We start from the raw sequence: 84,791 nt of genomic DNA on the forward strand, positions 1-84,791 counted from the left end.
CGAACAAGGCGTAATCGGGCTCGAGCTGCTTTAGCACGCCGGAGTAACGCCCGCCATTGGGGGCGGTGAATTCAACCAGATCGCCGGGCTCGAAGGTGGCATCGGCCCCGGCATGCTCGGCCAGCATGGTGCGCGTGACCTTTTGGATCAAATCGGGGTTGCGATCACCATAAGCCTCGGCGGGCGTTAGCGTGATGCTGAATTTTTCACCCTCGGCGTGGCCCAGCAAGGCCGTCTCGAGACCTGGCGCCCATTGGCCGCTGCCCATCTGCAACGTGGCCGGACGCCCGTCGAAGGTATCGGCAAATATGGAGCCCTCGGCGGGGCCGGATGCCAACACAATGCGATAGTGCAGCGTCAAGTACGAATCAGGGCGGACGACAGGGGTCGTCTGGTCGGCAGTCGTGGCGGTCAAAATGGATCACCAAAAATAGTAACGGTAAGCCCCGATTTTAGAACGAGTTAGCCTGATCGGGCTGGCACTGTCCCCCACTCGACCCGTGCGTACTTATACGAGTGGGCAAAAACGTTCACTCCCGCCCCGGAGCAGCGGCTTGCCTGGCATGCTGAGAGTTCTATGATTTTTGCCCGCCTTGCCATGAGTCTGCCTCACGATCTGCCTGAACACGAACGCCCTCGCGAACGCCTGCTGCGCCATGGCGCCTGTGCATTGCGTGACGCGGAACTGCTGGCGCTCGCGCTGCGCACCGGTACGCGAGGCCACACGGCCATCGAGATGGGTAATCTATTGATACGCCAATATGGCGGACTGCGGGGCCTGTTTGCTGCCTCGCCACAGGAATTGATGTCGCTGCCGGGACTCGGCTCAGCCAAGGCAGGCTCCCTGGCCGCCATCCTGGAGCTGGCGCAGCGTGTCACGAAAGAGCAATTGACCCGCAAACACGCGCTGTCGCAGCCGTCAAACGTCAAACAATATTTCCAGATGGCGCTGACGCATCGCACCGTAGAGCACTGCTTGGCCCTCTACCTGGATAATCAGCTCAATCTCATCGCTACCGGTGAGTTGGCGCGCGGCACACTCAACCAGGCATCGGTCTATCCGCGCGAAGTCGTGCGCGAGGCACTGCGCCATCACGCCGCCGCGCTGATCCTGGCCCACAATCACCCGTCGGGTTCCGCCCAGCCCAGCGAAGCCGATCGGGCATTCAACCATCGGCTGAAACAGGCGCTCGCCCTGGTCGATATCCGATTGATCGATCACCTGATCGTCGCCGGCAACAGCGTTGTGTCCATGGCGGAGCTGGGACTGTTGTAGTGTCGGCGCGGATAAATACCACGCCCGGTTGCGGTATGCTCTCTCCTATTACGTGACACCTTTTCCATATCTGCCGCCCCATGAAGCGTCTTTGGGATATTTCGCCGCCGGTCTCGGCCAATTCACCGGTTTTCCCCGGTGATACGCCATATCGCCAGCAATGGAAATGGACGCTGACGCCTGATTGTCCGGTCAATGTCAGCGAAATCACGTTGTCGCCGCATATCGGCGCCCATGCCGACGCGCCGCTGCATTATGGCAATGATGCGCCGGCCATCGGCAAGGTACCACTCGAGCCGTTCCTGGGCCCCTGTCGCGTGATCCACGCGTTTGACTGCGGGCCGCTCATCCTGCCTGAACACCTGATGCACGCGATCGACGATCTGCCGCCACGAGTACTGGTGCGTACGGCGCGTCATGCCTCGCTCGAATGGTGGACGGACGATTTCACGGCCTATGCGCCGCATACGATTGAATGGCTGGCCGAGCGCGGCGTCATGTTGATCGGGCTGGACACGCCCAGCATAGACCCCGCCTCCAGCAAGACCCTGGACAGCCATCACGTCATCCTGCGGCGCGACATACGGGTCCTTGAAAACCTGCTGCTCGATGATGTAGAGCCTGGCGATTACGAATTGATCGCCCTGCCGTTGGCACTGATCCAGGCTGATGCCAGTCCGGTGCGTGCCGTTCTGCGCGAACTGGGCTGATTTCCCATTCAAGCCCGTTGCCCCATCCAGCAACGGCTTCCTTTCAGGTCAGGCACTATGAATCCGTCTGAAACCCCCGAGAACATTGTTCGCGACGAACACGCGCAACTCGATTTCTCCAAGGACATGACCTATGGCGAGTACCTCCATTTAGACGAGTTGCTGGGCGCTCAGCATCCGCTCTCACCCGAGCACAACGAAATGCTGTTCATCGTGCAACACCAGACCAGCGAACTCTGGATGAAGCTGATGCTGCACGAACTGCGAGCGGCAATCACTCATGTCGCCCAGGATCATTTACCGCCAGCCTTCAAGATGCTGGCCCGCGTCAGCAAAATCATGGAGCAACTGGTACATGCCTGGGACGTACTGGCGACGATGACGCCGCCGGAATACTCTGCGTTGCGCCCCTATCTGGCCCGCTCCAGCGGTTTTCAAAGCTATCAATATCGACAAATCGAGTTTTTGCTGGGCAACAAGAACGGCGCCATGCTCAAACCACATGCCCATCGCTCGGATCTGCTCGCGCAGGTCCAATCGGCCTATCAAGCCCCGTCTCTCTATGACGAGTCGCTGCGCCTGCTGGCCCGCAATGGCCTGCACATTGCGCAAAACCACCTGGAGCGCGACTGGACACAGCCCTACCAGGCCGACCCGAGCGTTGAGGCGGCGTGGCTGACGGTGTATCGCCAGCCCGACCAATATTGGGATCTGTATCAATTAGGGGAAAAGCTCACCGATCTGGAGGATGCCTTTCGTTTGTGGCGTTTTCGACACGTAACCACGGTCGAACGGGTGATCGGGTTCAAACGAGGGACCGGCGGCACCTCGGGCGTAGGCTATTTGCGCAAAATGCTGGACGTCGTGCTCTTTCCCGAAATCTGGACATTGCGCACGAACCTCTAGGGCGTGTTAGAATACGAAGTTGCTTTTTGGATACGTGGCCTGCGAATGGGTTGGCTGCGCCAGGGATTTACTGCCCTGAGTGCGCATTCCCCCGCGAGGCTGGCGACCCGCTAACCCCCCGGCAAGACCGGAAGAACCGGAATTAATCATGAAAGAAGGCATTCACCCCGAATACCGTGACGTGGTGTTCGTTGACCTGCAAACGGGCAACAAATTCATCACGCGCTCGACGCTCAACAGCCGCGAAACCATCGAACTCGACGGCAAGACCTACCCGCTCTTCAAGTGCGACGTGACGTCCGAGTCCCACCCCTTCTACACGGGTGCGCAAACCCGTATCGTCGAAACCGGCCGCGTTGAAAAATTCCGCGCCCGTTTCGCCCGTACGGCTGGCACGGTCAAATCCGCGTCGTAAACTGGCGTCTCCCAAGATGCTCAAAAAAGCAGCCTTCGGGCTGCTTTTTTTTCCATATTGATCCGATCCATCCCCATTTCAGGGCCACAGGCCCGGACTGCTCAGTTACATTAGCTCCGTGTCTCCGATAACGCGTTCGACTCCAGCCCGACTCACTGCCTCGGCCACCGCCAAATTACCTCGGTTAGTGCTGTTGGGACTCTCGCTGGCCTATATTCTGGCCGGCTTGTTCATGCGCGACCCCTGGAAAACGGACGATGCTGTCGGCTTGGCCACCATGATCACCGCCCTGCGCGAAGGTGGCACGACCTGGTTGTGGCCGCAGGTCGGCCAACTGGCCTACGCAGAAGAAGGTCCGCTCATCACCTGGGCTGGCGCGATATGCATGCAGTTGTTCGGCCCTTGGCTGGGCGACATCACGGCCGGCAGGCTGCCCAATTTGCTGTGGTTTGCCATCACGACCGGCAGTGTCTGGTACGGAACCTATCTGGTTGGACGCCGCACAGAGGCGCAGCCGCTGGCGCTGCCTTTTGGTGGCGAGCCCTCGTCTCGCGACTACGGGCGCATGTTGGCCGACGCGGCATTGCTGCTGCTGCTGGCCACGGTGGGAATTCTGCAACGCACCCATGAGACCTCGGTGGTTCCGGCGATCATGGCATGGCAGGCGCTGGCCTTTTATGCCCTGGCACGGACGCTGGATCGCCCCACATCGGGCGCGATCACCCTGGGTGTGTCCCTGGCTGCGGCGTTTCTGACCCGAGGCTGGGTAGGCGCCTTGCCCATTATGTTGGCCGCGCTGGTAGCCTTTCACCCTCGCGGCGCGCTGTGGGCACGGCGTCAATGGCTGCCATTGGCGATAGGGGTCACCGCAGTCCTGACACTGGCCTGGTGGATCCCCGCGTCGCAAGGCAGCGAATATTGGATCAGCAACTGGAAAACCTGGAATCTTTCTTCCTTTAGCTGGCCCAGTCTGTCGGATTTCGGCCGGACGGTGCGCGATCTGCCCTGGTATTTGTGGCCGACATGGCCGCTCGCCCTGCTGGCGGTATGGCGCTGGCGCGAATGGCTCTACGCGCCGCACATCTGGTTCGCGCTGGGACTCGCGGCGTTTGCCGCGCTGGAACTGGTATTCCTGGAAGAACCCACCGACGCCGAATTCATCATGCTGGCAGTGCCCTGCGCCGTGCTGGGAGCATTCTCGCTGCCGACATTGCGCCGCGGCGTGGTCAATACCCTGGACTGGTTTGCCGTGATGTGTTTTTCACTCACGCTCGCGACGGCCTGGCTGGGATGGGTAGCATTGCATTTCGGCTGGCCCGCCCAGATTTCCCGCAATATCGCACGGCAAACCACGGGGTATGAACCGTCGATTTCGTGGGTGGCGTTCGCCATCGCCCTGGTCATCACGTTGGCCTGGGCGGCCTTGGTGGTGTGGCGCTTGCGTTCGCATCCGTCAGCCCTGTGGCGCGGCACCGTCCTGTCGGCCAGCGGCCTGACGGCGACGTGGATTTTGCTGGTGCTGTTGTGGCAACCCGCGGTGGACTACGCGCGCAGTTACCGTGACATGTCGGCCGAATTGAATACCGCCCTGGCGCAACATCGCAAACCGGACGAATGCGTCCGTGGACTGAGTGTGGGTAGCGGTCAGCGTGCCTCGTTATTGATTTTCGATAATCTGACGCTGAGCTACGACTCAAAATGCCCGCTCGTGTTGCAACAAACGACGCGTGAACGCCTGCGAGACGGTAATGCCGCCTACAGCGACGGCGCGACGGAGCTCTGGCGCGGGGGCCGACAGGCAGATCGCCACGAGATTTTCCGCCTACTGCGCGTGAATCGCTCACAATGACTGCCGTTGTCCCGATCACCGGAGGGTTTGGCGCCTCCATGCTGCGCATCGTCCGGCAGGCCTGGCCCGTCCTGATCAGCCAATGGGCGGGCATTGCGTTTGGCGTACTGGATACCGCCATGACCGGACACGCCAGCGCCGCCGACCTGGCGGCGATGTCACTGTCGATCTCGGTCTACATCACGGTTTTCGTGGGCTTGATGGGCGTGGTGCATGCGCTGATTCCGATCCAGGCCCAGCAATTTGGGGCAGGACGCTATCACGAAGTCGGACGCAGTTGGGGTCAAGGTGTCTGGCTCGCACTGGGGCTGGCCTTTGTCGGCGCCGTGCTGATGATGTTTCCGGATGTCTGGCTGTCCCTGTCGGGTGACGTTGCACCCGAGGTGCGCGAACGCGTGGCCGGATACTTGCGCGCCTTGGCGCTCGCACTGCCGGCCGCACTGGTGTTTCGCACGATTTATGCATTGGGGACGGCGGTCTCTCGCCCCAAGATCGTCATGGTGATCAACCTGTCTGCCGTAGGAGTCAAGGCGTTCCTGAATTGGGTCTTGATCTACGGTAACCTGGGACTGCCTGCAATGGGTGCGACGGGCGCTGGCATGGCGACGGCACTCACATCCTGGTTGAGCCTGAGTGTTGGCCTGTGGGTCATTACGCACGACCGGTACTTCAGCCGCTTTGCGCTGACGTTGGGCCGTCCTGCCTGGCTTGCACAGAAAGAACTCCTGCGCCTGGGACTGCCTATGGGCGGGTCGTATCTCGTCGAGGTGTCGGCCTTTACGTTCATGGCGCTGCTGGTTGCTCGCGAGGGGACTTATGTCAGTGGTGGCCACCAGATCATGTCAAATCTCGCTGCCCTATGCTACATGATGCCCATGGCACTGGGGGTTGCCACCGCTGCGCTGACCGCGCAATCCATCGGCGCAGGAGACCTGGGGCAGGCGCAGCGCAACAGCCTCGCCGGCATGGCGCTGGGATTGCTGGGTGCGTTGCTGACTGCCACCGTGCTGTTGGTAGGACGGCCGTTGATTTTGGCGGCTTATACGGATGACCCGCAGGTGGCCGCGGTGGCGGGCACACTATTGACGATCATTCCGCTATTCCATTTATGCGACTCGATGCAATGCATCAACTCGTATGTGCTGCGCGCCTACAAGGTCGCGGTCGTACCACTGTTGCTGCAGGTTGTCGCTCTGGCGGGCGTGGGCCTGTTGGGCGGATGGTGGTTGGGTTTCGGGCCGGGACGCGGTGGCCTGGACTGGCTGCGTACGCTACTGCTGCCCGGCTCGCCGACGGGCGCCGGCACCATGTGGCTAATGGCCATGATGGGTCTGGCACTGTCGGCGATGCTGCTACACGCGTGGTATTGGAGAGTCGTGCGCAATTTTCGGGTGATTTCCGAGCCGGGACCTGCCTGATTCCTCTGGGGAACAAACCTGGACCGGCGGGCGAATCCGTTGTCTACATGCTGTTGCCGTGAGTCGTCGATGTACCGCTGGAGGTTTGGTGTGCGCTAGCATGTGCTTTCGCCGACGACTCGGTCTTTGCAGCGCTGGTCTTTGATGCCTGAGTCTTGGTTGCCGTTTCCTTGGAAGCGACGGACTTCGATGCCTTGGCATGAGCGACATGTGAACCGGTCTTTGCCGCGTGCGACGCGGATGCCTTGGCAGCAGGCTGCGTCGACGAAACGTGTTCAGCCGTTCCTCTGTCTCGCGTCAGCGTGTGAGCATCACTCTGCGTCTTGACGTCTTTCTGGCTGGCAAAAGCCGGGCCAGCGGCCAGTCCCAGGCACAGTGCGGACTGGAACAGAAAAGTGGCAATACGAGTAGGCGTTGTCATAAAGGTACTCCTAAGCAAACCGAGCCAATAGCTCGTGTTCGTTGGAGGGACCTGGGGGAAATTGGTTCGCCGTCTTTCGCAAATTTTGCGCCCGCTCACGAATAGTCATAACTACCGAAATAATGCGTGACACGGCGTCATGCCTCAAAGATCAATAGCACCACCGTCGCAAATAACATGGCGGCGAAGCATGCGCGCAATTTGCGTTCGGGTAATCGATAAGCCAGACGCACGCCCACCGGCACGAACAACAAGCTCCCGGCCGCCAATGGCAAACCAATCCACCAATTTGCTTGCCCGGCCCAACTGTACGTCATCAGCGCAATCGTGGAGCCGGGAATGATCATGGTGAGCGCCAATGCCTGCGCAGAGGTCTGCGGCAGGCGGAAGACGGCAGTCAAAATGGGCACAGCCAACACCGCGCCTCCTACACCGAAAAAGCCTCCCAAGGTGCCGCACACCACACCCAGAGCAGCCGAACGTCCCGGCGTCAGTTGCGGGACAAGGCGGCCCGGTGTCTCGCTTTTCACCACGGCCGCGCGCGGCGGCTTCACGATTCGATAGACGTAGAACGCGGCGACAAAAAACAAGAAGACTGCGAAACTGATCCTCAACGTACTGGATGAGATTCCCAACGCCAGTTGCGCACCAACCCAGGTGAACAGCACCGCCCCTATCGCCCCTGCCCCGGCGACTCGGCGATCGATACGCGCCTTCTGGTTATATTTGCGTACGGCCATGACGATCGTGGGCAACACCATGATCAAGGCCGTGCCCTGAGCCAATTGCTGAGACATATCCATCAGCAAGACCAGCGCCGGGATAGCGATAAGGCCGCCGCCGATCCCCAACACGCCACCCAGAAAGCCGATCAACGCGCCGCAGATCAGGCAAACGCCTATCACCCAGAGACTCATGGCTTAACGAAGCTTGTCCAGCGCGGCATCCAGGCGATCGACTGCCCAGATTTCCAATCCCTCGACAGGTTGGCGCGGCGCATTGGCTTTGGGGATCAAGGCGATGCTGAATCCCAGTTTGGCTGCTTCGCGCAAACGCTCTTGCCCGCGCGGCGCGGGGCGAATTTCACCTGCCAGGCCGACTTCGCCAAAGGCGATCAGTCCACGCGGCAAGGGACGATCACGCAGCGAGGACATGATGGCCAGCAATACGGGCAAGTCTGCCGCCGGTTCGGTAATGCGCACGCCGCCCACCGCATTGACAAAGACATCCTGGTCAAATGTGGATACGCCTGCATGACGGTGCAACACGGCCAGCAACATCGCCAGGCGATTGCCCTCCAGGCCAACTGTCAGGCGCCGGGGATTGGGCGCGTGGGAGCTGTCGACCAGCGCCTGGATCTCGACCAGCAACGGCCGCGTTCCCTCTTGGGTCGCCATCACGCAAGAGCCCGACACTTGTTGTTCGTGTTGAGACAAAAACAACGCGGAAGGATTGGCCACACCTCGCAGGCCACGATCGGTCATGGCGAATACGCCTAGCTCGTTGACCGCGCCGAAACGATTTTTGAAGGCTCGCACCAATCGGAACGACGAATGGGTGTCGCCTTCGAAGTACAGCACGGTGTCAACGATGTGTTCCAACACGCGAGGCCCGGCCAAGGCGCCGTCCTTGGTGACGTGGCCGATCATCACGATAGCGATGCCGGTCTGCTTGGCCAAGCGGGTCAATTGGGCTGCGCATTCGCGAACCTGGGAAACCGAACCAGGCGCGGCAGTCAACTCGCCGCTGTATAAGGTCTGAATCGAATCGATGACGGCAACGGTAGGCTGCTGTTCGGAGACGGCAGCCTGGATGGACTCGAGACGGATTTCCGCCAGCAGGCTGACGTTGCCGGTTTGCAGCCCCAGGCGGCGGGCTCGCAATGCGACTTGCTCCGCGGATTCTTCGCCTGTGACATACAGCACCCGCGTGCTGGCCGACATGGCGGCCAGTGCCTGCAACAGCAAGGTCGATTTACCAATGCCCGGATCGCCGCCAATCAGGACGACGGCGCCAGCGACCAGGCCACCGCCCAAGACACGATCGAACTCGTCCAGCCCGGTGGGCTGGCGCGGGGTTTCGCGAGGCTCGATATCGGCCAGGCTGCGTACGGGGCTCGATGAGGCGAGCGGCGCATAGCGATGCGCGGCAGCTGCCGGCCCCGAGGATTCGATGGTTTCTTCGAGAGTGTTCCAGGCAGCGCAATGCGGGCATTTGCCCTGCCATTTGGGACTGGTGCCGCCACATTCGGCGCAGACATATACGGTTCGAGACTTGGCCATGGCGCAAGTTTACTCGGCAACGGCATATGCCTCGCAGGCGGGAGGCGCTATTTCGACACGGATACGTTTGTTTGCAAAGTCGCGGCGGCGTTTTAACCCCGTTCCCACCACTCGCGCGTTTAACCGTAGTACTCGCCAAGGAAACGCCGGACCGCACCGCCCATCCCTGGGAGCGCTCATCAAACAACACAAGGATCGGAACCATGACCCTGCACAACACACCGACGCGCTTTATCTGCACGGCTCTGATGGCGGCGTTGCTGGCCGCGTGCTCTCCTACGACGAACGAAGGCAGCGTGTCGGCCACGAATCGGCCGGGCTCCTATAGCGCGAACTCGACTGGCGCGCCGAGTGCCACGACTGCATCTACAGCCTCTACCAATCGGCCAGCGACACCGGCCACTGCACCGACAAAAATGCAGCAGGACACGGGCAACTCCACACTATCGCGCCATACAGAGGATGCACGGCGGGCTCGCCCGGCCCCAACCTCAGCGCTCCAAAGCGAATCGGCCGCCCCGGCCTACTTGGGTTCGCGCAAGGTGGACCAGGCATTTTTCACCGCACACGAACCGTATCCCCAGCAGATCGAGGATCGTGAAAACTATGCGCGTTACCAGGACAACCCGGTCATCGCGGCTCAGGAACAACCCATTTCCACATTTGGCGTCGATGTCGATACAGGGGCCTATACAAATGTCCGGCGCTTGTTGAATGGCGGACAGCTGCCGCCGGCCGCCGTAGTGCGCGCGGAAGAATTCATCAATTATTTTGACTATGACTACGCAGCGCCAACGAACAAGGAGACGCCGTTCAACATTGCCACCGAAGTCGCTGCGGCGCCGTGGAATCCGAAACGTCAGCTATTGAAAATCGGCGTCCAGGGTTATCAAGTAGCCCCTGCGGACATCCCCGCGGCCAATCTGGTGTTCCTGATCGATACCTCCGGCTCGATGAGCTCTCGCGACAAATTGCCGCTATTGAAGGGGGCGCTCAAACAGCTCGTAGCGGAACTGCGCCCTCAGGATCGCGTGGCAATCGTCACCTATGCAGGCCAGGCGTCGATGACCCTGGACTCGACACCCGGTGATCAAAAGGCCCGCATTCGCGCAGCCATCGACGGACTGCAAGCGTCCGGATCGACGAATGGCGGCGAGGGGTTGGACTTGGCTTATGCCCAAGCGGCAAAGGGCTTTGTCAAAGGTGGCGTCAATCGCATTCTGCTGGCCAGTGATGGGGACTTCAATGTCGGCACGGTCGATCTGGAAACGCTGAAAGAAAAAATCTCGCGCCAGCGCCAAAGCGGGATCGCCCTGACGACGCTGGGGGTAGGCGGCGGCAATTTCAACGATGCGCTGGCCGTGCAATTGGCCGACGCCGGCAACGGCAGCTATCACTACCTGGATAGCCTGCGCGAGGCGCGCAAGGTCCTGGCGACGGAATTGTCATCCACGCTGCTCACCATCGCCCAGGACGTCAAAATCCAGGTGGAATTCAATCCTGCCGTGGTAGCCGAATACCGGTTGATCGGCTATGAGAAACGCGCATTGGCGCGAGAGGACTTCAATAACGATCGTGTCGATGCCGGCGATATCGGGGCAGGTGCGAACGTGACCGCGCTATACGAGATCACCCCGGTTGGCGCTGAAGGAGCCAGGCTGGACCCCTTGCGCTACGGCAAACCCACGCCTGCGTCGGACTCGAGTCAAGAGTTGGCTTTTGTGCGAGTGCGCTATAAATTGCCGGGCGCCTCGGACAGCAAATTGATCGAACAGGCAGTCAAACGTGACGATATCAAGATCGCCAGCGCGCCTTCGACAGAATCACCGAGTGGCGCAAATGCCTTCGGCTCGGAGGGCATGCGCCGGGCTGCTGCGGCGGCGGCCTTTGCGCAATGGTTGCGAGGCGGCAAGTATCTGGACGGCTATACCACGACGCAAATCGCCGCACTCGCGCGCAGCGCACGCGGTGACGATCCTTACGGATTGAATGCTGAATTGGCCGCGCTGGTCGAGTTGGCGTCGGGCCTGGGTACACCGGCGACGCCGTGAGGAACACGACGGACTCGCCATCCGCCGGTCTGTGCGGCGGCAGGTCACCCGCATTCGGACCTGCCGTCGCAGCGGGCCTCGGACCCGCCGCCAAGCTGGAACATGAGCCATGCAGATAAACCCCGCGTGCTGCCTGCAACCAGACCGGCCTCGCGTCCCAAGTTGGCCGCAAGCGGCCAAACGGATACACTCGCCCGCCATGGACACCTCGGGCGCGGATGACGAAACCTTGATGCAGGCCTACGGCGCCGGCGACTTGTCGGCGTTCGAGACCTTGTATGCCCGTCACCGGGCGGGCCTATATCGTTATTTGCTGCGCAGCACGCGCAACCCGCATACAGCGGACGACCTGTTTCAGGAGACCTGGAGCCGGGTGGTAGACGCCCGGGCACGGTGGCAACCCCGCGCCAAGTTCACCACGTGGCTGCTGCAAATCGCGCACAACCTGGCCGTCGATACGCATCGCCGACAACCTGTGCACGCCAGCCCAGAGGAAAGCGACGCCGCGCTAGCGACGCTGGCCGCCAACGAGCACGAGCAACCGGAGCGTCAATTGTCCGACTTTCAGATGCGGCGGCGACTGCAACTGGCGATCGAGCGCCTGCCCGACGAGCAGCGCCATGCCATACTGCTACGACTGGAACACGATCTCAGCCTGGACGAAATCGCCGACGTGACCGGCGCGCCGCGCGAGACGGTGAAATCGCGAATACGTTATGCCACGCAACGTATTCGCGAGGAGTTAGACGCATGACGTCACATCCCCTGCCCCCACACGACGAAGACGACGATCAGGATCTGCGCGCGCTCTATCGCTCGCTGCCGAGCACGGAGCCCAGCGAAAAGCTGGATGCAGCCGTGCGACAGGTGGCGGCTCGCGCCGCGGCAGCCGACCGCAACGTGCAACAGCCGCGCCGCCGCTGGCATCCGGGCTGGGGCGTCGCGGCGACAGTCGTGCTGGTCACAGGCCTGTTTTTTTTGACGGATCTGAATCATCCGGATAGGGCTCGTCTGTCCGAGGTGCCGCCGGTCGATAAGCAGCTGGCAACCCCACCGGAAACCCTGCAACGCAGCGCGCCAGCGTCCGCCCCGCCAGCTCCCTCACGCCCTCACGAATCCGCAGCGTTCACAAATCAAATAGACCGCAGGACACCGGCCAACCCGGAGGCGGCAACACTGAAACAGAGATCGGCACCGATGGCCGTGGCGCCTGCTCCTGCGCCGTCAGCCGATCAATCTGCTGCGGCCGAGGTCACGGCAGCGCCGGACGACGCCGCGCCGCGTATCGCGCATATCAGAGCGCTGCTGCAACAAGGCGAGCGCGAAAAAGCGCTACAGGCCTTGCGAGACCTGCGGCGCGATATGCCCGATGTAACGTTACCGGCCGATTTGCAGCGGCTATTGCCTAAACAGCCGTAGCCGCTTCAACGTCCTGCCAGACTGCCGCCGCCGTCCACGCCCAGAACCTGACCGGTGATGAATCCCGCATCATCCGACAGCAGGAATGCGATGGCTGCAGCCACCTCGGAAGGCGTGCCCAGCCGTTTCATCGGAATGGATGCCAACGCGCGCCGCTCGCCTTCGCTGCCCGCGGGTTGCGCGAGACGGAACAGCTCCGTCTCGACCGGCCCCGGAGCCACGGCATTGACGGTTACGCCGTACTCGGCCAATTCGAGTGCCCAGGTACGGGTGCAGCCGATCAACGCGCTCTTGGCGGCCGAATAGCTGGTGCGGTCCAGAGATCCATGAATGGCTCGGCTCGTCACGTTGACGATACGTCCGGTGCGGCGCACCTTCATCGACTCGACAAAGGTCTGCGTGACCTGCACGGCCACGCGAACGTTCAAATCCATCACGCTGTACAGCGACGCCAGGTCAATCTCGCCCAAAGGCTGGGGCCGTACGACGCCGACATTGTTGACGATGGCATCGACAGGAAATTTCTCGCGGATCTCGCGCAGGACCTCCTCGGTACGACCGGCGTCAGCGAGGTCGCAGGCGTAGAGATAACCTGGAAAATCAATGTGATCCGTGTTACGCGCGATCCCCACGACATGACATCCCTGATCAGCCAGCCGTTGGGTCAACGCCCAGCCAATACCTTTCGTGGCGCCGGTAACCAGCACGCATTTATCTTTCATGGGAAGCCTCGCTAAACAATGATCAAGGAGTGCGTTTGACAGGCACGCGCGGTGCCAACGCACACAATAATTCGTACCCGATGGTGCCAGCCGCCTGGGCAACCTCGTCGACGTGCGGACCATCCTGGCCCCACAGCGACACGGGCGTGCCGACCCCGACAGCCGGGACACTGGTCAGATCGACCGCCAGCATATCCATCGATACGCGCCCGACCAGACGCGTGCGCGCTCCGCCGACCACAATAGGCGTACCCGTACCGGCATGCCGGGGATAGCCATCCGCATAACCACAAGCGACGACGCCGATACGCATCGGCCGATCGGCGCGAAAGGTCGCACCGTATCCGACCTCGTCGCCGACGGACAAATCCTGTATTCCGATGATCTCCGAGCGCAACGACATCGCAGGCAGCAGGCCAAGCGCCTCTGCGCTTTGGTCGTCAAACGGAGAGGCACCGTACAGACAGATACCGGGACGGACCCAATGGGCTTCGTCACCACGCGTCACGGCAATCTCGGGATATCGTAGCGTCGCGGCTGAATTGCAGAGACTGACGGGGCCGTTGCCCAGCCCTTGCGTGACAGCCTCAAAAACCTGCAACGGACCCGCCACACCCTGTGGGCCATCCGCGCACGCGAAATGCATCATTTTGCCGATGCTGCCCAGCACGCCTTGCTCGCGTAACTGCTTCGCCCGCATATAAGCGCTGCTGTACGCATCGGGCGCAAACCCCAGGCGGTTCATGCCGCTGTTGAGCTTGAGCATGATATCGACCCGCCGCGACAATCGGGCCTGCGCCAGCATGTCGAGCTGCTCGCGCGTATGCACGGTCGTGGTCAGGTGATAACGATCGACCAGTTCGAGATCGGCGGGCTGGAAAAAACCCTCAAGCAGCAAAATCGGGCCGCCCCACCCCGCCTCGCGGCAACGCACCGCCTCGGCCAGGTCCAGCATGGCCAAGCCTTGGGCGGCAGAAAACCCGGCCAAGGCCGCATCGATGCCGTGGCCATAGGCGTTGGCTTTGATCACCGCCCAGATCGACGGCGCTCGGCCGCCAACGGTCTGCGCGGCCTGATCGAGACGACGGCGTACGACGTCCAGGTTATGGCTGAGCGCAGAAACGGAAACGGTGGCGTGTATCGGGCGTGGCATCTGTAATTTCCTGTGGCGCTTAGTCTAACTGATCTGCGGTGCTACGGATCAGAGAAGTCCGACTTACTATTACCAATATGTCTGGGCTGTTACCGGCCGATATCCCGTCCGGGGAAATCCCGCAACGCCGCGCCTTCAGGCTTGCTTCCCCCAAGGGGCAATGCCAGTCAGTCAAACTCTGAGTGGCATTTTTTTATCGCCGGGCCGCCCCAAGATAAAAACGCCCCCCCCTCGGGGCCCAGCAGGCCGAAGGCGCAGCGTGGGGGCTTTTTTTATCGCTGTTGGTGTTGGCGGCGTCTGCTGCTCTTGATTGTCTCTATGGAGGCGTCCCTGCCGCGTGCCTGGGCGTGGCGCCGGGCCTATCGCACGGACTCGGCCCGTGACCAGGGGCCTCGGTCCGCTGCGCGGACTAAATCCGTGCTCAACGGCCCGGCACCACGCCCAGGCACGCGACAGGGACTCATGATGAAGGAATGCAACGAGGGCTGATGGCCATCAACGGTTTTTTTGAAGCCGACTTTGGCAATGCGATGGGTTGAGCTAGCGCCACCCGCCTAGCCTGAACGTCACGCAACAGCGTTGATGCAGCAAAGCTGCATGACATCCGTCAATGGCAGACATTGCGAGCAGGAGGTCGGCGTGTAAAAGCCTCGCCGGGCCGTTGAGCCGCGATTTAGCCCGCGAAGCGGGCCGAGGCCCCTGCTCATGGGCCGAGTCGCGGCGATAGGCCCGGCGGGGCTTTTACACGCCGACCTCCTGCGCCAAAAGAACTCCACCCGACGCATGCCACAGCCCCCAACCGTGGCGGGGAAAAATGCCCCACGCCGCGCCTTCGGTTTGCTGCCCCCCGAGGAGGCGCTTCTTACCTCGGGGCGGCAAAAAAAGTACCCTACTAAAATGCCCTTATTCCGAACACCACCTCTCAGCCTCAATATGGCTGACTGCTAGAAGTATGGCTGTCGACCACTACGAAAACTTTCCTGTTGCCTCGTTGCTGCTGCCGCGCCGCCTGCGCGGCCCGGTCACCGATATCTATCGGTACGCCCGCGCGGCCGATGACATTGCCGACGAGGGCAACGCCAGCGATGCGCAACGCCTGGCCGATCTGGCAGCCTTTCGTGCCGAATTGCATCGCATCGGCGCCGAACCCGGCAGCATGCCCGCTCCCGCACCGGAGCTCGCACCTATTTTCACGCCGCTGGCGCGGACCATCGCCCGGCACCAGCTACCGATCACGCCGTTTTTCGATCTGCTGTCGGCCTTTGAACAGGACGTCACTGTCAAGGAATACGAGGACTACGCGACGCTGTTGGATTATTGCTCGCGCTCGGCCAACCCGGTCGGACGGCTGATGCTGCACTTATATGACGCGGCTACGCCCGACAATCTCGAACAGGCCGATGCCATTTGCACGGGACTGCAACTGGTCAATTTCTGGCAAGATGTGCGGGTAGACTGGCGCAAGCAGCGCTGTTACCTGCCTCGCGAGGATCTGCTGCGCCATCATGTCACTGACGAGGACATCGCGGCCTGCCGGCTGACGCCCGCCTGGCGGACACTGATGGCCTTTCAAGTGACGCGCACTCGAGCACTGCTACACTCTGGCGCTCCGCTGGCTCGACGCCTGCCCGGCCGTATCGGCCTGGAATTGCGTCTGGTCGTGCAAGGAGGCTTGCGCATTCTCGAGCGAATCGAGCTCTGCGGCTATGACGTTTTCATGAATCGGCCCGAACTGGGCGTGAAAGACTGGGCGATCATGCTGTGGCGCAGTCGTTAGATCGACGCGAGGCATGCTGAAAAACCGATGGGATACCTACCAAATTTATGACGCCTGACGAATACTGCCAGGAAAAAGCCGCCAAAAGCGGTTCGAGCTTTTACTATTCGTTCCTGTTCCTGCCCCCAGAACGCCGCCGCGCCATCACCGCGCTGTATGCGTTCTGCCGCGAGGTGGACGACGTGGTTGACGAATGCACGGATCCGTCCGTGGCACGCATCAAGCTCACTTGGTGGAGAACGCAGGTCGATCAATTATTCGCAGGACAGGCCGAACACCCGGTGATGCGGGCGCTGCAACCTCACCTGGAACCCTGCGGCATTGCACGCGAGCGCATGCTGGCCGTCATCGACGGCATGGAAATGGATCTGGACCAGACCCGCTACCTGGATTGGCCTGGCCTGCGCAAATACTGCTGGCACGCCGCTGGCGTCGTGGGCGAATTGTCTGCCGGAATATTCGGCTATACCGATCCGCGCACCATGGAATACGCCAGCAAATTGGGGCTGGCGTTCCAGCTCACCAATATCATTCGGGATGTCGGGGACGACGCCCGGCGCGGCCGCATCTATTTGCCTATCAACGAATTGCAGCAGTTCGAGGTCAAAGCCGCCGACATTTTGAACGGCACGTATTCCGACCAGTTCTCTGCACTGATGAAGTTCCAGGCCGATCGCGCCCGGCAGCTGTACAAAGAAGCCATGCAGAGTCTGCCCGAGGCGGATCGCCGCGCGCAGCGCCCCGGCCTGATGATGGCGGCGATCTATCATGCGCTCTTGGACGAGATCGAACGCGACAACTGGCAGGTGCTGCATCAGCGTATTTCGCTGACGCCATTGCGCAAACTCTGGCTGGCCTGGAAAACCTGGGTCGGCGGCGGCCGCGGCCTGGTGCGTCGCCTGGCAGCTCGATGAAGGCCGCGGTCATTGGCGCGGGATGGGCAGGGCTCGCCGCCTGTGCCGCCCTGCGCGATGCTGGCGCGCAAGTCACCGTATTCGAGGCAGGCCGCACCCCCGGCGGGCGTGCCCGGCGCGTGGTGCACCCGGATTTCGGCGGCCATCTGGACAATGGCCAGCATATCTTGCTGGGCGCCTATGATCAGACCCTGGCGCTGATGCGCCGGCTGGGCCGCAACCCCTCCACCCTGCTCATGCGCAGGTCGCTGCGGCTGAGCAGTCTGGACGGACAGTTCCGCCTGTCGGCACCGGCCCTGCCCGCGCCCCTGCATGCAGCAACCGCGCTGCTTACGGCCCGCGGCCTGTCCTGGAACAGCCGTTTTGCCGCCATACGCTTGATGTACGGCTTGAAGAAAATGGCCTGGCATCCACCACGCGACTGGACAGTGGCCCAGTTACTGGCACATTTTCAACAACCCGAGCCATTGATTCGATGCGTGTGGGAACCCCTTTGCCTGGCCGCGCTGAATACGCCGCTGGGCGAAGCCAGTGCTGGCCTGTACGCCCGTATTTTGCAAGACAGCCTGAACGGCCATCGCCACAACAGCGATCTGCTGCTGCCTTGCGTAGATCTGTCAGCGCTGTGGCCCGATGCCGTCGCTCTACACGCCACCATGCGTTATGGCGCGACCGTTCGACATTTGGTCCCCTCGGTGCACGGCGTCGATGTCAATCGGGAACGCTTCGATACGGCGGTGCTGGCCGTCCCGCCCTCGGTTGCCGCGCGCCTGCTCGAGGATGCCCTGGTTGACGCCAACACGCCCGGTCTGCTCAAAGCCTTGCAAGCGTTCGACTACATGCCGATCGCCACATTGAACCTGAGGCTAGCGTCGCCCTGGCCGCTGCCAGAGCCCATGATGCAATTGCGCGAGGACAAACCCCGTGGCCATTTTGGTCAATGGATATTTGATCGCTCGCGCCTGACCCGCAGCAGGCCCGGCGCAGAACTGGCCATCGTGACCAGTGCAGCCCGCGATTTGGCTGAGGACGATCGCGACGCCATCATTGCCAACCTGATCGCTCAGGTGGCCGAACAGGCCGCGCGCCATCCCTCGCGATTGGCCCCCATGCCTGCCATCGAGGCGGCCGAGCTATTCATTGAAAAGCGCGCCACCTTTGCCGCCGTGCCTGGCCTGAAACGCCCCCTGAACACGACGCCTTGGCCGACCCTCGCGCTGGCTGGCGACTGGACCGACACCGGCTATCCAGGCGTGCTGGAAGGAGCCGTGCGCAGTGGACTGAAGGCGGCGCAGGTCCTCCTGGCACGATGACCAATCGAACGCTCGACGCTCACCATTCATGTCAGCGCAGCACCGCGTGAGCGCTGGCTAATCCCAGCGCCGTCAACGCGAGCGAACCGATCAGGCTCACGGCCGCATAGCCTAACGCGGCACCATACGCCCCACGCTCCAGCATTGCCACCGTTTCTGCCGAAAACGTCGAAAACGTGGTCAATCCGCCCAAGAATCCCGTCACAGCCGCCAAACGCACCCATTGTGGCCATTCCGGGTGCGCCAGCAATACCGCCAAGGCCACGCCAATCAAATAGCCGCCGACCAGATTGACGATCAAAGTGCCCCACGGCCAACCGGAGGAACTATTCAGCCACATCCCCAGTAGCCAACGTGCGCACGCCCCGAAAGCCGCTCCGACCGATACGGCCAGAAAGTTAAGTGGAATCAGCGATTGCATTTGTATATTTGAGATCCATTCTCATTTAAGTGCTAGAATCCGCAGCCTTAGCGCAATATTGGTCATGGACAGTCAACCCGCCTCTCGCCGACGAGCCTACTGGCTCAAAACACTACACCAATGGCATTGGATCAGTTCCGCATTATGCCTCTTGGGCATGTTGTTGTTCGCCATCACCGGATTGACGCTCAATAATGCCTCCTCGATCAGCGTCCGCCCAGCCGTCACGACGCGCGACGCGCAGCTACCCGCCCCTCTGCTGGCTGAACTCAAGGCCGTCGACACCTCGGATAAGCATACGCCCGTCCCCACTCCGATCGTGCAGTGGCTCGACAGCGAGGTCCACGCACAAGTGGACGGCCGCAGCCCGGAATGGTCGCCTGACGAACTCTACATCTCGCTGCCTCGGCCCGGCGGTGACGCCTGGCTGTCCATTGACTTGGCCGATGGCGCCGTCGAATACGAACAAACCGACCGGGGCTGGATCGCCTATCTGAACGACCTGCACAAAGGGCGTCACACCGGTACAGCCTGGAGCTGGTTCCTCGATATTTTCGCGATTGCCTGTCTGGTGTTCTCGATCACGGGGCTGGTGCTGCTGCAACTGCACGCAGGCCAGCGCGCCGCGACCTGGCCGATGGTCGGGTTGGGGGTCGTGATTCCTGTGGTGTTGGCACTGCTTTTCATCCATTGAAGACCGCAAGTCTGGAGACTTTATGCGCAAGCTGCTGTTATCGGCTCTGTTGGCCGGCCTGATCGCCCGAACGGCTCAGGCCGCCGACCTGGGCCTGAACATTGAGATTCCGCGATTAGACGTCGCCGAATATCACCGTCCCTACGTCGCCATCTGGCTGGAAAACGCCGACCAGAACGCCGTGGGTGACTTGGCGGTGTGGTACGACGTGGCCAAGAAAAACAACGAAGGCGCCGAATGGCTGAAAGACATCCGCCAATGGTGGCGCCGTAGCGGCCGGGATCAGCAATTCCCGGTCGATGGCGTCAGCGGCGCAACCCGCCCTGCCGGTAAACACGAGCTCTCGTTTGCCGGCACCCAGAAACCGTTGGCCGAACTCAAGCCCGGCCGCTATGCCGTCGTCGTCGAAGCTGCCCGCGAAGTCGGTGGACGAGAACTCGTGCGCGTCCCGTTTGACTGGCCGCCGAGCAAAGCCGAGCAGCTGACAGCAAAAGGCGAGCACGAGCTAGGCGCCATTGCCGTCAATTTGAAACCTTGATTTTTCGCCTCGGCACATACGAGGCCTCCTGGAGCAACAACGGATGAAAACCGCTATTCGATTCGCCGCCGCATTGGCGCTCAGCCTGCCCGCCATCGTTCATGCTCACGACACCTGGATGGTGCCGTCCTCCACCGTCCTGTCGGGTACGGGTAACTGGATCACCGTCGACGCCGCCGTCGGCAACGACAAGTTCTATTTCAACCACGCCCCACTACGTCTGGACAACCTGGTCATCATCGCACCCGACGGCAAAACCGTCGCCGCCGAAAATGCCAATCGCGGCAAGCTGCGCAGCACCTTTGATCTGCAATTGAACGACACGGGCACCTATCGCATCGCCGTGGTCAATGACGGCGTCTTTGCCCGCTGGAAAGAGGACGGCAAGCCCAAGCGCTATTTCGGCAAAGCCGATGGCCTGGATGCAGCCGTGCCCGCCCAGGCACAAGACCTCGAAATCTCGGAAAACGTGGGACGTGTCGAGACCTTTGCCACCGCCGGCAAACCCAGCACCATCACCCCGTCGGGCAAAGGCCTGGAGCTCGTCGCGGTCACTCACCCGAATGACTTGTATGCCGACGAAACCGCGACATTCCAACTGACGGTGGACGGCAAACCGGCTGCCGACCTGGAAGTCAACATCGTCCCGGGCGGCAGCCGCTACCGCGACAAGGTCGGAGAAATCGCGCTCAAGACCGACAAAGACGGCAAGTTCCAGATCAAATGGGCGCAGCCCGGCCTGTATTGGGTCGAAGCGCGCACCGAAGACGACAAGACCACTGTCGCAAAGGCCACCAAACGCCGCCTGTCTTACGTCGCTACGTTGGAAGTCCTGGCGCAATAAAGGCGTCCAGCCATGGCGTCAAAAATGACCGGCAAGCCCTCCTATGCGCCCAGCGGACCGGGCGCAGTGGCTGCCGGTCCGCGCACGGTTTATCGCGTGAACATTCCCGATAAGCCGGGGGGCGCACCTGGCAGTTATCACGCGGCCTATAACCTGAATGTGCCCGGCAGGCCTGGCACCGTGTCCGCCGATTACCATACGAGGGATGGCACGACCGGCGCCAGACACCACGCCAATCAGGCAGCCCTCGCAGCGCAAAAGCCCGCTGCACTCGCGGGGGCCACCATGGGCACAACATGGTCGGCCCGGCTGGCGCTGCCGCCGCACCTCACCATTGACGCAGTACGCGCCGCCATCCAGCAAGCGCTGGACAAAGTCGTCGCCCAAATGAGCACCTGGGACAGCGCCTCAGACCTGTCGCGCTACAACTGCGCAGACCAGGGATGGCAGCCGCTGCCGCACGACTGCCTGCACGTGCTGCAACATGCCCTTCAATTGGCTGCCGACACTCAAGGAGCCTACGATCCAACCATCGGGCCCCTCGTCAACGCCTGGGGATTCGGCCCGCCTCCGTATGCCAGCGAGCCGCCCAGCGCCGACACCATCGCTGGCCTGCGGCAACGCTGCGGCTGGCAACGCGTGCGACTGGATAGAGACGGCATGTGCGGCTGGCAGCCTGGAGGCATCTACCTGGATCTCTCTGCCATCGCCAAGGGCTACGGCGTCGACCTTGCCGCACAGGCGCTGAACGCGCTCGGCGTCACACACTATCTGATGGAGGTCGGTGGCGAATTGCGTGCGCGAGGCCGACGGCCGGACGGGCAACCCTGGCGGGTCGCCATCGAAGTCCCCGACGGCAGCAACGACCATGCCTTGAATCTCGTTTTGTCCGATCTCAGCATTGCGACCTCGGGTGACTATCGGCGCTATCGCGATAGCGCCATGGGCCGTTTTGCGCACACCATAGACCCTCGCACGGGGCAGCCCGTTTCTAACGGCGTCGCCTCCGTCACCGTCATTCACGCCGACTGCATGCACGCCGATGCCTTGGCGACCGCGTTGACCGTCCTGGGCGAACGCGATGGCATGGCCTACGCACACCGTCATCGTCTGGCCGCATTGTTCATTGTGCGTGATGGACATGACCTGCGGCTGGCAGCCAGCGATGCATTTGCCACGCTGGCCAGACAATAACCACTGCACTCCTCGCCTGCATATCACCGCCCTGTCCCATGCTTGCGCCTCCTACCTACCGCCTGCTGTATTCATGCTGCATCATCCTCGCCTGGCTGGTGCTCTGTTTGTGGTCTTGGCGCCAGGCCCGTCGTCGTACGGAACAGCAGGCCCGGGCCGCACGCGAGCTGCATGCTCCCGCTACCGATCAAACCGTCCTCGTCGCTCACGCCAGCCAGACAGGACAAGCCGAAGCGCTGGCGCATCAAACTGCCGAGGCGCTGCGCCAGGGCGGACTGCCGGCCCGTGTCGCTGCCCTGGGACAACTCGACTTGCCGCTCTTGCGCGCCTATCCTCGCGTCCTGATCGTCGCCAGCACTTATGGTGAAGGCGACGCCCCCGACAGTGCAGCCGCTTTTGCGGACACGCTCATGGCCCAGAACGAAGCAGATGCCGCCATGCTCGATGGCCTGCAATATGCCGTTCTCGCGCTCGGCGACAGCGAATACCATCACTACTGCGGCTTTGGCCGCAGGCTCGACACTTGGCTGCGCGATAGCGGCGCCAGCCCGCTCTTTGATCGTGTCGAGGCAGACAAGGCGGACCCTGCCGCCTTGCGGCACTGGCAGCACCACCTGGGGCTACTGACCGGCTGCAGTGACCTGCCGGATTGGGAGCCCCCCAACTATCGTCCATGGCGGCTGGCACAACGCACCCTGCTCAACCCCGGCAGCCAGGGCGATCCCTGTTTTCATCTGACCCTCACGCCCCCTGACGACACCGATGCGTTATGGCAGGCAGGCGACATTGCAGAGATCGGCCCGCGCGACGCACGCGGTGGCGCGCTGCAGCCGCACCGCGAATACTCCATATCGTCCATCCCGGCCGATGGCGCCGTGCACCTGCTGGTACGGCAGATGCATCACGGCGACGGCCGGCTGGGCGTGGGCAGCGGCTGGCTGACCCATATCGCCCAGCTCGGCGACACCATCGATCTGCGCTTGCGCACCAACAGCAATTTTCACCCGCCCGCCGATGACCGCCCATTGATATTGATCGGCAATGGCACAGGCCTGGCCGGGTTGCGTGCACTGCTCAAAGCCCGCATCACCGCCGGCCATCATCGCAACTGGTTGATATTTGGCGAACGCAGCGCCGCGCACGACTGGTATCACCGTGAAGAAATCGAAGACTGGTTAGCCGATGGGAAAATTCAACGTGTAGACGCGGTCTTTTCACGCGACACGGCTGATCACCCGTACGTTCAACATCGCCTGCTCGACGCCAGCAATGATGTGCGTGATTGGATCCGTGCCGGCGCCGATCTCTACATCTGCGGTAGCTTGCAGGGCATGGCTCAGGGCGTAGATGACGCGTTGGTCGAAATATTGGGCGCAGGCGGGCTCGCCGCCCTGCGCCACAGCAACCGCTATCGACGCGATGTGTACTAAAGCGATTGCAGCCTTGCCGACGCAGCGAGAGGCCGTTCGCCGGAGATCGTGGTGCGATGCATTTCACGATCGAAGCCGTCGTAATCGTTCATCGCCAGATGCTGCGTACAACGGTTGTCCCACAGCGCCAGAGAGCCGGGCGTCCAACGGAAGCGGCAAGTAAATTCCGGCCGCCCCGCATGCTGGTACAGAAACTGCAGCAATGGTTCGCTTTCCTCTTGCGTCATGCCTTCGAAACGCACCGTGTAGGTACTGTTCACATACAGCGCTTTTTTGCCCGTAGCCGGGTGCACGCGCACCACAGGATGAATCACCTCGTTCGTCGCGCGCTCATCGGTGCGCACGTCCATCTTGTCGGCCGGATCCCCGTTGTTCACCACAGCCCCGCCAGCGCCATAAGAACGTGCCGGACTATGCACCGCGTTTAACCCGTCCAAGATCTGTTTGAGCCGATCGGACAAGGACTCATATGCGCGATACATGTTTGCCCACATCGTATCGCCGCCATAGGGCGGAATCACACGCCCATAGAGTGCCGAACCCAACGGAGGTTCTTGCGTATAACTCATATCCGTGTGCCACAGTCCGCCAAACAAGCGTTTTTTCGACTCGGCCTTGCCTTTCATCACAGGCAAGATGGTTGGATAACCCTCCAATGCCCGCACAAAAGGCACCTCCAGCAAATCGCCAAACCGTGCGCTGAAATGGATATGCTGTTCAGGCGTCAGATGTTGATCGCGAAAAAAAATGACCAGATGCTCGTGCAAGGCTGCCTGTACCTCATCGAACGCCTCGTCCGACAATGGTTGCGACAAATCAATGCCACGAATTTCTGCGCCCAAAGCACCAGCGATGGGGTGGGCTTCCAGGTGACGATACATGCTCATGTTAAGTCTCCTCGTTACTGCAGTTTGATCTGTGCACGACTGACCAGTGCACTCCATTTGTCAGTTTCCGCTGCGATATAGCGTCGAAACTCCTCGGGCCCCTTATCGGAAATGATTCCGCCCATGGCCACAATCTGATCTCGCACCTCCGGCATGGCCAGGATGTCGTGCAATGCTTTATTCAGGCGATCCACGATGGCTGGAGGTGTGCCCGTCGGCACCAGCACGCCGAACCAACCCGTCACCTCATAGCCGGGCAATCCCGATTCGGCCATCGTCGGCACATCGGGTAACAAGGGTGAACGCGTCGCGCTCGTGATCGCCAACGCGCGCAGCTTGCCGGATTTGACGAGCTGCAAGGCCGACGGCATGTTGTCGAACATCATGGGCACATGTCCCGCCATCGTGTCGTTCAAACCGGGGGCACTGCCACGATAGGGAACGTGCGTCAGCTTCACCCCCGCCGATGTCGCAAACAGTTCGCCTGCCAGATGCAGGGATGTACCTGTCCCCGGTGTGGCATATCCCACAGGCGTTGATGACTGCTTGATATAGGACTCCAACTCTCGCACCGACCGCACCGGCAAATCCTGATTGACGACCAGCAGATTCGGCACGCTCATCAACATTGCCACCGGTATCAAGTCACGCTGCGGCTGATAAGGCAAATCCGGATACAAGGAGGGATTGATCGAAATCGGCCCGATGTTGCCCATCACAATCGTGTAGCCGTCCGGGGGCTGTTTGACTGCATACTCGGTGCCTATATTGCCGCCGGCTCCCGCCTTGTTTTCTACGATCACTGTCTGACCCAGACGTTCACCAAGCTTGTTACCCACCAAGCGCGCCAGCATGTCTGTCGACCCGCCTGGCGGATACGGTACGACCCACTTGATCGGCTGTGACGGCCATGTGGCCTGAGCCGCGGCGGCAGCCCCCATACAGACCGTCAAGCCTGCAGCAATAGCGCATAGGATGCGTTTCATCATTGTCTCCTTCCGGCACCGGAACTTGCGTGCATCTCAATTTATTTATATGATCACTAGGTGATCAATTAGTTTATCTAGTGAACCAAATGAAGAATAATAGATCCATTCAACGATGTCTATCGATCATGCGAGCGTTTCGCGCCAACGGCCGTCCCACCCTGGCGGAGCTCTCTCGCGCGGTGGATTTGCCTCACGCCACCGTATTACGCTTTCTGCAGACCCTCGAGGAAGAGGGCTATGCCGCCCGCCAAGACAGCCGCTGGCGGCTGACGCCTTTGGTCTTCGAGCTCGGATTTGCCGCCATGGAAAGTCTAGGAGTATCGGAGGCCATCCAAGACGTGCTGCAAGGGCTGGCCGATGCCTACTCCGGCACCTCGAATCTGGGCGAATCCCATTCCGATGGCGTGATCATCATTGGCCGGGCAATGGCACCCGCCGAGCGCAGGCGTCTTGTCGTCATGAACTTGCGCGTAGGCAGTGTGCTGCCCCCCGCCAGTGCGCTAGCCCAGGGATTGGACTTGCCTGTTGGTCAATGGACGCGCTTTGATTACCCAGACAGCAACCAGATCTCGATAGCCACCCCGATCCCACAAATAGATTCTCGCCGCCTGTCCGTCGGCATTTCGGTCGACGCCTCGGAAGCCACCGATGGCCGGTTGGAAAACGACATGGCCCCCGCCCTGCAACACGCAGCCGACACCATCAAAGGCATCCTGCGCATAGGCACCGTGTAACGCGGCCACCACGCCTCGCCTTCGGCTTGCTGCCCCCCAAGGGGGCGTTTTTTACCCTGGAACGGCCCAGGCGGTAAAAAAAGGGCAACGCGATATCGCGTTGCCCTTTTTCACTACGACAGCTCAACAGTTCACTGCAGCGTACGTGTGAACACGAACTTGCCGTCTTGCCAATCGACCGGCACCACATCGCGCGGCCCGAAGTCACCCTCGAGAATCAGCTTGGCGACCGGGTTTTCGATCTGCTGCTGAATCGCGCGCTTCAAGGGTCGAGCGCCGAACACAGGATCGAACCCGGCACGCGCCAACTCGGTCAATGCCGCGTCGGACACCTCGAGGCGCATTTCCTGCCGCTCCAGACGATCGGCCAGACGCTTGAGCTGAATCCGCGCAATCGACTCGATATGCTGTGCTTCCAGTCCATGGAAAACCACTACCTCGTCAATACGGTTCAAGAATTCCGGACGGAACGATTGCTTCAGTTCATCCCACACGACTTCCTTGATCACTTCGTAAGGCTGTCCCGCCATGCTCTGAATATGTTGCGACCCCAGGTTGGACGTCATCACGATCACCGTATTACGGAAATCCACCGTACGGCCTTGACCATCGGTCAAACGGCCATCATCCAACACCTGCAACAGCACGTTGAAAACATCGGGGTGGGCTTTCTCCACCTCGTCCAGCAATACCACGCTGTACGGCTTGCGGCGTACTGCTTCGGTCAGATAACCACCCTCTTCGTAACCCACGTATCCCGGCGGCGCACCAATCAAACGCGCGACAGAGTGTTTTTCCATGAACTCACTCATGTCGATACGAATCAGGTGCTCTTCGGAATCGAACAAGAACTCCGCCAACGCACGCGTCAACTCGGTCTTGCCCACACCGGTCGGCCCGAGGAACAGGAATGACCCATACGGACGCGAGGGATCCGCCAGACCCGCACGCGAGCGGCGGATGGCGTCGGATACCAGTCGGACAGCTTCGTCCTGCCCCACCACGCGCTTGTGCAGATAGTCTTCCATTTGCAGCAATTTTTCGCGCTCGCCCTGCATCATCTTGGCCACGGGAATACCCGTCGCTCGCGATACGACCTCGGCGATTTCCTCGGCGCCGACTTGCGTACGCAGCAAACGAGGTTTGTCCGTGTCTGCCTGTTCGCTTTGCTCCGCACTGTCGGCCGCGCTCAAACGCGCCTCGAGCTCGGGCAGCTTGCCGTATTGCAGCTCTGCCAATTTGTCGAACTGCCCCTTGCGTTGCAACTCGGCCATTTCGGCGCGCACGCGATCGATTTCTTCCTTGATGGCTTGCGTGCCTTGTACAGCGGCCTTTTCGGATTTCCAGATTTCCTCGTAGTCGTTGTACTCGCGCTGCAGCTTTTCGAGTTCCTCCTCGATCACGGCGAGGCGGCGCTTGGAGCCCTCGTCGGTTTCCTTGCGTACGGCTTCGCGTTCGATCTTCAGCTGAATGATGCGTCGATCCAGACGGTCCATCACCTCTGGTTTGGAGTCGATCTCCATACGGATGCGCGCACCCGCCTCGTCGATCAAATCGATGGCCTTGTCCGGCAAGAAGCGATCCGTGATGTAGCGATGCGACAACTCGGCCGCGGCCACAATCGCGGGATCGGTGATCTCGACACCGTGGTGAATCTCGTAACGTTCCTGCAAACCACGCAGGATCGCGATCGTCGACTCGACATCGGGCTCGTTGACCAACACCTTCTGGAAACGACGTTCCAGCGCGGCGTCCTTTTCGATGTATTTGCGATACTCGTCCAGCGTCGTCGCACCGATGCAGTGCAGCTCGCCACGCGCCAACGCAGGCTTGAGCATATTGCCCGCATCCATCGCACCTTCGGCCTTGCCGGCGCCCACCATCGTATGCAGCTCATCGATAAACACGATGTTCTGGCCGTCGTCCTGCGCGAGCTCTTTCAGCACGGCTTTCAGACGCTCTTCGAACTCGCCACGGAACTTGGCGCCTGCCAACAGCGCCGCCAGGTCGAGCGAGAGCACCCGCTTGCCGCGAAGGGTTTCGGGGACTTCGTCATTCACGATGCGCTGTGCCAGCCCCTCGACGATAGCGGTTTTACCCACACCGGGTTCACCGATCAAGACAGGGTTGTTCTTGGTGCGGCGCTGCAAAATCTGAATCGTGCGACGGATCTCGTCATCACGGCCGATCACGGGATCGAGTTTGCCTTCGCGAGCGCGCTCGGTCAGGTCCAGCGTGTATTTGGCCAGCGCCTCACGATTGGACTCGCCCTCGGCGCCAGAAACGTTTTCGCCTCCGCGCACGGCGTCAATTGCCGCCTCGAGTGCTTTCTTCTGCAAACCGGCATCGCGCAGGATCGTACCGGCCGGACCTTTATCGTCAGCCAGTGCCAGCAAAAACAATTCACTGGCAATGTACGTATCGCCACGGCGTGCGGCTTCTTTATCGGTGCGCGTCAGCACCGCCTGCAGGTCGCGCCCGACCTGCACGTTGTCATTGCCCTGCACCTGAGGTAATGCTTTGAGCGCAGCGTCCAGCGCGGCCGGCACGCGGTTCACCGCGACGCCTGCGCGCGCCAGCAGGCTGCCCGCGCCGCTGTCTGAGTCAGACAGCAATGCCGAGAGCACATGCACGGGCTCGATATAGGGATGGTCGTTGCGAGCAGCCAAGCTTTGCGCATCAGCCAAAGCCTGCTGAAATTTGGTCGTCAGTTTGTCGAATCGCATAAGAGTTGTCGTTAGGCTTGATGGGGAGCCTGACCGGAACTAGTACACGGCTTGGCTCGATGATTAACATGTGCGGATGTTGATCGTTTTTTCAAGGCCTTTCAGCCCTCAAAACATGGGAATTTCGCCTCGATTGCACAATATGTAACAATCCAATTCCTCTTTCATTCCATAGCTCCTTTGAAACCTGGGGAACCATCACACGGAGCCGCCTTCAGTGGCGCTTACAATAGGGTACAGCTTGTTCATGCCCTCGCGCCTGCGCAGGGGCCGCACCATTCGCAGCCATCTCTATGCAAAAACGTGTTCCCCTGTCACCAGAATCGCCCAACTGCTCTACATGCATGCTCGGCCACGTCTGCATTCCCGTCGGGATGGCCGCCGCCGACGTTCAGCAACTGGACAAGCTGGTGCAAGAACGCATCCGCCTGCCCAAGAGCGCGCCGCTCTATACTCAGCAGGACAAACTGGACTCGATCTACAGCGTACGTTACGGCAGCGTGAAAACCCAGATCGAAGACGCGGCCGGGCATATGCAGATTACCGGCTTTCACCTGCCGGGGGAAATGATAGGCCTGGACGGCATGCTGCACGGACAGCATGTCTCTACTGCGCTGGCCATGGAAGACACCGAGGTTTGTGTCATCCGTCTGTCTCAAATCGATCATATCGCCGCTCAACTGCCCTCGCTGCAACACCAGATGCGCCGCCTCATGAGCCGCGAACTGGAACGCTCGTATCAGATGCTGGCCTCGCTGGGCAGCCTGCAATCCGAGCAGCGCCTGGCGGGCTTTTTGCTCAACCTGTCGCAACGCTACGCCGCACTCGGATATTCTTCCACCGAATTCGTGCTGCGCATGACCCGTGAGGAAATCGGCAACTTTCTCGGACTGACCTTAGAGACCACGAGTCGATTATTTTCCCGCCTGGCACGCGAAAACCTGATCGCGATCCGTCAACGTGAAGTCAAACTGCTGGACATCCCTGCGCTGAAGCAACTATTGGGACAAGAACGTTGCTGAACGCCGTGCGCGTGCCTCGTCTCCCATCGCATTCTGGCTCGTCCGGCTCGGCGATGATGGCGCTGATGCTGGCACTGACACTGGTTGCGGGTACTGCCGTGGCCCAAACGCCCCTGCCCCCGCCGTACAACTATGACGAGCCGCTGCCGAAAGGGCCGCGCCCTCTGCCCGCGTGGCAATATCTGACGTTGGGCGAGACCAAGCGCAACTACCGGATGCCGGTCTATGCCAACCACAATCTCGGCAAAGCGCTGAAAGGCATACGCCGCGTCATCGTCGTGCTGCCAGGCGCCCGCCGCGATGCCGGCCGGCACTACCAGGATATCGAAGCCCTCGTTAACCGCGATCCCAACCACAAAAACGAGACGCTGGTCCTGGCGCTGGAGTTCCCCACATCCGTCGATGCCAACTTTGCGAAACTCCCTGCCTGGCGCAAATCCAGCTGGGAAATCGGCGGGAAAAGCATCCAGGCCTCGGGACGTCCCGCGCCGATCAGCGCGTTTCAGGTACTCGATGACATCGTGCGATGGCTGGCCGATCGCAAAGCGATCCCGGCACTCTCCGACATCGTGCTGGCTGCGCATGGCAGCGGCGCGCAGTTACTGCAGCGCTACGCAGTCCTCAATGATCTGGACGGCGCCGTGCGCCGCGATGGCTTGGGGCTGCGCTATGTCGTGGCAAACGCGCCGTCCTATCTGTACCTGACGGGCGAGCGCCCTCGCCGCACGGGTGGCGGCTACGCCTCTTACGAGCGGGGCATTTGCCCGACCTATAACCAATACCCCTACGGCCCGCAGCAGCTTCCTGCCTACGCCAGCGATCCTGGCCCTGCCAGCCTGTACGTGCGCTACGCCTCACGCGACGTGGTCTATCTATTGGGCAGTGCCGACAATAATCCCGAGGATCACGGGCTGGATAAGCATTGCGCCGCCGAGGCCCAGGGCGCCACCCGCCTGTCGCGTGGCCTGGGCTATCTAGGCTATGACCACCTGCTGGCACACCGCGGCAGCCCCCCCATCAATCTCGCACACACCCCACAGCGAGTCATGGGCGTCGGACACGACGCCACGGCGATGTTCGGCTCACAATGCGGCACACAGGCCTTGCTGGGCCACGACGCGCGTATTGCAGAGCGCGCAGCTTCGTGCGAGGCTATTACGCCAGCCCCCTGAGTCCGGTTGCCGGCGAGTTTGCCGAGCCTGCCCCTGCTTGATTGCTGCCGCCGGCAAAGTCATCGGGCCAACACCTGGCCACTGCCGCCGGCAAGATAATCACGCCTGAACTTTAACCGCCACCTTCGGCTTGCTGCCTGCCCCGGCCTGTTGGCGCAACGGTTGCAGCAACGCCGACAGGCCGTTGTGGTCCAACTCGTGCATCAACGCCAACAACCGGCCGATCTGCCCGGGAGGAAATCCCTTGCGCGCAAACCACGCTAAATAAGGCCCCGGCAGATCTGCGATCAAACGCCCCTGATATTTGCCGAACGGCATTTCCAGCGTGACAAGACGCTCAAGATCTTGCGGATTCATCGTGCAGCTGCCAATCCAACGACCAATTCCCGGCCAGCATATTTTGCAGCCACAGCGTGCACGTCAGCGTCTTGGCGTCCGTCACACGGCCACTGCGGCAAGCCTCGGCCAATTCGTCAGGCGTCGTGGCGCGCACCTCCAGGAATTCGTCCTGATCGAGCTGGGCAGTGCCAGCGACCAATCCGCGCGCGAAAAAGATATGGATGATCTCGGTCGAATAGGCGATCGCCAGATGCATTGCCCCTGCACTTGCCCATTCCTTGGCCGTATAGCCCGTTTCCTCGAGCAGCTCGCGCTTTGCACACGCCAACGGATCCTCGCCGGGATCGAGTTTGCCAGCAGGAAACTCGGTCATCACCTGCCCCACCGGATAACGGAACTGCCGCTCCATCAACACGCGCCCATCATCGAGCAGCGGAATGATCACCACGGCGCCCGGATGCACGATGTACTCGCGCGTGGCCTGCCTGCCATCGGGCAGGCGGACCGTATCGCAACGTGCTTTGATAAAGCTGCCTTCGCAAAGGGACTGGCTATCAACCAGCGTTTCAATCAAATGGGCGTCGTCGGCGGCATTCATGAGTAGCGAAAAAACAAAAACGGATGGAGGTGCGTTGGCATCAAACGTATTGACTGCGTAGCCAAAAAACGAGATTGCTCTCGGCTCCCGGCACTACAACACGTCGAAACGATCAGCTTACCATCCCCTTGCTTTATTGCTTACCATCCATCGCTTTATTGTTGACGACGCGCTTCCAGTTCGCGCAGGCACGCGGCAACTTCATTTTGCAGTTGTGCCCGATCGACCGCCGCACGATCGGCGTTGTTGCGGCAGCGCTCGTATTGGGCCAGGCTCTCCGGCGTATCGCGCACCACGCCTGACGGGGCTGCCGTGCCGGCCTGTGGCTGTTCCGTAATTCGCAACGTCGACGGAGGCGAGTAACTGCCGTCGCGCGAGGGGTAGCTATATTCCTGCGCCTGCTGCGCAGCCTCATGCATCTGCTGAGCCTGCGCCATACCCGCAGTGCCCATCAGGCAAGCCAAAGCGGTCAAACCGGAAATTGCGATCGTCTTCATCATGACGTAATCCTTGTTGAGAGATCCGCCGCAGCCTTGTCAGGCATCGGCACCCATTTATCGTAACGTCTGACACTGCGACCTAGAGCGCAAAAATAGGTGCCAAAGCGCAACAAAATCTCCGCCCTGGTTGCAGCCTCTCACTTCACCGGCATCAAACAGCCGCACGCCCGCTACTCACGATGATCCCGGATGACGAGCCCGCCAGGCACGCAAGGCCTCGCGATAAGTTTCCATTTCGTCGTTATACATGTCATAAACGCACGGAATACAGCCACTTTGACAACACTCGTTAGGGCTGGGAGGGGTAGGCGGCACAGGTTCGGGATCATCAGCGGACGAGTCCTGCGCAGCGGCATCCGCCATCACAGCAGGAAATACTGGCTCTGCAGGTGCAGGATGCAGGCCAGGCAACGCCGAACCCGGCCGCTGTGCAACGGTGTCCATATCGGTAGCATATGTCGAAGGATTCATAATTACCATTATCGCCCCATCATCCGATGGACGGCGGCCTGCGCTGCCAGTGATAATCTATTGACTATCGGCCCAGCGTCCTACCGACTCTTTATGCCCCACCCCCAATTTTGGCGCGACGCGCGACTGCCCTACGTGGAAAGCCGGCGCGCTGTTCACAGCCGCGCATGCTATGCGACGCACACGCACGACACCGTGTCGATCGGCGCCGTTGACCGCGGCTATAGCACCTTTATTTGTGGCGATGCCTCCTATCGGCTCGCTGCCGGCAGTCTGGTCATGGTGCCGTCGCATTGCGCGCACGCCTGCAACCCCGATCCCGACGCAGCATGGAGCTATCAGATGCTGCACCTGGACTCTCAATGGGTTCGCGCCTTAATGGCTGAGAACGACGGGGACGCCGAACTGCCTGACCACGCAGCTATCAGTCACGCGCTGCCGGCCTATCAGCGATTCTGTGAACTCAACGACCTGTTGTTCTCGGACGCGACGCACGCCGACAAGGAGTCTGCACTCATCTTGTATGTAGGGAGCCGTTCATGGCTAGGCCTGCCGCTAGCAGCCTCGCCTCCCCCACTGCTGCCGCATCGGTTCCAACACATCATGGCCCTGCTGAACGAATCCCGCAGCCATGACATCTCCCTCGCCACGCTGGCCGACATGGCCGGCATGAGCCGTTACCAGTTCATCCGCGCGTTCCGCGCAGCGACAGGCATGACGCCTCACGCGTATCAACTGGACCTGCGCATCCTGCAAGCCCGCCAGTTGCTGCGTCGCGGCCAGAGCCTGAGCCGCATCGCGCAGGACCTGGGTTTTGCAGACCAAAGCCATTTCCAGAGAGCGTTCAAACAGCGCGTCGCCGCGACGCCCGGCATCTATCAACGCTCGGGCGACTGAACCCCCGCAATTTTCTTCAATACGCCATTCGTCTGCCGCTGCAGAATTGCCTCGTTCTGACAAGAGGCAATATGGCAAACGCTTGGCAACTCTTCGCCGTGGTCGCAGGCGCGCATTTCCTGGCGCTGCTCAGCCCCGGTCCTGATTTCTTTTTGATTATCCGCAGCGCACTGCTGCATGGCTGGCGTCCCACCGCTACCGTCTGCCTGGGCATTGCAGTGGCGAACGGCATCTTCATCATGCTGGCGATCGGCGGATTTGCGGCATTGAATCCCTCCGGTACGCTTTTCCAGTTGCTGCAAGCAGCAGGCTGCCTCTATCTCGCGTATCTGGGGGCTGCGCTGATCCGTCATGCCCGCACAGGCACGGCGCCGCTACACGGTTCGGCTATCACTGGCACGGCTGTGCCGCCCTCTTGGCACCGGCGCTTCGCCATGGGTTTCGGCTCGGGCATTTTGAACCCTAAAAATGCACTGTTCTATGCCAGCCTGTTCTCGCTATTGGCCGGCGAACATACACCGCCTACCCAGCAATGGGCATACGGGCTGTGGATGTTTGCGATCGTATTGGCGTGGGATTTACTGGTCTGCGCGGGCATAGGTCACCCGGCCATCGTGGCCGCCATGACTCGCTATAACGCGCTGATCGAGCGCATCACCGGCGTCATACTGCTGCTGATTGCCGCGGGCGGATTATGGTTGCTGGCCGGCGCCCTTCTGACAAAGTAGCGCCGGCCATCGACAACATTGACCGCCTTACACGATCGTCAGCGTGACATCGATATTGCCGCGAGTGGCGTTCGAGTACGGGCATACGATGTGTGCGCGCTGCACCAGATCTTCGGCCTGCTCGCGTGCCAGGCCCGGCAACGAGATTTTCAGCTCGACTTCGATACCGAAGCCGGTGGGCAGAGGCCCGATACCAACGGCGCCCTCGATGGATACATCCGCCGGAATCGACAGCTTGTCGCGATTCGCGACGAACTTCATCGCACCGAGAAAGCATGCGGAGTAGCCCGCCGCAAACAATTGCTCAGGGTTCGTGCCGCCGCCAGGGCCGCCCATTTCGCGCGGGACCGCCAGTTTGACGTCCAGGATATTGTCCGACGAGACAGCACGGCCATCACGGCCGCCGGTAGCTTTGGCATGGGCACGGTATACGACTTTTTCGAGAGACATGACAGGTTCCTTTAGTTAACAGGGATAAAACGACAGGCGATTTACTCAACATACGGCTCGCCAGAACCGAATACAAATAGCAAGCAAATTAATCGTGCACTACATATATGGCAGATTGATGGCACACGGCATGGGCACATCCGGCCCGATCACGCATGCGTCATCAAACGCCCCCGCAACTGCTCCAACTGCACTTTCAATGCAGCCAACTCATCCGGCGCGCATTCCGTCGCGCACAACACCTCGACGGGGACTTGCGCCGCCTTTTGTTTCAGCACACGCCCGGCAGATGTGAGCGCCACGATGACCTGGCGCTCGTCCTGCTCGGCGCGTGTACGGGTCAACCATCCCGCAGCCTCCATACGCTTGAGCAACGGCGTCAAGGTCGCAGAATCCAAAAACAGCCGGCGGCCGATGTCCGTCAACGTCAACTGATCCTGTTCCCACAGCACCATCATCACCAGGTATTGCGGATACGTCAGATCCAGCGTGCGCAGGAGCTTACGATACACCTTGTTCATCGCCAGCACCGTCGAATGCAGGGCAAAACACAGTTGCTCATCCAGCAACAGTGATGGCGCATCGGCAGCAGAGGGTCGGGATGAAGTCGTCATGGATCAAATAATACATAGTGCACGATTTAATCGCAAGTTATTTTTATGTGACCGGTTATGCGGCGTCGACAGTTGGCCGCCATCCGTAGAATAGAGAGATTGTCCGCTGCCCACACACACCCGAACTCACGCTGGGCAGCAGAGGCAGCGCAATTTTCATCAATCCATTCACCTAAAGGCTTTCCATGGAAACAGAACTAGATGGCCGCTTGCTCGCAATGCGGCAGACCGTCGCATTGGCCCTGGCGCTATCCACCCGCAGCAATCCGCAAGCTATCGAACTGGCGCTGGATATCTTGGCCGACTTGCGCGCCAACGTTGACGGCGCTCCCGCGGACAGTCCCTTTGACCTGCCCGCCTGGACTGCTGGAGCGCAAGACGAACTGGACCAGATCGCGCATCTCGTGCGTGCATTTACGCAACTGCCTGACGCTGAGCCCAGCGAATAAAACCGCCTCAATGCATGCCGCACTCGGCTAGGTACGTAGTTTAGAATTACAACACCATGCATTCCGCAAACCGTGCTTTCACATCGATACGCTATCGCGCTGCCATCTGGCTGGCGCTGTGCGTATTTGCGCTGAAAGCACTGGTCCCCCAGGGCTTTATGCCCGGGACTGATCCGAGCGCCACACTGATTCAATTGTGCTCGGCCGCGGGTCCGATATGGATCGAAGGCCCGTCCAAGGCCGGACACGATCATCACTCGCGCCAAGACGCTCAACACGCTGAACAATCGGCCGTCTGTCCCACTGGCGCGGCCTTGGCTGCCTTGCCGCTGCTGCCTTCTCTGCCAGGGCTGGTACCTACCGGCACCGTTACGCTGCAAGTCGTCGCACGCGCTCCGCCGCCTCTGGTCGATACCTCACCTCAGAGCGCACCACTCGGTGCGCGCGCCCCGCCTGTCTTACTCGGTTAGTGCTTGATTCCCCGTCGCGCATCGCGACGGCCCTGCCCTTTCTACCGAGAATTTCCATGCCATCCCTTTCCGTCAGGACATCCGTCCTGCCTCGGCGCACGGTCGTTTCCGCGACCGTGGCGCTGCTATTGGCCAGCCCTGGCGCCCGAGCCGAGACTGCAACACTGCCCGCCATTTCCGTATCCAGCGACGCTTTTCCCATCACGCTGAATGAGATCAGCGCAACCGGATCATCGCTGTCGCTAACGCCCTTTGAGACCCCAGCCAGCCTGGAAATCATCACCAATGAACAACTGCGCGCGCGCGGCGACGTGACGGTGATGGATGCCATCACACAAGCGGCCGGCATCAGCGCGTTTCGACATCCCGGCAACGGCGGCTCGTCACTCTCTGCACGCGGCTTTACCGACTCGAATTCAGTCGCCATCCTATACGACGGACTGCGTCAATATGGTGGCCTGGGCCAGACCTTTGTCTACGATCCCTGGTCAGTCGAGCGCATCGAGGTCCTGCGCGGCCCCGCTTCGGTCCTGTATGGCGAGGGCGCCATCGGCGGCGTGGTCAACATCATTCCCAAGAAACCCTCCCGCGGCCCGATCGAAAATGAAATCCAGACCACGATAGGCACCCACGATACCCAGCGCCTGGCGTTCGGTAGCGGCGGTGCGATCGACGACCGATGGTCGTATCGGTTGGATGTCAGCGGCAACCACAACAACGCCGACATGAGCCTGGGGGACTCGAAAAACGCCGCCGTCACCGCGGCACTGCGGCTCGACGTGTCGCCCGAACTGAACTTCACGCTGACCCAAGCCTACGCCTGGCAAGAGCCGACCCGCTATTTCGGTACGCCCTTGATTGACGGCGAAATCGATTATTCCCTGCGCCATCAAAACTACAACGTCGATGACAGCAAGATCATCTATCGCGACCAGCGCACCGAACTGCAGACCGAATGGATGCCCAACGCACAAACGACCGTCCGTGGCCGCGTCTACTACATCGGCAGCGACCGCGACTATCGCAATGCAGAGAACTACACCTGGCAACCCGACAACGGCCTGATCGAACGCAGCGCCTACACAGCGATTCAGCACGATCAGTCGCAAATCGGCGCGCGAGCCGATGCCGCCTTTCGCGGACAGCTATTGGGTTTGCAGAATCAAGTCTCGGTGGGTGCCGAGGTCAATCGCAGCAAACTCACCCATACCAACAACTCGCCGTATGGCGGCACGTCCCTGGTTGATCCCTACGATGTCGATCACGGCGAATTCATTAACGAGGCAGGCACCTCGCCGCGCTATCGCAACACGGCAACCCAGTATGCCCTCTTTGCCGAAGACCGTCTGATGCTCACCGAGCGATGGTCAGTATTGGGCGGTGTGCGCTACGACCATATTGATCTGCAACGCGAAGATCTCGTCACCGGCACCACCGCCTATCGCACGACCTTTACCAATGTGGGCTGGCGAGTCGGATCGGTCTACGACATATTGCCTACGCTGGCGATATACGGGCAATACGCCGAGGCGGCCGACCCGGTCGGCGGCCTGTTGCTCTTGTCGCCAGCCAACAAGGACTTCGAACTCTCGACCGGCCGCCAGGTCGAGATCGGGCTCAAGCAGACATTCTGGGACGACAAGGGCCAATGGACGTTGGCGGCCTATCACATCCGCAAAAATCATCTCGTCACGCGCGACCCCAACGACCCTGCACTGCGCGTGCAAGTCGGTAGCCAATCCAGCCGCGGGCTGGAGCTCACCGTAGGCGTGGAAATTGCGCGCGACTGGCGCGTCGATTTCAACGGGGCAATTCTGGATGCACGCTACGACGACTATGTAGATAGCGCCAACGGCACCGCCGTCTCTCGACGAGGCAATGTCCCGCCCGACGTGCCCGAGCGATTGGCCAATCTGTGGGTCAGCTGGAATTTCGCGCCACGATGGACCGCTAGCGCGGGGCTGCGCTACGTGGGCAAACGCTACGCCGACAGCGCCAACGAGCTCGAGATGGCGGCCTACACCACGACGAACCTCGCCCTGCAATGGGAGCCCCGCCGCGACCTGAGCCTGGCCCTGCGCGCCTACAACGTATTCGATAAACAGTACGCCGAGACGGCCTACTACAACCAGACGCAATGGTTGTTGGGTGCAGGACGACGCGTCGAATTGTCCGCGAACTATCGATTCTGATCGATCCCTGAATCCTGGCCAGATGCTTGCGTCTGGCCCCAAACTAGTCGCCTCATCATGAACACTCAAGCAAACACTCCGGATTCCGATGCGATCCGTCATGTCGATGTCTATCGGGCCGTCTGGCGCTGGCACTTTTATGCCGGCCTGCTGGTCATCCCGTTCCTGATTGTGCTGTCGGTCACCGGCGCGTTGTACCTGTTTCATAACGAGATCGAAAACACCTGGTACCGTGATCTGAAATCGGTACCCGCGCAAAGCACCCCGGCATTGGCGCCATCCGCACTGACACAGGCCGCCTTACAGGCCCACCCAGGCACGCTGGCCAAATACCTGCCGCCCGAGACGCCCGAGGCGGCAGCACAAGTCGTCATCAAGCCTGCAGCCGGCGCGAGCCTCAGCGTTTATGTCAATCCGTATGACGCCCACGTTCTGGGAGCGATCCCCGAACGCGGCACCTTGATGTGGACCATACGCCGGTTGCACAGCCTGGATTTCTTTGGTCCCATTGCCAATGGCGCCATTGAAATCGCGGCCGGCTGGAGCATCCTGCTGGTCCTCACGGGGATCTATCTGTGGTGGCCGCGCGGCCGCAAACAAGGCGTCATCAGCGTACGCAGCACGCCATCCAAACGTGTCTTCTGGCGCGACACGCATGCCGTCACCGGAGTGATCGTCGGCTTTTTCATTCTGTTCCTGGCCACCACCGGCATGCCGTGGTCCATTGTGTGGGGCGCCAAAGTCAATCAATGGGCCAATGGCAACAACTTTGGCTATCCGGCAGGCGTACGCGTGGCGGTCCCCATGTCGGATGAGCACCTCGCGCACATGGGACAAACCACATGGTCACTGGAGCAAGCCCGCGTGCCCGCATCCACGCCCGCTCACACCATGGGCGAGCCCATCGGTCTGGATGCTGCCGTCAATATTTTCAATCGGCTGGGCCTGGCACCTGGCTACGCCATCAACGTGCCGCAAAATCCCACGGGCGTCTACACCGCCTCGGTCTACCCCAACGACCTGGCGCGCCAGCGGGTCGTGCATCTGGATCAATACAGCGGCCAACCGCTATTGGACATGAGCTACGGCGACTATGGGCCGTTGGGCAAAACGCTGGAATGGGGAGTCAATGTACATATGGGCCAGGAATTCGGCCTGGCCAATCAATTGATCCTGCTGGCCGCCTGTCTCGCTATTGTTCTGTTGTGTGTGGCGGGCGCGACCATGTGGTGGAAACGGCGCCCAACCGGCAGCCTGGGAGTGCCTCCTATGCCGGCGGCGCGCCGTGCACTGCGTGGCGTCATGGTGTTGATGGTGATCGGCGGAATCATCTTTCCGCTGGTGGGCGCCTCGCTGCTGGTCATGCTGGCGCTGGACTTGCTGCTGCAGCAACGAAGCAGAGACACCGCCCGCTGACGACCGAGAGTACCTGCCGCGCTACGCGTTGACTCGGCAATTCAAGCTGAATATGCACGCACGGCACCAACAGACTGCCGGTCTAAATGGCATTTCGATGCAGAAAAACAACAGCAATGCGCAAGCAACTCTTGCTGCACGGCTGGCCGGCGCGCTGCTATAGAAGAGCTAAAAAGACCACTCGAGCCCGCACGCCAAATCGTGAGAAATAACTACTTTTAGCCGCAAAATCCTGCAGTTTTCGAGTTTGGCGGCAATCGATGCTTTACCATGAAGCCCTCAGGGATAATGCGCAGGCCTTGAAACAAGACCTGCGCCGTTATCTCTGATTGTTCAATTCAACGGAGATTTTCTTTATGAAAAAGACGCTACTCGCCGCTGCACTGCTGGCTGGTTTCGCAGGCGCCGCTCAGGCTGAGACGTCGGTCACTCTCTATGGTGTCATCGACACCGGCATCGGCTACAACAAGATCAAAGGCGATGGTTACAGTGGCAGTCGCGTAGGCATGATCAACGGCATTCAAGCCGGTTCGCGCTGGGGTTTGCGTGGGACCGAAGACTTGGGCGATGGTCTGCGCGCCGTATTCCAACTGGAAAGCGGCTTTGATTCCAGCAATGGCAACAGCGCTCAGAACGGCCGCCTGTTCGGCCGCCAAGCCACCATCGGTTTGGCCAACGACAGCTGGGGTACCCTGGAGTTCGGTCGTCAGACCAACGTGTCCTCCAAATACCTGGCAGACATCGACCCGTTCTACACCAGCTATACCCAAGCCAACCTGGGCCTGGGCTTCAGCGCCGCAAACACCACCCGTTGGGACAACATGGTGATGTACCGCACGCCGTCGTTCAGCGGTTTTGAATTCGGTGTGGGCTACTCGTTCAATGTGGACGACACCAACAGCAACGAAACCGGTTTCCGTACGGCAGACAATACCCGCGGCATCACCGCCGGTCTGCGTTATCTGAATGGTCCGCTGAACGTTGCCCTGACCTACGACCAACTGAACGCCAGCAACAGCGCCTCGAACATCGATAGCGACGCAACGCCCCGTCAATACGCGGTCGGTGTTTCCTACGACTTCGAAGTCCTGAAGCTTGCCGCCGCCTACGGCCGCACCACCGACGGCTGGTTCACCGGCCAGGACCTGGACTCGGGCACGCCTTTCAGCAACGAATTCGGCTCTAACCGCTTTGTCGATGGCTTCAAGGCCAATTCGTACATGGTTGGCGCGACGGTACCCATCGGCGGTGCCAGCAACGTGTTCGGTTCGTGGCAACGTGTCGATCCGTCCAACGACCGCCTGACCGGTGGAGACTCCACCATGAACGTCTGGAGCCTGGGCTACACCTACGATCTGTCCAAGCGTACCAACCTGTACGCCTACGGCTCGTATGGCAAAGACTATGCCTTCATCGATGGTCTGAAGAGCACGGCTGTCGGCGTCGGTCTGCGTCACCGCTTCTAAAGCAAAACCGGCAACAGGCTTGTGCCGCGTGTTGCCGGCATCGGCGGGCTGAATCCCCAGTCCGCCGATTCAAATCCGTCAATTCGATCCTGGCTCGCGACGAGTCAAATGCCGATTCGCTGCCAAGTACGCGTCACGCGACGGCGCCAGATGGCCACGGCATACCCGAATCAAATCGTCCCGATGCCCCCCTTCCAGGGCGGCAATCATGGCCCAGTGTTCCAGACGCGCACGTTCCCGATACGAGGCGTCCACCAGCGAACTGAAGCGAATCGCATGCGTCTGGCGGGCATATTCCTGAATCGCGCGCTGCAGCACGCTGTTATTGCAGAAACCAAACAAGGTTTCGTGAAACCGCAAATTCGTGTGAAACACCGCACGCGGGTCCTCATCGGCCACCGCCTGATCGTGTTCGCGTTGAATAGCCTTTAACCGGTCCAGAGCCTCAGCAGGCAGCGGACACGGCAAAATGCGCGCCGCCTCGGCCTCCAGCAGTTCACGCATTTGATACAGCTCGACCACTTCCTGCACGGCGAATGCCCTGACCTCGCAGCCGATGTTCTTGCGCCGCTCGACCAGCCCGCGCCGCGCCAACTCGGCCAGCACCTCCCGGGCGGCATGCCGCTTGAGGGCGAATCGACGCATTAATTCGTCTTCGATCAGGCGCTCACGCGGATGCAGGCTGCCCAGCACAATGTCTTCTTCGAGCTCGCGCACGGCGGCGGAAATACCGGAACTCTCGATAGAGGCGTCAGGCAGCGAATCAGACATGGGATCAGAAAGTGAATACGGCACGGCAAAAGTATAAACGCGAGATATGATGGCCCCAAACTCACCGACCATGGTCTCTCATGCCCCACACTCGCCCGTGCCTGATTTTCCCGCTTGCCATCGGCGGCATGGCACTGCTGCTCGCGCTATCGCTACAGGCCGAGCCCCGGCTGTTGCATAGCGAGCCCTCGCCCTTTGGCAAGGTGCTGGTATTCGAAGACAACGGCGAACGATGCCTGAACTTCAACTCCATGACCGATATGGGACGACAGACCTGCATGGATCTGCAGGAACCGGATGACCTGGTGTTTTCCTATACGCGCATGATGATCAGCGCCCTGTTCGTCAATCCGGCACCGCAGCGCATCCTCATCGTCGGCCTGGGCGGCGCCACGCTGCAGAAAACGCTGGCCGCCCTCCTGCCCGACGCGACCATCGATACAGTGGAAATCGATCCCGCCGTCGCGCGCGTCGCCGAGGGCTACTTTGATTACCGGCCCGGCCCGAGGCAACGGCTATTTGTAGAGGATGGGCGGGCCTATATCGAAAATGCACATCGCACGGGACAACAGTACGACATGGTCATGCTGGACGCCTTTGATGTGGACTACGTCCCCGAACATCTGATGACGGTCGAGTTTCTGGAGCACGTCAAAGGCATTCTGGCCAAGGACGGTATTGTGGTCGCCAACACATTCACCAACAGCAATCTTTACGAACGCGAATCGGCGACCTATGCCCACGTATTCGGACCGTTCTTTAACCTGCGGCAAGGCAATCGTGTCATCGTCGCTACGCGTGACACGCTGCCCAGCATGGATGCCATTCAGTCCAATGCCAAGGCGTGGAAAAACAAACTCGAACCTCTCTCTGTCGACGTCGAGCAGGAAACAGACAGGTACGCTCAACGCCAGGAAAAAGGATCAGCGGACATCCTGAGAGATCCCAAACCGCAGTAAACAAGCGGTCGCAGTGCGTACACCTGTCAAGGCTGCACGAGATTCGCGTCCTTGGCAGCTTTTTTATACACAGGAATTTCGCGGGCCATCACCTGAGCCAGTTCCTTCGCGGTACTGCCTACCGGCTCAATGCCGAGTTCCAGCAACCTGCTGGATACTTCCGGTTCGCGCAGCGCCGCAGATACCGTGGTTTGCAGCGATTGGACAATAGCGTCCGGGGTTCCCGCCGGCGCATACAACGACGACCAGAACGACATTGCAAAACCCGGCGCGCCCAACTCTGCCACAGTGGGCACATCGGGCAAGGATGAAAACCGCTTGGAACCCGTCACGGCAATCGCACGCAATTGCCCCCCACGGATCTGCGGCAAAATCGCTGCCGTATCGACCAAAGCAAAATCGATTTCGTTGGCCAGCAACGCCGCGACCACGGACGAGTTGCCCTTATAGTTCACTATCTCGGTACGGATGCCGGTATGGTTTGCAAAAAGCCCGGTAGCCAGCTGAAAAGAGGTCGCCCCCGCACCAGCAAACAGGCCCTTTTCGCTGCCTTTGGCCTGCGCCACCAGATCGGATAGCGTACGGACCTGGCTGCTGGCTTTCACCGACAAGATCATCGGAATATCTCCGACCAGCGAAATCGGCTTGAAATCCGCCACCGGATCGTAATCCAGCTTTTGATAGATGGCCGGGTTCACCGTCATGCTGCTGCTCGGCCCTACCAGCAACGTATAGCCATCGGGCTCGGCGCGCTTGACCGCGGTGACGGCAATGGCACCGCTGGCGCCCGGACGATTTTCCACGATAAAGGGCTGCCCCAGGCGGCGCTGCAGCTGTTCGGCCATCAACCGGGCCAGGATATCGTTACCCCCGCCCGGGGCAAAGCCCACAATCATCCGTACCGGCCGCGCAGGATAGCTCTCGGCAGCCATCGCAGTACAGGTACACAACGCAAACAGCGTGACCCAGTAATAAAAGAATCGTTTCATGCCACGCTCCAAGGAGTGAATGCGGTGAGACTTTATCGGGGATTGCACTGATGGCCGATTATGCGCCGCTTGGCTACATTGAATGCGACCTAACGTGCCAGTCGATACCACTGGCAGCGACACCGAGCACTGTAGAGCCGACATGGCACCCCAATGGCACCGCTGGAGCACCCTCGATCATCAGCCTCATGCCCTGACGTTTTGGCATGACGCTGTCTGTGCCGGGGTGCTTGATTCTGAATTCACGGCCGAACCGAGCACCGATTTCAACGGCACCATGTTCAGCCAAACCCGCTCGGGCGCGCGGCTGGTGACGTTCGAGAGCTCGCCGCACGTCATCCGGCGCTCACAGCGGCACGTCAACCGCCATAACGGCGATCACCTCATGCTGGGCCTGCAGCTGCAAGGGCGGGCCATTCTGTCGCAGGGAGATCAGCAACAATGCCTGCAACAGGGCGAGTTCGGCCTGTTGGACACGAGTTCGGCATTCGACATTACCTTTCCTGATGTGACGGCGCGTCGCTTGGTGCTCTTGCCGCGCCATGCGCTGGGCGCGCGAGCGCCGGCTTTACGGAGGCTGCGGGCCCCACTGCGTTTGCCGGCCGATATGGCATTCTCCCCGATATTGGCGGAAACCATGCGCTTGCTGACCGACACGGCGATCAAGCTCGAAGACCGGACCGTCGATACCTTGCTGGGGACACTCATCGAGATCGTTGCGCTGCAGTGCGAATCCTCGGCAACCCCACGCGCACCCTCTACCGAGCTGTCGTTCATTACCGCACAACGCCATATCGAACGCGCCATCGCCGATCCGGAATTGACGCCCTCATCGGTCGCCGCCGCGTGCCGCATATCCGTACGTACCCTGCATCGTCTTTTCGCGCGGCATGCCGAACTGTCATTCGAGGCATATGTGATGCAAGCTCGCCTCACACTCGCCCACAACATCCTCAGCGCAGGCAAAACGCGCACGGTCAGCGAAGCCGCATTTTCCTGCGGCTTCAACAATCTCTCGCATTTCACGCGGCGTTTTTCCGAGCGCTATGGAATGCTGCCTGTCGACATGCTCAAACAGCATCAGCCGGGCCGGTGACACCCTGAGAGGTTTGTGGTGACACGCTGAGCACAGCCGGTAACGCGCTCAAGCGACAGAATGACCAGCATCCGGGCTTCGGCCTGCATGCATCTGTCGCACCATGACCAAGACCATCGCCATTCATCGCCAAGAGCAGGTTCGCTCTGCCACCGAAAGCTGCGTGCATTTTGGGTTCTGCACCGCAGTCTGTCCCACCTATGTGCTCGATGGCGAAGAGCTCGACTCCCCACGCGGGCGCATTGCGCTCGCCCGCGACATGCTGAGCAGCAACGCGCCGCCCAGTGCGACGGCGATACGGCACCTCGACCGCTGCCTGTCCTGTCTGTCGTGCGAGACAACGTGCGCAGCAGGCGTCTCGTATCGAGAGATCATCGATGGCGCGCGCCAGTACATTGAGCAGAGCCGCGTTCGGCCGCTGACACAACGGTTATTGCGCTGGCTGGTGGCACGCGTCTTGACGACACCAGCCTTGTTGCGCCCCGCGCTGAAGATCAGCCGGGCCTGCCAGGGCCTGAGCCGCCTGTTGCCCGCCTCGCTAGGCACCATGGTGCAATTGGCCGACGCCCCGGCCCTCAAAGCCTTCGCTCCCCGGAACATCCCGCCCACCCCAGCGGCCCCGCCATCCACCAGACGCGTAGCACTGTTGACGGGCTGCGTGCAGTCCGTACTCGGCGCCGAGATAAACGCCTCGGCAGAGCGCCTGTTGGCTCGTCATGGCATTGCCGTCGAGCCGATGCCCGACGTGCAATGTTGCGGCGCGCTGGAGCTGCATATGGGCAAACGCGATGATGCGGTTCAACACATGAAACGCACAGTGCGCCTATGGTCAAATGCCCTGAAAACTGGGCGTATTGACGCCATCGTGAACACCACATCGGGATGCGGCTCTGTCATCAAGCACTATGACGCGATGCTCTCCGACCACCCCGAGCTATCGTCCGACGTGCGCCGTGTGATCGACGCCACCGTCGATATCACTGAGATCGCGGCGACACTGCCGCTCTCGACCGATGGCGCCGCCCTGGGATTGGTCGTCTCCTACCATGATGCATGTTCGTTGAAGCATGGTTTACGGTTGGAACGCCCACCGCGACGCGTGCTGAACAACCTGGGTATTGAAACCCTGGACATCGCAGAATCCCACCTCTGCTGCGGCTCCGCCGGCACCTACAACATTCTGGAACCCGAGATGTCTGCGCGGCTCGGCCAACGCAAGGCCGCTCATGCCCAAGCCAATCAACCCGATGTCATCGCGGCGGGCAATATCGGCTGCCTGGTACAGATATCTCGCTACACCGCGGTACCGGTCGCACACACCGTTCAACTGCTGGACTGGGCAACAGGGGGACCGTGCCCGCGTGGACTGGAAAATTTCCAGCCGCGAACGCCTGCCGTTCCAGATTCTCAAGCGCTGGCTCCCGAGCCAGCTGCAGCAACCGCCGATAACGGCGATTTCCTGTGGTGATCCTTTATGTCTACTCACGCTCAAATCATCGATTTTTCCAATGCGGTTGCGGCCGAGCTCGGCGATGAAGCCATTACGCTCGGCGATGATGTACGCCATCGCTATGGCGAACATACGCTGCCCGGCCCCGATGTCCTGCCGGGGGCCGTGGCATATCCGGACTCCACCCAGGCAGTGCAGACGCTCATCCGCCTGGCCAATCAATTCCGCGTCCAGCTCTATCCCATCAGCAATGGCCAGAACATCGGCCTGGGAACTCGCTCGCCTATCGTTCCCGGCCAGGTAGTGGTCGACCTGGGACGCCGCATGAACCGCATTCTCGACGTCGATGAAAAGCTCGGCTATTGCGTCATCGAACCCGGCGTCAGCTTTCGCACGATGCATGATGAACTCAAGCGCAGAGACAGCAAGCTGATGATTTCCCCCACCGCCGGCCCATCGCAAGGCAGCATACTGGCCAATGCGCTGGACAAAGGCGGCGGCAGCGGCGCCTATGCCGATCATTTCGGCATGATATGCGGCATGGAAATCGTGCTGGGAAATGGCGACATCATCCGCACTGGCGACGGCAGTCTCGCAGGCGACACGCATCCGAATTGGCACGTCTCCAAATATAGTTTCGGCCCAACACTGGACGGCCTGTTCTCGCAGTCCAACTTTGGCATCGTCACTCGCGTGGGCATGTGGCTCATGCCACGCCCGCCGCATATCGAGCCGTTCTTTTTCACATTCCCCGACGATGGCGACGTGGCAGAGGTCATTGAACGCATACGGCCGCTGAAATTGAGCAACTTCGTGCCCACACTGATCCGTGCTACCAACGATCTCTATCTGCTAGCCTCTGTCGCAACGAATCCCGAATATGCGGCCAGCAATGGCACGCGTTCGCTGTCCGATGAAGGCCGCGCAGCACTGCGGCGCCAGCATGGCCTGGGATCATGGACAGTTTCCGGCGCGCTATACGGCGCAAGCCGCGCCGCGCTCATGCCTCAGATCGAACGCATTTCGAACCATTTTCTCGCCTCCGGCAAGGGCCGCCAGATTCCGCTCGAAGAAGCGGAAACCATTGCGCCGCTGCACATCGCCACCAACTCCAATACCGGCGTACCAACAGACAGCGAACTCAAAATGCTGGGCTGGCGGCCGGGCGGTGGCGCAATCTGGCTGTCTGCCGGATCCCCTGTCGTAGGCAGCACCGTGAACGATTTCCAGACGGAGGCCAGACGCATCTGCCACGCACACGGACTGGAATATCTGCTCTCTAACGTATGCGGCGCGCGTTTTGCCCGAAGCGTGCACTCGATCATCTACAACCGGGAAAATCCTGACGAGACGGCACGCGCCGATGCATGCTATCGCGCGCTCAGCGAATGTTTCGCGTCCCGCGGCGTATTCGTAGGCCGGGCCCCGACGATGTACCAGTCCTTTCATCAGGCGCAGCGCATGCCCGAATTCACTCGCGCCTGCTCTGCCATCAAGGCTGCTCTGGACCCGAATGGCGTCATTGCGCCAGGGAAATACGGCATCATGTAGAACGCCGGCCCTAGATCGGGCGCAGCGTCTGTGTCCGATCAAAAACGAACAAAGGACAAACACCACGCCATCGCGCCGCCTCCATTCAGAGACCGCCATTTGCCACGTCCGGTTCGCATTCCATAGAATGCGAACCCTTCTCACTAGATGCATAGAAAATCAATCTCTCATGCATCAGGCCCGCCGAAACGCCTAGCCCTGATAGGGATGCGTTCGGCGCCAGTGCTCCGCGATATCGAGACGGCGCGTGATCCAGACCCCTTCATGGCCCATCACGTAATCCAGAAAACGCTGCAGTCCGGCGGCGCGGGACGGATGCCCCACCAGTCTCATATGCAACCCCACTGACATCATTTTGGGGGTCTTGGCGCCCTCCGCGTACAGCATGTCGAAGGCGTCCTTCAGAAAGCCAAACCACTGGTCTGCGGTGCCCATCCACCCAGCGTACTTGCCATCGTTGTTCGTCAACGAGTAGGGCACGATCAACTGCGGTTTGCCGTCGACCAATTGCCAAAGCGGCAACTCGTCACCGTAATAATCCGAGTCATACAAAAACCCGCCCTCTTCCATGAGGAGGCGCCGGGTATTGACACTGGGCCCGTAGCGACAATACCAGCCCAACGGGCGCTCGCCGATCGTTTTGCTCAGAGACTCGATCGCCAGCCGGATATGTTCGCGCTCCTGATCTTCGCTGAGCTCATAATGTTTTATCCAACGCCAGCCATGACAACACACGTCATAACCCATCTGCCTGATCTTGGCAGCAGCCAGGGGGTTGCGTTCCAGCGCCAGCGCACAACCAAACACGGTCATAGGCAGGCCGCGCTCCTCAAACAGGCGCACCAGCCGCCAGAACCCCACTCGACTGCCATACTCGAACATCCCCTCGGCGGCCAGGTCGCGGCCGTCCCCCATCTGGTTCAGGCCATGCGCCTCGGTCAGCCCAGTTTCGGTGTGATGCTCTCCATCCTGAAAAGAGGGCTCAGAACCTTCTTCGTAGTTCATGACGAAATTCAGCGCCAGCCGAGCCCCTGCAGGCCATTGAGGATTGGGAGGATGCTCGCCATAGCCAATAAAATCACGTGCGGGTTGCCATGTCATGTTGGGGCTATCTCCTGGTTGGGCACTACATCGAACGGTTCAACTTCGACGAACTCCTCGTCGCCTTCGCCGCCTGCCGCCCACATGAACACGACGAAACTCGCAGGCCGGCCAAAGACCGTCATGCCGTGATGCCATGTATCGGCGCGATAGGTGACGCCTTGGTCGCCACTGGCCAAGAAAGCTCTCGCCTGCATAATGTCCGGCCCGCCGTCGGGAAGATGCGGTGCCACGACAACGAGATACTGATCCACATCAATCGGGATAAAAGTCTGCGAGGAATACTCATGTCGTTCGAGCATCGTGGCCCGCAGCGGTAAAGCAGGACTGGGCTCTCGCAACGACAACGACAGACTCGGCTTTGCCTCTTTGCGCAAATTGCCCAAGGCATCGTTGTAATAGGTGCGCCCTGCCGACGTGGGCAAGGTCAGCACATCACCATAGGGAGTAAAGGCCTCGACAGTCAACAATTCGACTTTCACGTTATGCACGATCCCTCTCCTCTAAACATAGTGACAAACGGCGGTAAGCCTCGTGATATCACCGTAGATACGACATCATCAAAAACGCGCTTCATTGGCCCTGCAACCGCCGGCTCAAACCCGTCAGGCGCTCCATCACCAACATCAGCACCAACACACTGACAATCAACACGCCAGACACTGCCGCCACGCGCACGTCCAGCGTGGACTCCATCATTCCCCACATCCGGATAGGAAGCATGTCGCTGCGAGGGCTGGATAGAAACAGCGAGATAGGTACGTTATCGATCGACGCCATGAACGCCATAAAAGTTCCCGCCGCCAAACCAGGGAAAATAATAGGCAGCGTGACCCTGCGAAAGGTATAGAACCGCCCTGCGCCCAAGCTGGCCGAGCATTCCAGCAAACTGCCCTCCAGCTGCACCAGGCTGGCACTGGTCGTGCGCAGCACGAAAGGCACGATCATCACGGCATGTCCCACCGTCATCAACATGAGCGACGGCCGCAAGCCTATGGCAGTAAAAAACACCAACGCCGCCAACCCAAAAGCAATCCCTGGCAATATCAACGGCGACATGAAAAAAGCATCCAATGCACGAGCCTTGCGGCAGCTCGATCGGGCAAGCGCCAATGCCGCAGCACCACCGAATACAGCTGCCGCCAACGCCGACCAGGCTGCCACCATCAAGCTATTGCCAGCCGCCCGATGAATCGGCGCAGAAACCATGGGATCGAACAAGCGTCGATACCAATCCAGCGACAGGCCCGGAGGCGGGAATCGCAATGTCTGGCTATCCGTCAGCGAAGTCACCAATACGACGATCACCGGGCCAACCAGCACCAACAACGCCAGGCCCGCGATGCCACCGATCACCGAGTAGTAGCTCAAGTCGGAGAGCGAGTTTCGTCTAGACATGTAAATACCTCGAACCGCGCCGCCCAAGCGCTGCCATCAACACGATGCACAACATGACCGAGGCCAACAGCACGATAGAGGCCACCGCAGCCAAGGGCCAGTTATACACAACCAGAGATTGCTGCCAGATGACCAATGGCAAATACACCAGACGATTGCCTCCGATAATGGATTGCGAGATAAACGCCGTGGTCGAACTGGCAAACACCAACGTACATCCCGCGACCAGCCCTGGAATCGACAGCGGTAACACCACCTTGAACAAGGTCCGCCAGCGTGACGCCCCCAGCGCCACAGAAGCATCAATCAAATTTCGATCCATGCGAGCCATGACACTGATCAATGGCAATAGCATCATCGGCATCTCGATTTGCGTCAGAGACAGCACCAGCCCGAACTCGGTCTGAAGCAGGCGCAATGGCGCCGGGCTTAAACCCAACGCCATGACAACCTGATTGATGACGCCCTCATTGCCCAGGATGACAATCCAGGCAAACGTGCGCACGACGACCGACAACAGCACCGGCATGATGATGATGAACAGCATCAACCGCCGCCATCGCTCGTTGGCCTGCATGTATACCATCGCCAGGGGATAGCCTATCAACAGCGTCGCACACACCGTCATGACGCCGAGCTTGAGCGTATCCAGCGTGACCTTCCAGTAAAACGGATCCGAGACGAACTTATTCCATGTCGCCAAGCCCAGCCGGGTCAGCCCATCGTCCTCATATGCGCTGGTCGCCACCAGCATGAACAGCGGTGCCGCGAAAAAAACCATAAAGGCCAATGTCAACGGCACTGCCAGCGGCCAGCGTCCCGGCGAAATAGCGGCATTGCTCAACGGGCGACTTCCCTATTGAAACGCTCGATCCATGCCGCACGCTGTGGATTGATCTGCGCCCAGTCATGCTGCACCATGCCCGACATTTCGGACAGGCTCTTTAGCGGCAGCGTATCGTCCAACGTCACGTCCGACGCGACAGGCGCCATGAAATAAGGCCCTTTCATCAGCTCTGTTTGTACAGGCGCGGAGAGCACCGTATCGATGTATTGATAAGCGTTGTCGACTTGCTCGGCGCCTTTCGCAATGTGCATCGTCGTGAAAAAAGTAATGACCCCGCTGGCAGGCCTCACGAACTCGATGTCGATACCGCGCGCTTTCAACGTCCCCACCGTTTGAGTATTGGCATACATGATGTCGCACTGGCCCTGCTGGAACAGACTGGGCATCGAGGCAGGCGCACCGATGACCGCGATTTTGGGCAGAACCTTTTTCAGCTCGATAAAAAAGGGCTCGACGTCTATCCCTTTTGCACCAAATGCTTTGGACATTTCCAGGATGGATACCGTGCCAAATGTCGTCTGAAACCCCGTCAACCCCAAACGCGACACGTACGGCTCGGCGAACAAATCTGCCCAATCGCTAGGTGGCTTGTCGAATTTCTTGGGGTTGTACGCGATCCCGACAAACTGCGCGGCGATCGTTACGCCATACTCATCCGCCATGCCAGGCTGTAGTTTCGCGGCGTTGCTCAAGCGAGAAGGATCAAATTTCTCAAATAGCCCGGCGTCGATAGCCGTCACACGTGGACCCGGATCCAGCAGGAACGTATCAAATAATGGATTGCCGCGCGCGGCACGCGCCTTGGCAATCTGATCCACCGCATAGAGCGGCTGCATTTCCAGCGTCACCCCGTGCGCCTTCTGCAGGGCAGGCGCCACGATAGAGCGGTACGCCTCCTCCCAAGAGCCCGGATATACCGCACTGACCACCGACCCATTGGCATGCGCAAGGCGCGGCAGCATCGCCAACGCACCCAATGAGGCGGCGCCAGCCAGCAATTGACGGCGAACGGGATCATGCTTCATAGCCTTTTCCTTCAGTTGACGTTAGAGGACGATGAAAAAATGGAAGGCATCGCATCTGGGCGTACACCGCACCACACCGCCCTCTGCGGCGTGCGAACGCCACCTCTGCGCATTGCAGAGATCTTGATAGCCACCTGATTGCGCGTCAGCACTTGATGCACGACGCTGGGCCCCAATGGCAGGCTCAGCGTGACATCGACCGGCCAGCGCCCCACTCCATCCTGCTCAAAGAGATCCAGATGCTCGGGCCGCAACGACACTGTCACACGCTGCCCCGCAGAAAAATCTGCCGAATGCGGCACTACGATGCTGCCACCCGCGTCGAGTGCCACACATAATCCAGCCCCGTCCGCCGCGGATACGCGCCCCTCCAGTAGATTGGTCGTGCCGATGAAACTGTTGACGAACAAGGTATCGGGACGATCATAGATATCCACCGGCGATCCCAATTGTTCGACACGTCCGTGATTCATGATCGCGATACGATCTGCCACACTCATGGCTTCTTCTTGATCGTGGGTGACCAGGATGGCCGTCAGGCCGAGCTGACGCTGCAAGCGCTTGATCTCGATCTGCATATCCAATCGCAGATTTTTGTCGAGTGCACTGAAAGGCTCGTCCAACAGGAGAATCCGCGGCTCAGTTGCAATGGCGCGAGCCAACGCGATGCGTTGCTGTTGTCCTCCCGACAACTGACGCGGGTAACGCTGCGCCACATGAGGCAGCTGCACCACCTCCAGGCACTCCTGCACACGGCGCACGACATCGACGCGACGACGGCCACGCGCATCAAGACCGTAGGCTACGTTCTGCGCCACAGTCATGTGCGGGAACAACGCATAGTTCTGAAACACGATACCGATATCGCGTCGATTCGGCTGCAGATCGTCAATCGATCTGCCGTCCACCCGGACCTTGCCCTGTGTCTGCTTGACAAAGCCTGCCACGATGCGCAGCAACGTGGTTTTACCGCACCCCGATGGCCCCAGCAGCGCTAGCACTTCTCCCGGCTCGACTGAAAGATCAACCTGGTCAACGGCCAGAAAACCGCTATATCGATGACTTACGGATTCAATGTCCAACGAGTGCTTGTTCATCGTGTGCGTACACCGTCCTCTTCATGTTTCCGCATGCGCGGTAGACCATCGAGCCTAGGAACCCTATGCAAGGTTCGTGCCAACTCGTGGCAACACGAAAACGAAAACGGCGATGAACATGCTGATGGCCGCATGAATACTGGCCATTAGCCCGACATGAATACCTGCTGGGATACCAGCATTGCGCCAGAGAATGGGCCCGGAATCACCGTCACTGCGCCAACAGGACGAACGGCTGCTGCCCTGCCTTGGTGCAGGGGACTTCAATGTGGTGCGAAGGAAACCTCAGGCGCGTCGCGATTTGGCAGGTCGCGTTTCCCGCCACGCAATGTAGAGGCCGCTGCCGACAATGAAGGCAGCACCGAGATAGTCGGGTAACTCGGGAACGTCCTGCCACACAAACCAGCCGAGCAACGATGCCCATAGCAGGCCTGTGTAATCAAATGGCGCGACCACCGATGCCGGACCGATGCGAAACCCTTGGGTAATAAACGTCAACCCCAACGTGCTGAACAAAGCAATGCCTGCAAAATACGGCCAGTGCGACCACTCGGGCGGCGTCCAGAACGCAGGTACAGCGACTGCGCTACAGACCAACTGACCTACCACGATATACAGAGTCGTCGTCAGCATGCTCTCGGCCGCACCAATCGCCCTGGCCGTCAACATCATCACGGCATACAACGACGCAGTCGCCAGCGGCAAGAGCGCCGCCATCTGAAAACTCGCGGCGCCGGGCCGCACGATCACCAATACCCCGGCAAACCCGGCCGCCACCGCCAGCCAGCGTTTACCGTCTACCGGCTCCTTGAGTACCAGCACAGACAGTGCAGTCACGAACAGCGGCGCCGAAAACGCGATGGCCGTCGCCTCAGCCAAGGGCAATGATTGCAAGCCCAGATAGAACATCGACGCCGAAATGATATTGAGCGCCCCACGCACCAAGTGCAGCCCTGGATGCCGCGTGCGCAAAGCACGCCGCCCGCCCAACGCCAAGACCAGCACCAGGACCACCGGTAGCGCAATCGCGGCCCGCAGGAACAAAATCTGTACTGGGCTGTAGTACTCGCCCACCCATTTGGCCAGCGCATCGCTGCATGTCAGGAACAGGATGCCTGCAGATACACAGGCGATACCAGCTAATGGCGAAGCGCTAAAAGAGGAACTGCGCGAGGACGACATGGACACTACTCAGGAGTTACGATGACAAAGCCTCCATGATAGAGGCTAAGAGATCGAGCTGACGTCCCTGGCCGGAATGGCACCTTGACGAGAGAGGAGCCCAAAAAAGATGAATCCTCACCGTAGAAACCAAATCCTACCGCATACGAACCCAGCCTCCTCACCCGGCTAGGCAAGCCGGGAAACATCAAAAATATTAGACACAAATCCCATTCATTGACAAAATGACTAATATTTTGGACAATTTCACCCATGGATATGAGCGAAATTGGTGCAATTATACGAGAGCGGCGTCAGTCACGCGCGCTGACTCAGGCTGACCTGGCCCGCAAAGGCGGCGTATCCCGGGCGACGCTGAGCGCGCTCGAAAACGGACAATTGGCCGAACTTGGCATCAGCCGCTTGTCACGTCTGCTCGAGGTGCTGGGCTTGACGCTGCAGGTCGCCCAGGCGGAAATCTTCCGTCCCACGCTGGATGAGCTCAACGCCATGAACAACGAAAAGGCAAAAACACGCTCCAGGGAGCGCTATCGTGGCTAAACGCTCCCCTGCACGTATCGCGTCGCCAGACATCCTCGATGTCTGGGTGGACGACCATCTGGGTTTGCGCCCTGTTGGCGTACTTGAGCGCTACCCGGAGCCTGGCCGGAGCTTCCAATCGACGGTAGCGTTTTTCTACCACAGCGGCCTGCACGATGCAGATGCCGTGTCGATCACCATGCCGATCAAGCGCGATGCATACAAGCTCGATCAAGCTGGCCTGGAAAACAACCTGCCTCCCATTTTCGATCAGAATATTCCCGAAGGTGCATTACGTGACTACCTGATCGAGCGCTACAGAAAAGTAATCGAAGACATGGGGGACTTCGACATATTGCGTTTGGCCGGCAACCGCAGTATCGGACGCGTTCGTGTCGTGCCGCATGGTGAAACACCGAATTCGCTGGTTCCCAAGGCACCGGACGTCTCCGATATCCTTTCTGACCCGGATGCCCAAAAGCTATTGACGGAACTATTTGACCAATTGGCCGAGTTCTCTGGCGTCAGTGGCGTACAGCCCAAAGTATTGATCGAAGGACAGCAGACTACAACACTCAAGGATCCGAAAGTCTCCGGCTACCGCCGCCTCACCATGCAGAATGAGGGATATATCGTCAAAGCATCTGGCCAGGACTATCCCAGCCTGGCAATCAACGAGTACCTATGCCTGCATGCCTGCCGAATGAGCCTGCTGCCTACTGCCAAAGCAGCATTGTCCGATGACGGTCAGGTACTGGTCGTAGCCCGCTTTGATCGAGACAAAGCGGGCCTGCCCCTGGGTTTTGAAGACATGGCGTGCCTATCCGCCTATACCTCCAATGACAAGTACAAGGGCAGCTATGAGGAAATGGTCAAAAAACTGTCGCTCATGATTGAGTTCGAACAACGTCATGACGCATTGGCCGAATTGTTCAAATCGATCGCGCTTTCCTGCGTCCTGGGCAACGGCGATGCTCACTTGAAAAACTTTGGGTTGCTGTATCCTGATCCCACAGAACCGGCGCGTCTTGCACCGGCCTACGACATTTGCTGCACCGTGGCCTATTTACCGAGCGATCTGTTGGCGCTGTCCATGAACGACAGCAAGCGGTTCCCCAACCGGGCAACGCTGGAAAAGTTCGGACGAATCGCCTGCAAACTCAAGCCTCGCGAAATCGACAACATTCTGCAGGATGTCGCCACAGGCGTCGAAATGGCTGCCCTGGAACTCGCGCATTACCGCCATACGTATCCGGAGTTTGACGTGCGCTGCGGCGCAGGCATGCATAGAGCATGGTTGAGCGGAATGCGCCATACCTTGGGCAAAGGTGCTGACTACACATTGCCGACGACATTGGAGCAAGTCAGCGGACAAAACCCACGCGGTGGCAAACCATCGCACTGATCAACCTTCAACACCGTTGAACTCGACAGACAGGCATATTGCTATGGACAACGCACAGGATATCGCGATCTCGATCGTGCAACGCACGCTACGCGGCGAGCTGCCGCGGCCGGACGTGCATACTTTCTTCGACCCCGACACCTTCACCGCCAGCCACATCGTGCGCGACCCTGGCGGCAATGCCTGCGCCATCATTGATAGTGTCCTGGATTTCGACTATGCCAGCGGCCGCACGGCCGAAACTTCGGCAATGCGGATGGCTGCCCATGTCCAGGAACACCATCTGCAAACGCAGTGGGTGCTGGAAACCCATGCCCATGCCGATCACCTTTCCGCTGCGCCCCTGCTGATCTCTCAGTTGGGAGGACGGCTGGCCATCGGCAAACACATCACCACCGTCCAGAACGTATTCGGGAAAATCTTCAACGCCGGTACAGAGTTTGCGCGCGATGGCACCCAATTCGACGAACTTTTCGAGGACGGGGACCCATTTCAAATAGGCAGCCTGCAGGGGATTGCCCTGCATGTGCCCGGGCACACGCCAGCGTGCATGGCCTATGTCATCGGTGACGCCGTTTTCACCGGTGACACCTTATTCATGCCGGACTACGGTACGGCACGCTGCGATTTTCCAGGAGGAAACGCCGCGACGCTTTATCGATCGATCCAGCGCTTGCTGGCCCTGCCCGATGCCACGCGCGTGTTTGTGTGTCATGACTACAAGGCCCCTGGCCGGGATATCTATGCCTGGGAAACCACCATCGCAGACCAGCGCGCGGCAAACATCCATGTCCACTCAGGCGTCGACGAACAAGCCTTTGTCGCCATGCGCGAAAAACGCGATGCCACACTGTCCATGCCCAAACTCATCCTGCCGTCGATTCAGGTCAACATGTGTGGGGGGCAGCTGCCTGCGCCCGAAGATAACGGCGTCCGGTATCTGAAGCTGCCGTTGAATGTGTGGTGAGAAGTAGAATCCCGTTGTTGAGAGCTCGTAGCCAGTAGACCGCGACTCGTCACACTGGCGGCTCTTCTTCGCTTTACCTTCGATCACTGATAGAGGACCCTCCATGCGTAGCCTATGCCTAGCCCTGGCCGCGGCTGGCCTGTTTGCCAGCGCCGCCGCCACCGCCCAATCCACGATGCGTATCGGCCTGCAGGATGATCCTGATGTGCTCGACCCCGTCCGCGCGCGCACCTTTGTGGGCCGTATTGTGTTTGCGTCGCTATGCGACAAGCTGGTGGACATCTCGCCGGATCTGAAAATCGTGCCGCAACTGGCCGAGTCGTGGAAAACCAGCGACGATGGTTTGACGCTGACGTTCACACTGCGCGAAAACGCCTTTTATCACGACGGCGCACCCATCGACGCAGCCTCGGTCAAGGCGAATCTGGATCGTGCCATGACGCTGCCCGACAGCAACCGCAAGAGCGAGCTCATCTCGGTCGCCAGTGTGGACGCTCCCGATGCCCGCACCGTTGTATTGCATTTGAAAGAACGCGACGCATCCCTGCTGTCGCAGCTCTCTGACCGGGCCGGGATGATGCTGTCGCCGGCGACTTTCGACAAAGAGCCGGGTCGTAACCCAGTGTGCTCTGGTCCCTACAAGTTCAAGGAACGTGTCCAAAACGATCGTATCGTGCTGGATCGCTTTGACAAATATTGGGACAAGGATCACTACCATTTCGATCAAGTTATTTTCACCCCCATGCCCGACACCACGGTGCGCTTGAACAATCTGCGCGCCGGCGGCCTGGACATCATTGAACGGGTAGCGCCGAGTGACGCCGAGGCAGTGAAATCGGACTCGAATCTGCGATTGGCGCCTGTCACCGGCCTGGGCTACCAGGCTATCTCGGTCAACATCGCGAACGGCCCCCGTGCCGACAACCCGCTGGCCAAAGACAAGCGCGTACGCCAGGCGCTGGATCTGGCCATCGACCGCGACGTGATCAACCAGGTCGTAGGTGAAGGTATGTTCCAACCCGCTTATCAGCCCTTTCCGCCTGCCAGCTTTGCCTATGACAAAAGCATAGACCGCACGGGACGCGACCCGAAAAAGGCGCAAGAACTGCTCAAGCAAGCCGGCTACGATCGCGTCAAGTTCGAATTGACCTTTGGCAACAACACCACCATGCAGCAGGTGTTTGAGCTGGTACAGGCGATGGGATCCGAGGCCGGTTTTGATATTTCGCTAAAGCCCCTGGAATTCGCCTCCCTGCAATCGGCGCTGCCTCAAGGCGACTTTCAAGTCGGCCAAACGGGGTGGTCGGGCCGCGTCGACCCCAGCGGCAATATTTACCAGTACATCACGTGCAAGGGCACGTTGAACGATGGCAAATATTGCGACGCCGATATGGACAAGCTGATGAATGAAGCCCGCAGCGTTGCCGATGAGTCCAAACGCCGTGAGCTGTATTCGAAAGCCATGCGGAAAATGCAGGAAGACGATCCTCGCATCTATCTGTTCTATCTGCCCTGGATCTTTGGTACGCAAGCCAAGGTCCAAGGCTTTGTCCCCTACCCTGATGGCCTCATCCGCCTGAAGGACGTGACGGTGGCTGCAAAATGAGCATTGACTCCGGATATCGCATGTTCACCACGCGCCCCGAGATCCTGGGCACGTTTGGTGTAGTGACCTCGACGCACTGGCTGGCCAGCAGCGCTGGCATGGCGCTGCTGGAACGCGGCGGCAACGCGTTTGATGCAGCCGTGGCGTCCGGTTTTGTGCTGCAGGTCGTGGAACCGCACCTGGTAGGCCCGGCGGGTGAAGTGCCGGTGATTTTTCATTCGGTACGCACCGGCCGCACCGAGGTCCTGTGCGGCCAGGGCCCGACGCCGGCAGGCGCGACGCTGGAACACTACCAATCTCTCGGTCTGAACCTGATACCCGGCAATGGCTTGCTGCCTGCCGTCATCCCCGGCGCGTTCGACGCCTGGATGCTGATGCTGCGCGACCACGGCACATTGCGCGTGCGCGATGTGCTCGAGCCGGCGATCTATTACGCCGAGCAAGGCCACCCGTTGATGCCGCGCATCGCCAACACGATCGCGGGGCTCAAGGACTTCTTTACTGCGCACTGGCCCACCACCGCACAGGTCTACCTGCCTGGCGGCAACGTGCCTGAGGCTCGCAAGCTGTTTCGTAATCCCCGTCTGGCAGAGACCTGGCGCCGCGTATTGCGCGAGGCCGAAGCCGCCGGCAATGACCGCGAGCGTCAGATTGACGCGGCGCGGGATGCGTTTTATCGCGGCTTTGTGGCCGAGGCGATTGACCAATATGCCCGCCATAACGAAGTCATGGACGAGAGCGGCACGCCGCATCGTGGCGTCTTGACGGCCCAGGACATGGCCAGCTGGTCGGCGAGCTACGATACGCCGGCCACCTATGACTATCACGGCTATACCGTTGCGAAAGCAGGTGTATGGAGCCAAGGCCCCGTCCTCCTGCAAACCCTGGCATTGCTAAAAGGGCTGGACCTGCGGCAGGCAGGGCCGAATGGCGCGGAGTTCATTCATCACGTTACCGAGGCCATGAAGCTGGCGTTTGCCGACCGTGAGGCGTATTACGGCGACCCGTCTTTTGTCGATGTGCCCCTGGCGCATCTGCTGTCGGATGCCTATAACGACGAACGCCGTGCCTTGATTGGAGCCATGGCATCGCACGATCTGCAGCCGGGCCGCGTGCCCGGCTTCGAGGCGCAAGTGGACCGGGTCATGGACGTCTTGTCGCGCCTGTCAAAGGTCACACCCGTGGGCGCTCCGAGCAGCGAGCCCACGCTGGCCGACATGCGCGCCTCGGTCAAACGCGGCGATACCACCCATGTCGATGTGATCGACCGTTGGGGCAACATGGTATCGGCAACGCCATCAGGGGGATGGTTCCAATCATCGCCCGTGATCCCGGAGCTGGGGTTCCCGCTCAATACGCGCGCGCAGATGTTCTGGCTGGAACCCGGTCTGCCGGGCACACTGGCCCCCGGAAAACGGCCACGCACGACGCTGACGCCATCGCTGGCCCTGCGCGACGGCAAACCCTACATGGTGTTCGGCACACCTGGCGGAGATCAGCAAGAGCAGTGGCAATTGCTGCTATTCCTGCGCCATGTCCATCACGGATTGAATCTGCAGGAAGCCATCGACCAGCCCATGTCACACACGATGCACTTTCCGTCGTCGTTTTACCCGCGCGACCGCAAGCCAGGGCATCTGGCAGTGGAGACCTCGTTCGGCGCGGAGGTCATCGCTGATCTGCGCGCCCGCGGGCATGTCATCGAAGAGGAACCTGAGTGGTCCACGGGACGCTTGACGGCTGCGACCCGGGACGAGGATGGTTTGCTGCATGCAGCGGCGACGGCCAGGCTGATGCAGGCCTATGCCGTGGGGAGATAACCGCGCCAGCATAAGCCAACCAGATGACACCATAAGCCACACCCTATTCTCCCTCCCTGCCCCCGGCTTCTACCATCGAGTCCTCTTCAGTTGTCGTACCAAGGACTCAAAGCATGTACAGAATCGGTATAGACGTCGGGGGCACGTTCACCGACTTCACGCTGGTGAACAGCCAAAATGGCGAGGTCGCTTTTTTCAAGGTTCCCTCCACCCCCAGCGACCCATCGGAAGCCATCCATCAAGGCATTACCGGCCTCATGGACAAACACGGCCTGCAGCCGGATCAGATCGAACACATCGGCCATGGCACGACTGTCGCGACCAATCTCATCATCGAGCGCAAAATTGCCCCCTGCGGCCTGATTACGACCCGGGGATTTCGCGATGTATTGGAAATTGCCCGGCAGGTCCGGCCTCACCTGTACGACTATAGTGTGACGCGTCCCACCCCACTGGTGCGCCGCGCCTGGCGCCAGGAGGTGCCCGAACGCATCTCCCCGCAAGGCGAAGTCGTCGAGCCCCTGGACGAATCCGCTGTACGCGCGGCTGCCGAGGTATTGCGCGACGCTAGCGTACAGGCCGTCGCGATCTGTTTCCTGCATGCCTATCGCAATCCCGATCACGAACGCCGGGCGCGCGACATTGTGCGCGAGGTCTTGCCCGAAGCCTACATCAGCCTATCCAGCGACGTTTTACCCGAGTTCCGGGAATTCGAACGCCTGTCCACGACCACGCTCAATGCCTCGGTAGGACCACGCATGGAACGCTATCTGCAGCGCTTTCTGGAGCGTGTGGCCGATATCGGCATTCGTCATGAACCTCACACCATCCACTCCAATGGCGGCCTCATGTCGGTACAAACGGTGCGCCAGTTCCCCGTACGCACGTGTCTGTCAGGCCCCGCGGCTGGCGTCGTAGGAACGGCCGTACTCGGCCGCACCATAGGTTTCCCCAATGCCGTGACCTTTGACGTGGGCGGCACCAGCACCGATGTCTCGCTGATTCTGGAGGGACGTCCGGCGTTTACCTCCAGCCGCTCTGTGGCGGGTTATCCGGTCAAAACACCGATGGTGGACATCCATGTCATCGGCGCAGGCGGCGGCAGCATTGCCTGGATCGACGAGGCGGGATCGTTGAAAGTCGGCCCCCATAGCGCGGGCGCAGTCCCCGGCCCCGTCGGCTATGGCCGTGGAGGCACCGAGCCCACCATTACCGACGCCATGTTCACGTTGCAGCGCCTGAATCCAGTCAAACTGTTGAAAGGCCGGATGAACGTCGATGCAACCGCTGCACGCGAAGTGATCGCCCGCCGTATCGCAGAACCACTAGGTTTGAGCGCAGAGGCCGCAGCCGAGGGCATCATCCGTATTGCCAATGCCAATATGGCGCGTGCGATACGCTCGGTATCGACGGAGCGTGGCCATGAACTCTCGAAATTCGCCCTGTGCGCCTTTGGCGGCGCCGGTCCCCTGCACGCGCTCGACGTCGCGCGGGAATGCGGCATTCCTACCGTCATCATTCCCCAAGAGCCTGGCACATTGTGCGCGCGCGGCATTCTGCTGACGGATGTTTCCTTTGATTTTGTCGAAAGCGAAATCGCCGTCATTGAGCCTGAGGGCTGGCCACGCGTGCTCGCACGCCTGGACAGATTGCGCGAGGAAGCCAACCGCTGGCTCGAAGAAGAAGGCGTCGATGCCCCGAACCGCGATTACGAAGTCGTGATCGACGCGCGCTATGTCGGACAGAATTTTGAGGTCCAAGTAGCACTGCCCGCGCACGAAACGCCCTCTTTTGACGCATTCCACACAGGCTTTGGGCAAGCGCACCGGCGCGAGTATGGCTATGACGTGCCTGACCGCGCCATCGAGATCATCAACTGCCGTACCAAAGCCATTGGACGCGTGACCAAGGCCCCGCTGGCAAACATTGCCGAACGTGCGATTTCTCAACCGATTTCGCGCCGCCGCATCCATTTCGGCGAAGCCATCGGTTGGCGCGAGGCTGACGTCTACGATCGCGATCAACTGGGCGCCCATGCCAGTTTTGAAGGCCCGGTGGTTTTTGAAGAAATGAGTTCGACCACTGTTATCGCCCCCGGCCAATCGGCGCGCGTCGACGAATTCGGCAACATCGTGGTGCGGGTTTGAGCCTCGCCGCTGCTTCTAGGACATACTCATGACGACTCAAACGCCTGCTTTGCGAGACCCCATCGAAATGGAGGTCTTCATCAATCGCCTGCTCTCCATCACCGAGGACATGAACAATACGCTCGTGCGTTCGTCGTTCTCGACCAACATCAAAGAACGCAAAGACTGCTCTGTGGCACTGTTCGACGCCATGGGCAGGCTGGTGGCCCAAGGGACCCAAATCCCCTTGCATCTGGGCTCGCTCAACGGAGCCATGCAGGCAGTGCTGGATCAATATCCCGTTGCACAGATCAAACCGGGCGATGCATTTATCAGCAACGACCCCTACCTGGCCGGCGGCAGCCACCTGCCCGATATCAACATCGTCACCCCTGTTTTTCATGAGGGGCAGCTCGTATTCTTCACGGCCAACGTCGGCCATCATGCCGATGTGGGAGGATCAGTACCGGGCTCCATCGCAGGCGGCCTGCGCACGGTCTTCGAAGAGGGAATCCGCATTCCTGTGGTGCGTATCGCGCGCGACGGCGACATTCAGGAAGACCTGCTGCGGCTGATCTGCAGCAATACCCGCGATCCGGAAGAACGCTGGCTGGATCTGAAAGTCCAGGTCGCCACCAATCAGCGCGGTGCAGTAGCGGTGCAAGGTCTGCTCACGCAAATGGGGTTGGAGCGTGCATTGACTGCCGTAGAGGACCTGATTCAATACACCCGCTCGCGCCTGGAACGCCGCATTTCCGAGTTGAATCCAGGCACGTATTCCTTTGTGCACATGATGGACGATGACGGCCTGGGTGGAGGCGATCCGGTACCGTTGCAGGTCGCAGTCACGGTGTTGCAGGGCCGCCTGCGTTTCGATTTTTCAGGGTCGGGGGCTCAAGCACGCGGTGCGATGAACTTACCCGATAGTGCACTGAAGGCCTGCGTCTACTATGCCGTCAAAGCCTTGCTCGACCCCGAGCTTGCCGCGAACTCCGGGCTGTTCGAGCCGCTGGAAATCGTGGCGCCGCCAGGATCCATCGTCAATCCGCAGGCCCCGGCCGCTGTAGGCGCACGCTCTCTGACAGCACAAAAAGTCGCCGGTGCGATTTTCGGCGCATTCCGCGAGGCGCTGCCGCAGTCACGCATCATGGCTTCGGGCAACGACGTGTGCCCTGCGATCGTATTCTCTGGCCGTTTGGCCAGCCGTCCAGGAGACTTCGTCTATTTGGAGACCGTCGCCGGCGGGTCGGGCGCTCGCGACGACATGGACGGCATGGATGGCGTTCATGTCCACATGACCAACTCATCGAACCTGCCCGTGGAGGCCCTGGAAAACGAGTACCCCTTGCGCGTCGAACGCTATGCGCTGGTGTCCGACTCCGGCGGTGCGGGCCGTCAGCGGGGGGGAATGGCGGTAGCTCGCGAGATACGGGCGCTCGCTGATGGCATCGTTTTCTCGGCACGTTCAGATAACCACGTCGCGGGCCGTGCGAGCGGTGTACTGGGCGGCGGTGATGGCAGGCAGGCACGCCTGGTTTACAAACGTACCGACGGCAATGAGGAAATCATGTCCTCGAAAACCGCCGGCCTGCGTATGGCTCGTGGAGAAAGTGTGTGTCTTGAAACCTCTGGAGCTGGAGGTTTTGGCAATCCCAAAGACCGCGCGGTAACCGCATTGGCCGACGACCTGCACGATGAGCGCGTATCCGTAGCCGCAGCCCGGAAAATCTACGGCGATCTCGTGGATCGGGCGCTGGCATCGAAAGCCTGACCCATCCGTTGTCTCAGCCAGGCATGAGCGTCATCGTTCTGATAGCGCTCATGCCAATAAAGCGACACACTCAAAGGCGGCAGCGGCAAAGGCGCAGGCAATAATTCGATGCCTGCTGCTGCCTTTAACTGACTGGCCACGCTCAACGGCAAGGTGGCAATCATGTCGGTCTGCGCCACCACAAATGGCGTGGCCATATAGCTGCTCAACAGCACCGCCACGTTACGTTGCAAACCCATGGCACGCAATGCGGCATCGACCTGCGCATTGAAGTAGTTCGCATACCCCGACGCATTGATGTGCCCATATTGCAGATACGTGTCCAGATTCCAGGCACGAGCCAGTGCAGGATGCCCTTTACGCACGAGACAGGTGCAGGCCTCTTCGAACAGAAAGCGTGCCCGCAGGTTGTCGGGCGGATCGGGATAGTGGCCGATATAAAGCTCGACGTAGTTCTCTGCCAGCATCTCCAGCGCGCCGCCCAATTTCGGCGGCAAACACCGCAATCCGATACCTGGCCCTTCGCTTTGTACGGCGGACAATATCCTCGGGAAAACGGCCAACTGCAGATAATCACTGGCGCACAGCGTAAAGACGCGTTGTGTCGAGGCAGGGTCAAAGGTCATCTCGCGCGAGATGCTGCGACGCCATGCCTGCAGCAACGGCTGAAAATTGCGATGCAGCTCAAGCGCACGCGGCGTAGGGGTCCAACGATTGCCTTGGCGCTGCAGCAATGGATCGCCAAACAGATAGCGCAATCGACTCAACGCCGAACTCATCGCGGGTTGGCTGATGCCCAGCAACTCCCCGGCTTGAGACACGCTGCTGCACGTCATCAGTGCATCGAAATGCACCAGGAGATTCAAATCGGCGGCTTTCATAGCGTGCGCTTTATAGGCTTATAAGTTTCACCCTGTCGACGCTCTAGGGCATCGTCCCTACTATTTAAACATACTCCCCCAACGTAGGCGGGAGACATAAAACTCAGGGGAATTCATGTTATCCGTCAAGAAAACTTTTGCCTGTTTCCTGCTTTGTTCTGTCTCGGCGCTGTGCGCCATCCCGGCCGCCAATGCAGAGGATGCCTGGCCCGGCGGCAAACCAGTACAGCTCATTGTGCCCTACGCCAACGGGGGATCCACCGATCTGGTCGCGCGACAGCTGGCCGATGCCGTCAGCAAGAAAACCGGCGGACACATCATCGTGGAGAACCGCGCCGGTGCTTCTGGTGTAATCGGAACGTCGTACGTAAATCGCCAGCCCGCAGATGGCTACACCCTATTGCTGGGCACCGTCACCAGCCACGCGATTGCGCCCAGCGTCACCGCCAATCTCCCCTACGACATCGTCAAGGGCTTCACACCGATCACGACAATAGGCACCATTCCTGATGTCATCGTGGTTAACCCTCAATTGGGAGTGAACACGCTGAATGACTTCATCAAGCTGGCCAAATCCCAGCCGGAACAAGTCTCTTACGCGTCGGCCGGCACCGGATCGTCCAGCCACCTGGGTGGCGCCTATTTCGCGGCCGAGGCCGGACTGAAGATGAATCACATCTCCTATCGCGGATCGGGACCTGCATTGATTGACGTACTGGGCGGACACGTCGACATGATGCTCGACGTCGTCATGACTTCGTTGGAGCCTGTCAAAGCCGGCCGCCTGAAGGCCTTGGCAGTGACATCGAAGGAACGATCACCATTGCTGCCCGATGTACCGACGGTACAAGAGGCCGGGATTCCCGGCTTTGAAGCCATCATATGGTTTGCGCTATTCGCCCCTGCCAACATGGACCCTGAGCTGCAGGCCCGTATTGCGAACGCTTTTGACGAAACCATCCAAGAGCCCCAGATGAAGGAACTGTTGCTGCGCCAGGGCATCACGGCCTCGGGAACAGGCCCGGCAGCCCTGGCCGAGACCGTTCGTGCGGACACAGCCAAATGGCGCGACATCGCGAAAAAGGCAGGCGTAGAACCGCAGTAACTGATGGCGTTGAGCGAAATGGTTTCCATGCCACCAACTGCGGCCAGCCGAAAGCTGTGAGTCGGCTCAAGCAACAGGCCGGACAGGAAAACGCCTTACTGAACCAGCGGCGGGAGCAGACTGCCCTCCATCACTACCACAGCCTGCCCCGCAACATGCGCCCATATACCATCAGGGCGGTGCTCGGCGCGCGCGAGCAATAAACTCGCGCGCCCCATATCCACCCCTTGCCCTACGCGCAATCGCAACGTCCCATCGCCGCGCAATGACGCTCGCAATGCCGTTGCCGCGACGGTCGCGCTGCCCGTAGCGGGGTCTTCCGTCATGCGGCCCGTGAACATACGCGCCTGTATGTCAGTGGGGCTATCAACCGTGTCCGAAGCAGTATCCGTGGTGTAGGCATAGATCGACTTGGCGCCATCCAAAGGCAACAAGGCCGCATACTCGTTCGCATCCGGCACAATGCGGCGCAACGCATCGCGGCTGGCAAGCTGAGCGATCAAAAAAGGCGCTCCCACCGATGCCACTTGAGGAACGTGCTCGGACACCTCGATATCTGAGACACTCAACCTCAACGCACGTGCCACAGATTCGACCGGCACCTCGCTGCCCAGCGATAAAGGTTGCGGCGCCAACAGCTCGGCACCATCAATGCCCTGCTCGCTGCGTGCGAGCGAAATCCGCACCAGCCCTGCGATTTCCTCAAACACGAATTCGTCCGGCACAACACGGCCGGCGATAGCCAGCTCGCGAGCCAGGACCACCGCTGTGCCAATGTTCGGATGCCCGGCAAATGGCATTTCTCTATCAGGCGTGAAAATCCTGACCCAAGCCGTATTCGCAGGATCCTTTGGCGGCAGGACAAAGCTGGTTTCTGAATAATTGAATTCCCGAGCAATGATCTGCATTTGCTCGGTACTCAACCCCTCGGCATCCAACACCACTGCCAAAGGATTGCCGCAATAGGCCTGGCTGGTAAAAACATCGGCGGTAACGTAACGGTAGCGCATGCAATTTCTCGTCTGATTGATGCGAGACAGTATATGGGAGCGGGTTACGCCGAGACAGACACAGAACTGACTGATTTACACCATAACAGCAACAACGTACCGCGGGTATCAAACACCACGCGATCAGACAGATGGCGTCGCAACGTCAGCCAACACCCCCTACCTCGCCGTCACATAATCCGGATACCGTGCGCAGATATCCTCGATCTGACTCAACGTGCCTGACAGGTGCTCCCGCAGTGCCGCCTGCGCGCCATTGACATCCTGTTGGGCAATAGCGTCCAGTATGCGTTGATGATCGCGCAGGATGCGGTCGGCTTTACCAGCCTCGGGCAGATGCAGGCGGCGCAGGCGATCGACGTGGCCGCTGTAGCGTTGCTCCAGTTCCCACAATGCTCCGACTCCGGCGGCCACGTGCATGTCCTGATGAAACGCCTGGTCCGCGGCCATGAAAGCGGGATATCGTTCAGCGACACGATTGGCATGCTGGGCGTCGATGTGTGCCTGCAGTTGCTCGACCAATGCCGGATCCTCGCGGGTAGCGAGGACACGCACAATTTCCAACTCGAGAGACAGCCGTAAAAAATGAGCCTGGCGGGCGGCGGCAATGTCGATACGGCTGACGGCGGTGGTGTGTTGCGGATAAATATCCACCAGCCCTTCGTCGCGCAATTGGCTGAGCGCGTCGCGAATCGGCGTCTGGCTCAGCCCGAATGCCTCTGCCAGCTCCACGCGTGCGAGTGGCGCGCCGGGCTTTAACTCCATCGACACAATGAGTTCGCGCAGCTTTTCGAACACCTGCGGCGCCGCATGGCGGGAACGGTCCAGGCGCAGGTCGACGGGCAGCGTTGACGATTGGGTCATAGGCGAGAAAAGAGAAAGATGGCCGGATTGTACCGGGCTGGAGATTCATTGACGCACTAATATATTAGTGTTTTAATCGCCCAAACAGCAAGGGAGACCCTATTCATGACCCGCTCTTACGAAGACCTGCGCAGTGCACGCTGGATGGCGCACGATGATCTGCGCTCGTTTGGCCACCGCTCGCGCATGATGCAGATGGGCTATGGCCCGCAGGATTGGGCCGGTCGCCCGATCATCGCCATCATCAATACCTGGTCCGATCTCAACCCCTGTCACAGCCATTTCAAGCAGCGCGTCGACGACGTCAAGCGCGGCATTTTTCAGGCGGGTGGTTTCCCGGTCGAACTGCCGGCGATTTCCGTATCGGAATCGTTCGTCAAGCCGACCACCATGCTGTATCGCAATTTCTTGGCGATGGAAACCGAGGAACTGCTGCGCAGCCACCCGGTAGACGGCGCCGTGCTGATGGGCGGCTGTGATAAATCCACCCCCGGCCTGCTGATGGGCGCCTTCAGCGCCAACCTGCCCTGTGTCTATCTGCCTGCCGGCCCGATGCTGCGCGGCAACTGGAAAGGCAAGGTCCTGGGCTCCGGCTCCGATGCCTGGAAACTGTGGGACGAACGCCGTGCCGGCAACATCACCAAAGAGGACTGGACCGAGGTCGAGGGCGGCATCGCGCGCAGCTACGGTACCTGCATGACCATGGGCACGGCCAGCACCATGACGGCGATTGCCGAATCGATTGGCATGACACTGGCGGGCGCCTCGTCGATCCCCGCCGCCGACGTGAACCACATGCGCATGTCGGCCGAGTGCGGCCGCCGCGTGGTGGAAATGGTGTGGGAAGACCAGACTCCGCAGAAAATCCTGTCGGTGGCGTCGTTCAAGAACGCCATCAACGTGGCCATGGCCATGGGCTGCTCGACCAACGCGATCGTGCACTTGGTCGCCATGTCGCGCCGTGCAGGCTGCGCAGTGGGTTTGGATGATTTTGACGCCGCCAGCCGCAAGGTCCCGGTGATCGCCAACATCCGTCCCAGCGGCGACAAATATTTAATGGAAGACTTCTACTACGCAGGCGGCCTGCCCGGCCTGATGACGCGGTTGGCGAAAGACCACCTGGATCTGTCCGCGATGACAGTCTCTGGGCGTACGCTCGGTGAAAACCTGGAGGGCGCTGGCGTCTATAACGACGACGTGATTCGCCCGCTGGATAACGCCATCTATGATGAAGGCGCGCTTGCCGTCCTCAAAGGCAACCTGGCCCCCGACGGCTGCGTGATCAAGCCCAGCGCCTGCGCCCCGCAATTCCTGCAGCACACGGGCCCGGCCCTGGTGTTCGACGACTATCCCAGCATGAAGGCCGCCGTGGATGACGAGAATCTGGACGTCACCGCCGACCACATCATGATCCTGCGCAACGCCGGCCCGCAAGGCGGCCCGGGCATGCCGGAATGGGGCATGCTGCCGATCCCGACCAAGCTCGTAAAACAGGGCGTACGCGACATGCTGCGTCTGTCCGATGCCCGCATGAGCGGCACCAGCTATGGCGCGTGTATTTTGCATGCAGCGCCGGAATCCTACATCGGCGGTCCGCTGGCCCTGGTGCGCACGGGCGACCTGATCACGGTGGACGTGCCGAACCGCACGATTCATTTGAACATCAGCGATGAGGAAATGGCAGCCCGCCGTACAGCCTGGACACCCCCGCCCAAGCGCTACGAACGAGGCTACGGCTGGATGTATTCCAAGCACATCCTGCAAGCCAACGACGGCTGCGATTTTGATTTCCTGGAAACGAGCTTTGGCGAACCGGTGCCCGAGCCCAGCATTTTCTGATTGTGCCTGCCCCTGCTGTTGAGGCCCGTTGCCTCCATCGTAACGACCTCACAGCTCTCGTGCCCGACTTTATAAGTCTGACCTGATAACTCTAGAGACAGCAATGACCACCCTATCCGATACCACCCGCAGCATCCTGCAGGGCGTCAGCACCGCCACCTTGTGCACCGCGCTTTTCAAGCGTGGTCTGCGCAATCAGTTCATCCAGGACGTGCATCCGTTGAACCCCAAACTGCCCAACATGGTCGGCCCGGCCTTTACGCTGCGCTACATCCCCGCACGCGAAGACCTGAACACCATCAAAGTGTTTGAAGACCGCGGCCATCCGCAACGCGTGGCCGTGGAAACCTGCCCCGAGGGCTCGGTGATGGTGATCGATAGCCGTAAAGACGCGCGCGCCGCCTCGGCAGGCTCTATCCTCGTGACGCGCCTGATGAAACGCGGCGTAGCGGGTGTCGTGACCGATGGCGGTTTCCGCGACTCGCCCGAGATCGCCAATCTGGATATCCCGGCCTATCACAACCGTCCTTCAGCCCCGACGAACCTGACGCTGCACCAAGCCCTGGATATCAATGCGCCGATCGGCTGCGGCGACGTGGCCGTGTTCCCTGGCGACATCGTGGTCGGTGACGGCGAAGGCGTGGTCATCATCCCAGCGGACATCGCCGACGACATCGCTCGGGAAGCCCATGAAATGACGGCGTTCGAAGACTTCGTCACCAGCGAAGTCCAGGGCGGCCGCAGCATCCTGGGCCTGTACCCGCCCACCGATCCGCAAACCCGCGAACAATTCGCCGCCTGGCGTACGAAAAACGGGCGTTAAAGCCCGTCGCCGGTCTGCTGGTTGTCGAGATTGCGATGACAGCCAGCAGGCCTTGCAAGACCCCTCAATGTCCTGCCAGCAGCAACAACAACAATAAAAGCCTCACGCCATGCCTGTCCCGTATTTCCATGGGACCCGGCACAGGCAGCGACAAGCAGCAGCATTGACCTAGCAAGCACGCAGTTTCCACGCCGAACGCTCGGCCAGTGCCGATCATCCCACTCGACGGCACGCACACTTGACCAATAAAACCATTACGGAGACAACGATGAACCTCACCCGACGCCGTCATCTAGTGTTAACACTGGCCGCGGCCGCCCTGGCCACTTGCGGTCTGCCCGCGCAAGCCGCGGACTGGCCGACCGAGAAACCGATTTCGTATGTCGTGCCCTTTACCGTCGGCGGTTCCACCGATGTCGTGGGCCGCCTGTTGGCACAGAAACTCGCCGAGCGCTTGAAACAGAACGTGATCGTGGAAAACAAACCCGGTGCGGCAGGCGGTATCGGCGCGAGCTACGTCGCCAAGGCCACGCCCGACGGCTACACCTTGTTTGGCGGCACCATCAGCACGCACGCCATCAATGCCAGCCTGTACAAAAACCTGCGCTACGACCCGGTCAAAGACTTCGAGCCGGTATCGCTGGTCGCCACGTTGCCCAACGTGTTGCTGGTGGATCCCAACCTGGGCGTGAATTCTGTCGCAGATTTGATCGCGCTGCTCAAACGCGATCCGACCAAGCGTACCTTTGCCTCGTCCGGACAGGGCACGTCGACTCATTTGGCGGGTGAACTGTTCGCAGACACGATTGGTGTGCCGCTCACCCACGTGCCCTATAAAGGCACTCCGCCTGCCATGGTGGATGTGTCCGCAGGCGCGGTGACGTTCATGTTCGACCAGATGACGGCCGCCCTGCCCTTGCTGCAGAACGGCAAACTCAAACTGCTGGCGGTGACCACGCCAAAACGCATCGCGCTGGCCCCGGATACGCCCACCATGGAAGAAGCCGGGGTGAAAGGATTCCAGATGGCGTCATGGCAAGCGGTGTACGCCCCCAAAGGCACGCCCAAGCCCATCGTTGACCGCCTGTCCCAGGAAATCGCCGCCATTCTGAAAGAACCCGACGTCCAGGAAAAACTGGGTAAAACCATGGGGATGGAACTGGTCGGCAGCAGCCCGGAACAACTGCGCGATCTGATGGCGACGGAAATCCCGCGCTGGGCGGAGGTCGTCAAAAAATCAGGTGCCAGTGTCGATTAACGCGACGCTCACGCCCTGCCCTCAAGACGCGGCCCTGGCCCCCGGGGAATACATCCGGGTGTTACAGGCCGCCAGCCCACCCCTCTCGGCCCTGCCAGCGGCAATTGGATAAAAAAAGTCACGCAGTTTGTCGATCTGGATGTCTATCATTCGTCGTAGGGATAGAACCCTGCCAACCCGGCAGGGGCACCTTTCAGGAGCCTGCCATGGCCACTGTCAAACCCATTCCCGAAGGCATGCATACCGTGACCCCTCACCTGATTTGCGAGGGGGCAGCCGAAGCCATCGCTTTCTATGTCAAGGCTTTCAATGCGGTCGAGCTGGCCCGCCTGCCGGGCCCGGACGGCAGGATCATGCACGCGATGGTGCAAATCGGAGACTCCAAAATCATGCTGGCCGACGCGTTTTCCGAATGCGGCGCCATGAGCCCCAAAGGGCTGCAGGACTCGCCGGTGTATCTGCATATCTATGTCGAAGACGTCGATGCCGCCATGGCGCAAGCCGAAGCCGCCGGCGCAAAGGTCACCATGCCGGCGACGGATATGTTCTGGGGGGATCGCTATGGGCAGCTCACCGATCCCATCGGACATCGCTGGTCGATTGCGACGCATAAACAGGATCTGACCCCTGAACAGATCCAGGAGGCAATGCGCGCGGCGTTTTCTGAAATGAGCAAGAATCAGAGCGCGGCCTGATCCAATCGGGTCCTGCGCAGCGGGTCCCGAACTTGACCGGATGCCAGCCGTTGCGCTTCGCACCATGTTGCCTATCCCGTTGCAACGAACGATGCTCGGGGATTGTGGTGCGATGCACGCGCCGCTTCTATAAGCCGCCCGGCACAAAGGGGAAATACTGTACGTCCCCTTTGTGCGCAATGATGGCCGTGGCCTCGGGGACTTCTTGCCAGACGCCGGGCAGTTCGGTCAACGGCTCGGACAACAGCATATAGGTGTCGTCTCCGAGTGCAGCAATGCGAGGCTCGTCGGGATACAGCTGTTTCAAATGGCGCACGTCGTTGTTATGAAACAGCGTACGCGAGTTGGCCTCGCTCGAATATCGCACTGCAATCAGGCGCTCACCATCCAGCGCGCAGATGGTCATATTCAACGGATGCGCCACGCCGTGCCGGTGGCCGGCGTCTTCCACCGCGGCGGCCATCCGTTCCAACGCAGGCAGGGGGTCTTTTTCCAGACCGAAGGTCAACGCCAACAAGAACATGACCTCCGAATCCGTCGACCCCTCCAGTGAGAGAAAGTAGCGCGGATCCACCTGCATCAGCAGCTCGCGCCGCAGCACGGGATAATCCCTGATCGACCCATTGTGCACAAACAACCAGCGGTCATGGCGAAACGGATGGCAGTTGGTTTCCTGGGCAGGCGTATCCGTTGCCGCACGAATGTGGGCGACAAATAACGGCGCCCTGATCGCGCGCGCGGCCTCTCGCAGATTGCGATCGTTCCAGGCGGGATGAATACTGCGATAGCGAAATGGCGCCTCATCGGGATCGGGGCCATACCAGCCCACGCCAAAACCATCCCCATTCGTCGTGGTCGCCCCCAGACGCGAATGCAGGCTCTGATCGATCAGCGAATGCTGCGCTTTGAAAATCACCAGATCCAGCTGCAAGGGATCACCGGAATAAGCCATCCAGCGGCACATAGCCATGCTCCTGCGGGTTGCTCGAGTGGGAGTTATAGCAGCAAACCGGTTCAGTCCTGTGGCAAGAACTCAGGATTCCAGACGACTTCCCAAAGATGGCCATCCGGGTCTTGAAAATACCCCGCGTATCCGCCCCAGAATGTGTCGCCTGCGACTTTAACGATCTGAGCGCCCGCCTCGCGGGCCTGCTGCATGACCTGATCGACTTCGGCCTTGTCGGCAACGTTATGGGCCAACGAAAACTCTGTGGCGCTGCGAGGGCCCTGTGGCACCTGCGTATCGTGCGCCAGGCTGGCACGAGGCCATAGCGCCAGCTTCAGACCCGGTTGCATGTCAAAAAACGCGACGGCGCCGTATTCGAATTCCGTGCCGATAATACCCGGCGTCTCGAGCCCCAGACCATCGCGATAAAACTGTATCGCACGATCCAGATCGTCCACACCCAAAGTGATAAAACTCACGCGAGGTTTCATTCGTACTCCTGAAGTATGCCGGCCGGTACAACGCGGCAACGCGCATCGATCGATGCAAGGGACTCTCCGTCACGCCAGCGCGTTGCCCCTGCCGGAGAGCATTAGCTCATGCCCTCCTATTTAATCACTCCTTCAGCTCAGAGGAGTAACATCAGACGCGTTTCCTTTCCTCACTCGGAGCCCTCTCTTGAAATACCGCAAACTTGGCCGCACCGATACCGAAGTCAGTCTGATTGGCCTGGGCACGATGACTTGGGGCGAGCAAAACAGCGAAGCCGAAGCCCATGAACAGCTGGATTACGCACTATCGCGCGGCGTCAATCTCGTCGACACCGCCGAGATGTATCCCGTGCCGCCCAAGCCCGAAACCCAAGGCCGCACTGAAACCTATATCGGCACCTGGCTGGCCAAAACGAAACGCCGTCAGGACATTGTGCTGGCCAGCAAGGCGGCAGGCCCGGTCCGCGACCCGAAACGCCCCGGACACATCCGCAACGGCAAGACCAACCTGGATCGCAAGAACCTGACCGAGGCCCTGGACGCCAGCCTGAAACGCCTGCAGACGGACTATCTGGATCTGTATCAACTGCACTGGCCAGATCGCACCACAGCCACGTTCGGACGCGACTATCCGTGGATCGACGACGATTACACCGTGCCGGTTCAAGAAACACTGGAAGTCCTGCAGGACTTCGTACGCGCGGGCAAAGTCCGCCACATCGGTGTATCGAACGAAACGCCATGGGGCGTCGCACAGTTTCTAAAGCATTCTGAAAACCAGGGTCTGCCTCGCATCGCCACGATTCAGAACCCATACAGTCTGCTCAATCGCGTCTACGAAACCGGCTTGTCCGAATTCAGTCATCTGGAACAAGTGAGCCTGCTGGCCTATTCACCGTTAGCGATGGGTGTGCTCTCGGGCAAATACCTGAATGGCGCACGCCCCGAAGGCGCCCGACTCACGCTGTTCACGCGTTTTACGCGCTACAGCAATCCGCAGACCGACGCAGCGACCGAACAATACGTGAAGCTGGCGCGTGATCACGGCCTGTCGCCCACGCATCTGGCGCTGGCCTGGGTGAACCAGCAACGCTCTGTCGCCAGCAACCTGATCGGTGCGACAACGCTGGAACAGCTCAAGGAAAACATCGACAGCGTCGATGTGACGCTGTCCGACGATATCCTCAAAGCCATCGACGCGATTCACACGCAGCATCCTAATCCTGCGCCGTAAATCGATCGGGGGGCAAAGAGGAAGATTTTGCGGTGTTCCGATTCGTGTGTGCCCTGACACACGCGAATCGCGATGGGTCCGGGCATGCGACGGGGTGGCGTGGTGCTTGGTTGGAAGATCTGCTTGGCTAGAGTTGATGCATGCGATGATGGTGCGTAGCTCATCTCTAGGGATAACGAAATCGTAGCTCGAGAGATCTTCTGTTTATCTCCGATGCCAAAGCCTTCGCATGCAGATCCCAAACGCTATTCATTGGCGCGCCCGTAGGCGTCAATGAATAGCAACCCTGCAAGATCTTCATCCTTGCAAAAACCAGTTCCTACGAAGCCTAAGAAAACCACCCGTGCAAGCGGCGAGGGAATCAGAGATGCTGCGAGTCGATGCGGGGCAGTGACCGTGTTGGCGCGCCTCGTGGCCGAGCGAGTGGAAGTCGAAGGGAGGCCCGAAGGGGCCGTACGAGACGAACGAAGCGGTGTCGGCCGCGCAGGCGGCCGACCGGCCACGTGAAGCGCCAACACGGTCACTGCCCCGCATCGACGTCGAATAGAACTCAGACCCCGCCCAGCCCCACGCAACGCAACGCAACGCAACGCAAAGTTCAGACCTAGCTCAGCCCACCAATCGATCCGCCAGCTGTCCGAGATCGTCAGCCACCGCATCCCAGTCCTGCTCAGCCGCCAGATCCGTCTTTTGATCCGGCCCATGCTCGGTCGGGCGAAGCACGAACGCCGTTTTCAAACCGCATTTACGCGCCGCGGCCAGATCGTTGTTATGCGCGGCGACCAGGCACATCTGGTCGGGTGCCAGGCCCAACACATCAGCAGTGCGCAGATAGGCTTCGGGCGTAGGCTTGTAAGCCTGCGCGACCTCTGCGCCCAGAATCGCATCCCATGGCAGGCCGGCGCGTTTCGCCATATCCAGCATCAGCCGGATATTGCCATTCGATAGCGGCGCAATGATATAGCGCGTTTTCAGGCGCGTCAGGCCCGCGACCGAATCGGGCCACGGATCCAGGCGATGCCAGGCGAGATTCAGCGCATCCAACTCTGCCGGCGGGATCCCGTCAGGATTCATGCCCAATTCGCGCAGCGCCTTTTCCAGATTCTCACGATGCAACACATCCAGGCGGACAAACGGCCGCTGACCGCTGCGCACGGCCTCCATGGAGGGCGAGTACTGGCGACGCCATGCGTCTGCCAACGCGAGGGGTTGTACGCCCCCCTGCCCATACTTCGCCAAGAATGGTTCGGCCTCGCGCGCAACGCCATTGCGCCAATCCACGACCGTGCCAAAAACATCAAACACCAATGCCTGAACCTTATCCCATACCATGATGTGCCGCCTCCTTTGAATTAGGTCTTCAAACGATACCCCGTCAGGAATATCCATCGCACTGCGATCAAGCACACGACCAGGAACACCACGGTCATGCCCAGGCTGATGGATACGCTGACATCCGATACGCCGTAAAAACTCCAGCGGAACCCGCTGACGAGATAGACGACCGGATTGAATAGGCTCAACGTCTGCCAGATGGGCGGCAGCATGTTGATGGAATAAAACGTGCCGCCCAAAAACGTCAGCGGTGTGATGATCATCAGCGGGATGATCTGCAGTTTTTCAAATCCGTCGGCCCAGACACCGATGATGAAACCAAACAGGCTGAAGGTCACCGACGTCAGGATCAGAAAGCCTATCATCCAGAGTGGATGCTGGATGTGGAACTCGACAAACAGGCGTGCTACGGCCAGTGTGATCAGCCCCAAGATGACGGACTTGCTCGCGGCTGCCCCCACGTAGCCGATCACGATCTCGATGTAGGAAATCGGCGCGGAATGGATTTCATAGATCGTGCCGGAAAAACGCGGCATATAGATCCCGAACGACGCGTTGGCCACGCTCTGCGTCAGCAGCGACAGCATGATCATGCCTGGCACGATAAACGCCCCGTAGCTGACGCCCTCGATCTCGACCATATGCGAACCGATGGCCGAGCCGAACACGACGAAATACAGCGCGGTAGATACCACAGGCGATGCCACACTCTGCATGAGCGTGCGGCGTGCGCGGGCCATTTCAAATAAATAGATGGCTCGAATAGCGTAAAAATTCATTGTTTACCTCGAATAGCCTCGGCATTCATGGGCAGAGAGCAAAACGCCAACGTCATGCGTTCACCAAGCTCACAAAGATGTCTTCCAGAGAGCTTTCGGATGAACTCAGATCGGTGAACTCGATTCCGGACTCATCCAATTGGCGCAGCAAGCGGGCGATCTCTCCGCCTTCGTGCTGATTGTCGTAGGTATAGACCAGCTGATAGCCATCGCCAATGAGCTCCAGGCCGTAGGCCGCGAGTGCCGGTGGAACAGCCGGCAGCGCGTTTTTCAGCGTCAAGGTCAATTGCCGCTTGCCCAGTTTTTTCATCAACGTCTGGGTTTCCTCGACCACGATGATCTCGCCCTTGCGGATCACGCCGACACGGTCGGCCATTTCCTGGGCTTCTTCAATGTAGTGCGTGGTCAGGATGATCGTGACGCCGCTCTGGCGCAGGCGTCGCACCATGTCCCACATGCCTCGACGCAACTCCACGTCGACACCGGCAGTCGGCTCATCCAGAAACAGGATATCGGGCTCGTGCGATAGCGCTTTGGCGATCATCACGCGACGTTTCATGCCGCCTGACAACGCCATGATGCGCGTATCCTTTTTTTCCCACAGAGACAGGTCGCGCAGGATCTTTTCGATATAGTCCGGATTGGCCGGCTTGCCGAACAGGCCGCGGCTAAAGGTCACCGTATTCCAGACGTTTTCAAACGCGTCCGTGGAAATTTCCTGCGGCACGAGCCCGATGCGCGCACGCGCCGCACGATAGTCGGTCACGATGTCGTGGCCATCGGCCAGTACACGCCCCTGCCCCGGCGTCACGATGCCGCACAGGATGCTGATCAGCGTGGTCTTGCCTGCGCCATTGGGCCCCAACAAGGCAAATATCTCGCCACGCTGGATGTCCAGGTTGATGTTTTTCAAGGCCTGATGCCCTGACGCGTAGGTCTTGGATAGGCCTTGCACGGAAATGACGGGTTGCACGCGGACCTCTATATGGCGTTTGACCCAGTCATTTTACGTGTTCAATTTCTGCGCGTCGTTCCATAAAAATGGGAACATTGTTCCGTTATGTTGACTAATCGTCCGCGATCAAGCTCCTCAGAGCACTGCCCGTTGCGCTTTCAATGCGGCAATCTGTTCGGACGATAGCTCCAACTCCGCCAACACATCGTCAGCGTGTTGACTAAAGGCTGGTGCCGCAAACGGTGCAGGGCCCGGCGTGCGGCCATACTTGATCGGATTCGCAAATCCGCGGTAATTCCCTACCACCGGATGTTCGTAGTTCGCCACCATGCCTTCGGCCTGCACCTGCGGAAAATCGAACATGTCTTCGATAGTGCGGGCAGCGGCGCACGGCACCTCTTCGCCGAACAGGGCTTCCCACTCGAACGCACTGCGCGCCTGCAAGGCCTCGTGCAGACGCGGCACGATCTCGTCGCGGTGTTCAGCGCGTTTACGCACCGAGTCATAGCGCGGGTTCGCAGCCAATTCGTCCAGACCGGTTTTCGCGCACAATGCCGCCCAGAAATGCGGCGTGTTTGCGGAGATATACAGATAACCCTCGCGCGTGGGATGCAGACCGGTGATACCACCCGAGCGCATGTCGCGCCCGACCTCGCGAGGTTCGTCTTCTGCCCAGATCATGCGGGCAGACTGCATGGTCAAGGCACTGCGCAACAATGACACACCCACGTATTGTCCACGTCCGCTGCGTTCACGCTCGTACAGGGCAGACGAAACACCGGAGGCCACCAGCGCCGCCGCGTAGTAATCCACGACGGAGCCGTACAGGATCTCGGGCGGGCCGTCGGCCTTGCCTTGCATCGCGCACATGCCTGTCATGGTCTGCAGGACCTGATCGTAGCCCGCCTTGTCTTTCAAAGGGCCGGTATCTCCGTAACCCGTCACCGCGCAATAGATCAGGCGCGGATTGATTTCCTGCAATTGTTCGTATGCAATGCCTAATCGAACCGGCACGCTGGGACGAAAGTTATGCACCAGAACATCCGCGCGGCTGGCCAGATCGCGCAGGACTTGTTGAGCCTCGGGCTGTTTCAAATCCAGAGCCAGGCCCCGTTTGCTGCGATTGACGCCTAGAAATGCGCGGCTCTCGGATTCGAGGGACGATGGATATTTACGCAGGTTGTCGCCAACGGGAGGCTCGATTTTGACGACGTCGGCGCCTTGGTCAGCCAGCAGCGAGCAGCCATAGGGGCCTGCGATATAGGCGCTGAGGTCGAGTACGCGGACACCATGCAATGGGCCTTGGCCTTGTGGCGCCACGGAATCAGGGGTAGATAAAGTCATCCAGTGCTCCGGGAAACTTCGGTATTCATATCGAGGAGGAAAGGGTCGCAGCGCTAGGCTGCGAATACCATGTCGTCAGTCGTTTTCACGACGGCAGCAAGCCCGAACGTTTTGCCGTTTCCACAATCGCCTCGGCACGTCGTACGAATGGGGGATCGATCATTTTTCCATCGACCACATAAGCGCCGACGCCGCGAGCGTCGGCATCGCGCGCGGCCTCGACCACACGTACCGCATGGGCGATTTCCTCGTCGCTCGGGCGGAACGCCGTGTTCGCCAAGGCGACCTGACTGGGATGAATGCAGCTTTTGCCTAAAAATCCCAAGCGACGCGCTAACTCGGCCTCGGCCTGAAAGCCTTCGGCATCGCGAATGTCGGCAAAGGCCGAATCATAGGCAAACACGCCTGCCTCCCCCGCCGCCAGCCGCAGCGAAAACATGGCCTGCTTGACCGCGCTGGGCTCGCGCCGCGCGATCCCCAGTGGCTCGAACAGATCGCCCAAGCCCAATTGCAGCCCCGCCACGCGCGAATCGGCGGCGGCCAGATCGGCCGCGCAGCGCAACGCACGCGGCGATTCGATATTGAGCAGCAGACGAATTGGCCGTGTCACACCATTGGCGCTTTCAGCCTCGGCCAGCACGCGTGCGGCTTCGCGGATCTGCTCCACGTCCTCGGCCTTGGGCAAGTTCAGCATATGCAGTCCCGGACGCGCCACGGCCTGCACATCCGCGAGAAAGTACGGCGTATCCATGGCATTGACCCGCACGATCAGCGTTTTTTCCGTGGCCTGCGCCTCCGGCGAGGCGAGCCATTGCGCCAACTGCTGCCGGGCCTCGTCTTTGCGATCGGCCGCGACCGAGTCTTCCAGGTCAAACGACAAGGAATCCGCCTGCCCAGCCAAGGCCTTGGCGTATAGCTCGGGCCGCGAGGCCGGGACGAAAAGTTTGCTTCTCATTGTGATCATCCAAGTCAGTCATCAAAAGCGGCATTGCCACCAGGTCCGGAAGGCCCCTCACAATACAACGGGACTCGATTACAGCACCGCCATGCATCCACTAATGCCGTGGTGTCGCACGCCTGGCCTCAGGCCGAGTCCGTCTGCGCAAAGATGTGCGGGCCCAGGCTCCAGATACTAGGCTAGCCGACTGATGATATAAAGTGAGGAATATTAATCCGCTAAGTGAGTATTTCTCATGAAGATCGAAGCCTTTCGCACGCTGGGCGCGGTGCTGCGCGGCGGCAGTTTTGCGGCAGCGGCGGCGGATATGAACCTGTCGCCCAGCGCGGTCAGCCTGCAGATGAAGCAGATGGAGGAATATTTTGGCCAGCCGTTGTTTGACCGCTCTGCCCTGCAGGCGCGGCCCAATGCGTTTGCCGAAGAGGTCGACGAGGTATTGCGCGAAACGTTCGCCAAGCTGGATGCGCTGCGCCGCCGCAGTTCGCCCACCGTATCAGGCACCGTACGCCTAGGTATCATCGAGCCATTGCAGGTCACGCTGCTGCCTCCGATGTTGCGTTGGGTGCGAGAGCATTATCCCCAGCTGGATGTGCGTCTGGTGCGTGGACGCGTTGTCGAACTCGTAGAAAAACTCAAAACCGGCGAGTTGGACGCAGCGGTCGTGACTCAACCCGAATCGGGCGGTTCACGCCGCCTGGCCTGGACGCCGTTATTCCAAGAGCCTTTGGTCGCCATTGCACCGCCGGATTCCACCGAAGAAACCTTGAGTGAGCTGATGCATCAACACGAATGGATCCGCTTTGACAAAACCACGATCGGCGGCGGGTTGGCAGCGCGCTATGTCGCCCAGCACGCTCCCCACGCGCGCTGCCGGCTGGAACTGCAGTCCTTGGCCGCATTGACTGCCCTTGTGTCCGAGGGACTCGGGGTATCGGTTCTGCCGGACCCCGGACCGCAGGTATATGCGGTACATCCAGTACGCGTGCTATCGCTAGGGAAACGCGGGCCAGCGAGGCAGATGGCTTTCGTCTGCCGGCAATCCGATCAGGAAAACCGCTTGGTGCAGGCATTGCTATCAGGTGCCAAGGCGGCACATGCGCGGCGCATGGGTCTCAGCATCACTCCGTAAATATCTGGGCCTCGCTTCAGCACCTAATTCATTTCCAGCCGCCGTCGCGTTCCTCTGCGAATAGCTCAAGTGCTGGCGCCAGCGATGCGACTGGCCGCGCTGGCACAGGCTCTTGCACTGGCACTGGCACTGGCACTGCACAAGCACTCAGCCAGAATGCTTGCTGCGCCAGTACGGGCCATCAAAGCCCGCACATAATTGGTCAAATATATTTTGCGTGGCATTGCTAGGCCGCGACATGTTGCCGGCTGTGTCGATACGCAAACTCGAACGCTGAAACTCGACGCGCTCGTTGTCCTGCCGCTTTGCATTGCGAATCACGTTGACGAATTGAATCTCGCCATCGTGGTCTTCGACATTCAGCTCCAGCCAAAGATCCGGCCGGCTCATCGTGGACAAGCTGTAGTACAGCACGTTGATCAGCGGCACGTAGCGGCGCGCCCTCGTGGGTGCACAATCGACGCGGTAATCACGCACCATCCGCTCGGCATGTGCGCTCTGAAAATGAATGCGCGAATCGTATTTCGCAGCAAGCCCGGCGGCGAAAGCATCAGGATCACTGCCCTCTTTCACCTGCAGCTCGAGCCAGTCGCAACTGGCTTTCTTCAAATAGAAATAGTGGCTGCGGGGAATGCCATCTGCGCCTTGCGTCACGACAATCGCGCCGCCGCCGTTCAAAATTACCCTGGCATGCGCACGCGTGTCCGTGTCGTTCAAACGCTGCGGAATGCCTTGCGGAAACGTCTCGCAAGAGGTCTCGCTCGCACCGGCTCGATAAACGGGGTTGCTGTAGAACGCATCCAACGCATCGGCCTGCGCACTGCCGGCAGCCAATAGCGTCATTGCTGACAGCACCACACTGCTTATTCTCATCCCATACTCCCAGGCGCCTCACTGTTCACAACGAGCGATATCCGGCAACGCTGCTCATTGAAAGCAGCACGCGAGCATGGGATTAAACACTAAAAAAAACCCCACGCTGCAATGCCAGTCGGTTAAGCCCTGACTGGGCATTTTTTTATCGCCGGGTCGCCTCAAGATAAAAACGCCCCCTCGGGGGCAGCAAGCCGAAGGCGCAGCGTGGGGGCATTTTTTTTATCGCTGTTGGTGTTGTAGGCGTTTGCTGTTCGTGATTGTCTCTCTGAAGGCGTCCCTGTCGCGTGCCTGGGCGTGGCGCCGGGCCTATCGCACGGACTCGGCCCATGAGCAGGGGCCTCGGTCCGCTGCGCGGACTAAATCCGTGCTCAACGGCCCGGCACCACGCCCAGGCACGCGACAGGGACTCACGATGGGAGAATGCAACGAGGGCTGAGGGCCATCAGCTGTTTTTTGAAGCTGTCTTTGCCAATGCGATAGGCAGGTTCATGTCATGTGGCCAAACTGACACAAATCAACGGAGTCTGCTCAACAACGAGAAGCGTACAAACATCCGTCAATGGCAGACATTGCCAGCAGGAGGTCGGCGTGTAAAAGCCCCGCCGGGCCGTTGAGCCGCGATTTAGCCCGCGAAGCGGGCCGAGGCCCCTGCTTGTCCTGGTCTAATGTAAGTGGACACGTAGATAGGGTCATTGACCCTAGCCAGGAACACTTACGACTAT

Annotated in this window: 80 protein-coding genes and 1 pseudogene (1 of these 81 only partly in view); 45 read left to right on the top strand and 36 right to left on the bottom strand. The window is 60.1% G+C overall.

All coding sequences use genetic code 11. The features are described from left to right. Positions 1-415 carry the 5' portion of an FKBP-type peptidyl-prolyl cis-trans isomerase gene (locus ACYVI2_RS21580; RefSeq protein WP_094822186.1) on the bottom strand. The gene continues 65 nt to the left of window position 1, outside the view, so only the first 415 of its 480 coding nucleotides appear in the window; the start codon lies at positions 413-415; the stop codon falls past the left edge of the window. Between the two features lie 183 nt (positions 416-598). Here ACYVI2_RS21580 and radC point away from each other — a divergent pair, with 183 nt between their 5' ends. The 6 genes from radC (at position 599) to ACYVI2_RS21610 (ending at position 6,574) form a co-directional block, all read left to right on the top strand. After that, positions 599-1,276: a RadC family protein gene (gene radC, locus ACYVI2_RS21585; RefSeq protein WP_415821738.1), complete on the top strand. Its 678-nt coding sequence runs from the start codon at positions 599-601 to the stop codon at positions 1,274-1,276. Between the two features lie 80 nt (positions 1,277-1,356). Further along, positions 1,357-1,986 carry an arylformamidase gene (kynB, locus tag ACYVI2_RS21590; RefSeq protein ID WP_415821724.1) on the top strand — a complete coding sequence of 210 codons (630 nt, stop codon included), beginning with the start codon at positions 1,357-1,359 and terminating at the stop codon, positions 1,984-1,986. A gap of 57 nt (positions 1,987-2,043) precedes the next feature. Beyond that, positions 2,044-2,892 carry a tryptophan 2,3-dioxygenase gene (kynA, locus tag ACYVI2_RS21595; protein ID WP_415821725.1) on the top strand — a complete coding sequence of 283 codons (849 nt, stop codon included), beginning with the start codon at positions 2,044-2,046 and terminating at the stop codon, positions 2,890-2,892. 148 nt (positions 2,893-3,040) lie between these two features. After that, entirely contained in the window at positions 3,041-3,307 is a 267-nt protein-coding gene (locus ACYVI2_RS21600) for a type B 50S ribosomal protein L31 (protein ID WP_094822190.1), read from the top strand. 118 nt (positions 3,308-3,425) lie between these two features. Next, entirely contained in the window at positions 3,426-5,156 is a 1,731-nt protein-coding gene (locus ACYVI2_RS21605) for an ArnT family glycosyltransferase (protein WP_415821726.1), read from the top strand. Then, the gene (locus ACYVI2_RS21610; RefSeq protein ID WP_415821727.1) at positions 5,153-6,574 is read left to right on the top strand and encodes an MATE family efflux transporter; all 1,422 of its coding nucleotides are present in this window, start codon (positions 5,153-5,155) and stop codon (positions 6,572-6,574) included. Before ACYVI2_RS21605 ends, ACYVI2_RS21610 begins: the two co-directional genes overlap by 4 nt. A gap of 43 nt (positions 6,575-6,617) precedes the next feature. On the opposite strand, the gene ACYVI2_RS21615 is transcribed toward ACYVI2_RS21610, so the two are convergent. The 3 genes from ACYVI2_RS21615 to radA form a co-directional block, all read right to left on the bottom strand. Further along, positions 6,618-6,995, bottom strand: a complete 378-nt coding sequence (locus ACYVI2_RS21615; protein ID WP_415821728.1) for a hypothetical protein — start codon at positions 6,993-6,995, stop codon at positions 6,618-6,620. 137 nt (positions 6,996-7,132) lie between these two features. Next, complete coding sequence (locus ACYVI2_RS21620; RefSeq protein WP_415821729.1) at positions 7,133-7,912, bottom strand: sulfite exporter TauE/SafE family protein; 780 nt, start codon at positions 7,910-7,912, stop codon at positions 7,133-7,135. A gap of 3 nt (positions 7,913-7,915) precedes the next feature. Further along, a complete protein-coding gene (radA, locus tag ACYVI2_RS21625) occupies positions 7,916-9,277 on the bottom strand; it encodes a DNA repair protein RadA (RefSeq protein WP_415821730.1) in 1,362 nt (453 codons plus the stop codon). A gap of 203 nt (positions 9,278-9,480) precedes the next feature. Here radA and ACYVI2_RS21630 point away from each other — a divergent pair, with 203 nt between their 5' ends. The 3 genes from ACYVI2_RS21630 (at position 9,481) to ACYVI2_RS21640 (ending at position 12,747) form a co-directional block, all read left to right on the top strand. Continuing rightward, positions 9,481-11,328 carry a vWA domain-containing protein gene (locus ACYVI2_RS21630; RefSeq protein ID WP_415821731.1) on the top strand — a complete coding sequence of 616 codons (1,848 nt, stop codon included), beginning with the start codon at positions 9,481-9,483 and terminating at the stop codon, positions 11,326-11,328. A gap of 199 nt (positions 11,329-11,527) precedes the next feature. Continuing rightward, complete coding sequence (locus ACYVI2_RS21635) at positions 11,528-12,082, top strand: RNA polymerase sigma factor (protein ID WP_415821732.1); 555 nt, start codon at positions 11,528-11,530, stop codon at positions 12,080-12,082. Continuing rightward, positions 12,079-12,747 carry a hypothetical protein gene (locus ACYVI2_RS21640; protein ID WP_415821733.1) on the top strand — a complete coding sequence of 223 codons (669 nt, stop codon included), beginning with the start codon at positions 12,079-12,081 and terminating at the stop codon, positions 12,745-12,747. Before ACYVI2_RS21635 ends, ACYVI2_RS21640 begins: the two co-directional genes overlap by 4 nt. Before the next feature lie 5 nt (positions 12,748-12,752). Here the strand turns inward: ACYVI2_RS21640 and ACYVI2_RS21645 are convergent, their stop codons facing one another. After that, on the bottom strand, positions 12,753-13,469 hold the full coding sequence (locus ACYVI2_RS21645) for an SDR family oxidoreductase (RefSeq protein WP_415821734.1): 717 nt from the start codon (positions 13,467-13,469) through the stop codon (positions 12,753-12,755). 22 nt (positions 13,470-13,491) lie between these two features. Beyond that, on the bottom strand, positions 13,492-14,622 hold the full coding sequence (gene alr / locus ACYVI2_RS21650) for an alanine racemase (RefSeq protein WP_415821735.1): 1,131 nt from the start codon (positions 14,620-14,622) through the stop codon (positions 13,492-13,494). Between the two features lie 952 nt (positions 14,623-15,574). Between alr and hpnC the strand changes: the two genes are divergently transcribed. From hpnC to hpnE, 3 genes are read left to right on the top strand one after another with little or no spacing between them, the layout of a single operon-like run. Next, entirely contained in the window at positions 15,575-16,399 is an 825-nt protein-coding gene (hpnC, locus tag ACYVI2_RS21655; RefSeq protein ID WP_415822124.1) for a squalene synthase HpnC, read from the top strand. A gap of 47 nt (positions 16,400-16,446) precedes the next feature. After that, positions 16,447-17,313: a presqualene diphosphate synthase HpnD gene (gene hpnD / locus ACYVI2_RS21660; protein ID WP_415822122.1), complete on the top strand. Its 867-nt coding sequence runs from the start codon at positions 16,447-16,449 to the stop codon at positions 17,311-17,313. Continuing rightward, entirely contained in the window at positions 17,310-18,626 is a 1,317-nt protein-coding gene (gene hpnE / locus ACYVI2_RS21665) for a hydroxysqualene dehydroxylase HpnE (protein ID WP_415822121.1), read from the top strand. The genes hpnD and hpnE overlap by 4 nt, the downstream gene beginning before the upstream one ends. A 31-nt stretch (positions 18,627-18,657) precedes the next feature. On the opposite strand, the gene crcB is transcribed toward hpnE, so the two are convergent. Next, complete coding sequence (crcB, locus tag ACYVI2_RS21670) at positions 18,658-19,047, bottom strand: fluoride efflux transporter CrcB (protein WP_415822119.1); 390 nt, start codon at positions 19,045-19,047, stop codon at positions 18,658-18,660. A gap of 13 nt (positions 19,048-19,060) precedes the next feature. Between crcB and ACYVI2_RS21675 the strand changes: the two genes are divergently transcribed. Genes ACYVI2_RS21675 through ACYVI2_RS21695 form a run of 5 tightly spaced genes read left to right on the top strand, consistent with a single transcriptional unit; the run spans position 19,061 to position 23,747 of the window. After that, positions 19,061-19,741, top strand: a complete 681-nt coding sequence (locus tag ACYVI2_RS21675) for a PepSY-associated TM helix domain-containing protein (RefSeq protein WP_415822129.1) — start codon at positions 19,061-19,063, stop codon at positions 19,739-19,741. 22 nt (positions 19,742-19,763) lie between these two features. After that, the gene (locus ACYVI2_RS21680; RefSeq protein ID WP_415822118.1) at positions 19,764-20,279 is read left to right on the top strand and encodes a DUF2271 domain-containing protein; all 516 of its coding nucleotides are present in this window, start codon (positions 19,764-19,766) and stop codon (positions 20,277-20,279) included. Positions 20,280-20,322: 43 nt separating this feature from the next. After that, complete coding sequence (locus ACYVI2_RS21685) at positions 20,323-21,123, top strand: DUF4198 domain-containing protein (RefSeq protein ID WP_415822117.1); 801 nt, start codon at positions 20,323-20,325, stop codon at positions 21,121-21,123. Between the two features lie 24 nt (positions 21,124-21,147). Further along, positions 21,148-22,317 (top strand): FAD:protein FMN transferase, encoded by a 1,170-nt coding sequence (locus tag ACYVI2_RS21690; protein ID WP_415822116.1) that lies wholly within the window; start codon positions 21,148-21,150, stop codon positions 22,315-22,317. A gap of 38 nt (positions 22,318-22,355) precedes the next feature. Next, positions 22,356-23,747: a sulfite reductase subunit alpha gene (locus ACYVI2_RS21695; RefSeq protein WP_415822114.1), complete on the top strand. Its 1,392-nt coding sequence runs from the start codon at positions 22,356-22,358 to the stop codon at positions 23,745-23,747. Here ACYVI2_RS21695 and ACYVI2_RS21700 read toward each other — a convergent pair. Both ACYVI2_RS21700 and ACYVI2_RS21705 read right to left on the bottom strand, forming a co-directional pair. Then, the gene (locus ACYVI2_RS21700) at positions 23,744-24,634 is read right to left on the bottom strand and encodes a TauD/TfdA dioxygenase family protein (protein ID WP_415822112.1); all 891 of its coding nucleotides are present in this window, start codon (positions 24,632-24,634) and stop codon (positions 23,744-23,746) included. The genes ACYVI2_RS21695 and ACYVI2_RS21700 overlap by 4 nt on opposite strands. 14 nt (positions 24,635-24,648) lie before the next feature. Beyond that, positions 24,649-25,623, bottom strand: a complete 975-nt coding sequence (locus ACYVI2_RS21705) for a Bug family tripartite tricarboxylate transporter substrate binding protein (RefSeq protein ID WP_415822110.1) — start codon at positions 25,621-25,623, stop codon at positions 24,649-24,651. Positions 25,624-25,709: 86 nt separating this feature from the next. On the opposite strand from ACYVI2_RS21705, the gene ACYVI2_RS21710 reads away from it, so the two are divergent. Next, positions 25,710-26,357, top strand: coding sequence for an IclR family transcriptional regulator (locus ACYVI2_RS21710; protein ID WP_415822109.1), 648 nt, complete (start codon positions 25,710-25,712; stop codon positions 26,355-26,357). A gap of 131 nt (positions 26,358-26,488) precedes the next feature. Here the strand turns inward: ACYVI2_RS21710 and clpB are convergent, their stop codons facing one another. Further along, positions 26,489-29,083 carry an ATP-dependent chaperone ClpB gene (gene clpB / locus ACYVI2_RS21715; protein ID WP_415822108.1) on the bottom strand — a complete coding sequence of 865 codons (2,595 nt, stop codon included), beginning with the start codon at positions 29,081-29,083 and terminating at the stop codon, positions 26,489-26,491. A gap of 293 nt (positions 29,084-29,376) precedes the next feature. Here clpB and ACYVI2_RS21720 point away from each other — a divergent pair, with 293 nt between their 5' ends. Continuing rightward, complete coding sequence (locus tag ACYVI2_RS21720) at positions 29,377-30,105, top strand: helix-turn-helix domain-containing protein (protein ID WP_415822107.1); 729 nt, start codon at positions 29,377-29,379, stop codon at positions 30,103-30,105. 53 nt (positions 30,106-30,158) lie between these two features. Further along, positions 30,159-31,277, top strand: coding sequence for a hypothetical protein (locus ACYVI2_RS21725; protein ID WP_415822128.1), 1,119 nt, complete (start codon positions 30,159-30,161; stop codon positions 31,275-31,277). Between the two features lie 99 nt (positions 31,278-31,376). On the opposite strand, the gene ACYVI2_RS21730 is transcribed toward ACYVI2_RS21725, so the two are convergent. The 4 genes from ACYVI2_RS21730 to ACYVI2_RS21745 all read right to left on the bottom strand — a co-directional run bounded on the left by ACYVI2_RS21730 (position 31,377) and on the right by ACYVI2_RS21745 (position 33,077). Further along, positions 31,377-31,634 (bottom strand): DUF3820 family protein, encoded by a 258-nt coding sequence (locus ACYVI2_RS21730; protein WP_415822105.1) that lies wholly within the window; start codon positions 31,632-31,634, stop codon positions 31,377-31,379. Continuing rightward, entirely contained in the window at positions 31,615-32,214 is a 600-nt protein-coding gene (locus ACYVI2_RS21735; RefSeq protein WP_415822104.1) for an NUDIX domain-containing protein, read from the bottom strand. Before ACYVI2_RS21735 ends, ACYVI2_RS21730 begins: the two co-directional genes overlap by 20 nt. A gap of 155 nt (positions 32,215-32,369) precedes the next feature. Then, positions 32,370-32,711 (bottom strand): hypothetical protein, encoded by a 342-nt coding sequence (locus ACYVI2_RS21740; RefSeq protein WP_415822126.1) that lies wholly within the window; start codon positions 32,709-32,711, stop codon positions 32,370-32,372. A 177-nt stretch (positions 32,712-32,888) separates the two neighbouring features. Further along, entirely contained in the window at positions 32,889-33,077 is a 189-nt protein-coding gene (locus tag ACYVI2_RS21745) for an oxidoreductase-like domain-containing protein (RefSeq protein ID WP_415822125.1), read from the bottom strand. A 201-nt stretch (positions 33,078-33,278) separates the two neighbouring features. On the opposite strand from ACYVI2_RS21745, the gene ACYVI2_RS21750 reads away from it, so the two are divergent. Further along, positions 33,279-34,082 carry an AraC family transcriptional regulator gene (locus ACYVI2_RS21750; RefSeq protein ID WP_415822103.1) on the top strand — a complete coding sequence of 268 codons (804 nt, stop codon included), beginning with the start codon at positions 33,279-33,281 and terminating at the stop codon, positions 34,080-34,082. Positions 34,083-34,153: 71 nt separating this feature from the next. Continuing rightward, the gene (locus ACYVI2_RS21755) at positions 34,154-34,810 is read left to right on the top strand and encodes a LysE family translocator (RefSeq protein ID WP_415822102.1); all 657 of its coding nucleotides are present in this window, start codon (positions 34,154-34,156) and stop codon (positions 34,808-34,810) included. A gap of 27 nt (positions 34,811-34,837) precedes the next feature. On the opposite strand, the gene ACYVI2_RS21760 is transcribed toward ACYVI2_RS21755, so the two are convergent. Then, positions 34,838-35,260 carry an organic hydroperoxide resistance protein gene (locus ACYVI2_RS21760; RefSeq protein ID WP_415822100.1) on the bottom strand — a complete coding sequence of 141 codons (423 nt, stop codon included), beginning with the start codon at positions 35,258-35,260 and terminating at the stop codon, positions 34,838-34,840. Between the two features lie 149 nt (positions 35,261-35,409). After that, entirely contained in the window at positions 35,410-35,874 is a 465-nt protein-coding gene (locus ACYVI2_RS21765; protein ID WP_415822099.1) for a MarR family winged helix-turn-helix transcriptional regulator, read from the bottom strand. Positions 35,875-36,059: 185 nt separating this feature from the next. Here ACYVI2_RS21765 and ACYVI2_RS21770 point away from each other — a divergent pair, with 185 nt between their 5' ends. The 5 genes from ACYVI2_RS21770 to ACYVI2_RS21790 all read left to right on the top strand — a co-directional run bounded on the left by ACYVI2_RS21770 (position 36,060) and on the right by ACYVI2_RS21790 (position 41,867). Further along, a complete protein-coding gene (locus ACYVI2_RS21770; RefSeq protein WP_415822097.1) occupies positions 36,060-36,323 on the top strand; it encodes a hypothetical protein in 264 nt (87 codons plus the stop codon). A 56-nt stretch (positions 36,324-36,379) separates the two neighbouring features. Then, positions 36,380-36,793, top strand: a complete 414-nt coding sequence (locus tag ACYVI2_RS21775) for a DUF2946 family protein (RefSeq protein ID WP_415822095.1) — start codon at positions 36,380-36,382, stop codon at positions 36,791-36,793. Positions 36,794-36,849: 56 nt separating this feature from the next. Then, a complete protein-coding gene (locus ACYVI2_RS21780) occupies positions 36,850-38,985 on the top strand; it encodes a TonB-dependent receptor (protein ID WP_415822094.1) in 2,136 nt (711 codons plus the stop codon). Between the two features lie 57 nt (positions 38,986-39,042). Next, complete coding sequence (locus ACYVI2_RS21785; protein ID WP_415822092.1) at positions 39,043-40,401, top strand: PepSY-associated TM helix domain-containing protein; 1,359 nt, start codon at positions 39,043-39,045, stop codon at positions 40,399-40,401. Between the two features lie 356 nt (positions 40,402-40,757). Further along, positions 40,758-41,867 (top strand): porin, encoded by a 1,110-nt coding sequence (locus tag ACYVI2_RS21790; protein ID WP_415822090.1) that lies wholly within the window; start codon positions 40,758-40,760, stop codon positions 41,865-41,867. A 78-nt stretch (positions 41,868-41,945) separates the two neighbouring features. Here ACYVI2_RS21790 and ACYVI2_RS21795 read toward each other — a convergent pair whose 3' ends face one another. Further along, positions 41,946-42,638, bottom strand: coding sequence for a GntR family transcriptional regulator (locus ACYVI2_RS21795; RefSeq protein WP_415822089.1), 693 nt, complete (start codon positions 42,636-42,638; stop codon positions 41,946-41,948). Between the two features lie 80 nt (positions 42,639-42,718). On the opposite strand from ACYVI2_RS21795, the gene ACYVI2_RS21800 reads away from it, so the two are divergent. Further along, on the top strand, positions 42,719-43,597 hold the full coding sequence (locus ACYVI2_RS21800; protein WP_415822088.1) for a spermidine synthase: 879 nt from the start codon (positions 42,719-42,721) through the stop codon (positions 43,595-43,597). Between the two features lie 26 nt (positions 43,598-43,623). Here the strand turns inward: ACYVI2_RS21800 and ACYVI2_RS21805 are convergent, their stop codons facing one another. Further along, the gene (locus tag ACYVI2_RS21805) at positions 43,624-44,586 is read right to left on the bottom strand and encodes a Bug family tripartite tricarboxylate transporter substrate binding protein (protein WP_415822086.1); all 963 of its coding nucleotides are present in this window, start codon (positions 44,584-44,586) and stop codon (positions 43,624-43,626) included. A 142-nt stretch (positions 44,587-44,728) separates the two neighbouring features. Between ACYVI2_RS21805 and ACYVI2_RS21810 the strand changes: the two genes are divergently transcribed. From ACYVI2_RS21810 to ACYVI2_RS21820, 3 genes are all read left to right on the top strand, one after another. Then, complete coding sequence (locus ACYVI2_RS21810; protein ID WP_415822085.1) at positions 44,729-45,682, top strand: helix-turn-helix domain-containing protein; 954 nt, start codon at positions 44,729-44,731, stop codon at positions 45,680-45,682. 103 nt (positions 45,683-45,785) lie between these two features. Next, on the top strand, positions 45,786-47,150 hold the full coding sequence (gene glcF, locus ACYVI2_RS21815; protein ID WP_460490354.1) for a glycolate oxidase subunit GlcF: 1,365 nt from the start codon (positions 45,786-45,788) through the stop codon (positions 47,148-47,150). 6 nt (positions 47,151-47,156) lie between these two features. Continuing rightward, on the top strand, positions 47,157-48,683 hold the full coding sequence (locus tag ACYVI2_RS21820) for an FAD-binding oxidoreductase (protein WP_415821946.1): 1,527 nt from the start codon (positions 47,157-47,159) through the stop codon (positions 48,681-48,683). Positions 48,684-48,875: 192 nt separating this feature from the next. On the opposite strand, the gene ACYVI2_RS21825 is transcribed toward ACYVI2_RS21820, so the two are convergent. The 7 genes from ACYVI2_RS21825 to ACYVI2_RS21855 all read right to left on the bottom strand — a co-directional run bounded on the left by ACYVI2_RS21825 (position 48,876) and on the right by ACYVI2_RS21855 (position 55,333). Beyond that, positions 48,876-49,784, bottom strand: coding sequence for an allantoinase PuuE (locus ACYVI2_RS21825; RefSeq protein ID WP_415821947.1), 909 nt, complete (start codon positions 49,782-49,784; stop codon positions 48,876-48,878). Beyond that, complete coding sequence (locus ACYVI2_RS21830; protein ID WP_415821948.1) at positions 49,781-50,275, bottom strand: ureidoglycolate lyase; 495 nt, start codon at positions 50,273-50,275, stop codon at positions 49,781-49,783. The genes ACYVI2_RS21825 and ACYVI2_RS21830 overlap by 4 nt, the downstream gene beginning before the upstream one ends. A gap of 82 nt (positions 50,276-50,357) precedes the next feature. Further along, entirely contained in the window at positions 50,358-51,182 is an 825-nt protein-coding gene (locus ACYVI2_RS21835; RefSeq protein ID WP_415821949.1) for an ABC transporter permease, read from the bottom strand. Then, on the bottom strand, positions 51,175-52,026 hold the full coding sequence (locus tag ACYVI2_RS21840; protein WP_415821950.1) for an ABC transporter permease: 852 nt from the start codon (positions 52,024-52,026) through the stop codon (positions 51,175-51,177). Before ACYVI2_RS21840 ends, ACYVI2_RS21835 begins: the two co-directional genes overlap by 8 nt. After that, positions 52,023-53,054: an extracellular solute-binding protein gene (locus tag ACYVI2_RS21845; protein ID WP_415821951.1), complete on the bottom strand. Its 1,032-nt coding sequence runs from the start codon at positions 53,052-53,054 to the stop codon at positions 52,023-52,025. Before ACYVI2_RS21845 ends, ACYVI2_RS21840 begins: the two co-directional genes overlap by 4 nt. Positions 53,055-53,065: 11 nt before the next feature. Beyond that, positions 53,066-54,151: an ABC transporter ATP-binding protein gene (locus ACYVI2_RS21850; RefSeq protein WP_415821952.1), complete on the bottom strand. Its 1,086-nt coding sequence runs from the start codon at positions 54,149-54,151 to the stop codon at positions 53,066-53,068. A 285-nt stretch (positions 54,152-54,436) separates the two neighbouring features. Continuing rightward, entirely contained in the window at positions 54,437-55,333 is an 897-nt protein-coding gene (locus ACYVI2_RS21855; RefSeq protein WP_415821953.1) for a DMT family transporter, read from the bottom strand. 252 nt (positions 55,334-55,585) lie between these two features. Between ACYVI2_RS21855 and ACYVI2_RS21860 the strand changes: the two genes are divergently transcribed. The 7 genes from ACYVI2_RS21860 (at position 55,586) to ACYVI2_RS21890 (ending at position 65,547) form a co-directional block, all read left to right on the top strand. Next, complete coding sequence (locus ACYVI2_RS21860; RefSeq protein WP_415821954.1) at positions 55,586-55,873, top strand: helix-turn-helix domain-containing protein; 288 nt, start codon at positions 55,586-55,588, stop codon at positions 55,871-55,873. Next, positions 55,866-57,257 (top strand): type II toxin-antitoxin system HipA family toxin, encoded by a 1,392-nt coding sequence (locus ACYVI2_RS21865; RefSeq protein WP_415821955.1) that lies wholly within the window; start codon positions 55,866-55,868, stop codon positions 57,255-57,257. The genes ACYVI2_RS21860 and ACYVI2_RS21865 overlap by 8 nt, the downstream gene beginning before the upstream one ends. Positions 57,258-57,300: 43 nt before the next feature. Then, positions 57,301-58,224: an MBL fold metallo-hydrolase gene (locus ACYVI2_RS21870; RefSeq protein WP_415821956.1), complete on the top strand. Its 924-nt coding sequence runs from the start codon at positions 57,301-57,303 to the stop codon at positions 58,222-58,224. A gap of 103 nt (positions 58,225-58,327) precedes the next feature. Continuing rightward, positions 58,328-59,830: an ABC transporter substrate-binding protein gene (locus ACYVI2_RS21875; protein ID WP_415821957.1), complete on the top strand. Its 1,503-nt coding sequence runs from the start codon at positions 58,328-58,330 to the stop codon at positions 59,828-59,830. A gap of 20 nt (positions 59,831-59,850) precedes the next feature. Next, complete coding sequence (locus ACYVI2_RS21880; protein WP_415821984.1) at positions 59,851-61,650, top strand: gamma-glutamyltransferase family protein; 1,800 nt, start codon at positions 59,851-59,853, stop codon at positions 61,648-61,650. A 113-nt stretch (positions 61,651-61,763) separates the two neighbouring features. Then, a complete protein-coding gene (locus ACYVI2_RS21885) occupies positions 61,764-63,797 on the top strand; it encodes a hydantoinase/oxoprolinase family protein (protein ID WP_415821958.1) in 2,034 nt (677 codons plus the stop codon). Positions 63,798-63,825: 28 nt separating this feature from the next. Further along, complete coding sequence (locus ACYVI2_RS21890; protein ID WP_415821959.1) at positions 63,826-65,547, top strand: hydantoinase B/oxoprolinase family protein; 1,722 nt, start codon at positions 63,826-63,828, stop codon at positions 65,545-65,547. Here the strand turns inward: ACYVI2_RS21890 and ACYVI2_RS21895 are convergent. Beyond that, positions 65,505-66,428: a LysR family transcriptional regulator gene (locus ACYVI2_RS21895; protein WP_415821960.1), complete on the bottom strand. Its 924-nt coding sequence runs from the start codon at positions 66,426-66,428 to the stop codon at positions 65,505-65,507. The two genes, ACYVI2_RS21890 and ACYVI2_RS21895, sit on opposite strands and share 43 nt — an antisense overlap. 115 nt (positions 66,429-66,543) lie before the next feature. On the opposite strand from ACYVI2_RS21895, the gene ACYVI2_RS21900 reads away from it, so the two are divergent. Continuing rightward, on the top strand, positions 66,544-67,533 hold the full coding sequence (locus ACYVI2_RS21900) for a Bug family tripartite tricarboxylate transporter substrate binding protein (RefSeq protein ID WP_415821961.1): 990 nt from the start codon (positions 66,544-66,546) through the stop codon (positions 67,531-67,533). 95 nt (positions 67,534-67,628) lie between these two features. Here ACYVI2_RS21900 and ACYVI2_RS21905 read toward each other — a convergent pair whose 3' ends face one another. Both ACYVI2_RS21905 and ACYVI2_RS21910 read right to left on the bottom strand, forming a co-directional pair. Continuing rightward, positions 67,629-68,543, bottom strand: a complete 915-nt coding sequence (locus ACYVI2_RS21905) for a PhzF family phenazine biosynthesis protein (protein WP_415821962.1) — start codon at positions 68,541-68,543, stop codon at positions 67,629-67,631. A gap of 159 nt (positions 68,544-68,702) precedes the next feature. Further along, complete coding sequence (locus ACYVI2_RS21910; protein WP_415821964.1) at positions 68,703-69,407, bottom strand: GntR family transcriptional regulator; 705 nt, start codon at positions 69,405-69,407, stop codon at positions 68,703-68,705. Between the two features lie 105 nt (positions 69,408-69,512). Here ACYVI2_RS21910 and araD point away from each other — a divergent pair, with 105 nt between their 5' ends. The 4 genes from araD to ACYVI2_RS21930 all read left to right on the top strand — a co-directional run bounded on the left by araD (position 69,513) and on the right by ACYVI2_RS21930 (position 74,022). After that, on the top strand, positions 69,513-71,246 hold the full coding sequence (gene araD, locus ACYVI2_RS21915; RefSeq protein ID WP_415821966.1) for an L-arabinonate dehydratase: 1,734 nt from the start codon (positions 69,513-69,515) through the stop codon (positions 71,244-71,246). A gap of 103 nt (positions 71,247-71,349) precedes the next feature. Beyond that, positions 71,350-72,069 carry a ribonuclease activity regulator RraA gene (locus ACYVI2_RS21920; protein WP_415821967.1) on the top strand — a complete coding sequence of 240 codons (720 nt, stop codon included), beginning with the start codon at positions 71,350-71,352 and terminating at the stop codon, positions 72,067-72,069. A 268-nt stretch (positions 72,070-72,337) separates the two neighbouring features. Then, the gene (locus ACYVI2_RS21925) at positions 72,338-73,327 is read left to right on the top strand and encodes a Bug family tripartite tricarboxylate transporter substrate binding protein (protein WP_415821969.1); all 990 of its coding nucleotides are present in this window, start codon (positions 72,338-72,340) and stop codon (positions 73,325-73,327) included. Positions 73,328-73,533: 206 nt separating this feature from the next. Beyond that, complete coding sequence (locus ACYVI2_RS21930) at positions 73,534-74,022, top strand: VOC family protein (RefSeq protein ID WP_415821971.1); 489 nt, start codon at positions 73,534-73,536, stop codon at positions 74,020-74,022. Between the two features lie 127 nt (positions 74,023-74,149). On the opposite strand, the gene ACYVI2_RS21935 is transcribed toward ACYVI2_RS21930, so the two are convergent. Beyond that, positions 74,150-74,986, bottom strand: coding sequence for a class II glutamine amidotransferase (locus ACYVI2_RS21935; protein ID WP_415821972.1), 837 nt, complete (start codon positions 74,984-74,986; stop codon positions 74,150-74,152). Between the two features lie 50 nt (positions 74,987-75,036). Continuing rightward, the gene (locus ACYVI2_RS21940; protein ID WP_415821974.1) at positions 75,037-75,459 is read right to left on the bottom strand and encodes a VOC family protein; all 423 of its coding nucleotides are present in this window, start codon (positions 75,457-75,459) and stop codon (positions 75,037-75,039) included. Between the two features lie 187 nt (positions 75,460-75,646). On the opposite strand from ACYVI2_RS21940, the gene ACYVI2_RS21945 reads away from it, so the two are divergent. Next, complete coding sequence (locus ACYVI2_RS21945; protein ID WP_415821976.1) at positions 75,647-76,693, top strand: NADP(H)-dependent aldo-keto reductase; 1,047 nt, start codon at positions 75,647-75,649, stop codon at positions 76,691-76,693. 609 nt (positions 76,694-77,302) lie between these two features. Here ACYVI2_RS21945 and ACYVI2_RS21950 read toward each other — a convergent pair. The 5 genes and pseudogenes from ACYVI2_RS21950 to ACYVI2_RS21970 form a co-directional block, all read right to left on the bottom strand. Beyond that, a pseudogene (locus tag ACYVI2_RS21950) lies at positions 77,303-78,010 on the bottom strand (haloacid dehalogenase type II); the annotation flags it as partial. A gap of 35 nt (positions 78,011-78,045) precedes the next feature. Beyond that, positions 78,046-78,807: an ABC transporter permease gene (locus ACYVI2_RS21955; RefSeq protein WP_415821977.1), complete on the bottom strand. Its 762-nt coding sequence runs from the start codon at positions 78,805-78,807 to the stop codon at positions 78,046-78,048. A gap of 52 nt (positions 78,808-78,859) precedes the next feature. Then, positions 78,860-79,780 carry an ABC transporter ATP-binding protein gene (locus ACYVI2_RS21960; protein WP_415821979.1) on the bottom strand — a complete coding sequence of 307 codons (921 nt, stop codon included), beginning with the start codon at positions 79,778-79,780 and terminating at the stop codon, positions 78,860-78,862. A 117-nt stretch (positions 79,781-79,897) separates the two neighbouring features. After that, positions 79,898-81,106, bottom strand: coding sequence for a CaiB/BaiF CoA transferase family protein (locus ACYVI2_RS21965; protein WP_415821980.1), 1,209 nt, complete (start codon positions 81,104-81,106; stop codon positions 79,898-79,900). Positions 81,107-81,191: 85 nt separating this feature from the next. Further along, the gene (locus ACYVI2_RS21970; protein ID WP_415821981.1) at positions 81,192-82,061 is read right to left on the bottom strand and encodes an HpcH/HpaI aldolase/citrate lyase family protein; all 870 of its coding nucleotides are present in this window, start codon (positions 82,059-82,061) and stop codon (positions 81,192-81,194) included. Positions 82,062-82,299: 238 nt separating this feature from the next. Between ACYVI2_RS21970 and ACYVI2_RS21975 the strand changes: the two genes are divergently transcribed. Beyond that, entirely contained in the window at positions 82,300-83,193 is an 894-nt protein-coding gene (locus tag ACYVI2_RS21975; protein WP_415821982.1) for a LysR family transcriptional regulator, read from the top strand. A gap of 147 nt (positions 83,194-83,340) precedes the next feature. Here ACYVI2_RS21975 and ACYVI2_RS21980 read toward each other — a convergent pair whose 3' ends face one another. Next, positions 83,341-84,066: a hypothetical protein gene (locus tag ACYVI2_RS21980; RefSeq protein WP_415821983.1), complete on the bottom strand. Its 726-nt coding sequence runs from the start codon at positions 84,064-84,066 to the stop codon at positions 83,341-83,343. Between the last annotated feature and the right edge of the window lie 725 nt (positions 84,067-84,791).

Source organism: Bordetella tumbae (assembly GCF_054780995.1).

Bases quoted from the DNA above. Each gene is read 5' to 3' on its own strand.
- ACYVI2_RS21685 (WP_415822117.1), top strand. From the start codon at position 20,323: ATGAAAACCGCTATTCGATTCGCCGCCGCATTGGCGCTCAGCCTGCCC.
- ACYVI2_RS21615 (WP_415821728.1), bottom strand. From the start codon at position 6,995: ATGACAACGCCTACTCGTATTGCCACTTTTCTGTTCCAGTCCGCACTG.
- ACYVI2_RS21965 (WP_415821980.1), bottom strand. From the start codon at position 81,106: ATGACTTTATCTACCCCTGATTCCGTGGCGCCACAAGGCCAAGGCCCA.
- ACYVI2_RS21970 (WP_415821981.1), bottom strand. From the start codon at position 82,061: ATGAGAAGCAAACTTTTCGTCCCGGCCTCGCGGCCCGAGCTATACGCC.
- ACYVI2_RS21890 (WP_415821959.1), top strand. From the start codon at position 63,826: ATGACGACTCAAACGCCTGCTTTGCGAGACCCCATCGAAATGGAGGTC.
- ACYVI2_RS21640 (WP_415821733.1), top strand. From the start codon at position 12,079: ATGACGTCACATCCCCTGCCCCCACACGACGAAGACGACGATCAGGAT.
- ACYVI2_RS21700 (WP_415822112.1), bottom strand. From the start codon at position 24,634: ATGAGCATGTATCGTCACCTGGAAGCCCACCCCATCGCTGGTGCTTTG.
- ACYVI2_RS21940 (WP_415821974.1), bottom strand. From the start codon at position 75,459: ATGAAACCTCGCGTGAGTTTTATCACTTTGGGTGTGGACGATCTGGAT.
- ACYVI2_RS21635 (WP_415821732.1), top strand. From the start codon at position 11,528: ATGGACACCTCGGGCGCGGATGACGAAACCTTGATGCAGGCCTACGGC.
- ACYVI2_RS21955 (WP_415821977.1), bottom strand. From the start codon at position 78,807: ATGAATTTTTACGCTATTCGAGCCATCTATTTATTTGAAATGGCCCGC.
- ACYVI2_RS21745 (WP_415822125.1), bottom strand. From the start codon at position 33,077: ATGGCGGATGCCGCTGCGCAGGACTCGTCCGCTGATGATCCCGAACCT.
- ACYVI2_RS21610 (WP_415821727.1), top strand. From the start codon at position 5,153: ATGACTGCCGTTGTCCCGATCACCGGAGGGTTTGGCGCCTCCATGCTG.
- ACYVI2_RS21720 (WP_415822107.1), top strand. From the start codon at position 29,377: ATGCAAAAACGTGTTCCCCTGTCACCAGAATCGCCCAACTGCTCTACA.
- radA (WP_415821730.1), bottom strand. From the start codon at position 9,277: ATGGCCAAGTCTCGAACCGTATATGTCTGCGCCGAATGTGGCGGCACC.
- ACYVI2_RS21810 (WP_415822085.1), top strand. From the start codon at position 44,729: ATGGCACCCCAATGGCACCGCTGGAGCACCCTCGATCATCAGCCTCAT.
- ACYVI2_RS21885 (WP_415821958.1), top strand. From the start codon at position 61,764: ATGTACAGAATCGGTATAGACGTCGGGGGCACGTTCACCGACTTCACG.
- kynB (WP_415821724.1), top strand. From the start codon at position 1,357: ATGAAGCGTCTTTGGGATATTTCGCCGCCGGTCTCGGCCAATTCACCG.
- ACYVI2_RS21895 (WP_415821960.1), bottom strand. From the start codon at position 66,428: ATGAAAGCCGCCGATTTGAATCTCCTGGTGCATTTCGATGCACTGATG.
- ACYVI2_RS21800 (WP_415822088.1), top strand. From the start codon at position 42,719: ATGCCCCACACTCGCCCGTGCCTGATTTTCCCGCTTGCCATCGGCGGC.
- ACYVI2_RS21765 (WP_415822099.1), bottom strand. From the start codon at position 35,874: ATGACGACTTCATCCCGACCCTCTGCTGCCGATGCGCCATCACTGTTG.
- hpnD (WP_415822122.1), top strand. From the start codon at position 16,447: ATGACGCCTGACGAATACTGCCAGGAAAAAGCCGCCAAAAGCGGTTCG.
- ACYVI2_RS21755 (WP_415822102.1), top strand. From the start codon at position 34,154: ATGGCAAACGCTTGGCAACTCTTCGCCGTGGTCGCAGGCGCGCATTTC.
- hpnE (WP_415822121.1), top strand. From the start codon at position 17,310: ATGAAGGCCGCGGTCATTGGCGCGGGATGGGCAGGGCTCGCCGCCTGT.
- ACYVI2_RS21835 (WP_415821949.1), bottom strand. From the start codon at position 51,182: ATGTCTAGACGAAACTCGCTCTCCGACTTGAGCTACTACTCGGTGATC.
- ACYVI2_RS21750 (WP_415822103.1), top strand. From the start codon at position 33,279: ATGCCCCACCCCCAATTTTGGCGCGACGCGCGACTGCCCTACGTGGAA.
- glcF (WP_460490354.1), top strand. From the start codon at position 45,786: ATGACCAAGACCATCGCCATTCATCGCCAAGAGCAGGTTCGCTCTGCC.
- ACYVI2_RS21875 (WP_415821957.1), top strand. From the start codon at position 58,328: ATGCGTAGCCTATGCCTAGCCCTGGCCGCGGCTGGCCTGTTTGCCAGC.
- ACYVI2_RS21795 (WP_415822089.1), bottom strand. From the start codon at position 42,638: ATGTCTGATTCGCTGCCTGACGCCTCTATCGAGAGTTCCGGTATTTCC.
- ACYVI2_RS21630 (WP_415821731.1), top strand. From the start codon at position 9,481: ATGACCCTGCACAACACACCGACGCGCTTTATCTGCACGGCTCTGATG.
- ACYVI2_RS21825 (WP_415821947.1), bottom strand. From the start codon at position 49,784: ATGACATGGCAACCCGCACGTGATTTTATTGGCTATGGCGAGCATCCT.
- ACYVI2_RS21905 (WP_415821962.1), bottom strand. From the start codon at position 68,543: ATGCGCTACCGTTACGTTACCGCCGATGTTTTTACCAGCCAGGCCTAT.
- ACYVI2_RS21725 (WP_415822128.1), top strand. From the start codon at position 30,159: ATGATGGCGCTGATGCTGGCACTGACACTGGTTGCGGGTACTGCCGTG.
- ACYVI2_RS21860 (WP_415821954.1), top strand. From the start codon at position 55,586: ATGGATATGAGCGAAATTGGTGCAATTATACGAGAGCGGCGTCAGTCA.
- ACYVI2_RS21910 (WP_415821964.1), bottom strand. From the start codon at position 69,407: ATGACCCAATCGTCAACGCTGCCCGTCGACCTGCGCCTGGACCGTTCC.
- ACYVI2_RS21620 (WP_415821729.1), bottom strand. From the start codon at position 7,912: ATGAGTCTCTGGGTGATAGGCGTTTGCCTGATCTGCGGCGCGTTGATC.
- ACYVI2_RS21930 (WP_415821971.1), top strand. From the start codon at position 73,534: ATGGCCACTGTCAAACCCATTCCCGAAGGCATGCATACCGTGACCCCT.
- ACYVI2_RS21740 (WP_415822126.1), bottom strand. From the start codon at position 32,711: ATGAAGACGATCGCAATTTCCGGTTTGACCGCTTTGGCTTGCCTGATG.
- ACYVI2_RS21900 (WP_415821961.1), top strand. From the start codon at position 66,544: ATGTTATCCGTCAAGAAAACTTTTGCCTGTTTCCTGCTTTGTTCTGTC.
- ACYVI2_RS21705 (WP_415822110.1), bottom strand. From the start codon at position 25,623: ATGATGAAACGCATCCTATGCGCTATTGCTGCAGGCTTGACGGTCTGT.
- ACYVI2_RS21790 (WP_415822090.1), top strand. From the start codon at position 40,758: ATGAAAAAGACGCTACTCGCCGCTGCACTGCTGGCTGGTTTCGCAGGC.
- ACYVI2_RS21780 (WP_415822094.1), top strand. From the start codon at position 36,850: ATGCCATCCCTTTCCGTCAGGACATCCGTCCTGCCTCGGCGCACGGTC.
- clpB (WP_415822108.1), bottom strand. From the start codon at position 29,083: ATGCGATTCGACAAACTGACGACCAAATTTCAGCAGGCTTTGGCTGAT.
- hpnC (WP_415822124.1), top strand. From the start codon at position 15,575: ATGGCTGTCGACCACTACGAAAACTTTCCTGTTGCCTCGTTGCTGCTG.
- radC (WP_415821738.1), top strand. From the start codon at position 599: ATGAGTCTGCCTCACGATCTGCCTGAACACGAACGCCCTCGCGAACGC.
- ACYVI2_RS21735 (WP_415822104.1), bottom strand. From the start codon at position 32,214: ATGAATGCCGCCGACGACGCCCATTTGATTGAAACGCTGGTTGATAGC.
- crcB (WP_415822119.1), bottom strand. From the start codon at position 19,047: ATGCAATCGCTGATTCCACTTAACTTTCTGGCCGTATCGGTCGGAGCG.
- ACYVI2_RS21925 (WP_415821969.1), top strand. From the start codon at position 72,338: ATGAACCTCACCCGACGCCGTCATCTAGTGTTAACACTGGCCGCGGCC.
- kynA (WP_415821725.1), top strand. From the start codon at position 2,044: ATGAATCCGTCTGAAACCCCCGAGAACATTGTTCGCGACGAACACGCG.
- ACYVI2_RS21730 (WP_415822105.1), bottom strand. From the start codon at position 31,634: ATGAATCCGCAAGATCTTGAGCGTCTTGTCACGCTGGAAATGCCGTTC.
- ACYVI2_RS21820 (WP_415821946.1), top strand. From the start codon at position 47,157: ATGTCTACTCACGCTCAAATCATCGATTTTTCCAATGCGGTTGCGGCC.
- ACYVI2_RS21645 (WP_415821734.1), bottom strand. From the start codon at position 13,469: ATGAAAGATAAATGCGTGCTGGTTACCGGCGCCACGAAAGGTATTGGC.
- ACYVI2_RS21845 (WP_415821951.1), bottom strand. From the start codon at position 53,054: ATGAAGCATGATCCCGTTCGCCGTCAATTGCTGGCTGGCGCCGCCTCA.
- ACYVI2_RS21775 (WP_415822095.1), top strand. From the start codon at position 36,380: ATGCATTCCGCAAACCGTGCTTTCACATCGATACGCTATCGCGCTGCC.
- ACYVI2_RS21770 (WP_415822097.1), top strand. From the start codon at position 36,060: ATGGAAACAGAACTAGATGGCCGCTTGCTCGCAATGCGGCAGACCGTC.
- ACYVI2_RS21760 (WP_415822100.1), bottom strand. From the start codon at position 35,260: ATGTCTCTCGAAAAAGTCGTATACCGTGCCCATGCCAAAGCTACCGGC.
- ACYVI2_RS21920 (WP_415821967.1), top strand. From the start codon at position 71,350: ATGACCACCCTATCCGATACCACCCGCAGCATCCTGCAGGGCGTCAGC.
- ACYVI2_RS21980 (WP_415821983.1), bottom strand. From the start codon at position 84,066: ATGAGAATAAGCAGTGTGGTGCTGTCAGCAATGACGCTATTGGCTGCC.
- ACYVI2_RS21710 (WP_415822109.1), top strand. From the start codon at position 25,710: ATGAAGAATAATAGATCCATTCAACGATGTCTATCGATCATGCGAGCG.
- ACYVI2_RS21975 (WP_415821982.1), top strand. From the start codon at position 82,300: ATGAAGATCGAAGCCTTTCGCACGCTGGGCGCGGTGCTGCGCGGCGGC.
- ACYVI2_RS21870 (WP_415821956.1), top strand. From the start codon at position 57,301: ATGGACAACGCACAGGATATCGCGATCTCGATCGTGCAACGCACGCTA.
- ACYVI2_RS21880 (WP_415821984.1), top strand. From the start codon at position 59,851: ATGTTCACCACGCGCCCCGAGATCCTGGGCACGTTTGGTGTAGTGACC.
- ACYVI2_RS21785 (WP_415822092.1), top strand. From the start codon at position 39,043: ATGAACACTCAAGCAAACACTCCGGATTCCGATGCGATCCGTCATGTC.
- ACYVI2_RS21805 (WP_415822086.1), bottom strand. From the start codon at position 44,586: ATGAAACGATTCTTTTATTACTGGGTCACGCTGTTTGCGTTGTGTACC.
- ACYVI2_RS21855 (WP_415821953.1), bottom strand. From the start codon at position 55,333: ATGTCGTCCTCGCGCAGTTCCTCTTTTAGCGCTTCGCCATTAGCTGGT.
- ACYVI2_RS21695 (WP_415822114.1), top strand. From the start codon at position 22,356: ATGCTTGCGCCTCCTACCTACCGCCTGCTGTATTCATGCTGCATCATC.
- araD (WP_415821966.1), top strand. From the start codon at position 69,513: ATGACCCGCTCTTACGAAGACCTGCGCAGTGCACGCTGGATGGCGCAC.
- ACYVI2_RS21690 (WP_415822116.1), top strand. From the start codon at position 21,148: ATGACCGGCAAGCCCTCCTATGCGCCCAGCGGACCGGGCGCAGTGGCT.
- ACYVI2_RS21680 (WP_415822118.1), top strand. From the start codon at position 19,764: ATGCGCAAGCTGCTGTTATCGGCTCTGTTGGCCGGCCTGATCGCCCGA.
- alr (WP_415821735.1), bottom strand. From the start codon at position 14,622: ATGCCACGCCCGATACACGCCACCGTTTCCGTTTCTGCGCTCAGCCAT.
- ACYVI2_RS21600 (WP_094822190.1), top strand. From the start codon at position 3,041: ATGAAAGAAGGCATTCACCCCGAATACCGTGACGTGGTGTTCGTTGAC.
- ACYVI2_RS21850 (WP_415821952.1), bottom strand. From the start codon at position 54,151: ATGAACAAGCACTCGTTGGACATTGAATCCGTAAGTCATCGATATAGC.
- ACYVI2_RS21935 (WP_415821972.1), bottom strand. From the start codon at position 74,986: ATGTGCCGCTGGATGGCTTATTCCGGTGATCCCTTGCAGCTGGATCTG.